The following is a 115343-nucleotide window of genomic DNA, read 5'->3' as shown; positions in this document are numbered from 1 at the left end:
CCATTCGAATCCGAGGTCGCGCATGAGGGCTAGTTGGGCTTGGGTTTCAATGCCTGCCGCGACCATGGGTAGTCCTACTTCGCCGACGGTGTCGGCGATGCGGCGGACTCGGCTTTCTTTGGGGTCGGGGTCGGCCAAGAGTGCTTGCGGGTGGAGTTTGAGGATGTCGACGGGAAAGTCCGCAGCGGCTTCGAGTAGGTCGAGGTCGTCTGCGGTGAATCCGTCGAGGCAGAAGGAGATTTCTTCTTCTTGGAGGCGGTGCAGTCGGGTGGTGACTGCGGGGTCCGCTTCGAGGATGTGTCGGAAGGTAGTGGTGGTGATGTCGACGAGTAGTCGGTCACCAGGGATCCCGAATTTTTCGAGGGCAAGGATGATGTCGCTGGGGGCGGTGCGGTGGGTGACGAATTGTTCGGAAAGGTTGACGGACAGGATGAGGGTGCGTTTTTCGGATGTTTGCCAGCGCGCGAAGTGGTAGAGGGAGTCGTGGAGGACGGTGATGTCGATGTCGCGCATGCGTCCGTTTTTCTCCGCGGTGGCGAAGAAGTCGGCGGGCCAGTCCGTGGTGCCGTCGTTGTTGCGGTGGCGGGCCAGAGCTTCGAGACCTTGTAAGTGGCCGGAGTTGAGGTTGTAGAAGGGCTGGAAGTAGGTGATGAGGGGCAGGGGGTCCCGCTGACCGTTGTGGAGGGCGCCGGTATCTACGGGTTCCCTTGAGGGTTGTGTCACTGCCCCACCTTTCTACGTTTCGTTTTTTGATCGGCCGGTAGGCGACCGTTTTGAGGTATCACACCTATTGTTGCGGCGTGGGGGGTCGCTTGTCGGGTTGTTTGTTGTTCTCGAGGGTGGCGTGTCGCGTTATTGTCACTGATTTTCAAAATACAGCGTTGTGCGCGCAGGTTGTGTTGTTTGTCCGAGGATGTGGTTTGTTGATTATTTGAGCGACCGTTTGCTCTGGCACGTCGCGGTGGGTGGACGTAGGTTGGGCGTAAATATGGTGCGCGTTGTGTGTTCCGGTTTGGTGTCGTGGCGCGTGCTTGGACGGTTTCCCGGAGGTAGCGATGGATCCTTTTGAGCTTGATGATGTAGCGCAGGCTGATCTGTATGGGCCGTGGGTGAGTCGGTCCCCGGGTGATGTGGCGGAGTTGTTTCGGGGGTATTTGGGGTCGTGGTGGATTTCGGGTGGGTGGGCGGTGGAGGCCTTTACGGGCGTGTCACGTAAGCATGTAGATCTGGATGTGTACGTGTTGCGTAGCCAGTTGAAGAGTTTGCGGGTGCAGTTGAGCGGGCGTCAGCATGTGTGGGCGGTGACTCCTGGTGGTGCGTTGTATCCGATTGCTCCGGAGAAAAATCCAGAAGGTTCGGCTGAAGAGGTGTTGCCGGAGGGGACGCGAGATGTGTGGACTCGTCGTAATGGCCGTCAGCCGTGGGAGTTCGATATTGCGTTGTCGGAGTCTTCGCAGGAGGAGTGGGTGTATCAGCATGACGGGTCGGTGCGGCGTCCGATGTCCGAAGCGTTGTGGGAGAAGGATGGTGTTTTTTATGTGCAGCCGGAGATGGCGTTTTTGAGTAAGGCGCGCACGATGACGCCGCGGGATGTATCTGATTTTGAGGTGGTGTTGCCGTTGTTATCGGATGAGCGGCGAGCGTGGCTGCGGGGGGCGATCGAGTCGACGTTGGGTGATCATCCGTGGTTGGCGCCGTTGGCGGAAAGCGCTGGGGATAAGGCTGTGTAGGAGTGAATTTATGTGTGCCGCCTCCCCCCGAGGTGTTTGTTGGGGGGAGGCGGCACTTTTATGGCGTTGCCGTTTTGGTCGTTGTTCAGCGGCGGGTTACTCGCTGGTTGGTGACGGGGCTGTAAGGCTGGTGTGCACCGAGGTAGCGGGTGAAGGAATCTATGTCCAGGCCGCCTTGGTGACGTTTGGTGCCTTTGCTGAAGGTGGTGAATCCGTCTCCGCCGTCGGCGAGGAAGGAGTTCGTGACAACTCGGTAGGTGGCGGCGCGGTTAATGGGGGTGCCGTTGAGTTTGACCGAGTTGGGGATGACTTTGCCTTTGCCGGAGCCTTCGGCGCGGTATTCGTAGGTGAATCCGTTACTGACCTGGAGGATTTTGGCTTCGGATCCGGACCATTGTTGATCGAGGATCTCGTAAATCTGGGCTCCAGTCAGGTCCAGGGAGACGATGTTGTTTCCGAATGGCTGGACGGAGAAGGCCTCTTTATAGGTGACTACGCCTTTTCCTTCACCGGCGGGTGAGGACGCGTGGGTGAGGTCGGCGCGGATACCGCCGGGGTTCATGAATGCAATTTGGGGGGCTTTGCCGTTGGTCGCGGCGCTGGGCTCGCTGCGGAACGCGTCGGCGATCAGGTTGCCTAGGGGGGTGGATCCGGTAGCGTCGCGGTCTGCGGTGACGTCACCGGTGATGGTGCCGACTTTTTTGTTGGCGATGGTTTTGACTTTGCCGGTGTAGGCAGAGATCAGCGCGGTCATGGCGGGGTCTTTGGCTACGTCACGGGTGACGACGTGGTTGGAGGCCCGCATCGTTTCGCGCACAAAGTCTTTGGTCGAGGGGTTGTAGGTGGCATCGACCTGCGCGAAGAGCCGGCCGTAGTGACCTGCCTGGGTGACTAGGCGTGGTTTGCCAGCGGGGTCCAGGACCGAGCAGGTGTAGGACTCGTGGGTGTGGGAGGACATGATGAGGTCGATGTCTGCGGAAAGGTTCCGCGCGATTGGTGTGATGTCGCCGGTGAGTGATTTGCCGTCTTTGCAGTGGTAGTTCCAGGGGCTTTTTGCTGGGACGTTTCCGCCTTGGTGAACCAAAGCCACCATCGCGTTGACGCCTTTTTTCTTCAGGAACGCGGCGGTGCGGTTGCCAGCGGCGACCTCGTCTTCGAAGGTGAGGGAGCGCACCCCGGATTGGGAGACGATGTCGGGGGCTCCTTTGAGGGTCAGGCCGATGAACGCGACCGGTGCCCCGTTGACTTTGCGGATGGCGAAGGGGGCGAGGTTTTTACCTTCTTTGTCTTTGATGTTGGCTGCGACGTAGTCGAATTTGGCGCCCTCGAAGGTGTGCAGCGCACAGGAGGCCTTGTTGGAGTCTTTTTTGTCTTTGAAGCATCCGCCGTTGGCGATGCGGCGCAGTTCGGTCCACCCATGGTCGAGTTCGTGGTTACCGACAGCGGCGACGGACAAGCCGATACGGTTGAGTGCTTCGATGGTGGGTTCATCGTGGAATGCTTGAGACAGGAATGGGGAGCCGCCAATGTTGTCTCCAGCGGAGACGGTGATGCTTCCTGCTCCGGATGCTGCGGCTTTCTGGCGTGCTTTCTGCAGGTGTGTGGAGAGGTATTCCACTCCACCAGCTGGGATCTTTTTGCCTTGCGCGTCGGTAACGACACCGCCGCTACCGGCAGGAGGTTCTAGTGCGCCGTGGAAATCGTTGATTCCCAGGATCTGCACCTTGCGCATCCCGTTTGTGTCTTTTTCAGGTGCGTCGGGGGATGCTGTCAATGCTGGCTGGGTCGATGTGGCAGCGGCGGCATATCCGGCCGGTGATAGGGCTAGAACAGCGACCGTAGCGATTCCACAGGCCAGGGCTGCACGTGATCGTGAATGTGTCATGACATTCCTTATTTCAGGAGGGGCTGTATTCCAAAGGGTGTCGAGAGCGTTGGGGTGTGCCTGTGGCGGGGCCTGCTCGATCACGTGATCGTGTAGTTGGCTGCCATCGAGCACGTTCCTAATGCTGCTCTTCAATGCCACACGGTACGGCGAAAACGCTGCCGGGTAAGTGGTTCTCGTGACCCACGCAGAGTGAGTTGTCCCGCGATAGTGGCCTGTGGTGTCGCACTTCGCCGTGGCTGTTCAGCTCAGTGGATGCGGTACAGCTCTCGGCATTCTCCTTCGGAGTCGATGTCATCTATGCCGTTAGGGCTGCTTGTTGCGGAGACCATCCATCCTTTGCCGTCGTTGACTGCCACCACACCGACAGGTTCTCTGCCCGGGAGTGTGACGGAGTAGGTGGCGCAGCTGTTGAACTGCGCAAATGCGTCGATTTCGGTGTCGGGGCGGAAAAGTCCTTGGGAGTCAGCCCATCGCTGCACGGGAACCCGCACTCGTGCGTCTTGGAAGGTGTCGAATGGTGGGGCGAACAGTCCTCCTAGAAGCAAGCCTGTCGCGGATGCTACTGCTACTAGCGTTCCTGCTGCGATGATCACACCGGTCGCCACACCTGCCCGCTTCATACTGCTTTGCCCTTCGTTACGCATCGTTGCTACGAAGCCCCCTTTTTTCTGCTTCTCCCATCCGTCATCGATTACCGGCCGTGGTGTGGATGAGAGAAGCACCTTATGTCTGTGCCTGCCCCACACTCCCGTATGGGGATTCGGTTCTTGTAATGAACCGAACCCCCATACGGTGAATCAGATCATGCCCCGTGTATGCCGCTACGGGCCAGGGCTATAGCCGCCCTATTTGGCTGGTACTTCGGTGTTTAGAAAGCGTCTTTGGTGTCATCGAACTTGGGTTTTGGCAGTTTCGATTCAGGTACGAGTTCCCATTCTTCGAGGTGAGAACGCAGTTGCTCAGATGCATCGATGTTCAGCGGGCTAGAAACCCACATTGCGTAGGGCAGGTTGACGTAGCGCTTTTCTTTTACTGCAGGGAGGTCTTTGGTTGAGGGGTTAGCTTCGAGCAAAGCAATCTTTTGAGCCATGGATTGTTCGCCGTAGCTGACGAAAACGATGGCGTCTGGTTTGCTGGCTGCAACACGTTCCCAGGACACGGTTGTCCATGTGTCGTTGACGTCTTCCATCACATTGCGGCCGCCTGCGGTGTCGATGACTGCTTGCGGTCCACCGAACTTACCGCTGGTGAATACGGTTTCTGTTCCAGAGTCGAAGACGAGCACGTTGGGCTTTTTCTCGGCTTGCGGTGCGTCTTCGAGGGCTTTACGGCGTTGGCTGATGTCTTCGATGACTTTGGCTGCTTGGTCTGATTTGCCAGTCAGGGTGCCGAGGTTTTTCAGGTCTGTGTCCAGAGCAGTCCATGGGTCGGTGACGCCGCGTGCTTTCTGACCGTCTTTTTGGCGGCAGCTTTCGGTGAGGATGTAGGGGGCAATGTTTTTGCCTTGGAGAACCTTGGGGGTGACTTGGTTTTCCTTGTAACCGTAGTTCCATCCAGCGACGACAACATCCGGGCGCTGCGCGATAAGGGTTTCGAGCGCAGGCATGTTGTTGCTGACTTCCTGTTTACCGCCAAGGGCGTCTTTACCGTAGTGACGGGCGAGGGTTTCGGCGTTCTTTTCGAGGCTGGAGAAGCCGCTGATTTTCTCTCCTGCTCCGATGGCGAGCATCATCGCGATCATTCCAGAGTCGTTAACAAAGAAACGCTCCGCAGAGGCGGGGAATTGGGCCGGTTGACCGCAGTTGGTGATGGTAGTTCCGCCTGCGGCTGAGTTCGTGCCGGGGGCCGAACCACTGCTGCAGGCACTGACTCCTAGTGCAAGGGCTAAGGCTGCGCTGGTGAGGGGAACGAGGTGACGACGTTTCATTGGCTTTCTCCCATGAGGTGACTGTTAGGACGCGGGTGGGCCATGCTTTCGAGAAGCAGATGCTCTTGTCCGCTGTGGGGGTGGGGGGCAGTGGCGATGTGCACACCGAATGCGCGGGCTGTGGCCTCACCGGTGATGACGGTGTGGGATTCGCCTGCATCTTGAATACGACCGTCGTGAATAACGGCGACGTTGTCGAAATATGCCAAAGCAAGATCAAGGTCGTGGATGGCGGCGATGACGGTTTTGTCGAGTTCGCGCACGAGGTCCAGGAGCGCAATCTGTTGGGCGATGTCGAGGTGGTTTGTTGGCTCGTCAAGGAAGAGCAGCGGTGTGTCTTGCACTAGGCCGCGTGCGAGGATGACTCGGCGGCGTTCACCGCCAGACATGTGTCCCATGGGGCGGTCGGCGAAGTCGGCCATGCCTACGGCGTTAAGGGCTGCCAGGACACGTTCGTGCTCACTGTGGCCGGGCCTGGACCATGGGTTGAGGTGGGGGGTGAGGCCGAGGGCTACGTATTCGCCTGCGTACTGGTCGGCGAGGGGGTTTTCGTCTTGGGCGACGACGCTGACCAAGCGGGCTCGGTCGCGGGGGCGCATGGTGTGTAGGTCGGTGTCGTCAACGTGAACGTGGCCTGCTGCGGGGGTGCGGATACCGGCGAGGGCTCGGATGAGGGTGGATTTTCCGGAGCCGTTAGGGCCGACGAGGGCCAGGCTGTGGCCGGCGTGGAGGTGGATGTTGGCGTTGCTGAGGATGGTTCGTCCGTCGATGGCTACGGCTAGGTCGGTGGCGGTGAGGCTGGGGGTGTTCATCGGCTGTCTCCGAATCGGTAGGACTTGCGGCCCAGAAGGAACAGGAACACGGGGGCTCCGATGAGGCCGGTCAGGACGGAGAGGGGTAGTTCGACGGGGCGGACCGCGACGCGGGAGAGCACGTCAACCCATACGAGGAATACAGCTCCAGCCAAGGCTGCGACGGGGATGACGGCTCGATGACGTCCGCCAACAAGGAGCCTGGCGATGTGGGGAACGATAAGTCCCACGAAGCCGATTCCACCGACGACGGCGACGATTAAGCCAACAAGAAGGGCTTGCGATACGAAAAGGCAGATGCGCAGGCCACGGACGGGGACGCCAAGCGCGGCGGCGGTGTCGTCTCCGGCAGCGAGGGCATCGAGCCATCCGGACAGTCCGAGGGCGGCGAGAGCAGCGAGGATGGCGGCGATGACGGGAATCCACACATTGTCCCAAGTTGCGCCAGAGAGGCTGCCGAGCAGCCAGAAGAGTACGGAGTTAGTGGCTTGAGGGTCCGCGGCCCAGAAAACAAGGAAGCTGGCGAGGGAGGAGAAAGCGCTGGAGAGAACGGTTCCGGTCAGGATGAGACGTAGCGGGGTGAGTCCGCCTTGGGCTTGGGCGACACCGAAGACGAGGAGCGCAGCGGCTAATGCGCCAGCTAGGGCACCAACGGTCAGTGCCCAGTTACCGGCCCAGGCAGCGAACCCTAGAGCGATGACGGCAGTGGCGCCGACGGAGGCGCCAGAGGAGATGCCCAGGAGGTAAGGGTCAGCTAGGGGGTTGCGGACGAGAGTTTGGATGGCGGTACCGGCGATGGCCAGTCCGGCACCGGCGGCGATGGCAAGGATGGCGCGGGGAAGACGCAGTTCCCAGACGATGAGAGAGGCCGGGTCTGTGCTGGTTCCGGGGCCGTTGGCGATGGCGTCGACGACAGTGGGCAGTGGGAGTGGCTCGGCACCGAACCCGAGTGAGCAGATCGCACTAATGATGAGGGCGATCAGGAGAGCGAAGCCGGTCCAGAAGGCCGGTAGTCGGCGACTGTGGGAAGGTTTCGCTCGGCAGGTGTGTGTGTCCAACGCGACTCCAGGATGGTTCGCGGTGGGGCCGAGCGGGTACTACCCCGTCGCGAGGAGCGCGACAGGATGCCCAGTGGAGCGGTGTCGTTAATCCTCCGTCGGGGATCGTCCGTCCCCACCGAGTGCGGAAGACAAGGGCGTGGTCTGACTCGCCGCTGGAGGCGGCTCACAGTGGCGGGACCGTGCCGGGGTTTCGCCGGCTTCACGCGCGATGTCGTGTGTTCAGTTAGTGACCATAACCGAGGCGTGGGTACCTATCTGGGCTCAGATATCTGCTTTGAGCTGTCAGCTGCTTCGAATTGCCTTATGGATCTAGCTGTATGGCTTTGGTCACGGCAGTAGTTGGGTGGGCTATTTGGATACGAATGTGGGGATGAAACCGTTCAGCTCAACTTTGGCTCCCAGGCCGGAAGAAAGGATGACCAGAAGGCCGAAGAGAACCACAAGGAGAACCAACCCGAAGATGAAGAAAGCCAGGATTCTGTTGCTCGTGGGGGGTGGTGCTGTGTCGCTGACGCCGCTTGAAAGGGAGCGGATACCAAAGGAGTAGAGAGCGGGCAGCCCTGCTCCGACAACTAGCGCTACGGCAGTTACGGCTCCAACTTCGGAAAGGAAGTAGGCGATCATCGGTCCTCCTCGGGGACGGTGGTGACAACCACCGGGGTGATGCGGACCTCGGCGACGTCAACTGGCGGCGTTTCCCAGTCGGCGTTGACATTGTCATGGTCGACTTTGTCTTTCTGGGAGTGACGCCACATCCACAGTGATGCGGCGACGAGGATACCCGTAACTGCTAGAGGACCAGCGACGTGCCCCAAGGCGGCGGCGAGCCACCAGGTGACGGCTCCGACAATGCCTGAGGCGGGAAGAGTGATAAGCCAGGCGATCACCATGCGGCCTGCCACGCCCCAGCGGACGTCGGCTCCCGGGCGCCCTAGCCCCGTGCCGAGGATGGACCCGGTGGCGACGTGCGTGGTTGATAGCGCAAAACCCATGTGGCTAGAGGTGAGGATGACCGCGGCCGAAGCGGACTCTGCTGCCATGCCCTGGGGAGAGTCGATCTCCACGAGTCCTTTGCCAAGAGTGCGGATGATGCGCCAACCGCCTAGCCAGGTTCCAGCGGCAATAGCTACGGCGCAGGCGATTTTGACCCAAAGGGGAACGCTCTCCAGGTCAGTCCAGTGTCCGCTGGCGATGAGGGCCAAGGTGATGATGCCCATGGTTTTTTGGGCGTCGTTGGTGCCATGCGCGAGAGAAACAAGGGAAGCGGTACCGATCTGACCCCACCGAAACCCGTTCTCCTTATGTCGTTCAGCGACACCGCGAGTGATGCGGTAGATCAGCCAGGTCCCGATTCCAGCTACAAGACATGCAACAAAAGGGGAAACGACCGCCGGTAGGAGAACTTTTCCAAGGACGCCATCCAGTTTGGTTCCGTTGCCTGCCCAGTTAACTCCTGACCATCCGATACCTGCGACGGTGGCGCCGATCAAGCCACCAAACAGGGAGTGCGATGAGCTCGATGGCAGGCCGAATAACCAGGTGATGAGGTTCCAGATGATCGCGCCCACGAGTCCGCACAGCAGGATCAGCAAGAGTGTCAGGCCCCCGTCGCTGACCATCTCAGGTCGAGGAGCGCCGTCGGCGGTCTGGATCTTGATAACCGCGTTCGTCACTGTCAAAGCGACCTCGACGGACAGGAAGGCTCCAACGAGGTTGAGGATCGCAGAGAGCGCCACCGCAAACTTCGGCTTCAAGGCGCCGGTGGCGATCGAGGTCGCCATCGCGTTTCCGGTGTCGTGAAATCCGTTGGTGAAGTCGAACGTCAATGCCGTGACGATCACCAGGGTCAGGAGGAGAAGCGCAGGGTCCACCCATCCAGTCTGCGCCCCACAGCCACAGGCCCACGCTGGAAGCGGTGGGGGCGGTTGTTGTCTTCCGCACAGACAGCAACCGCCCCCACTAATCCTATGACCTGCGTTTTCCTACCTCATCGGTAGTTGGGAAGGTAAATAAATCCCTACTTGCTGGTATCTCAACAGAAAAATTTGCGCAAGCATTTGCCTTGAAAGCGCCGCCAAAACGCCCCCAATAACAACCAACGATCACGGCCGAGACAGGTCAGCCTCCAACGGATCGACTTTCTTAGACTTCGTCACCAGCTTGTGCCCCCACCACACGCTGAAGAACAAAGGAAGACCGATATACGTCGCCACGATGGCCGGCAAATTTCCCAGCGGGTCAGAAAAGAAGTTGTACCCCTGCCCGACCACAACCACAGCACACATCACCAGCGCAACGAGAGGACCGATAGGGAACAACGCTGCTTTGTACGGCAAATCCTTCGGGTCACCTCCTTGAGCCATGTAGGCACGACGGAACTTCCAATGCGACCACGCAATACCCATCCAGGTAATGAACCCAGCCAGCCCTGAAGCGTTCACCAACCACGTATACGCAGTTCCCTCACCAAAGAAATTCGTAAGAAAACACAAGGCACCCACCGCAGTAGTCGCCAGCAAAGCAGGCAACGGAATCCCACCGGCAGTCACCTTCGTGAAGATCTTCGGAGCTTTCCCCGAAACCGCCAATCCGTACAGCATTCGCGTAGACACGTACATGCCCGAGTTACCTGCCGACAGAATCGCCGTGAGAATCACTGCGTTCATGATGGTCGCCGCACCCAGAATGCCCGCGTTCTCAAAGATCAACGTGAACGGGGCAATCGTGATGTCCCCACCCTTCTCCGCACTGAGCAAACGTGAATCCGTGTACGGAAGAAGAAACCCAATCACAGCGATCGCACCGATATAAAACAGCATGATCCGGAAGAACACCGAACGGATCGCCCGTGGAATCGACTTCTCTGGCTCTTGCGCCTCGCCAGCAGTCACACCCACCATCTCGGTTCCCTGGAACGAGAACCCCGCAATCATGAACACCGACAACATGCCAGCAAACCCACTCACGAACGGTGCCTCACCCCGCGTCCAGTTCTCTAAACCTGGAGCATGACCGCCCAAAATCCCCAAAATCATCGCCACACCGACCACAAGGAACACGATCACCGTGACCACCTTGATCGAGGCGAAAATGAACTCACCTTCACCGAAGGTACGTACGTTAATCGCGTTCAACGACACGATGATCGCCAAAAACAGCGCCGACCACACCCAGCCAGGGGTATCTGGAAACCAGAACTGCATCACCAACGCTGCGGCCACCAACTCCACCGCCAATGTGATTGCCCAGTTAGCCCAGTAGTTCCACCCCATCGCAAACCCGAATGAGGGGCTGACAAAACGTGTTCCGTACGCCTCAAACGAACCTGCGATCGGCAAATACGTCGCCATCTCACCCAGAGACTGCATCAACAAGAACACCATGAACCCGATCGCCGCGTAGGCAACCAGCGCTCCACCAGGACCTGCATTGCTGATCGTGCCACCCGAAGCAACGAACAGACCCGTTCCGATCGCACCCCCGATCGCGATCATGTTGATATGACGCGGCTTTAGGCCCCGCTGGAGTTCTGCCTGCTTACTCGTTTCCGTGCTTTCGGAACTACTCATGGGACCGCCTTGCCCGTTCGTCTTACTGCACGATTCCCGTGAATCGCGCAGAAATTATCACCCTATAAAAGAATGCAGCGCCGCTGCGCCCGCGTGTCGGGCACAGCGGCGCTGCAGAGCACGTCGTCTCAGTCGACCGCTACAAGGTCAACTACGAACACCAAAGTCTCGCCCGGCTTGATCACACCACCAGCGCCTCGATCTCCGTAACCCAAATGTGGCGGAATCGTGATGCGACGACGTCCACCGACCTTCATGCCGACGATGCCGTCTTCCCACCCTTTGATGACCATGCCCGCGCCCAACGGGAACTGCAGCGGCTCACCGCGATCGAAACTATTGTCGAATTCCTTACCCGTGGACCACGAAACCCCGACGTAATGCGCCGAGACAACGTTACCGTGCGCGGCCGGTGCACCATCGCCCTCAATGAGGTCTTCAAGCAGCAACTCAGCAGGCGCATCGCCCTCGGGAATGGTTACTTGCGGTTTTTCCATGCCCGACACCCTAACCGCAGCAACCCGACCCGTGGCACCACCTTCACCCGTTGTTGGCACACATCAGACACATGAGTGGGGCCAGACACGCACGCCTAGCCCCACTCACACCACTTCATCACAGGCAACTTGCTCCTGTGATCAACGTCCTGTCTGCACCCCCAAAATCATCGGATTGTGGTCGCTGGCACGGAAAGCATCCGGTGCGTACAACGCAGGTACACCGTTGTACTGGTACGCGTATGACTCCTGGGCATTGATATCCCACACCTTCATGCCCTGCACTTTCGCGGCGAATTCTGGCGTAGCGAATGCGTGATCCAACGAACCGGACTCACCGTTGAACACGTACGTGTCCTGCGCAGCGAATTTGGCACCCACATCAACTAGCCCGGCCTTGCGCAGCACATCTAGCGGCTGCTCTTTCGTGTACGCGTTGTAGTCACCCACACTCAGCACATCCGCATCCTTGGTTTTGGCTTTCACCTCGTTAACGAATGCCACCAGACTCTTCGCCTGAGCTACCCGATCAGCGTTGGAGTTGCCTTGCCCATCACCAGAGTCAATATTGCCTTTCCCCTGACCAGAACCTTTGGACTTGAAGTGGTTCACGATCAGTGAAAACACCTCACCTTTTGCCGAAAAGGCTTGGGCAATAGGCTCTCGCGCGTTGTCCCACACACTGTTTTCCACAGGCTTCATCGCATCCCCCACCGGCTCAACACGATCCCGGCGATAGATGATCGCCGTTGTGATGAGGTCGCTAGCCTCATGTGCCTCCACGAAACCCCACACCTGCGCACCCTCAGCTTTGTTAAGCGCCTCAGTCAACGTTCGCACTGCCTTGTACGGGTCCGAGGGAGTCGTCACTGCCGAGTTCTCCACCTCCTGCAGAGCAATCACGTCAGCATTCAATGCGCGCAGCTCAGCAATAATTTTTGCTTCCTGGCGCTTCTGTTCTTCGGGGCTACCTGCCCCTCGCGACTTGCCCCCAAACGTGACGAAGTAGTTCAAGACATTCGCATCAGCGACCTTCAAGTTTCCTGCCACCGGAGCAGGAGCAGACGTCCGGGGACTCTTGGAAGCAAATGTTGTTCCTTCCCAAGTGCCGTCGGCAGGCTCCAGCCGGTAGGCGTCGAACCCATACGACAACACCGACGGCTGCAACACCGACACCTGATCACCCACACGCACCGGATCTTTCACCGTCAAATACGGAGGCTGCTGCTTATCCTTGGCCAAATTCCCACTACGACCATCATCGAGAATGATCCGCCGCTGACGGTTCTCCTTCATCACCGCCTGAGCTGCCTTCCCCGGCTGCGCCACCTCCGTCGGGTTCTTCAACACACCCCCCTCAGAGAGCACAACCTCACCAAACCTGTTGAGGTTGTAAACATCCGTGACAGTCAACGCATCCGAAGGACGGACATACATGCCCTCCAACGCCTCCAACTGCGCAGGCGTAGCTGGCAGATCAAGCACGGCGGCGGCAGGAAGCTCCTGCTTGCCACACACCGTGTTCGCTTTCACTGAAGAGATCTGCGTTAGCCCCTTGTACTCGTTCACCACCCCCTCAACGACAACCACATCACCAACAGCAACGTTCACGTGCGTTGCGCTACCGGCCGGGTCATAAACAAACACACCATCACTAGTGCTTGCCTTGCCATCACCCTTGGCATCTTGAATGAAAAACCCGTTATAGCCACCCTCCTGCAGGTCCCCCACTACAACACCGCGCACAGTGACGGTCTTGCCCTCCATGGGAGAAACATCGCCCTCCCCCTGCACCTGCGGAATCGTCGTCGTGGGTTCGCTGCCACAGCCAGCAGCCCCCGGCATCGAGGCCAGTCCCAACGGCATCGCCACCGCACCGCCGCACACAGGACCTAGCACAAGCCCAGCCCCGGCAAGCGCAGACAAAAGAGCTAATGTTCGGCGACTTTTCTGGATGATCATGGTCTTCACTTTCTGTGAGGTGGGTGCAACTCGCCTGCAGCCACGCCACAGGCGAAACGGAATCGGAAGCAAAGGGAACTAGCCGGCTCCGTTAAGCGAAGCTTGCTCTTCCTGCCCCAAAACCAGCCACAGACATACCGATCCACAAAAACAACATTCGCCACACTCCCGCCCCGGCCAAAGCAGCCGCCACCACATATCCATCCCCTCCCACACGACGCCTGCGCTGTCATTTGGCGAGAATGGCTTAATGACTGCCCCCACATCGCGCCGATACATCACGACCCTCGTCGTGCTCGCGATGCTCAACATCGCAGTAGGCGGCGGCCTCGCCTGGTCCATCACCAGCCGAGAAGGTGTCCGAATCATCCCCCCCACTGCCACCGAATACGCCGCCGACGCACTCACCCATATGGACCACGGCCTAGGCGCACGCGGCCCCGCCTGGACAGCCACCCGAGCCCAGGCACTGCGCACCACCAGCGGTAAAAACAACTACGAACAAACCTGGTCCGCGCTGGAAGACGCCACCCGGACCGCAGGACGCGGAAAAGGTACCTTCACTCCAGCCGCCACCATCACCCCCCGAACAGACCCCACCAGCCCCATGCCCACCGTCAACAGCGAAAACGGCATCACCACCCTCACCCTGCCCCGAGTCCCATCAAACGCCCCACCACACAACCAGAAATACGCTGACCAACTCGCCTCAAACATCGACGTCACCCGACCCCGCACTACCTGCGGATGGATCGTCGACCTACGCGAACTGAATAACAGCGACGCCCACCCCGTCCTAGCTGGCCTAACCCCCCTGTTCCCCAACGGCCCCCTCATGACCCTGACAGACAACCAGGGCACCACAACCACAGCAGCCATCGAAGGCGGAACCCTCACCATGAACGGCTCATGGCGTTTCGGCACCTACCGCGCCTACCCCAAAACACATGCCCCTGTAGCCGTCCTGCTCAGTCCCCGCACTTCAGGCCCCGGAGAAATCGCCACAGTCGCCCTCACTGGACGCCCCAACACACGCACATTCGGCGCGCCCACCAGTGGAAACGCCACCATGGACAAAACCTGGCAGCTCTACGACGGCTCACGCCTCACCCTGCCCACCCACCAAGCCACCAGCATCCACGGAGCCCCAGCTATCGGCTCAATTACCCCCGACAGCCCCACCCCCACCGACCAGACTGAGGAACGCGCCCGCACCTGGCTCACACACCAATGCCGCTGACGCGCCCCCACCAGCAGCTCTACCGCTCATGCACCTCACGCAGCAGCATCAACAACTCATCCGGATCTGCCAGAACTAGATCAGCATCACAAGCCCCCATCACGGCGACCGTGACACAACCCGCTTCACGCCCAGCCGCCAACCCCGCAGGAGAGTCCTCAACAGCCAAAGCCTCACTAGGCAAAACCGCCAACAACTCTGCCGCATACTCGTACGGGTCCGGCGCTGGCTTAGGCGCCGTAACATCACTGGCCGTCACCAGCACTGGCGGCTGCAACCCCGCCGCCGCTAGCCGTCGACGGGCCAGCTCCGCCGGTGAATTCGTCACCACCGCCCACGGCATGTCTTGCTCATCCAGCCACTGAGTCAGCTCAAGCGCACCCGGCATAGGTGTGACATCCGCGACATCTTCAGCCTCACGAGCAATTTGACGTTCCACCTCTTCAACAATCCGTTCCTCACTCCACTGCGGAGCGAAACGCCGCATAGTCACCGGCGCCGGTTGCCCATGACAAAAACTCAACACTTCCTGCGGGTCAGCCCCCACATCCTGGGCCCATGCCGTCCATGCACGCTCAACAGAGGCATTCGAATTCACCAAAGTGCCATCCATATCCATCAGGAGGGCCCGACAAGGAGCAATCAATTCCGCAGCAGAAGTCATACCTCCATAGAACGCCATCAGAGCACCCGAATGCGTTCAATCACCGTGGAACTCATCTCGTGGGCGTGGCACACGAGACACCACCCAGGATTGAATCTGGCTTAAACAGCGCAAAAAGGGCTGTGCCACCCCACCACGCACCCAACACCAAGGACCTCCCATGCTCTCCGCCCCATCAGCAACCATCGTCAAAGCAACCGCCGCCCTCGTCGCCGAACACAGCACCCTCATCACCACCCAGTTCTACAGCGACATGTTCCACGACCACCCTGAACTCACAAACATCTTCAACATGGCCAATCAAGCCATCGGAGAACAACCCAAAGCACTAGCAGCCAGCGTCGTCGCCTACGCAACCCACCTCATCTCCCCTGAGGCCCCCGACTTCACCCCCGTACTGCGCCGCATCGCGCACAAACACGTCTCCCTAGGAATCACCGCACCCCAATACACCATCGTCGGCCACTACCTCATGCAAGCCATCGGCAAAACCCTCGGCGACACCCTCACCCCCGACATCGCCGCCGCCTGGAACGAGGTCTACTGGCTATTCGCCACCCAACTCATCGCCGAAGAAGCAAAGCTCTACGCCCTCGCCGGCACCAACCCCAACACCCCCTGGCACGACTACACGGTCACTGACCGCATCCACGAAACCGACACCACCTTCTCCCTGCATCTACGCCCCACCACCGGAACACTCCCCGCCTGGCAACCCGGCCAATACATCACCCTCAACATCGAAATCGCCCCCGGCCACACCCAACCCCGCCAATACACCATCTCCGGACAACCCGACGAAAACACCTTCCGCATCACCATCAAAAAAATCGACAGCCACAACGAAAGCCCCGCCGGAGCCGTCTCCACCTGGCTCGCCGCCAACGCCCATCCAGGCACTCATCTCCAGGTCTCCCAACCCTGCGGCGACATCACCCTCGACAACACCAACACTCCCCTGGCTCTCATCTCCGCTGGCGTAGGCATCACCCCCATGGCCGCCATCCTCGAAGACCTCGCCCAACGACAACCCGAACGCGACATCTACCTTCTCCACGCCGACCACTGCCCCGCTCTACACCCACTGCGCACAACGATCGCCACCAGCACCGCCACCATGCCCAACATCACCCGTCACTGCTGGTACGAAACACCTGACAACACCGACACCCACACCGGACACATGGACCTGAGCACCATCGACCTACCCACCAACACCCACGTCTTTATGTGCGGCCCCCTGCCATTCATGCGCAACATCCACACCCAACTCACCGCCAAAGGCATTCCCACCAGCAATATCTCCTACGAAGTGTTCGGCCCCGACATGTGGACCCAAAACCCCAACAACGCCGCCTAAACCACACACCGGCCACTGACAACACCCACACAACCAGTGGCCGGCACGACACCAACACCTCACAGACTCAAACAAACCCGCCAAACTCAGCCCTCACAGTGCCAGGCTTAACCCAACAGGAGCCACCACCACTCCAGCGCAACGGCACACACTGCCGCACGCGCAACTACCGTGAACAAGGCAAGGGAGCCTGACATGAAAATCGCCGTGCCCACCGAGGTCAAAAACAACGAAAACCGCGTCGCCATCACCCCCGCCGGAGTAGCTGCACTCACCCACAACGGACACGAAGTATTCGTCCAAGCAGGCGCAGGCATCGGCTCCCTCATCCAAGACCAGGACTACATCTCAGCCGGCGCAACCATCACCAAAGACGCCGAAACCACCTGGTCCGCCGGAGAAATGGTCCTCAAAGTAAAAGAACCCATCGCCTCCGAATACCCCCTACTACGCGATGACCTCCTCCTTTTCACATACCTGCACCTGGCCGCAGACCGCCCCCAAACCGAAGCCCTCCTCACCGCCGGCACCACCGCCATCGCCTACGAAACAGTCCAACTCCCCGACCGCTCCCTACCCCTGCTACACCCCATGTCCGAAGTAGCCGGATGCCTCGCCCCCCAAATGGGCGCCCTAGCCCTTATGAAATCCCAAGGCGGAATGGGCATCCTCCTTGGCGGAGTTGCCGGAGTCTCCATGGGTAACGTCGTCATCCTCGGCGCCGGAACCGCCGGACAAAACGCCGCCCAAATCGCCGTAGGCATGGGCGCCAACGTCACTATCCTCGACACAGACCTCACCAAACTCCGCACCGTCCACTGGCAATACAACGGCCGCGTCCAAGGACTAGCCTCAAACCCCCTCACCGTCCGTGAACAAGTACTCAACGCCGACCTAGTCATCGGCACCGTCCTCATCCCCGGAGCCAAAGCACCCAAACTCGTTACTAACGAGATGGTTTCCCACATGAAACCCGGATCTGCGCTCGTCGACGTCGCCATCGACCAAGGCGGATGCTTCGAAGACTCACACCCCACCACCCACGCAGACCCCACCTTCACCGTGCACAAATCCGTGTTCTACTGCGTAGCAAACATGCCCGGCGCAGTCCCCAACACCTCCACCTACGCACTAACCAACTCAACCCTGCCCTACGTGCTCAAACTCGCCGACGCCGGCTGGGAAACCGCCTGCCGCACCGACCACGCCCTAGCCCTAGGCCTAAACACCCATGCCGGGAAAATCACCCACCGCGGCGTAGCAGCAGCCTTCGACGACCTCGCCTTCGAAGACTTCATCGCCACCCTTTAAAACACCCCGGGCCGGTCACGGAACCACCGCGACCGGCCCAACACCTTCACCCCACCTACAAGCTCACCTGCTGGCGCGCCACATAACGAAATCGATCACCGCGGAACACCGAACGCGTCCACTCCACCAGCGCACCATCAGCGCCCCACCCCGTGCGATGCACCAATAACAGTGGCGACCCCGTCTCCACAGCCAACAAATCCGCTTCCCGCGGACTTGCAAACGAGGTTTCAACCACATCCTCCACCGTCGTAATCACCCGCCCAAACCTCTCCTCCAACGTCAAATACAACGAACCACCCCCCTCCAATGCCTCACCCAAACCAGGTAACGGCCCCGGTAAAAACGCCGTCTCATGCGCTAATGGCTGACCAGCTGCAGTCCGTACCCGCTCCACCCTCATCACAGATACCCCTGATGCCACCCCAAGCCGCTCACACACCTCCCCGTGAGCAGCAACCTCTCCCACGGCCACAATGACCGCCCCGGGCATCGAACCTTCCGAACGCAAATCCTCCGAAAACGACGTCAACTGCCGTACCCGCATCACTTTCGGCGGAGAAACAAACGTTCCCCGCCCCTGCCTGCGCTGCAACCGCCCTTCAACCACAAGCTCAGCAATCGCCTGCCGCACCGTCGTACGTGATGTTCCGAACAGCTGCGCTAGCTCTCTTTCACCTGGTATCGCATCTCCTGCGACCAGCTCACGCATGTACTCGATGATCTCTGTTTTAACCCAGTAGTACTTGGGCACCTTCACGAGCTAAACCACCCCTCCATTAATCCGGTCAGAGACTCAACGCACAACCACCCTCTCTCGTTCTCTTCCGGCTGAAGCCAAGCCATGCCACCCTCGACCACAGCCCACCTGCACCACACCCATATTCTGGTCTAGACCAATGAAGGTAAGGGCCTACGGGCCGAGGAAGGATCCCATGAGTACCACCACCGACACGGCCCCGTCACGGGCCCCACGCAAGGGGCGCTTCAGCGGTCTACAACGCTTCGCCAAGTCTTTGATGCTACCGATCGCGCTACTGCCCGCCGCGGGCCTACTGTTGCGCTTCGGACAAGAAGACGTCCTCGGCTGGATCGAAACTCCCGTAGTCAGCCCCTTCTTCGACGCGATGACCGCTGCTGGGGATTCAATCTTCAAACAGCTTGCCATTCTCTTCGCCGTCGGTATCGCCATCGGTATGGCCAAGAAAGCTGACGGTTCCACGGCCCTAGCCGCCGTGGCCGGCTACATCGTCATCGAAAGCGTCTTTAAGGCGATGTCCCCGGTGGTCCTCGCCGGAAAAGTCGACATCGCCGGCGCACCTTTGACCATTAACTACGGTGTTCTCGGCGGTATCGTCGTCGGTCTCATCACCGCGAAGCTCTTCGACCGCTTCCACGACATCGAACTTCCCACCTACCTAGGGTTCTTCGGCGGCCGCAGGTTTGTGCCGATCATCGTCTCGTTCACGGTGCTCATTGTCGGCTTCGCGATGTCCTACTGCTACCCCCTGTTCAACGCAGGTCTGACCACGTTGGCAACCAGCATTGCCAGTGCAGGTGCCGTCGGTGCATTCATCTACGGTCTTTTCAACCGTCTACTCATCCCCTTCGGGCTGCACCACATCATCAACATCTACATTTGGTTCCAGTACGGCAGCTTCGCCACCCCAGATGGTGCCCTCCACGGCGAGCTAACCCGCTTCGCCGCCGGTGACCCCACCGCAGGTATCCTCACCTCCGGCTTCTACCCGATTCTCATGTTCGGTCTGCCTGGCGCCGCCCTAGCGATGATGCATTGTGCTCGCCCCAACCAGAAGAAATTCGCCGCCGGTATTTTCGGCGCTGCAGGCTTGACTGCATTCCTCACCGGCATCACCGAACCGCTCGAGTTCGCGTTTATGTTCGCCGCGTTCCCGCTTTACGTGCTGCACGCGATCCTTACCGGTTTGTCCCTGGCCGCGGCATACACCCTGGACATTCACCTCGGATTCTCCTTCTCTGCCGGCCTGATTGACCTGCTTCTCTACGGAAACTCCAAGGCAGCCCAAAACATCCCGTTGCTTCTTGGCCTCGGCGTCGGGTTCTTTATCCTCTACTACGTGGTGTTCCGGTTCGCGATCACCGCATGGAACCTACGCACCCCAGGCCGTGAAGACACCATCAACAGCGGCGACAGCGAAAAAGAAGAGCAAGACTCCGCCACGACCGACCGCAACGAAATGGCCACCCAACTCGTTGAGGCTTTCGGTGGACGCGAAAACCTGCTCTATGTCGACGCGTGCATCACACGCCTACGCATCGAGGTAGAAGACACCAGCCGCATCAACAAAGAACGTCTACGTGAACTCGGTGCCGCCGGTGTCCTCGAAGTCGGTAACAACATCCAGGCTGTGTTTGGTCCGCGCGCCGAATCGCTCAAACATGACATGCGTCAAGTTCTCACCGGCGAAGAACCTACCGCCGAGGAGAAAGAAAAGACCTCACGTCACGACGCAACCACCGACGCAGAAAAATCTGATGCCTCTGCCTCGGATGAAAAAACTGACACCACAGATGAACTGGTCATTTTCGCGCCAATCACCGGACGGGTCGTGCCACTGAGCGAAGTTTCCGACGAAACGTTCTCTGACGGTCTACTCGGTAACGGTCTAGCTATCGAACCGGAAGAAAAAACAAAGATTCCAGTTACTGCACCGGTCTCAGGCGAGCTAGTACAGATGTGGCCGCATGCCTTCGTTATCAAGACGCCATCAGGTCGCAAGATCCTCACGCACCTAGGCATCGAAACGGTCGGCCTCAAAGGCAAAGGTTTCACCAAACACGCGAACGTTGGTGACAGCGTGGAAGCTGGACAGCTTCTCATCGACTACGACGTCGCTGCTGTCGCTAAGTCCGGCCGCAGCGTCGTTGTGCCAGTCATGGCTCTGGAGGTCGGCCCGGAGGCAATCACTAACCCGGCAAGCGGACAGATCGAAGGCGCAGATCCCCTATACACGGTGCGCTAAATACAGCTGTAGGAGAACGGTATGGAAGTTGTCATCCTGGAAAGCGCCGAGCAAATCGGTCAGGTAGCAGCAGATGCTGTACAAGCACTACTAGACCGTTCTCCTACAGCTGTTTTCGGGCTGGCTACCGGGAGTTCCCCGCAGCCCATCTATGACGAGATCGTGACTCGTTTTCAGGCCGGTACGGTCAGTTTCGCTCAAGCGCGCGCGTTCACGCTGGACGAATATGTCGGCCTGCCTGTCGGTCATCAGCAGCGGTATCGCACGGTGATCGAGAACATGTTCACCGGAAGAGTCGATTTCGCCGCCGACGCGGTCGCCGGTCCTGACGGACTCACAAACGACATACCCGCTGCGTGCCTCGCTTACGAGCGGGCGATCGAGCAAGCTGGGGGTATTGATCTGCAGTTCCTCGGGATCGGCACCGACGGTCACATCGGGTTCAACGAGCCCGGATCCTCTCTAGCGTCACGTACACGCATCAAAACGTTGACGGAGCAGACCCGCATCGATAACGCGCGGTTCTTCAACAATGACGTGAACGCCGTGCCGACACACTGTCTCACCCAGGGTTTGGGCACCATCATGCAGGCACGGCACATCATTTTGGTGGCTTCAGGCAGCGGCAAAGCTGAAGCCGTGCATCACATGATTGAAGGCGCAGTGAGCGCTTCATGGCCAGCCACTGTTCTTCAGCATCACCCTCATGTGACAGTGCTTTTGGATGAGGCAGCGGCAAGCCTGCTGGATCGATCGGACTATTACCGGCAAACGTGGACAAATAAGCCTTCGTGGCAGGGGATCTGATGTCGTGTGTGATTTCTGCCGGAGCGGTTGTCTCTGGCACGGATGTGTTGCGTCCGGGGTGGGTTGAAGTAGAGACCGAGCGTGTGGTTGCGGTAGGTGCCGGGGCGCCTCCACGGCCAGCTGATCAGAATTTCCCCTCTGCCGTTATCGTTCCCGGTTTTGTCGATACGCATTGCCACGGCGGGGGCGGTGGGGCTTTCACAGATGCGACTGCTGCAGAAGATGACCCAGCGGTCTTATCTGCTTTGGCGTGTCACCGTGCCCACGGGACGACACGGATGATGGCGTCGCTGGTATCAGCGTCACCGGAAGCGTTGATGACTCAGGTGATGGCGTTGCGGCCGCATGTGGAGGCTGGTCGGCTCTTGGGTATCCATTTGGAGGGGCCGTGGATGTCACCGTGTCGGTTGGGTGCCCATGACCCGACAGCGGTTCGTCATCCCAGTCTTGAGGAGATTGATGCACTGCTTGAGGCGGCGAATGGCACTATCGCGATGGTGACGCTTGCTCCGGAGTTGCCTGGTGGTTTCGATGCAGTGCGTCGTTTCGCGCAGGCTGGAGTGGCGGTGGCGGTGGGGCATACGGATGCGACCTATGACGTGACATGTGCAGCGATTGAGTCCGGTGCCAGGGTGGGAACGCATCTGTTCAATGCGATGCGGGGTGTGCATCACCGAGAACCAGGTCCGGTGATTGCTTTGACTGGAGATGCTCGGGTAACGGTTGAGCTTATTGCGGATGGGGTACACGTACACCCTGCCGTGTACACGGATGTGGTTCGTTCTGTGGGCGCGCACCGGGTCGCGTTGGTCACTGACGCAATGGCCGCAGCAGGCATGCCTGATGGCAGGTACGGGCTGGGAACACTCGATGTTGATGTGGTGGACAAAGTAGCGAAAGTCGCTGGCACCGAAACAATTGCGGGCAGCACCGCCACGATGGATGGTCTGTTCCGATTTGCGATCACTCATGGCGGTTTGCGAGAAGATGACGCGTTAGTTGCTGCGGTGCAGCAGACTGCTGTGACACCGGCGCAGGCGCACGGTGTCGAGGTGGCAGCGCTACGCGTGGGTGACCGTGCTGACCTCGTTGCGCTGGATGAGCAGTGCAACGTTATCGATGTCATGCATGCGGGTGCGTGGCTGTCGAGCTGAGCACCCGCATGCACTAGCAGCATGTGCCCATTGCCGGTCAGGGCAGTGGGTTGCCCGCCTTCGCGGTTGGCGAGAAGTCCAGGAGAGCTTTGGCCACCATCGGGTCAACGTCCTCAGGTTTTTCGGCGTAGTAGAACGCTCCGTTGGTGACTTCGGCGATCTTCTTCAAAGATCCCTGATCGACGTCCTTACCGATTCCGACTGCAGCCACCGAAATACGACGACCGTTGTTGGTCATGCGCTGCAACGTTTTGGACAGACCAGAAAGGTTCATCGAATCTGGTGAGTCGTTTTTTCCGTCAGTGAGTACCAGGACAACATTCATGCGTTTGGGGTCGTAGCCCTCTTGTAGCTTCAGGACGGCATCGAGCAATGTGTCGAAGAGCGGGGTGTTGCCGCCTACTGCTCCAGGGATGCTTTGTGCGGCTGCTTTGAGTTTGCCGCGCTGATCACTTTTTTCATCACCGAGCGGCCCAAAGGGAACAACTTCTCGCCAGTTGCCTGGCTTGGCTGGGTTTTGGGAGAACTCCCACAAACCGACGTCGTTGTTGCTGGGCAGACCAGCTAGACCATTCGCCGCTGACCCGGCAGCGTGGGTGATGCGGTTACCTGGGCCTGCGCCAGGGGCGCCACCGGCTGCGGCAGTGCCGTCAACGGTTCCCATTGACTGGGAGGTATCTACAAGGGTGATCAAGCGCATGCCGTGGGCGACTGACATCCATTGGGTAAGGATGCTGCGGATGTGTTCGGTGGAGGGCTGGTCCATCCGGTCAGTTTTGAGGCGGGTGGGGCCATCGGGTGCAGGGACCTCTGGGGCGTCCTTGCCTTCTTCGTTACGGAACCCAGCATCGGTGGCACGCTTCTGACCTGCCTCGCTGCTCAGCGCTTGGATAAGAGCATCTGTTGCGTGAGCAGTGTTGGGGTCGGTGGTGGGCATGGTGACAGCCCGGTAGCTGAGGAAGACGGAGCCACCTTCGGGCGCCAACGCAACGAGTGGGGAATCGGCGTGTTCTTTGGCGTAGGCAGCGAAAGCTTGCTCTGAGGTGACGAAAAGGCCCTGTCCCCATTCAGGTGCTTTGGTGGGCAGTTCGGCTGGATGCACGTTGCCGGGCTGCGATGCCTGGAAGAGAGCGATCGTGCGCGGACCAGTGGTGGGGTGCTCCAGGGGCTGGATGCCGATAGAAGCGGCTGCGGACAGCAACCCTAGGAGGCCAGCGGCGTGGGATTCAGGGTTGGGCAGCGCGAGTTCTTTGGGGTGTTCGAACAGCGCTTTCCAGGTGATTTCGTTTTTGGTTTGGGCGGCGCGTTCTTTGGGGGTAGCGACGATGATGGGCGAGGTGTAGAGCACGTCCGAGGCATTCATGTTGATGCTGGGGTTTTGGCTACGGGCGCGTTCAACTTGGGTGTCTGCTGCAGAAAGCCACAAGGCAGGTCGTTTACCTGGGTCTTTGATAGAGGCTAGAACGACGTCGTCAGTTTCGGCAGTGAGTTCAAATTTGGCGCAGGTGTTGGGGGTGACCTCATCAATCGCAGCCTGTACCAGGGGTTCGAGGGTGGGAGGAACACTCACCTTGACTGCTGGTGGCCGGGCGCACCCAGGTTTAGAGGAAGCGAAAGCAGCAGTGTTCGATTCGCTTCTGAGAGTGATGAAGGTGGACAGACCAGCGAGCAGACAGAGCGCGACGACGAAAGCGGTCATGGGAAGCCACAAGCGGGCTTTGCTGCTGTTCGTCGCAGTGTTCGAGGTGAGTTCGGTGGCTCCGCGCGTGGGTGAGGTGTCGTTACGACGGGTTCGTCGGCGTCCGCTGCGGCTGGGTGTGTCTCCGCTGGCGCGCCTTCTGGAGGCACGTGTTTGTTTAGCCGTGCCCTCTGGAGCGGTCCCGTCGTTTTCCACAATTAGTCCTTTGTGCGATCTGCTGCCGGGCCAGGTAGCTGCCCTTGGCCTGGTCGTCGTGACATTGTGCCTTGCATGTCAGGTGTGGGTATTTCAACCACGAGAGACACAAATCTGCTGGCCAGGTGTTTTTCTTTGGGGCGTGGGCGGTTCAGGCGTTCTTTAGGAGGTTCAGTGGCTACGCTCGCGGGGAAGGATGGGCCTCGTCGAGCGCGGACGAGCGGCGATGCCCGTAACCAGGTTTTCGTCCGCCACCGGTCTCGGAGGCGTTACGCGTATGTCTACTCAGTTGGTTGATCGTTCTCTTCCTGCAGATCTACCTCGTGGCATTTTTGTGGGTGGTTCGTGGCGTGAGGGAGCGCGGGGTGTGGTGGATGTAGAAAACCCAGCGACGGGTGAGGTGCTGGCGCAGGTAGCCAACTGTGATGTGGCACAGGGTGTTGAAGCGTTGGATGCGGCGGTGGATGCGGCGGCTGCGTGGGCGCGGACCTCGCCTCGGGACCGTGGTGAGTTGTTGCGGCGGGCTTTTGAGGCGGTAACTGCTCGGGCTGATGATTTCGCGCGGTTGATGACATTGGAGATGGGCAAGCCGCTGGCGGAGGCCCGGGGTGAGGTTGCGTATGGGGCGGAATTTTTGCGGTGGTTTTCTGAGGAGGCTCCGCGGGTGAGTGGGTCGTATCGTCCTTCTCCGGGTGGGGCGATGCGTCATTTAGTGACGAAACGTCCTGTGGGTCCGTGCTTGTTGATTACTCCGTGGAATTTCCCGTTGGCGATGGCGACGAGGAAGGTGGCTCCTGCGTTGGCGGCGGGGTGCACGGTGGTGTTGCGTCCGGCGACGTTGACGCCGTTGACGACGTTGTTGTTTGCGAAGGTGTTGGCTGATTGTGGGTTGCCTGCGGGGGTGGTGAATGTGGTGACGAGTGTGGATCACGATGTGACGGATGCGTTGATTGCTGATCCTCGGTTGCGGAAGTTGTCATTTACAGGTTCGACGGGTGTGGGGCGGACGTTGTTGAAGCAGGCGGCGCAGGGGGTGCTGCGGACGTCGATGGAGTTGGGTGGAAATGCGCCGTTCATTGTGTTTGAGGATGCTGATCTTGATGTAGCGGTGGAGGCGGCTACAGCGGCCAAGCTGCGCAATATGGGTGAGGCGTGCACGGCAGCGAACCGGTTCATCGTGCATGAGTCGATAGCGGATGAGTTCGCGTCTCGGTTGGCGGAGGCGTTTAGTCAGTTGCGGGTGGGTGATGGGTTGGCTGATGGCACCGATGTGGGGCCACTGGTTTCTGAGGGGGCGCGTGCGGGGGTGGCGTCATTGGTGGATGCTGCTATTGCTGAAGGCGCGTCGGTGTTGACTGGCGGTAAGCAAGTAGAGGGTGCTGGCTGGTTTTATGCGCCGACGGTGCTGTCGGGGGTGGGTAAGGATGCGGCAATTGTGGGTGAGGAGATTTTTGGCCCGGTGGCTCCGGTGGTGTCGTTCTCGGATGAGGCGGAGGCGTTGGAGATCGCGAACCGTTCTGAGGTGGGGTTGGCCGGGTATGTGTTTACCCGGGACATGGATCGGGTGTTGCGGATGGGTGATGTGTTGGAGGTGGGGATGATTGGCGTTAACCGAGGTGTGCTTTCTGATGCGGCGGCACCGTTCGGTGGGGTGAAGCAGGCTGGTTTAGGCCGAGAGGGTGGCGGTGAGGGGATTGAGGAGTATTTGGAGACTATTTATTTGTCGCTGAATGATCCACACGCAGGCTGAATCGGTTTTTTCTGACGGTGTGCTCAGAGACGTAGTTTTTGGATATTCCATCGTTCTCTGAGCCACCGGTCATGTGAAGCGACGATGAGTGTTCCTTCGAATGTTTCGAAAGGTTTTTCTTTTCTGGCCGATACTTAGGCCTGTGATTTTTGTCGAAGCAGAAGCCGATTAGTAACCCGAAGTGTTCTCGTGGTGTTTTTGTAGCTGTTTCTTCACCTAGGCATCGATGCAGGTTCCCTGGCAGTGGAGCTGGTGAGGTGTACTTCTTAATAGAGGAGCGCAACTTAATAGAGGAGCGCGACGGGGGCCTCAGCGGGAATCGAAATTGTTTTTGGCGAGCTGATTGTTCCACAGACACTTCGAGAAGTAATCTTTCCCCTGATCTATTTTTTCTTTCTTTGAGGAGAGATTCACCTGCGATAGGCAGAATGTTGTTGACTTGATTCTGCCATCCACAGCTATCGCATTAACACTTACGGGACATCCTGGAGTTTTCTTGTTTTTCTCACCTGGTATTCCTGCGAATTTGAGCCGCTGGGATGGTTTCATCCTTTTTCTTTATCGAGACGTTGCAACGCGGTACGCGCATCATTCACCCTGCGTGAAACAACAGTGGCGTTGCGGTATGCGTAGAACTTTTTGGATTTCCTCACTTCAGAGCGAGGGCCGCACCCCTCATGCCCCACACTGTGATCTGAGTGAACTCTGGAACGTCGACGTTTGAGTTCGTTTTGTTCTCGCTGGAATTGCTCCTGCCATCGTTGTCTCTCTAGATCCAGCTGAGCGACATATTCTGAATACATTCCAGAAAATTTACACACTCCAGTAATGCCGTGGTTTTCTGTTCTAGCCGCATGTTTCTCAGGGCGGGTATCGAGGTCGATCAAGTGTGAGATTTCTGTATCAAGGAACCACCTGTCGTGGTTGGCCAGAAGGACCGGGCCAGGCCAGTCACGCAACGTGTGCGCGAGTATCTCCACCGCACCGTCATCAAGATGGTTTGTCGGTTCGTCGAGAAGCGGTGTTTCTGGACGCCGAAGCAGCAGCCACAGCAAACTCAACCTGGCTAATTGGTTTCCAGAAATGCTGTCACAGCATGCCTGATCGGGGATGCTCGCTACTCCTAAACCTTTAAGAACCTCCGCTACATGAACGCCTACCCCTGGCGGAACAACACAGTGGCCACACCTCCTGCCGGGCTGCCCGATAAGGTGAGCGGCAGCCACGTCATGGAGGACACCGATGTCACAGGCACGCAGCCAGAACCAGGTCATCAAAGCCTGGCAAGACATGGAGCTGTTTTCACCCCAAACAGTGAAAAAAGCAGCACCAGCAGACCAAATGTTTCCCTCCATCAACTGGCGCTCTGGAATGCCCCTGCCCTGGCAATCAGGAAGCTACCTCGCACGGCGAAACATCAAACCCGGCCACGTATGGCGCCACACGGTCTACCTATGGATCTACGACCTCACGGCCATGTACGAATGCCTCGACCACATCTACGCCCCCATCCCTGAAGCACACGACGCGCGCCCCCTCGGTCAATCCGCTGCCGCCTGCTTCAGCGTCGACGAACACGGCCGCCTAATTCCAGACTCAATCGTCCTATCCAGTGCCGCCTGGGGATTGGGCCGAGCGCTGCGCTCAACCCACCGCCACGATCACTGGTTCACGGAATTCACGAAAGCACCCAAGACATACATCGAAACAGTCACCGAACTCGTCGAACTCGACACCCACGACCCCGAAGACAGCCGCTTCATCACCCCCGAGCTACTCCTCAACCTAGGCCGCCTCACCCGCACAGCTACCGGACTTCCTCGCTCTTACACCTTCGCTCCCCCGCCAGGAGAAATCCACGAACCAGCCACCCGCGATCCCCTACCCGTGGCCACCATCGCTCGCATCCAAAGCCGCGCCATCAACCCCGATAACGACGACTACACCAGCGACTTTCTCAACAGCTTCATTCTGGAAGACCTCGCACGCGCCGCAACAGCAATCGACAATGCAACCGCCTCCCCCACCCTGACCACCTACCTCGCTGGTGCTGCCGGTCACGAACCACCACACCGAACCGATACCGTCACCACACCCCACAAGACCTACCCGGCAATCAGCCCTGCAGCAATGCCCTACGGGCGCTGGCCGACCAACCCCGCACACTCCCTAGCAACAAGCCAACAATTAGCAGTCAACCTCTCCCTGCGTGACCTGCGCGAGAACACCCGCACACTGCGCTCAGTCAACGGACCGCCAGGCACCGGAAAAACCACCCTCCTGCGCGATGTCTTCGCTGGTCTCGTTGTCGAACGGGCTCGTCGACTCGCAGCCCTGGACCATCCACGAGATGCATTCACCGGCGAAAAGAAACGCTGGAGAGTCGGCGACTACACCCGAATTGTTCACCTCATCCACCCCGAACTCACCGGCTTCGAGATGGTTGTCACCTCCAGTAACAACAAAGCCGTTGAAAACATCTCCGACGAGCTACCCGCCACCGACTCCATCGCAGAGACGTGGAAAGATGCCGACTACTTACGCGACATCGCCACCCATGTCCGCCGCTGCAACAACAACGACACCGATGCCTGGGGAATGATCGCTGCCCGGCTCGGCAACCGCAGCAACCGCAGAGCCTTCGCAGACGCGTTTTGGACCAACAAACGCCAATGGGAAAACGAACCGAACACTTTCCGGTACTTCCTCGAAAATGCCGCCAGCAATCCCACTGCCTCCTGGGACGAAACAGTCCACGCGTTCCGCGACGCCCTCGAACGCGTCGACGAACTTATCCATGAAGCCAGCTGCGCAGATAAGCGCATCAAGCGCACCCTCGATCTACAACAGCAGCTGCACACGCTCGAAAAACATGAAGCAGAGCTCACCCAACACCATCACTACGCTACTGAGCATCACAGCGAAACCACGCGGGCACACGACATCGCAACAGCCCAGCTCGACCACGCCAACGCCCACCTAGCCGAACACCAACGTTCACGTCCCGGATGGTGGAAAACACTGGTTACCTTCGGTGCGGCACGCCGAGCCTGGCACCAAAGCGCAGCGCCGCTACGTATCGCTGCTGAAGCCGCAGCCACAGCACACGCCCGCACCCTGGAGGCCTCAACCAATTCCCGCGAGCGCCTGGTGCGTCTACACAGTGATGTGGTGGGGGCGCAAAAACGCCAGGCGCGTTGCCGTGAAGAAATAGCAGAGCTGGCAGTGGTGACTGATAGGGACCGGCGCCGGTGGGGGGCTGCGTATCCCGATGCTGCCTGGTTTGAGGATGAGCGTTCCCGCGAGCTCACTGCGCCGTGGAGCGAAGCTGCGCTCAATCGTGCTCGTAGTGAGGTTTTTCTTGCTGCTTTGCGGCTGCATCGTGTGTGGTTTGAGCAGTGCGCCACTGGTGAGGCAGGTGAAGCGTCGCTGGTGCAGTCGATGCGGGCGGTGATGGATGTTGTCCGCGGAGATGTTCCTGAAGATGTTGATCCGTGTGCTGTGTTAGCTGCTTGGCAAACGTTCTTTCTGGTGGTGCCGGTGGTGTCGACCACTTTTGCGTCTTTTGGGCGGATGTTTAGCCATGTGGGTAGTGAGTCGTTGGGGTGGGTGTTTATTGACGAGGCTGGCCAGGCGACACCGCAAGCTGCTGTTGGGGCTTTGTGGCGTGCCCAGCGTGCTTTGGTTGTTGGTGATCCGCTTCAGCTCACCCCTATCGTGACGCTTCCTACTAAGGCTGAGGCCAATATTGCTGGTGTTCATCAGGTCCCGGATTGTGCTTTGCCGTCGTTGTCGTCGGCTCAGGGTGTCGCGGATCGGTGTAATTCGTGGGGGACGTGGCTTGGTTCGGGGGATGAGCGTCTGTGGGTAGGGACTCCGTTGCGTGTGCACCGGCGCTGCGATGAACCGATGTTCACGATCTCTAACACTGTGGCTTACGGGGGGCTGATGATTCAGGGAAAGCAGTCCCGCTCCTACCAGCTAGCACATGGTGAGGAAGTGGTCGCTGAACTTCCTGAATCGTGTTGGCTGCATGTGCCTGCCGCTGCTGGAAGTGGGCACGCGCTACGTGATGATCTGGCCATTGCTGAGCAACTCACGCGGGATTTGTTGGATGGAGCTGCTCCTACAGGGGCTGCTGCTATTCCTGCCGACGAAATAATTGTTATCTCGCCGTTCCGTGACATGGCCGAGGCGCTTAGACGGTTTCCTGACCGGTTAGGCAAGCCCGTGCGTGCAGGGACTGTTCACACGGCGCAAGGGCAAGAAGCCCAGGCGGTGCTGTTTGTGCTGGGCGGTGATCCTTCTAAACCGGGAGCGCGTCATTGGGCTGCTGCGACCCCGAATCTGGTGAATGTTGCTGCTAGCCGCGCGGCCACCCGGCTGTATGTGGTCGGTGATCATCGCGCGTGGTCTGGGTTGCCGCACGTGGCCACCATGGCTAGTTACCTGCCCTGCCGGTCTTCCACGCCTCAAGACCCGTGGGGGCTGGAGTAACCCGAAGGACAGTGAGATCAAAGCGGCACACCCCCATTACTGGTTGCGACCGTGTCGATGAGATTCGTAGTTTTTTGCCGCTACACACTCACGGTTTGAATCGACAACAGCAACATCAAGCGCCTAACTCACACTAAAGCCGCTAGAGAAACCTGCGACTGGATCTGGGGAGTAAAATTTTCTATCTCTCTCACCAAAACTGAATAAACAGAAGTCCTCATTTTATACTTCCCACCCACCTTCAAACGCCCCCAACTCCCTTACCATAGATAAATCATGATTACACCAAAGAGATTTCTATCGTCAAAAAACACCCCGACCTGATTTCCGCGCGTGAGAAGTTTTTCTTCGGGAAACACCTCCCCAACATTAAAACCACTGACCCAAAATCCTTCTCAGGAAGCATATACCCTGAGGTTTTTCGCATTTTTAAAGATTGCCTTTATGTAGCATTCCAAAGTTTCTTGCTATGTGTAATAGTAAGCTTATTTTTATATCATATTACTATATGGCTACCGCACGGCTCTTTCAATATTTTACATAACTTCAATGAATGGCTGGAAGCACTAGACTTAAAAATTTTCAAAGATAAGAAAACTAACTCGTCTTTAAAAGTATCTCAAATACCACTTGACTCGATCACATATCCATTCATTCCAGCCACCCTTGCTTGTGGACTGTTCGTCGCACATACTTTAAATGACAGGAAAACCGCTAATTCTAATTCATTAACAAACGAAGACAGGGCAAGAGAAATAGCTTTAGACAAATTCTTGTATCTTGTACTAGTCTCATCGGCATCTTTATGCTGGCCAGCCATACGCATTTCTCGAGATGCAGAGACTAGCGCCTCTGATCCTTACTGCCTGGAGCTGATCATTCCACTCGGAGGTGTTATATTTTGCAGCACCCTAGCATCCTTAGTTCGATACTCCAAGGGAAGCAAGAGACTAAAAGAAGAAGTAGAAGAATGCCGTCGAAAAAATTTATTCAATGCATCGGAGAATTATAGGAAATCCTTGTCTCCACAGCCAGCCTCAAGTTATTCATCGAGGTGGATGAGTTGGATTACTAAGACCCCTATTCTTATTCCCGTTTCCACCTCCACTGTCACTTCAGCACTTGTCACAGTCGGCATCAAGATAGATACTGGTCATTTTATAGCAAACTGGTACTCATTACCCCTCTTAAGCCTATCGTTGCTTCTATTTAAATTCGCCTGGATTAAAGAAATAACCTGTAGGACGATCACTAGAATCCAAGACGGAAAAGAGAGGGTGCCCTCCTTTTTTTTCCTCACCCTTTTTTACTTTTTCTTTTTTATGCATTATTACAGGATTCCTCTTGGAAAACAAGACTCCCGGATTCAGGATCTTTATAACCTCCCTCGGGCTATCCCCTCTGATTTCAATATTCTTTACCGTTCGGGGAAAAGCATTTCACCGCTCAATCGGCATATCTCTAGAGCATGCTTATCAACGAAGCAAAAAAGTAGGGGAAGCGAGAGGTAGTAACTTTTTTAACTATCCCCTCAACGGATACAAAAGATTTTCAACTCATTCTTTTATTACCCCACCTATACAAAAGACACCATCCCCCCGGGAGTCAAATGAATTTATATTAAATTCTGACTATAAATCCAAACCGAGAATCCCAAAATAATATTTAGTTTTTGTGTGGCTAACGCAAACAGTTGTTGCGGATGCGGTTAGGGGCGGGTGAGTTCTGCTGCGAGGTCAGCGAGCTCGGTCCCGCCAGCCATGTGTGTGGTGAGCTCATCAACGGTGATATCGGCGCGGTCAGCTGCCAACGCAACCCTGCCCAGCGTGAGCACCACGAAATGATCACCCACCAAATAAGCATGCTGCGGGTTATGCGTAATAAACACCACCCCAATACCGTCCCTGCGCATCCGGTCGATATACCGCAACACCACACCAGACTGCTTCACCCCCAACGCAGCCGTCGGCTCATCCAACACCACCACCTTCGCGCCGAAAAACACCGCCCGCGCGATAGCGATACATTGCCGCTGCCCACCAGAAAGCGCCCCCACCGGACGATCCACATCAGGCACATCGATCCCGATCCTGCGCAACTCACGCCCCGCCACCTCCTTCATCGCCGCGACATCAAGACGTCCAAACCCCCGCGTCAACTCATGGCCAAGGAAAAAATTCCGCCACACACTCAACAACGGCGCCAACGCCAAATCCTGATACACAGTCGCGATACCAGCAGCATGCGCCTGACGCGGCGAAGAAAACACCGTCGAAACACCCTCCACCTCAAACGTGCCCGACGTATGCGAATGAAGACCCGCAATGATCTTGATCAACGTGGACTTACCGGCACCGTTATCACCCAGAACACACGTCACCTCCCCCGCCCGGACAGTCAGATCCACGCCGCGAAGAGCATCAACATTGCCGTACGACTTACCAACCCCACTCAACCGCAACAGCGGCGCACCAGCAGCGACCTCACTCATCGCCCAGCCACCCTCCGCCGAATGTACAAATTCACCACACACGCCAAAAGCAACATCACCCCAAGAAAACTGGAGAACCAATCAGGGTTCCATCCCGCATAGTTGATGCCCAGCTGGGTCATACCGAAAATCAACGCACCCGTGAACGCCCCCACCACAGACCCATACCCACCAGTCATCAAACAGCCCCCCACCACCGCGGCAATGATGAACACGAACTCCTTACCAACCCCCTCACCGGACTGCACCACCTGGTACTCAAACAACAAATGCATACCGAGAAGCCAGGCACAAAAACCAACAAACATGAACAACCCCACCTGCACAGCCCGCACCGGCACCCCCATCGCCCGCGCCGCATCCGGATCACCCCCCACCGCGAAAACCCAGTTCCCCACCCGTGTGCGCAGCAGCACCCACGACGCCACCGCCGTCAACACCACCCAATACACCACGATCGCGCGAACCGTCACCGGACCCACCTGCACACTGCTAGCAAACACGGCATGCGCGCTATCCCAGCCCTGCATGTCAGAGATCGTCGGAGAAGCAACAGAACCCGTCACCCAGCGAGTAACACCAAGGTTCACGCCCTGCAAAGCGAAAAAAGTCCCCAACGTCACCAAGAAACTCGGCAACCCGGTGCGTGTGAGCAGCCACCCGTTCAGGTAACCGACCCCCACAGAAACAAGCAGCGCGAACACCACCCCCACCCACACGTTCAACCCGAAATACCACGCCCCCAACGACGCCGACAGACCCGAGGTGGTAGCAGCCACCCCCGTCGACAAATCAAACTCGCCACCAATCATGAGGAACGCCACCCCCACCGCAACCACCCCGATCGTGGAAGCCGCATACAGCACCGTGCCCACATTCGCGATGTTCCGGAACGCCGGCGACACCGCGAAAAACAACACAAACACCGCAGCCAGCCCGAAAAACGACCCCACCTCCGGCCGCGCCAACACACCCCGGAACCAGCCACGATCACGGACACGATCCTCACGTGCCCCCTCAACCACAGAAACCACGCCAGCACTCATCGTTTACCTGCCTCGACATAGCGAGAAACTGCGTCAATGTTTTTCGCGTCCACGAACGCTGGGCCCGTAAACACTGGCTGGCCACCACCAGTGACATTCCCGTTCGTTTTGTTCAACCACAACGCATCCACGGCCAAATAGCCCTGCAAATACGGCTGCTGATCAACAGCCCAGCGGATAGAGCCATCCCTGATATGCCGGACTGCTTCTTTAGAAAGATCGAAAGTCACCGTGGCCGCCGAACTACCCGCATCCTGAACCGCTTTCGACGCAGTGATCGCGAACGGAGCCCCCAACGCCACCACATGAGTAACAGATGGGTCTTCCTGCAGCTTGGCAGTGATCTTGGTTTGCACATCAGCCATGTCCGTGCCGTCGACATACAACTTCTCCGTGGCGGGGAAAGCATCTGCCACACCTGCGCAGCGCGCCTCATGGCCAACATTGCCTTGCTCATGGACGACGCATAGAGCTTTCTGCGCGCCCTCCGCTACAAGCCGCTCACCTGCCGCTTTACCCGCAACCCGGTCATCCTGCCCAAAAAACGACAACGCCCCCACCGACTTCCACGCTTCCTGACCGCCGTTGAGCCCCACCACGCTGATCCCTGCCTCGCGGGCTGCTTTCACCTGGGCACTCAACGCATCCGGTTTCGCCAAAGTGACAGCGATACCGTCGACTTTCTTATCGATGGCTTGCCGTATCAGGTTGGCTTGGTTAGCGCCGTTGGGATCTGAGGTGTATTCCAGGACGACGCCGTCTTTAACCGCTGCATCTTCAGCGCCTTTACGCACCACATCCCAGAACGTGTCCCCAGGAGCAGCGTGACTAATGAACGCGACCGTCATGAACTTGGGCGCTGCACCCACTACTTGAGCGTTGCGTTCAGCATTGAGGCGCCCACCTGTGGCGGAACAGCCCGCCACCGCGAAGGTCACCGCGAATAACGCGCTCAGCGAGAGCATGACACGTCGTGAACGCTGCACGCCCATCCCCCTCTTTCGTGACCTGTGTGCGGTCGTTTGTGCAGGCACCGAACGGCACCACCGCGACTGTACCAATCTTCAAGTATTGACATGAAAGTCAACACATCACTGATTCTGCTGCGAATTCACCCGAAAACACGGGATCTACCGCTGCACAAGCAACCCTTTCCGAATGATTATGTCCAGACATAGATACCTAGCTTGGCGAACGGTCCTTATTCATCGCACTCCCCCGCTCAACGCCACCTATCCTGGAAGACGTGACCCGCGAACTGCCCGTTGACATCGACCGGAGCAGCACCGTTCCCCTCTACCAACAGCTCGCTACCCAACTCACCGCCGCCATCCACAACGGCACCCTCAGACCTGGGGACCCCATCGAGAAAGAGGTCGACCTCGCCCACCGCCTCGACCTGTCCCGACCCACCGTCCGTCAAGCTATCTGCGAAATGGTCACTCGCGGCCTGCTCGTACGCCGCCGCGGCATCGGCACCACCGTCGCTCACCAAGTCACGCACCGACGCGGCGAGCTCACCAGCCTCTACGACGATCTCCTCCAAGCCGGACACGAACCCCGCACCGAACTGCTCACCCTCGACACCGACTCCACCTACCCACCAGCTGCCGAAGCGCTCCACCTGCCCTCGCACACCGGGCTAGTGAAAATCGAACGCTTGCGCTACATGAACAACCAGCCCCTAGCGATCCTGTGCAACTGGCTCCCACCGGCTTTCGCTGAGGTGACCGCCACCGAAATCGACCACGGCAGCCTCTATGCGTGGCTGCGCAGCCACGGACAACGCCCTTGCGTAGCCCAACAAACCATCGGCGCACGCTCCGCCACCGCACACGAACGCCGCCACCTACGCCTAGAAGGCCCACACATCCCGGTCTTAACCATGGCTCGCACTGGTTTCGACGCCACCGGCACCCCCCTGGAATACGGGGAGCATCGGTACCGAGCTGACCGATACACATTCGGCCAAACCGTCCACGAAAGCTGACCCAGCCCACCCGGTCACACTCAGGGCGTTTACCCGGCGCGAGCAGCATGAATTGCGCCACACCCAAACAGAACCCCTTGAAGAGCAAACACCTCAAGCTATTCGGTAGTGGTGGATTACCGGGTCTGGTTTACCCCGTGTGACAACACGCACTCGTGAACACTCCACACCAGACATTGGACGTCCTACATCTAGGGTGTGGAGTACCCACCAACCACATCAGAAAGAAACCACCACACCCGGACACATCCACCACACACCCTGCGAGCTCCCCCGTTCCTCCACTACACCGAGATAGGAGCCACATGACTACGGCAACGGCGCCCAGCACTTCGTGGCGCACTGAACTCACCCCCACCCAATGGAAATCATTCTGGGCTGCCTGGGTCGGATACCTGCTAGACGGATTCGACTTCGTCATGATCACCCTGGTCTTGACAGAAATCGGCGCAACATTCCAGGTCAACGCCGCAATGACCGCGACCTTGGTATCAGCAGCCTTCATAGCCCGATGGTTCGGTGGCCTCCTACTCGGAGCAGTCGGAGACCGCTTCGGCCGCAAAGAAGCCATGGTCATCTCGATCCTCCTTTACGCAGGAGGATCAGTCCTATGCGCAATCGCCCCCTGGTTCTGGGTGATATTCGCTGCCCGCGTCTGCATCGGCATGGGCATGGCCGGCGAATACGGCTCCAGCGCCACCTACGTCATCGAATCCTGGCCCACCCACCTACGCAACAAAGCCTCCGGATTCCTCATCTCCGGGTTCTCCATCGGCGCCGGAATCACCGCACAGGTCTACGCCCTCATCGAACACCTATGCAGCGCAACCCCCGCCGAACCATACGCCTGGCGCATCCTGTTCGCGCTGGGGATCATCCCGATCAGTTTAGCACTGTGGCTACGCCGCGCACTACCCGAAGCCGGCGACTACGCCCAGATGCGCGCCGAACAAGAACGCCTAGAAGCCGCCGGCCACACAATTCAACGCACCGACATGGTCTCGATCCTGTTCGCAACCACCACCAGTCGCAGCATCGCCAACGTCGCAGCAGCACTCGTAGCGTTCTCCTCACTCGTAGTGCTCTACCTGTTCAAAGACAGCGTTTCCGGCGGAATCCAAATACTGCTATGGGTACTCGTAGCAGCAGTAATGATCAGCTACATGGTGCAGTTCGAAGGGCGCCGCTGGCCGGTCGGAGTGGGCGTGATGCTCACCGTTTTCGCCGCATTCATGTACTCCTGGCCCCTACAAGCCCTGCTCCCCACCTACTACAAACAAGCCCTGGGAATGAGCACAGAAGTGGCATCAAACCTGGTCACGGCCACATCCTTCGGCGCCGCAGCAGGCTGCATCATGGCCGGATTCCTCGGAGACCGGTTCGGCACCCGCAAGGCCTACTGGTGCTCGCTGCTGTTCTCCGAAGTGTTGATCCTGCCAGTGTTTCTAATCAGCCGAGACATGGTGCATTCCTCGCTCTGGTGGATCGTGCTGCTCGGCGTGTTCATCTTCGTGCAGCAAATGTTCGGGCAAGGAATCGCTGGGCTACTACCCAAGTTCATCGCCAACTATTTCTCTGTTGACAAACGCGCCGCAGGGCTCGGGTTCTCCTACAACGTCGGTGCCCTCGGCGGAGCAATCGCACCTGTTCTCGGCATCGCCCTAGCCGGCGATCCAAAAACCGGCTCCGGAGGGTTACTGCCCGCCGCATGGGGGCTGGGCTGGACGTTATGCATCTTGTCCCTCACGTTCACCGCAATCGTCATCGCCATGATCGCCTTCAACTTCCCCTACCAGTTGCAAAAACTTTTCGCCCCCGAAGCCATACGCCCCACCGACCGAGCAGATTTCGAAACAGCGCAAACAAACATGCTGCTCTCCCGAGAAATCGTCAACGAAAAACCGCCCGCACACGCCTGAACACGTTCATCAACCAACCAAGCTAGAAACGGAAAAACACCCCTATGAGCACTGCTTTCACTGGCGTTATCCCCCCAGTAGTCACCCCCTTAACCGAACAGGGAGAACTCGACATTCCCTCCTTCGAGAAAGTGATCAACCGTCTCCTTACCCACGGCGTCAACGGCCTCTTCATTCTCGGATCAACCTCCGAAGTGGCGTTCTTCGAAGATGACATGCGCGACCACGTCCTACAAGAAGCAGTACGCATCACCGCCGGACGCGCACCCATCCTGGCCGGCGTGATCGACACCGAAACTCGGCGAGTAATCAGCCACATCCGCCGCGCCGAACACATCGGAGTCGACGCTGTCGTCGCCACCGCGCCGTTCTACGCCATCACCGGCCCCACCGAAATCAGTAACCACTTCCGTGCACTCCATCACGCCACCAACCTGCCTATCTTCGCCTACGACCTGCCCGTATGCGTTCACGTAAAACTGCCCGTAGACCTCCTTGTCGAGCTGGGGAGAGAAGGCGCCATAGCCGGAGTGAAAGATTCTTCCGGTGACGACGTCTCCTTCCGCCGTCTGGTCACAGCCAACAAAGCCGCCGGGTCACCTCTATCCGTGCTGACCGGGCACGAGGTAGTCGTTGACGGAGCGTTCATGTCCGGGGCCGACGGTGTTGTTCCCGGCTTAGCCAATGTCGACGCCCGCCCCTACGTCGCCATGTACAAGGCCTACCGTGAAGGCGACTGGGCTGCAGTACGCGCCGAACAAGACACAGCCGCAGCCCTGTTCGAGATCGTGTTCGCCCCGGTCGGCGTCACTGGCCCAGCAGCCGGAGTCGGCGCCTTCAAAACAGCGATGCACCTACTCGGCATCATCACCAGCAACACAATGAGCGTCCCCACCCCCACCCTCACCGGGGAAAACGTCGAACGCGTAGCTGCCGTGCTGCGCCGCGTCGGCATGCTCCAATAAACCCCTGCCCATGCGGAAAGAAAACACGATGATTGAGAAAATGCGCGGCGGACTCGTAGTGTCCTGCCAGGCCTACCCAGGTGAACCCCTACGCCACCCCGAAACCATGGCCCAAATGGCTGCCGCTGTTGAACACGGCGGCGCTGTCGCTGTGCGGGCCCAAGGGATCGCTGATGTAGCAGCAGTCAAAGGACGCACCACAGTCCCTGTTATCGGCATCTGGAAAGCCGGCGAACAGGGAGTTTTCATCACCCCAACCCTGCGTCACGCCCGCGCTGTCGCACTTGCTGGCGCCGACGTGATCGCCCTGGATGGAACCCGACGCCCCCGCCCCGACGGACTCACCCTGGCCGAAACAATCACCCGGTTCAAAGAAGAGTTCGACCTTCCCGTCATGGCCGACTGCGGATCCCTCGCCGATGGCCTAGCCGCAGCCGAAGCCGGGGCAGACCTGATCGGCACCACCTTGTGCGGATACACCGATGAACGCCCCCGCAGCGACGGACCTGACCTAGAAGTCATCGAACAGCTGGTGCACCACCTCGATGGTGCACGCCCAGTAGTGGCTGAAGGACGGATACACACCCCCGCTCAAGCACGACAAGCACTCGACCTAGGTGCACACAGCGTGGTGGTAGGAACAGCGATCACCCACCCCACCAGCATCACCGGATGGTTCGTGAACGCCCTGCAGCAGTGAAGAACACACAGCTCACCGCGCAGCGCGGTGAGCCAACGCCAACCGGGAACGAATGTCATCGAAGTGATGCCACATCGCCTGCCGCGAAGCGTTCGGGTCATCCCCCATGACGCACTGAGCAATCAGCAGGTGCTGCTGGCTCGTGGCACTGACCGCAGGAGTTGACGGGATGCGGTCCTGCGCGCAATGGAACGCATCCCAAAACACATCAATCAGCTCCGTAGCTAAGGCATTCGAGACACCGGAGTACAGCAACTGGTGAAAAGACCGATCGTCTTCAGCGTGAGAGGACGTCCCATCCATCCGGGAGGCCAACTCCATGAGCCGCTGCCCCGTCTGCGGCGACAACGTCCCCGTCACTTCTGCCACCAGTGAGCATTCAAGCAATGCCCGCACTTCAACCAGCTCCCGCATGCCTGCCAAGTCGCGACAGCTATCCCCACCAGTAGGTGACTTCAGTGACCGGAACACCAGACTCGGCCGAATCGCGTCAATCGATGCCGCGCCCACATACGTGCCCAGGCCACGACGAACTTCAACAATCCCCAAAGCTCGCAGCTCCCGAATCGCTTCACGTACCGTGCCGCGCGCCATCGTGAACTGCTCAGCTAGTTCCTGCTCCACCGGCAGCGGATCTCCCTGAACCAGATCGGAGGCAAGGATCCAGTCGAAGATCGCGCGGGCGGCAGGGTTCAAATTCGCACCTACCGCCTGGGGAAGAGCAGCACACATGGAGGCATCCTCCCAGAGGAACGAACACATATTGCTCTTACCTCAACCACAATCGACAAGGAGAAACACTTATGACCGCCGCCACCGTGGCCCTTGACGTAGGACAGTCTGGGACGCGCTGCCGCCTAACCAGCCATGAAGGCTTAATCACCCAGCTTGAACGGCCCGGCATCACCTCTTCAGCGTCAGCACTATCCCAGATCGCCGCGATCATCTCCTCGCTGCCACTAACCAGCCCAACCCGGGTGCTGGTAGGCGCCTCTGGAATCAGCACCAATGACACCGCCGATCAACTACTGACACTGCTACCCGCTGCTGTCACCGAGGTTCGGCTCGCTCATGACTCAATCACCAGCTACCTGGGCTCAGTAGGAAACACCACAGGAGTAGTCACTGCTGCAGGCACAGGAGTAGTCACAATCGCAGCAGGACGCCACGGCCTCGCCCGCGTCGATGGGTGGGGGCATCTGCTCGGCGATGCCGGATCCGGCTATTGGATAGGCCGCGCCGCTCTTGAAGCCGTACTGCGTGACTTTGATGGGCGTGGCCCACACACTGCCCTAACCCCCCTCGTGCAGGAGGCGTTTCCTGATCTGGGCAGCGCATACGTGCAGCTCCAGTCCGACCCCGATCGAGTGCGACGCATCGCCGCGTGGGCGAAAACCACAGCTGAGCTAGCCGCAACAGATGCGGTGTGCCGCACCATCTGTGAAGAAGCAGCCACACAGCTAGCGCACTCAACTATCACTGCACTGCACCGCGTAGGAGAAGACAACCGCACCGACCCTGCCGTGTGCACCACAGGCAACGTATTCACCAGCAACCTCATCCGCGCCAGCGTGCAAGCCCAGGTCCGGGACCGTTTCCCTCAGGCACGCATCACCACCTGCGCCGGGAGCTCCCTGGAAGGAGCCGCCCTGCTCGACGCCCTAGATGCTTCATCGGTGCTGTTCACACACATCTCCACCGCCAACCGGTGACCCCTGCCCTCCAGACCCCACACAGAACACGACCACACCCCAATACCCCCTCACCGCTCCCACCTCCCTACCCTGGAACAGAACCAACATCAGCTCGCCCCGGCCCTGCCCGGGCCACCCCCTCACGTCCCTGCCAGGAGAGGACCCCATGCAGCCGCCCGCCCCCCTTGCCGACACCGAGCTGCGCCGACTCCTCACCTACCTGGCCGCTGCCGCCGTTGCCGGCGGCCAACCCGTCCACGAGGTGGAAGCCGACATCCGCCGCCTCGCAACACGTTTAGGACACCACGGCGTCCAAGTGACGGCCTCACCCACCGGCATCATCCTCTCCCTCGGCGGAGGAACACCTGCCACATTCGAGACCGTCGAAGGCACCCTGCGCCTAGACCAAAGCGCCGACGTCCACGACATCCGAGCCGGACTCATGCGCGGCGACCTCACCCCCACCGACGCCCTCGAACGCCTCTCCCGTCTGCGCGCCATGCCACACAGGTACGGATTCGGCGAATTCAACGGCGGCATGCTCTGCGTCGGCGCCGGCATCGCCCTCATTCTCCAACCCGCCTGGCCAAGCATCCTCTTCGCCATCCTCGCAGGCCAGGTCACCGCCACCCTCATGCGCGCGTCCCGTGGGCGCGCCGCCCTGGGAGCCATGCTCCCGTTCCTCGTCGCGTTCCTCGTCGCCGTCGGTGCCTTCGGAGCCGCGATGGCTGGCCTCATCGACAATCCCATCCGCAGTCTGCTGCCACCGATCGCCGTCCTCCTGCCCGGGGCGCTCATCACCACCGGCATCTCCGAACTCGCCAGCGGCGCCATGACGGCAGGAACCTCCCGACTCGTGTTCGGCGCGGGCCAGCTACTCCTCTTCTCGCTGGGTATCGCGGGGGCAGCATGGATCCTGCGCATCCCACCATCGCTACTCGACACAAGCACCCGCGGTGACCTCGGTTTGTGGGCGCCATTCGTCGGTGTTCTGCTCCTGACAGTCGGCATCAGCGCGATGGAGTCCGTCCCACCGCGCCTCATCGGCTGGATCGCCTTCATGCTGACAATCACCTTGACCGCCCAGATGATCGGCCAGAACCTCTCGGGAGCGCCGTGGTTCGGTGCCTTGCTCGGCGCGATGGTCGCCAGCTTCGGCGCCGCCATCATCGAGCTCTACCGGCCACAGCTTCCCCGCCTCGTCATCTTCCTACCCGCGTTCTGGCTGCTCGTGCCCGGTTCCCTGGGCCTGGTGTCGGTAGCACAACTCGGACTCGCCCCCGCCACTGCCGGCGCGACGCTTCTCATGTCCGCGGAGATCTTCTCCTCCATCGCACTGGGCATCATGCTCGGATCCACTGCTGCCCGCGGAATCACCATCGCCCAACGTCGCCGCCACGCCGCGAAACGGCGCCGATCAGCCCAAACCTCCTGATCACCCAGCGCTGCGCCACATACGAACCTGCGCCTCAGCGCCACTAGCTGCCGCTGAGGTACCGATGTCAACGAACCCTTTGCGGGCGTACAGGCGGACGCTGCCAGGGGTGGTGGCCTCGAGATAGCAGGGGTGTTGACCAGCGCGGTCGATGCCGTGATCCAGGAGCATGCCTCCGATGCCTTTCCCGGGCGTGGTCACTCCCATGAAATGCAGATACCAGTGCGGGGTGCTCGGGTGTGTCTGAGCGTCGCGGACCTCCTGAACGAAGATAGTGGCGATGCGCCACCCCAATGCCGGCATGAGAGGCCCGTAGATCCGGGCCCGTTCCCGCACGGACAGGTCGAGTTCCCCCGGCGCCAGCCACGCCGCCGCACCCACGACCGTCCCGTCCTCGACGGCGACGTCGATAGCCCCTCGCGTTAGGTGATGCTGCGGCAACAGACGCTCCATCCACGCGCTGAACAGCGGCTCCTGATTTTTCGCGCCGCCGAGCATTCCCCTGGTCACAGGATCATCGGCGAACGCCCTCGCCAGCACGGCCGCCACGATAGGCATCTCATCGGCACGGGCGGATCGGATCTCGATGACAGAATCAGCCATGCTCCGATCTTCCGCGACACCACCCACTCCCGGCGCCCCAACCCGACACGTTTCACTCAAAACCACACCCGAGAAACGCCACACGTGGTTAAGCCCATGACCTCCAGGACTTGACGTTCCTGTTACCTCCCATCCCAACGGAAGGTCATGAAAGCGGCCACGAACATAGCGACTGCCCACGCCAGCGACACCAAGACACCGGTGAGAAGCGAGTAGGCAGGGGTGATTCCGCTGAGCCCAGCGCGCAGCATGTCGGCGATGTAAGTGAATGGGAGGGCAAGTCCGACGGCCTCAACCCAGCCAGGCATCATTCGGTAGGGCAAGAAGACGCCACAGAGAAAGAGAAGGCCCGGGCTCACGAAGCCAGCAAGCGCGCCGGTCAATCCAGGGTTATCGGAACGTGCGCCCAGGAACAGTCCCAACGTGAGGCTGCAGGCTGCCACCAAGATCAGACCGAGCGCCACATGCCAGGTGTTACCTGGATGGAAGCTGTCAGTCAGGATGGCGAGCAGCGTGATCATCCCCAACTCGACAACGATGACGCCTATCCGCACAGGCAGCTGGGCAAGGAGAAACACCGTTTTGGAGATCGGGGCCATCCCAAGACTGCGCAGCACGCCGTCCTTGCGGTCCACCGCCATCGGAGCGGCTGTTCCTGACAGTCCAAGGGTCAACGCGCAGAATAAGAAAACAGCCGGTAGCCCGAACTCCAGCGCCGAGACGGTCTGACCGTTGGATAGGCGCAGGTCCGGCATAACAAAGAACATGATGCTGAACGTCATGGGAAAGACCAACGATAGGAACGTTGTTAGCGGATTGCGGAGCAGCTCCTTCAAACTCGCGGAACTCAGCGCACGGAAAGCTTTCATTCTTCATCCTCGTTGATCGGTGACGTCGCCCCCTGCGGTGGATAGGAAAACATCGGTGAGGCTGGGTGGGCGTGTGCGCACGGAATCGGGACGAGTGGTACGTGTGTTGCGCAGCGCGCGCAGACTCGCCTCTCTGTCCTGTGTAATGAGGCGAACAGTGTTCAGGCCGCGATGCTCGACGATGCTGCTCCACACCACACCGGGCAGGGCATTCAGCATCTGCTTGCTCACACTGCTACTCGTCTTGAAGGAGATGCTGCCTTCAAAGGCATAGGAGGCAAGCAGCTCTTCAATAGTTCCCTGTGCCATCAGTTTCCCGCGGTGAATGATGGCGACGCGATCACACAGGGCCTCTGCCTCGTCCATCATCTGCGTCGCGAGCAGAACTGCCCCTCGGCCGGCGCGATTGAGGATGATCTCCCATACCTGCTCCCGAACCAGAGGGTCCAGCCCGACTGTTGGCTCATCGAAGAGAACCACCTCTGTATTGCCGACAAGCGCATGCGCCAGACGCAGCCTCTGGAGTTGCCCTCCCGAGAGCTTGCCGACCAATTTCTTAGCCTCGTCAAGAAGTCCGACGTCGTTGATTGCCACGTCAGGATCCACGGGGTCGGGGTAGAAACTAGCCCACATCTGGACTGACTCTCGCACCGTCAAGTGCTTGTACAGGGCAGACGACTGCGGCTGTAAAGAGAGTTGCCTCGCGACTGCGAGACGATCCCGGCGTGGTGAGTGGCCACATACCCAGATCTCACCCGAATCCAGTTGCCGTCCCCCCACGATGGACTCCATGAGAGTGGTTTTCCCAGCACCGTTGACTCCAAGGATCCCAAAGGTTTCACCGTCATGGACCGTCACATTTAGTCCGTCCAGCACCGGTACGCCGTCATACCGCTTGACCGCGCCTCTAACCTTGACGACCTCTTCCTCACTGGGCTTCGGGCTGCTCATGATGCAACTCCGGTCAACGCCAATCCCGTTATTTCTGCCATGAGCGCCTCTTCTCGTGTGGGGATTCCGAATCGATTTTCGGTGACGTGGATGTGTTGAAAGAGCCGTTAGGGCGGGTTGGTAACCCTCATCTTCCTCGAAGAAGACCTCACCACCCTCACCCATGCTCAACTGTGAGAAGAGCCCGTAAATGACAGAACATCAATGACAGCCCAAATGAGAACGCTCTGCTGCGCGCATATCAACCTCAACACTGCCTTGGCACTTTCAGACACTCCGAGTGTCAAGAAAACTGGTTGGGGTGTCACCACGCGGGACGCCGCTCAGCCAGTGCGACGATGCCGGAGCTGCCGTCGACAGTAACGACGTCGTCGTCCCGCAGCGTCGTAGTGGCGTTACCGACGCCCATGACCGCGGGGATGCCGTACTCACGGGCGACGATCGCCGCGTGAGACAAGCGGCCACCAGTGTCCGCGACGACGGCGGAAGCCAACACGAACAACGGCGTCCACGACGGGTCGGTGTACTGGCAAACCAAAACGTCACCGGGTTGGAGGCGATCAAATGTTTCCGGCCCAGTGATGAGCCGTACCGGTCCGGTCGCAGTGCCGGGGCTGCCGGGTGTGCCTGTGATCGCCCCTTTACTCGCGTCAGTGCCCCAGGCCCACCAGGCTGCGGCCGCTCCCGGCCTGGCAGCCGCTCGCGCAGCAACGACCTGTCGGATCTGCTCGATCGGCAGATCACCCCATAGACCTGCGACGATCTCCTCCAGCGTCAAGTACTTGACGTCATTGATCCGCTCCAGCGCACCCCGGGTGCGAAGACGTTCGGCCATCTCGTCGGTAACGCGGCGTGCAAGGACGTAGGCCTCCTCGATGAGGTATACGGACGCCTCCCGCGCGACGTGGCCGTCTCGCCAGTGCGTCACCGCGCGGTCAAACCCGCGACGCATCAGGCGAGGCAAACGCCGACGGACTTCGGCGACAAGGTCCTCGTGCCGCGGCCCAGATTTCGTCAGGTGTCCGCCGAAGTCGGCCCGCCTCATCGCGGCGACGGTGGCCTCGAGCACAGTCGGCTCTTCTTGCCACGAGCGGTTCGAGAAGGGCAGATACAGCTTGGTCGTGCGGGCACCGTATACGGCGAGGAACGCCTCAACGGCACGGCGGTACGCCGAGTCAGCGGGGTCCAAGAGCGCTAGACGTCGCAGTTCGTGGTCGATGACAGCCGTGGTGAAGTCGAGGTCACCGAGTAGGTCATGGGCGTCAAGGTCGGTGCGGCGAGCGAGACGCAGATACCAGCCCAGGCGCGCTCCGGTCAGTTGGGCAGGTCCGACGTAGTCAAGGAATCGGACGCGGGCGATGTCGTCGACGATGCTCAACACCGCCTGAAGGTGTTCGGCCAGTGCAGTGTCGGCAGCCGTTGCCAGATTGGCGGGCAGCACAGCACACAACCGTCCCCGGAAGGCCTCCTCGGCAGCGGGCCAACCGGCCGGGTCCGGCGCCTGGTAACGCAGGAGTCGGAGTACGCCCCACCCGACGCGCACATCGGGGTGAGCGACCGTGACTGTGCCGTCGTCGGAAACGTTCACGAGCTCGTCGATCGGAGTGGATTCGATGCCGATCGTGGCCATCCCGGCCTGCAGCTGGCGATGCAGTGGGACGATGGCGGCGACATCCAACGGATAGGGGCCTGGATAGTGTTCGATGAGATCTTGGTGGAAGACCCGGGAGAGCCTGCCGATACGGCGCCCGCTCACTGTCCTCGTGGGCGCCATTGCCGTCGCAGCCTCACATGCCTGGCTCTGGACGACAGCGGTCGTGATCGGTCGAGCCTGTAGAACCCACAGTTTGTCAGCGACAAATGCCCATTCGACATCCATCGGCATCCCGAAATGGTCTTCCACCTGGCGCCCGAGTGCGGCAAGACGCAGAACCTGCTCTTCCGTCAGGCACGCACGCTCACGGTCAGCCAAGGGGACGTCAGTCGTGCGTGTGACTGCGCCGTCGCGGTCGATGCGGGTCTGTTTAGCGCCCACGCGGCATTCGAGAATCGTGCCGTCAGCGACGCGGAACTCGTCTGGTGTCACAGCGCCGGATACGACACTCTCGCCCAATCCCCACGAAGCATCGATCAAGGACTCATCGGCGCCGGTGACAGGATTTCGAGTGAACATCACCCCGGCGGTCTGGGCATCGACGAGGCGCTGCACCACCACGGCCAACGCGACGTCGGCATGGTCGAAGCCGTTGCGTTGCCGGTAATCCACAGCCTGCTCAGTCCACATCGAACCCCAGCACCGCTGCACGGCGTTGATGATCGAGTCAACGCCGACGACACCGAGGAAGGTTTCCTGCTGTCCTGCGAAGGAAGCTTCTGGGAGATCTTCAGCCGTCGCGGACGAGCGCACCGCAACCGCGACCTGCTTCCCCCAGGCGTCGAGATGTGCGCTGACCAAGGCACGCAGCCCGTCGGGGACCGACTGCGCTTCAACGGCCTGCCGCACGGCAGGCGCGCCATCGGTGAGCAACCGGGATACGTCGAGGTGCCGCACCACGTCGCGATACGTGTCGGCGTCAATCACGAAGCCTTCTGGCACCGGCAGTCCTGCACGGCACAGCTCACCGAGGTTCGCGGCCTTGCCGCCTGCAGTCGCCAGAGTGGCGTTGTCAAAACCGATAATCATGAGGTTCTCCGGGAGACAAGAAGGCCACACGCCGCGACTAGCAGGAGGGAAGCGAACACACCATCGCTCGCGGCGGGGCCCTGGATGTAGGCGGGCCAGAGCCCGATGAGGGGTACCACGATGGCTGCGCCACCGTGCCGTGCCAGTTGGACGAGAGACAATGTCGAGGCGAGACAGCCCTCATCAGCCATAGCCTGGACCTGCGCCAACACCAGAGGAAGGGCTGCACCGCAGCCGAAGCTGACCCCCACTCCTGCGGCGATGAGCCACGTTTGCCGCCCTCCAAACGCCAACAGCAGCGATGCCCCAACGACGCCCCAACACCAGGTCAGCATGCGTTTACGACCGGCCAGCACCCCACCGGCAACGCTGCCTGCTGCAGCCGCGAGAAGAACTGGCACCAAGCTGCGACCGATCAACTCGACATTGCTGTGGTGCACAGTGGCCAAGGTCCACGGCAAATAGGTCACGATGGCGACCGTCATTCCACCCACGAGAAACGACACACATAGGAGGGAGATCAACGACCTCGTGACCACCGAAGCGCGCATATTTCCCCAGCGGAACTGCCTGCGGGGCACATCATCAGGTGCAGCGGTGGGCATCGAGATCCCGGCAAGCACCCATCCGGTGAGGATGAACGGCATCGTCACCGCCATCATCCAACGCCACCCGGGCCCGCTGGTGAACCAGCCACCCAGAAGAGGTCCCGCAACATTCGCGAGCGCCTGCGCTGCGCCCATCAGCCCGAACGCACGTCCACGGGTCTGGTCCTGCTTGAACAGCCCCATGACTGCGAGTGCTGCGGGGATGAGCATGCCGGCCCCGAAACCTTGTACTGCACGGCATGCGATGAGGGAGCCCATTGATGTGGATGCCATGACCCCGCATGTGCCCATGCCGAAGACTGTCAATCCCCAGGCGTACGTTCGCCGAGCTCCCACGCGATCGGTGAAGATCCCGGCGACCGGCAGGACAAGGGTGGACGTCAGTAGATAGGCGCTGGTTACCCAGGCGTAACAGGCGGGGTGTCCGAGCTCGGTGACGATCGTTGGTGTCGCGGTTGCCAGCAGGGTTTGTTGCAGCGTGGAGGCCACCATCCCCAGCAGGGCCGTCGTCAAGGCGGCCTTCGGATGCAGGGATGGGGTGGTCATTAGACCGCCAGCGCTGACAGCGCTAATTCCAGTTGCGCCGATAACTGGTCTGCCAGGGGGCGGTCGCTCTGGCTCCAAGCCCAGGCAACAACCGGAGCGAAGTAGGCAGAGGCGAGCAGCATCACTGCGGAGTCGAGGTTGACAGGGCGGAGCTCATTGGCGGCCATTCCGTCCCTAATGATCATGGCGAGCAGTTGCAGGAGGGGTTCGCGAGAGGATGTCACGTCTCGGCTGGTCAGCGTGGACAGGCGCGCGATGCACATCTGCCGAGCTGGCTCCTCGTTCGCTGCGAACCAGTCGGCGGCGGCAGCGAAGATGGACCTTAGTCGCTCGGGCGCCGCTGCCTCGGGGCGATCTGCGGCTTTCATTGTGTCGAGGACCTGTTCGCCGAGGAAGGACAGCACGTCCTGCTTCGTTGCGAAGTATGTGAAGAAGGTGCCCTTGCCGATGTCGGCCGCCTCGGAGATCTGCGCCACGGACGTCCGTTCGAATCCTTGGGCTAGGAACAGGGCCATCGCCGCTTCGACGATCCTTTGTCGTGTGGACTCCTTGCGCCGCGCCACTCGCGCGCTCGTAACCATAATATTATGGTTACTCTATTCATGACCGCGGTCAACATTGCATATCTGACTCATTCAACCGACGATGTTGTGCGGGGTTCGGGTTTGCAAGGAAGACATCAACGCCCCCACAACGCCCACCAGCCACCACACCCTCACCCAGCAGCACCCAACCACGGGGTTACTGTTCCAACAGACAGAAACTGCCTAAAAAGGCAGCGAATACATTTGGGCGAGAGGCAGATAACAACGTGGACGCGGACATCATCGTCGTAGGAGCCGGACTAGCCGGCCTCGTAGCCGCAACAGAAGCAGCAGATGCCGGCCGACGCGTCCTGATCATCGACCAAGAAGGCGAACAAAACCTCGGCGGACAAGCCTTCTGGTCCCTCGGCGGACTGTTCTTCATCGACTCACCCGAACAACGCCGCATGGGCATCAACGACTCACACGAACTAGCAACCCAAGACTGGTTCGGCAGCGCACAATTCGACCGCGAAGAAGACTACTGGCCACGCCAATGGGCCAACGCCTACCTCGACTTCGCCGCCGGTGAAAAACGCGCCTGGCTCCGATCCCTCGGACACCGCATCTTCCCCATCGTCGGATGGGCCGAACGCGGCGACGGCCGCGCCGAAGGACACGGAAACTCTGTCCCCCGCTTCCACATCACCCGCGGCACCGGCCCCGCCCTGGTCAAAATCTTCGAACGCCGCATCCGCAAACACGCCAAAAACGACCGCATCCGCTTCGCCTTCCGCCACCGCGTCGACGAACTCATCACCACCAACGGAGCCGTCACCGGCGTCCGCTGCGCCATCCTCGCCCCCGACGACGCCCCCCGCGGCGCCGCCACCAACCGCGACATCACCGGCGAAACCGAATTCCACGCACCCGCCGTACTCGTCTCCTCCGGCGGCATCGGCGGCAACCACGACCTCGTCCGCCGCGCCTGGCCACAACGCCTCGGCACCCCACCAAAACACATGGTCACCGGCGTCCCCGCACACGTCGACGGACGCATGCTCGCCATCACCGAACGCAGCGGCGGACGCATCATCAACCCCGACCGCATGTGGCACTACACCGAAGGCCTCCAAAACTGGGACTCCATCTGGCCCAACCACGGAATCCGTATCCTCCCCGGCCCTTCCAGCCTCTGGCTCGACGCCACCGGAAACCGACTCCCCGCCCCCTACTTCCCTGGCTTCGACACACTCGGAACCCTGCGCCACCTGCGCACCACCGGATACGACCACAGCTGGTTCGTTCTTACCCAAAAAGTCATCGAAAAAGAATTCGCCCTCTCCGGATCCGAACAAAACCCCGACCTCACCAACCAAAAAATCGGGCTTATGCTCTCCCGCATCGCCAGCCGCGGCGCCCCCGGCCCCGTCGAAGCCTTCAAAAAACACGGAGCCGACTTCATCGTCGCCGACACCATCCACGACCTCGTCACCGGCATGAACACCCTCGAACCAGGCCCCAACGGCACCGGTCTCATCGACGAAGAAACCCTCACCCACCTCATCACCTGCCGCGACCGAGAACTCAACAACGAAGTCACCAAAGACACCCAACTCACCTTCATCCGCGAACACCGCCGCGGCTGGGGAGACCGCGTCCTACGCACCGCCGCACCCCACGCCTTCAGCGACCCAGCCAACGGCCCCCTCATCGCCGTGCGCCTACACGTCCTCACCCGCAAAACCCTCGGCGGCCTCGAAACCGACCTCCAAGGACGCTGCCTACGCCACGACGGAACAGCAGTCCCCGGCCTCTACGCAGCCGGAGAAGTCAGCGGATTCGGCGGCGGCGGCATGATGGGATACAACGCCCTCGAAGGCACCTTCCTAGGCGGGTGCCTATTCTCCGGCCGACAAGCAGGAAAAGCGATGGCCCAAGCCCTGGCCTAACACCACCAGCCCTGCCCCACCGGCACGATTGTTAGCATCCTGCACAGGCGGCGCCCCCAAACAACAACCTCACAGGCGCCGCCATCACCCACCAAACACCCAACCCGTAAGGACACGTATGGACTGGGGCCAAGCGCTCTCTCTCGGCGTCGTACAAGGACTCACCGAATTCCTCCCCATCTCCTCCAGCGCACACGTGTCCCTCGCCGGCCGTTTCTTCGGCAAAGACCCCGGCGCAGCATTCACCGCCATCACCCAGCTCGGCACCGAAGCCGCCGTCCTCCTCTACTTCCGTAAAGACATCGGCCGTATCGCCAAACGCTGGTGCAAAGCCGTCACCGGAAAAATCCCCCACTCCGACCCCGACGCCCGCATGGGCTGGCTCGTCATCGTCGGCTCCATCCCGATCGGTGCCCTGGGCATCGTCCTATCTGACCTCATCAAAGGCCCCTTCCGCAGCCTCTGGGTCACCGCAACCATGCTGATCGTCTTCTCCGCTGTCATTTGGTTCGCTGACCGCAACGCACGCCAAACCAAAGACCTCACCAACCTCACCATCAGCGACGGGCTCCGCTACGGACTCTGGCAAGCCTGCGCACTCATCCCCGGCGTTTCCCGCTCCGGCGGCACCATCTCCGGCGGACTCCTCATGGGATACAGCCGCGAAGCAGCCACCCGCTACTCATTCCTCCTAGCCGTCCCCGCCGTCCTAGCCTCAGGCTTCCAACAACTGTTCGATATCAGCTCTGACCCAACCCCACCAGCCTGGGGCCCCATCATGGGCGCCACAACCGTGTCTTTCTTCATCGGATACGCCGTCATCGCATGGCTGCTGCGCTACGTCTCCACCCACAACTTCACCCCCTTCGTTATCTACCGCATCGCCCTAGCCATCGGCCTCATCATCGCCCTCAGCACCGGCACAATCCCCGCCATCGACCCCGGCACCAGCCAATCCTGACCTCTCCCCCGGCGACCTGGCACCTCCTGACCCACCGCACGGGTTAAACACCCATGCCCCAACAAAGGGCACCCAAACTCCAGCGATCCACCGCCACCTGCCCGATGAGGAATGCAGAAACACACCCCGCGGCAGCGAGAAGGAAGGACCACCATGCTCGGCTTCCACGTGACCATCGTCCCTGCCCCTGACCTAGCTGCCTCCCGTTCCTTCTACGCCGCTCTCACCGGAACCGACCCCGTAGTCACCAACGACGAATACGTCGGTTTCCAAATCGAAAACATGCACCTTGGCCTTGACCCTCACGGCACCCCCTCCCCCAAAGGAATCACCCCCTACTGGTCCACCGAGAACATCACCAATCTGCTGCGAATCCTCGCCGACAACGGCGGAACCGTTTTGACTACCCCGTTCGATGTGGGTGGTGGACGTCTCATTGCCAGGGTCTCTGACCCTGCCGGTAACGTCATCGGCATCACCGAAGACCCCGAACCAGCTCCAGCCTGACCTGCAAGCAAAGGAGAAGCGCCCCGATGCCACCTCGCCTGCGCATCAAACGCATCATCGCGGCCATTGTCGCTGCTGCGCTGACCCTCTTCGTGGCTGTCCCCGCTGGCCTTGTCTTCTTTCCTGTTGCTGATGAGCCCACAACATCGGATGCGATCCTCGTCGTAGGACCCCCGTTTCCGGGACGAGTTGCTTTAGCTGACAAGCTCATGCGCGAAGGGAAAGCCCGCACCCTAGTTGTGGCGACTTTTGCTGGTCAAGAACGCCGTCAAGGCGTAACCATCTGCAACCAGAAGCAGCCTTACCCGGTTAAATGCTTTGTTCCTTCGCCTTACACCACGCGCGGTGAGGCGCAGAACTTCTCGCAGATGGCGCAGCAAAATAACTGGAATTCGGTGCAGGTGATCACGTTCTGGCCGCACGCGAATCGGGTACGAACTCTTGTGAATCGGTGTTTTGACGGCAAGGTTGATGTTCTTGTCGCCCAAGACCATGTGGGCGCCCATGAGGTACTGCACCATATGGGCGGCTGGGCCAAGATGCTGACCTACTGGAGCTGCTGAGCAGCTCCAATCTCGTTCTGTTCTTGCATCATCAGATGTTGGATGAGCACAAAGAGTTGCTGGGGCGGCATAGCCTGGTTGCATGACATACCTGGTTCTCACAGCCAATGCTGGTGATGGCACCATCTCGACTTTGCGACTAACTCCACGTGAGGATGGTTCTGCCGCGGCGATGGATGTGCTTGCGACAAGCCCAGGCGGTAAAGGAAACTCGACTATCGCGGTCGATGCGCGGCGTGACTTGGTGTACACGACATATAAGCCCGCTACAGACAAAGACCAGGCTGGTATTGCGGTGCTTGAGCTGGACCGCTCCTGCGGCGCGCTAACTGAACTGCACCGGTTCGATGTCGATGCAAGTCTGGCGTATCTAGACCTGTCTGATGATGGTGAATTTCTTGTGGGGGCCAGCTACCACGGTGGTTTTGGTGCTGTATGGCGGGTGCGCGATGGGGTGATTGGTGAGCAAACCTCCCGGGTGGAGTTCGCGAACGTGCACTGCAGCCGGGTAGTGGGTGACCGGGTGTATTTCGTTGCGCTGGGTGATGATTTGGTGGCGCAGTATCAGTTGTTGCCCAATGGGTCGCTGGTGGCTTTGGGTGGGGAAACCGTGGTGCTGCCTTTCGGTAGCGGGCCTCGCCATCTGGTAGTTGATGGCGAGAACGCGTATGTGGTGACAGAGTTTTCTGGTGAAGTGATGCGCCTTTCGGTGGGAGTAGATGGTGCGCTGTCGCCAGGTGAGGCGACGTTGCAGGTGCGCCCTGATTCAGGGTTGCGGCACAGCCGGTTTGGGGCCGACCCGTTGGCAGAGGGGCTGGTGTGGGGTGCGGATGTGCATATTGCGGGTAGCTGGCTGTTGGCATCGGAGCGGAATGCCTCGACATTGGCGGTGATTAGCCGGGATGAGCAGGGTGTTTTGGGTGAGGTGGTGGACATAGTTACCACGGAAAAGCAGCCTCGTGGCTTCGGTGTGACGCCAGATGGCCAGTTTGTGGTGGCAGTGGGAGAAAAATCGACGACAGCGCGGCTATACCGCGTGAGTGAAGAAGGATCGCTGCTCGATATTGGGTCTGCGCAGGTTGGGGCCGGCGCGAACTGGGTCAGTTTCATCGAGGCCTGATCTGTTGTTGGTCGTTTCAGTCGAGAAGGTTGCGTAGGTCTTCGACGGTGAGTGCGCCGAGTGAAGCTGGATCGTTGAGGATTGTGTCTGCGATGTGGCGTTTGTGCTCTCCCAGGGCGATCACTTTGTCCTCAATGGTGTCTGTGGCGACCAGTCGGTACACCATCACTTGACGGTGTTGGCCGATACGGTGCGTACGGTCGATCGCTTGTTGTTCAGCAGCGGGGTTCCACCAGGGGTCCATTAAGAACACGTAATCGGCTTCGGTGAGGGTGAGTCCGACTCCGCCTGCTTTGAGGCTGATAAGGAACACGGGCGCATCACCCTCACGGAATTCTTCGATGACGGCGGCGCGGTTCCGGGTTGCCCCATCTAGGTATGTTGTTGTGATTTTTTCGTCGCGCAGCCGTGTCTGCACCATGTGTAGGTATCGAGTGAATTGGCTGAACACCAGGGCTCGGTGACCTCCGTCGATGACTTCGCGGAGCAGGTCCACGAGTACGTCGATCTTTGTTGAAGATATTGACGTCATAGCTGGGTCATCGGGGGCGACTAATGCTGGTGCTAGGGCGAGCTGACGCAGCATCGTCAATGACGAGAAGATCGCTACTTTGTTGCGGGCCATGTCTTCGCTGAGTTTGAGGACACGGCGGCGTTCTCGGGCTAGGCGGGTGTCGTAAGCGCGTCGGTGTGCTGGTGCGAGCGCTACACGCACGGTTTGTTCTTGTTTGGGTGGCAGGTCGGCGGCGACGTCTTCTTTGGTGCGGCGTAGCAGCATGGGGCTGATGCGTTTGAGGAGGTGTTCTGCGCGGGTGGGGTCGGTGCCTTCTTCGATGGGGCGGCGGTATGTGTCGGTGAAGGTTGCTGGGTCGGGTAGGAGGCCTGGTGAGGTGATGGACAGTAATGCCCATAGGTCCATGAGGGAGTTTTCGACTGGGGTGCCGGTGATGGCGAATCGGATGGGGGCTTTGATGTGGCGTAGTGCGCTGTAGGTTTTGGATTGGTGGTTTTTCGCGATGTGGGCTTCGTCGAGGATCATGCCGCTCCAGGGGATTTGGGCGAATTCTTTCTCGTCGATGCGGGCGATTGTGTAGGTGGTGATGACCAGGTGGGCGTCGGCGATGCGGTCGGTGATGGTGTGTTTGGATTTGCCGGTGGTGGTGGTCAGGGTGGTGATGCGTAGGTCGGGGGTGAAGGTGGTTGCTTCGTTTACCCAGGTGTTGACGACGCTGGTGGGGGCGATGATTAGGAGGGGGTTGTTGTCGAGTTCGCCGTTGTCGTGTGCGGCTGCGGCGGCGGCGAGGACTTGGAGGGTTTTTCCTAGTCCCATGTCGTCGGCGAGGATGCCGCCGAGTTTGGCGTTCCAGAGGCGGCGCATCCAGGTGTATCCGTGGATTTGGTAGGGGCGTAGGTTGGCGTGGAGGGTGGCTGGTAGTTGGGGTGTGGTGTGGGGGGTGGTGAGGGTGTTGATGCGTTCGCGCCAGGTGGTTGCTTCGTGGGTGATGATGCCTAGTGCGGTGAGGTGTTCGTAGAGGCCTAGGTGGGCTGGGGTGATGTGCAGGGTGGTGCGGTCGGGGTCGATGAGGTGGCGGGATTCGTCGATGAGTGTGCGTAGTTGTGTGAGTTCGGGTAGGTCCAGGGGGAACCAGGCGCCGTTGGGGAGCATGATGTGGGTTTCGCCGGTGGCGAGGGCGCGGAAGAGTTCGGTGAAGGTGATGGTGTGGTTTTCGACGCGGACGGTGATGCCGAGGTTGAACCAGTCGGTGTGTTTGAGGCGTTGGGCGCCGCGAGCGGGGTTGGTGGTGGTGCCGAGGTGGTCGTCGATGCGGAATTCGATGGTGGGGGTGCTGGGGGTGGGGTGGTATTCGGGTGGGTTTCCTTCGGTGGTGATGTGGATGTTGGGCAGGGTGGTGAGGGTGGGTAGGAGTTGGGTGGCGACGGTGATGAGGTCGGTGCCGCTGTAGGACTGGGTGGGGGTGATGGTGGGGTGTCCGGCGGTGTTGGTGATGAATCCTGGGGGTGTTTTGGTGGTGGGGATGGTGTTGATGAGGTGTTGTTCGGCGGTGGTGTCGCGGTGGGGGTAGGTGGTGGCGGGGGTGTTTCCGTAGGTGATGGTGCTGGTCAGGGTGACGCGGTGGTTGGTGGTGAAGCGGGCGTGGATGTGCAGTGTGGGGTGTTCGGTTTGGGGCAGGTTGATGGTGGTGTCGGTGGTGAGGGTGATGTGTTGGCGTAGGGCGGGTAGGAAGTGGGTGGTGAATCGGGGGATGTCGGTGGCGGGGATGCGGATGGGTAGGGGGCCGGTGGCGAGTTGGCCGATGGTGGGGGTGAGTTGTGTGGTGAGGGGGGCTAGGAGGAGTTGGGTGTCGGTCCATAGGGCCATTCCGTGGGGGGATGTGCCGATGAGCCAGGGGTATGTGGTGGGTGGGGTGGGGGTGGTGAGGGCGCCGGGGAGGTTTTCGTTGAGGTTGAGTTCATGGTGGTGCAGGCGCAGGTTGAGGAGGATGTCGGTGGGGGTGGTGGGTTGGGCGGGGGTGGCGTGCATGTGCACGGTGGCGGGGGTGGTGAGGATGTGGGGGGTGGGTAGTTCGTGGCCGATGAGGTCGATGCCTGCGTTGGTGGCGGCGGTGAGTGCGGGCCAGATGTTTTCGCCGAGGATGGCTAGGGGGAGTTCGTCGGGGATGTTTTGGTAGGAGTAGCGGTTGGTTAGGCGCAGGCGGCGGATGGCTATGAGGGCGTTGTAGTGGCTGGGGATGAGGGTGTTGCGGTGGTTGTCGAGGTTTTCCCAGGTGATGCCGGTTTTGACCCAGCGGCCTGAGGGGCCTTTTTTCATGGGTCGGATGGTGATGTCTGGGGTGGTGGTGGGGGTGGTGGCGCCGAAGCGTTTATAGGTGGGGCGGGCTTGGGTGAAGCGTAGGGCTGCGGGGGTGTGGTGGGTGGTGGGGGTGGGGGTGGGGGTGCGTTGGGTGGTGGTGAGGGGGTGGAGGAGTTGTTCCCATTCGGGGGTGGTGGTGGGGGGTGTTTCGGGTGGGGTGGGGGTGGTTGTTCTGCCGAGGTTGATGTTTTCGTTGCCGGGGCGGGTGCGGGTGTTGCGGGCGGTGATGATGGTGGCGAGGGTGTGTTTGCAGTCTTTGCGTAGGGGGCAGGTGCAGGTGCAGGTGAGCCAGGTGGTGGTGTCGTGTGTGTGGTGGCGGATGTGTGTTTCGTAGGGTTCGGGGCGGTTTCCGGTGACGAGGGCGCCGATGGTGGTGTGGCCGTCGGTCCATAGGTCGGTGACTTTGTTGAGGTGGGCGTAGGAGTGTGCGCGTTGGAGGGTGGTGGTTCCGTAGCGGTTGCGTAGGTGGGTGTCGTCCCAGTGGTCTAGCCATTGCAGGTCGGTGCGGTCGAAGGTGTGGGGGTGGTGGTTTCGACGCGTCGCCATGGGGACAAACTAGCGGCGGATGGTGACGGGGTTTGGTTCTGGGGTTCGTAGGGTACGTAGGGATTCGGTGATGCGTTCGGCGCCGTGGCGCATGTGGGTGAGGGTGGGGGCTAGGCGGCCGGTGGAGTAGTGGGACATGGGCATGGCGACGATGAGTGATCCCAGGGCGGTGCGGTCTGCGCCGAGTATGGGCATGGCGATGGAGATGGTGGGTGGGTTTTCGTTGAATCGGTGGAGGGCGTAGCCGCGGCGTCGGGTGGATTCGAGTTCTTCTTTGAGTCTGTGGATGTCGGTGGGGGTGATGTTGAGGTCTGGTAGCCCAGTGTGGGGGTAGAGGTTTTCGAGGTCGGTGTTGTTCATGCCGGCCAGGAGTGCTTTTCCGCCGGCGCTTTCGTGGGCGGTCAGGAGTGGTTTTTCGACGCGGGTGGGTGTTGCTGATTCGGAGATGAGGACGTGGAGGTTTCGTTCGACGAGGATGCCTAGGAAGGCTGATTCTTCGAGGGCGTGTGCGACTTCGCGCACGATGGGTCGGGCTAGGCGTAGCAGGCTTGCTCTGTTTCCGACCATTCCGCCCATGCGGAACATGGCTGGGCCTGCCACGTAGGTGCGGTCGGGGGCTTGGACTGCGAATTGTCGGTACATGAGTGTTGATAAGAGTCGGTGTGCGGTCGACGGTGCCACGCCGAGTTCGTGGGCTACCGCGGTGACCGTCACACTCCGGCCATCGCTGAGCAGTGCCAGTAAGCGAAGCGAATTGTCTACGGACTCCAGATACGCCATAAACGACAACCGAACTCTTTCTGTGTTTTCCCGACAAGGCCGGTGGGTGGTTTTCGAGGCTTGCCCCGGCTACCCGGATGCGTTCACGCCCCGAAGTCGCTATGAATTCACCTGTGAAACAACGGGATCAATGTCGACTGTGACGTGGCTCACGTTTATCAGGTTTCCGGTGAATACCCAACCCGCCCGCACATGCAGACACATCCACGTCCAACCTGATCATGGCGATACAACTATGCGGCTCCCGTTCATCCACACGCACAAACCTTCCGCTCAGCGGAAACCTCACTCACCCCGCCACCCCACGTACCGTGAGCCCATGTCACATAGCGACACGCCCACCAACCCCGACAGCTTCGACCCCCTCAACCTGGACACCCTCAACGATCGCTCAGGAGCCCTGTGCCACCGCATGGGCATCACCTTCACCGAAGCAACCCCCACCCGCTTCACCGCCATCATGCCCGTCGAAGGCAACACCCAGCCTTACGGTCTCCTCCACGGCGGAGCATCAGCCACCCTGGCCGAAACCGTCGGCTCCGCCCTGGCCATGCATCTAGCTGGCCCCAACCGCATCGCTGTGGGAGTCAATATCAACGCAACACACCACCGCGCCGCCACCCACGGCAACATCACCGCAACAGCAACACCAATCGCTTACAGCCGCAACACTGCTACCTGCCACATCAGCATCACAGACGAAGACCAAAACCTCATCTGCACTGCGACTTTGCTCACAAATCTGCGTAACTCAACACCCAAACCACACCAAAACCGATAATCACCTGAGCTACTTTGACGCAATGACCGACACCGCGTTCCAAATCGTCGCCATGGTGATCTACCTGGCAGCAATGCTAGGCATCGGCTGGTACTCCTACCACCGCACCAACAACCTCGGCGACTACATGCTCGGCGGGCGCGACCTCCACCCCGCCGTCGCAGCCCTATCCGCCGGCGCCGCCGACATGTCCGGATGGCTCCTCATGGGCCTACCAGGAGCCATCTACCTCAAAGGCCTCGTCGAAGCCTGGATCGCCGTCGGCCTGACCCTCGGCGCCTGGATCAACTGGAAACTCATCGCCCCACGACTACGCGCCTACACCGAAGTCTCCGGAGACTCCATCACCGTCCCCAGCTTCCTAGAAAACCGCCTCCGCGACCACAGCCACGCTCTACGCATCGCCTCAGGCCTGATCATCCTCATCTTCTTTACCTTCTACGTCTCCTCCGGAATGGTCGCCGGCGGCACCTTCATGGAAAGCTCCTTCGGCACCGACTACCTCACCGGCATGCTCATCATCGCCGCCGTCACCGTCACCTACACCCTCTTCGGCGGCTTCCTCGCAGTCTCCTACACCGACTTCGTCCAAGGTCTCATGATGGTCCTGGCCCTCATCGCCGTCCCCATCGCCGCACTCATCGCCATCGGCACCGGCAACTTCACCACCGAAATCAACGCAGCCAACCCCACCGCCCTGTCCTTCACCCACGGCGCCACCACCATCGGCGTCATCTCCTCACTCGCCTGGGGCCTGGGCTACTTCGGACAACCCCACATCGTCACCCGCTTCATGGCCCTACGCAGCCCCGCCGAAGCCATCGCCGGACGCCGCATCGGCATCGGCTGGATGCTCTTCTCCGTCGGCGGCGCAATCATCACCGGCCTCGTCGGCATCGCCTACTTCAGCCGCAACCCCGACCTAGCCATCACCAACCCCGAAACCGTCTTCATCCGCCTAGGCCAACTCCTCTTCCACCCCCTCATCGCCGGATTCATGCTCGCCGCAGTCCTGGCCGCCATCATGAGCACCATCGCCAGCCAACTCATCGTCACCTCCTCAGCACTCATCGAAGACATCTACAAAGCCCTCGGAAAAACACCCCACCACGACAGCCACTACGTACGCCTCGGACGCCTCGCCGTCCTAGCCGTATCCGTCATCGCCGCGCTCCTAGCCCTAGACCCCAAATCCACCATCCTCGAACTCGTCGCCTTCGCCTGGGCCGGATTCGGCGCCGCCTTCGGCCCCACCATCCTGCTATCCCTCTACTGGCGAAAACTCACCACCGCAGGAGCCCTCGCCGGCATGATCACCGGCGCCACCCTCGTAGCCATCTGGCGACCCCTCAGCGGCGGAATCTTCGACATCTACGAGATCATCCCCGGCTTCCTCGGACACCTCCTCATCGCCTACGCCATCAGCCTGGCCACCCACAAACCCAACCCCACCATCGACACCGAATTCGACGAACACAAACGCCGGGCAAACAACTTCACCCAACCGGCCACCTAACCCCCAACCCGAGGCAACAACACCTCCAACTCACCGGTACCGTCCCGGAGGCGAGCACGCGCCAACGGAGTCTTCTCCACCTGCACCAACGCATCCACCACCGGGCGGTACCGGGCACTAGACAACGACGAAAACTCACCCACCCGCTCCCCAGCAACCCGCACCTCAACACCCGGCTCCCCCACATGCCGACCACAACTCAACGTCGTCGGATGCAACGTCACCCACTCCACCGCCTCACGCGCCACCCGAGCCACCGCCTCAGCACTCATCGACCGCGCCGGAACCGTCACCACACACTCCGGCACCAACGGCTCCACACCCTCAGGAGCACCCAACATCAACCGCAAATGCTCCGGCTCCACCACCCGCAACGACAACACCGGCACAAAACCAGGCCCCTCACCAAAGGTCACCACCCCCTCACAGGAGACCCGCACCCCCTCCTGCTGAGCCCGCAACAACGCCCCCCGCCACAACGGCGCCTGCCCCGCCGGCAACACCCCCACCACCACACCATCAACCTCAACCACCACACCACCACGGCCCTCCAACGCCACCAACCACGCCGTCACACTCACCCGCCCCGCACGCCCCGACACCCGCGGACCAGAAACCAACGACGAGATCACCGACTCCAACGCCACCCCATACACACCCTCACTGACCACACGCATCCCCCGCACCGACGGCAACCGCACCACCGAACCCCGCCGCGCCACAACCTCACTACTGACCAAAACAACCCGCTCCCAACTCACGCCCCCCAACGGAGACACCCAACACAACACAGCCCACCAACGGCAGACCGACATCACGTCGGCACCCCCACCCCAACCCTGAGCCAAACCCCCTCACTACCCTTTCCTCATGACGCCACGCCGCCTGCCCACACCCGACATCGCCCGCGGCGCCATGCTCCTACTCATCGCCCTAGCCAACGCCACCAGCTGGGCCCCCCGCACCCCCACCAACACCACCCCCACCATCGGACCCAACGAACTATGGGTCCTCATCCGCGGACTCCTCATCGACGCACGCGTCTATCCCCTCTTTTCCATCCTCGTCGGATTCGGCATCGCCACCATCGCCAGCCGAGCAACCACAACCCCCACCATCCTCTACCGCCGCGCCGCCGCTCTTACCCTCATAGGCCTGCTCCACAGCTTCCTCTTCTCCGGAGACGTCCTAGCCACCTACGGCCTCACCATCGCCCTACTCACCCCGCTCATCACCACCAAACACCCCAACACCACCGCACTGACCATCACAGCCCTTGGCTTCACCGCCCTCGCACTGGCCACCACCACCTTCATCGGCTTCAACCCCACCGATCAAACCCCCGAATCCAACGGCCCCTACCTACTCGAATGGCTCGGAAAAACCATCTCCTCATTACCCACCACCGCCGTCATCCCCTGCATCATCATCGGCATATTCATCCAGCGCACCACCCTCCTAAGCCACCCCCACCGCCACCGACGCCTCCTAGCTACGACCGCAGCCACCGGCCTGCTCATCGGCGCACTCACCGCCATTCCCCTGACCCTGACCTACATCGGCATCACCATCAGCCCACTAATCCCCTGGACTATCGCCCTCGACACCCTGGGCAGCTATTTCGGCGGCCTAGGCTGGCTCGCCCTCATCACCCTGACCCTCAGCTACACCACCCCCACGCACCACCCCACCACCAGCGGATACAGCCCCCGCGCCATCCTCACCGCCATCGGCAAACGCTCTATGACCTGCTACCTGCTCCAAAGCGCGCTCTTCGCTCTGCTACTACCCGCCAACAGCGGCCCTGTCACCGAAATCCACGCCGCCGCCATCGCCGTCATCATCTGGCTCATCACAGCATTGACCGCCACCATCTTCGACCGAGCCGGAATTCCCGGCCCGGCCGAATGGGTGACACGACGCCTCATCTACGCAGGCGTTCCCCGCGACTGACCCTGCTGACCAACAGAACTCGCCTCACGCAACACCTCACGCTCCAACGGGCCACATGCCTGCGCAGCCTGCTCAACCTCCGCAGCGATCAACTGCGCCAACCCCTGCGCATTCGGATCACGCAACATCGTCATGTGATCACCCCCGGTCTCCACCAACTTCCACGAACCGGACAAAAAGTCCGACCAATGACGACGCATTGCCTGCTCAGGACTATCAGCCACCACCACTAACACCCGCCCCGCATACGGGTCCGTCCGATACCGTGCAGTCAACACTTGACTCTGGGCATGGAAACGCCAGTACTGCCCCAGCCCTGGCGTAGGCACCAAACCAGTCACAGCCAACCCCACCAAGTCACGGGCCCGCCGCTTCAACGACTTCTGCGGAGTTTCCGGCTGCCACTGCGGGTCCGGGGGGAAAGAATCCAGCACCATCAACGTGGCCACTTTCTCCCCCGCGGCTTCCAACTGCTTAGCCACCTCCAACGCCACCAAGCCACCAAAGCTATGTCCGGCAATGAAATACGGGCCGTGCGGCTGGATACTACGGATCGCACGCACATCACGACGCGCTACCGCCTCCACTGACCAGTCCGGCAGCCCACGCACTTCCAACGCATGGGATTGCAACGCATATACCGGGCGTCCTTGCGGCAGATGACGCACCACCGGCACAAACCCCACACCCAAGCCACCGCCACCAGCGATAAAGAAAATCGGCTCTTGGTCACCAGCAGTACGTAATTCGCTGACAATCTGGTGACGCCGCTGCGGACGACGCCGAAGCTGCCGCGCATACTGCGCCAACGTCGGCGCCTCCACCAGGGTTTGTGATGTCACCTGATCGGGGCGAATACGCAGATCCTCAACAACTCGGGTCAGCAGCTCCTCCGCTGCTAGTGAGTCACCACCGAGTTCAAAGAAGTCACTATCGCGCCCAATCTGGTCAGTGCCCAGTACTTCTTCCCAGATACCAGCAACTAACCGTTCCCACTCTGTCTTGGGTGCTTCTCCCACCGCTGGGGCCGGAACCGGTGGCAAAGCAGCACGATCTAGCTTGCCCCGCTCTGTGCGTGGCAACGCATCAACGAACACGACAGCTTCGGGAACAAGGTGGCTCGAAAGGCGTGTACGCAGCTGGGCACGTACTGAGGCGGCTCCTGGGCGCTCTGCAGAGCTCACCACGTACGAGACCAGACGGTACTGGCCGTTGTCTTCAGGTCGAGGCATCCCCACAGTTACCGACTCGATCACCTCGGGCAGCGTGGACAACACCGCATCAACTTCACCGGGCTCGACGAGGTAGCCACGCACTTTCACTGAATGGTCTCGCCGTCCCAACAGCCGCAGATTGCCGGAATCGTCGAAGGTGCCGATATCCCGGCTGAGGAACCATGCGTCCCCGATGGCGTCATGGCCGAACGCAGCCGCCGAGGCTGATTCGTCTCCCCAATACCCACTCGCCACGTATTTGCGGTGAACGGCCACTAATCCTGTGCCTGGTGCCAGTGGAGGTAGATCGTCTTGGCCGCCAGTGATATGTGCAGCTGTTGCTGCGTCCACGAGTTCCACACGGGTGAATCCGACCGGGCGCCCTACTGGCAGTGCACCTTCGAGCGTGGGGTGGTCTGCAGCAATAACGTATTCAGCGATGAGGCCGGTCTCAGATGATCCGTATCGGTTCCGCACCACGCATTCGGGTGACAGCAGCGTCCGGATTCGCTCTACGTCGCAGCCTTGGGCTGCTTCTCCTGCGATTGTTACTGAGCGAAGACGTTCTAGCAGTGCTGGGTCGGGCCCGGTGGCGGCGAATGCGCGGCAGATGGCTGGGCTGGCTTGCATGACGGTGCATTTGTTTTTGTGTAGCCAAGCTGCCAGGGGGGCGATGCCGTGTTCGCGGGTGTCGAAGAGTCGAGTGATGGCTCCGACGGTGATACCGGCGATGGTGGCCATGAGGCCGGCGTGGAATGCCATGGGGAGGTTGTGGGCGATGATGTCGTTGGCGTCGTAGCAGCCGGTAGCTAGGGAGTTGTCCCAGGCATCCATGACCAGCATGCGTTGGTCATTGACCACGATTTTGGGGGTGCCGGTGGAGCCGGAGGTCAGGGCGAGGACGGCGGGCAGGGCTGGGTCGGTGGGGTTGCGCCAGAGGTGGCGTGCGCGGGCGTTGGGCAGGGTGGTGACGTCGATGGTGGTGGTGCCGAGGTCGGCGGCGACTTTGGCGAGTCCGTCGGCGTGTAGGACGCAGCGGGCTCCAGTGCGTTTGATTTGGTCAGCTAGGCGGGGGGCGGGTGCGCGGGAGTCCAGGACGACAACGGGGTGTCCGGAGCCGATGATGCCGAGGATGGTGGCGACGGCGCGGGCGGTGTGTCCTTGGAGGACAGCTACGGGCAGTGGGTGTCCGGTGTCATCGACGGCGTCGGTTAGTGGTCCGAGGTGGGTTTCGATGAGGGCGCGGATGCTGGCTGCTTCGGCGGCCAGGGTGTTGTAGGTGACGTTGCGGGTGGCGTCGGTGATGGCCAGTGCTTCTGGTGCGGCTTTGACGATTGTGGCGATGCGTGCGATGACACCGCGTTCTGCGTCTTCACTGGTGAGTGCCGGGATATTTCGCAGCGTGTTTTTCATTATTGGACCTCTCCCCCGCGGTGGTTGTGTTGTCCCCACCGGTTCCCCTGTTTTTTCAAGGCCGCTCTTAGTTCGGCACGAGCGAGTATGTCCAACGGGGTTAGGGGTGAGTCGGGGTGTGGGCGTGCTTCCACAGATAAGCGAAATGGGTGCGCTGTGAATGTGGTTGTGGTGTTGTCGGGTTGATGCGGCTTGTTGGTTGGTTGGGTGTCGACATCAGGGTGGGGGTGGCTGGGGTGGGGTCGTTCGTAGCCGAATCGTTATCGCTGTCAGATGACATACGCACTAGATGGAGTGATCCAATTATTTTGCCGGCATCGAAGACCGGCTCACGTGACGGTGCTTGTTGGGGGATGGCAGGGCCGCGCACGTAGCGGCCCCCGAGGGGTGAGGGCGTTGGCCGCTTATTGACACACGCTTCTACCCATAAGGGGAACAACATGTCTGTGATCAGTCGTAGTGGTGTATCTGCGTTCGTTGCTGTGGGGGTGGGCCTGTGTTCGCTTGCAGTTGCCGCCATGGCGGCGCCACCTGCTGCTGGATCTGATGTTTTTTCCGCCCGGCAGGTCAGTGCGTTGGCTCAGGTTGGTGGTCGGGGTAGTCAGGTAGATGGTGCAGCTTCAACGGGGGTGAGGCGTTCGCAAGAGGTGGCTGGGTTTACTCCGGTGGTCACGCTTGGGTCCTCTGCTGAGTTGGGGCGGGCGATCTCTGCGGCCAGCCCTGATGAGCAAACTGTGTTTGTTTTGTATGCCGTAGATGGCCAGGCCGTGGTGCAGCGAATCGTGACGAAAGAGGATGGGAAACCGTGTATTTCGACGTGGCGTTTGGGTGACTATCAGCCAGGTCACACGAATACAGGTGTGGTTGATGCGAGTTCTCCTGAAGATGTGTGGGTGACTACGGGATCGCAGCTGCATCATTTTGATGGGCGTCGTTTCACGTTAGTGAAGTTGCCTGAAGGAATGGGGACTACACAGACGGTTAAGGATGTGCCTGGCCCCGGGGCTTTTGTTTCCTTGGGTGGCGATAGGGGTGGCCAGGTGTATCGGGCGGTGGTGCGCGATTGCGGTGTGAGGTGGCAGCGTTTGCCGGTGGCGTCTCGACCTGATCGCCCTGGGGAAACGTATACGTTTCACAAGCTGAACTATGCCGGGGGGACGCTGTTCGGTATGGACAGCACTGAGGTGAATGGGTATTTGCCGTTCACTGTGTTTGAGATGGGCAAGGATGGGTGGGTTTCCCGGTATGAGGCAGCTCACTTTTTTGCTGGTGGTGGGGTGCGGAGTTTTACATGGTTGACGCCTAAGGCAGATCGGCATATCACGTTGGGGTTGGCGTCTTCTCCTCGCGGTGAGTTGAAGCCGTATTGCAATGGGTGGAATGGGGATGCTGCGGCTGCTTCGGGAGTGTCGTGTACGTCGACGGCGGGGTCGGGTAAGGCAGCGTTGTTGGCTGATGGACGCGTGGTGACGGGGTCTTTTACTCAGCGTCCTGCCTCGGGTGAGGACACTGAGGTGCAGTTGTCGGGGGATCTTGGTGGGGGTGTTTACGCGATGGCGGGGTCGTTGGTTGGCAGTGCTGCGTGGGCGGTTACTGGTGATGGAGAGGATCTGGTTTTGCAGCGTTATCGGGGGTGAGGTTATGGCTGGAGTCGGGGCGTCTGTTGTTGGGGCGCACCCGGCTTGGCCGTGTGGTTGGGTGGATTCACCCTCCATGGTGAATTCTTTGGGTCTTCAGCGGTTCTAGGATGAGATCACTGTTTTGACTCGATTCGTGGGGAGTCACCGTGACACATCATCGCTTTGCTGCCGCCGTGTCGCTGACGTGCGCCTTGGCTCTGGCTGGCTGCGGTAAGTCTGCATCCTCGCCGACGCCTGCTAACACGAGTCGGCCTGCATCGTCACATGCTTCTGCTGCTACTTCGGGGGCGGCAACGGCTGATTCGACGGGTGATGCAGAAGATTTGGGATATGTGGCTGCGACGATTCCGTTGAATGACGAGATTGTTGAGGCGGCGCGTTTGGCGTTGGATCCGCGGCATCGGGCGAGCGCGAAGGTGCAGGCCGCGGCGACGCAGATTCGGCGTACTGCTGAGGTGCGTGCGGCGATGTTGACGAGTTGGCGTGATGAGTGGACGCAGAATGCTGAGCAGACTGCGGCGCCGACGAAGGCGACTGATCCTGCGCAGAGTCCGGGTAAGCCATCTGCTGGGCGCCATGGGGCTACCTCAGCGAGTTCCTCGCAGTTGTCTTCGGATGAGGATATGGGTGATGAGGAGAAGGATGGCGCTGATCCGGATGATTTGGAGGGGTTGGCGGCGGCCTCGGGTACGCAGTTTGATGCGTTGTGGCTACAGCACATGATTGACCTGGATACGACGCATATTGATTTAGCGGAGAATGCCGCGGAGACCACGGAGAATCCGGAGTTGCGTGAGTTCGCGTTGCAGGCGGCTAAGCAGCACACTCAGGAGGTGCGGCAGCTGCGGGCGTTGTTGACTGGTGGTCCGGATGATTCTCGTGGAGCTAAGGGCAAGCGTTGAGTGGTGTGGCGGCTTGGCGCTGCTTAGGTGAGGCTGATGCCTAGTGCTGTGCCGATGGCTGCGGCGGTGAGGGTACAGGTGAGGTTGGCGGCGGTGTTGATGCAGGCGGTGGCGTAGCGGTGGTGGCGTAGCTGGTTGGTGGTATCTGCGGCGAAGGTGGAGTAGGTGGTGAGTGCGCCGCAGTAGCCGGTGGTGAGCAGGAGTTGCCATTGGGGTGAGGTCAAGGGGGTGAGGGTGTGTTGGGTAGTGATGGTGGTGATGAGGTTGATCAGGAGTGAGCCGAGGGTGTTGGCGGTGAGGATTCCCCAGGGGAAAGTGTGGTGTGGGGTGTGGGTGGTGATGAGGTGTCGGGTGATGGCGCCTATTGCGCCTCCGATGGCGACGAGGAGGGCGTTCATGTGGTGGTTTTTTTGGTGGTGAGGTGGTGTCCGAGTGCTGCGGCGCTGATGGCCAGGGTGGGGGTGAGGATGAGGTAGAGGGCGGCGGTGGGCCAGGTGGTGGGGGTGGTGAGGAGGTTGGTGTTTTCGTGGGCGTAGGTGGAGAAGGTGGTGTAGCCGCCGAGGAGGCCGGTGCCGAGGAAGGGGCGTAGGTAGGGGGAGGTGGTGCGGTGGGTGAGGGTGCCGGTGAGGGCTCCCATGAGGAGGCATCCGGTGGTGTTGATGAGCAGGGTGGTGGTGGGGAGGGTTCCGGGGGTGGTGGGCCAGGTGGTGGTGAGTGTCCAGCGGATGAGGGCGCCTAGGGCGCCTCCTGCGCCGATGATTGCGGTGATTGTGGTGGGGTGGGGTGGGGTGGTGCTGTTCACGTGTTCACGGTAGTTCGGGGTGGGGTGGTTCTGTGTTTGGGGGGCGTTGGTGTTGTGTTGAGGGGTTGTTGAGGTTGGGTTGTCGGAGACTGGGGCACGTTGGGTTTTTCTGGCGGAGAGGGTGTGCATGGTGAAGCGGGCGTGGGGTGGACCGGCGGGTTTGGTGCGGGCTGCTGATGAGGCTGAGCGGGAGCAGTTGCGTCGTCATCCGGTGCCGTTGCGGCGGGTGTTGGTGTTGTTTGCGCCGTATCGGAAGCGTTTGTTGGCTGTGATGGCTGTGATTGTGGCTAGTTCGCTAGTGGGGGTGGTGCAGCCGTTTTTGGTGCGGGAGGTGGTGGATGTGGCGATTCCGTTGCAGCGGGTTCCGTTGTTGTTGGTGTTGGTGGGTGGGATGGTTGCGGCGACGGTGGTCACGCAGTTGCTGGGTGTTTTGCAGACGTTGTGGGCGACGATGGTTGGCCAGCGGGTGATGCATGACCTGCGGGTTGCGGTGTTTGAGAATTTGCAGCGTCAGTCGTTGGCTTTTTTTACGCGTACGCGTACGGGGGAGGCGCAGTCGCGTCTGGTGAATGATGTGGGTGGGATGCAGTCGGTGGTGACGAATACGGCGACGTCGATTGCGGCTAATGCGACGACGACGATTGCGACGGTGGTGGCGATGGTTGCGTTGAGTTGGCGTTTGTCGTTGTTGAGTCTTTTGGTGGTTCCTCCGGCGGTGTGGATTACGCGCAAGGTGGCGTTGGCGCGGCGGGCTCTTGTGGATCGTCGTCAGGAGACGATGGCTGATTTGCATACGCAGATCGAGGAGGGTTTGTCGTTGTCGGGGATGCGGCTTATCCGTACGTTGGGGGCTTCGCGGGCTCGGTCTGAGCTTTTTGGGGTGACTTCTGGTGCTTTGGTGGATCTTGAGGTGCGGTCGCAGTTGGCTGGGCGGTGGCGGTTGGCGGTGATGCAGATTGTTTTCGCGGTGATTCCGGCGTTGGTGTATTTGGTGGCGGGTTTACCGGCGACTTCTGGGGGAATGACAATTGGGACGTTGATTGCGTTTACGGGGTTGCAGGCGGGGCTTTTTCGTCCGTTGATGAGCATTTTGAATGTGTCGGCGGAGTGGATTAGTTCGATGGCGTTGTTTGGGCGGATTTTTGCGTATGTGGATGTGGAGTCTGATGTTCCGGAGCCGGTGAGTCCGGTGTTTGTGGATCCGGTGTCGGCGCGGGGTGAGGTGTGTTTGGAGGGGGTGTCGTTGCGGTATCCGGGTAGTGATCGTGATGCGGTTTCTGGGGTGGATTTGTTTATTCCTGGGGGTGGGACGGTTGCGTTGGTGGGTGCTACGGGGTCGGGTAAGTCGACGGTGGCGTCGTTGGTGCGCAGGTTGGTGGATCCTTCGCAGGGGCGGGTGATGATTGATGGGGTGGATGTGCGGGATATTGCTGAGGAGAATTTGGCTGCTTTGGTGGGGATTGTTTTGCAGGAGACGTATTTGGTGCATGACTCGATTCGGGCGAATTTGTTGTTGGCTCGTCCGGGTGCGAGTGAGGGTGAGTTGTGGGCGGCGTTGGAGGTGGCGCAGATCGCGGATGTGGTGCGGGGGTTGCCGTTGGGGTTGGACACGGTTGTGGGTGCGAGGGGTTATCGGTTTTCTGGTGGGGAGCAGCAGCGTATTGCGGTGGCGCGGACGGTGTTGCGGGATCCGCGGGTGTTGGTTCTGGATGAGGCGACGAGTGCGTTGGATAACACGACTGAGCGTGAGTTGCAGGTGGCGTTGGATGGGGTGATGGCGGGGCGGACGACGTTGGTGATTGCGCATCGTCTTTCCACGATTCGGGATGCTGATGTGATTGTGGTTCTGGATTCTGGGCGGGTGGTGGAGCGGGGATCTCATGCGGAGTTGGTGGCGTTGGGGGGTGCGTATGCGGCTCTTGTTGCTGGTGATGGTGGAGGTGCTGTGGGGTAGGTGGGGTGTTGGGGGAGGTGGTGTTGGTGGTTTTGGAGGTGAGTTGGGGTGTATGTGCGCTTAGTGTGATGTGGGAAGGCCTACGAGAGGCACGGCTGGAGGGGGTCGGGTTTCTCGTAGGCCTTCTATTGCTATATGAGATTGCTCGTAGTGACGCCCTCAGGAAGAGATTGCCTGTATGAAACTTTTCAAGGCGTAGGCGTTTGTGTGCTGCGGTTGGGTCAGCACCGCGGATGCCCATGTGATGGCCAATAGCTTGCACGTCGTGAAGCACTGGTACGACCAATGGGCGGACGGGCTCGTCTTTTACTGCAGCGGTATTGCTAACTACGTTCCGCGCCTGAAGGTCGCCTATCTCAGCCTATGACCACTGTGCCAGCGGCTTCGACCTCCAAAAGACCTGACGGATGGCGTCTTGCGGCGCTGCTCGGCCCAGTGGCCTTCGGCGATGAAGCCTTCTCCATCAGCCTTCCCCTAGTCCTGTTGACCTTAGGAGCGAGCGCATCGGCGCCCGTTCTCATCCACAGAGCGCTCTACACATCCCTGGTTATCGCGGGGTTCATGCTTGGTGGGGTGGTGGATCGCTACGAGACTTACTGGGTTGTTAGGCGATGCTGGTGCGGGGCGAACAAATCCTGCACTGGTTTCGAGGCTGTATGGCGCGATTGAGGCTCTGCGCACAGCGTCTGCGACAGTGGGTCCTCTCATCGGCGGTTTTGTCGCAAGCGCAGGTCTCAAGGGTGTCTTTGCTGGGTAAGCACTGATTTTTGGAATCGGCTCCTTGGCCTCTCGAGGGGATTTACCTCCAGGATCTGACCATCACGAACCTCCTGAAAAGGGAAATAACACTCAAGGATCGGCAGCAACTGAATTTAGGACGAATCGATCGCTTGTTCGCGGAGTGGCCCTAAGCTCGGCGCTCAATGTCGGTCTAGCAGTTATGGTGCCGCTCAGCATCGCCAGACTGAAGCTGGAAGGCGGACTGTCCGCCGCGCAAATTGGGGTTTGTCTGGCGGCTGTTGGGGTTTGTTCAGTTGTTACCGCCCAGGTCGCGGGCGGGGTGGGGGGAAAGTCTCTGGCTTTTCCGGCTCTGCTTACCGCATCGTTAGTCTCATTGGCCGGGTGGTTTACAAGCGTTTTTATGATCAGTGCCCTTATGTCGTTCGCCAGTGCCACTGCCATATTTTTCAACATCCGATGGCGGACTTACCGGCAACTAGTCACAACGCCTCAGCGACTCGGGGCAGTGTCCTCCTGGTGTCGCAGTATCGCCTACTCCTGGATCGCCCTTGTGAGTTTTATAGGCGCACGTTTCGTATCATCTGGCATCAGCGCATCAACGGTTCAGACTGCAGCAGGGGTGGCTTCTCTGGTGTGCGTAATCATCGTTTTAGCGGGCTTTCGTTCTGACCGGGCGTAGGGCTGGCGAATGAGTGTCTCCGTACATCTAGTGGTGTGGGGTTAGGGGTGGATGACGGTGGTGGGGCTGATTCGGGCTACTCGGGTTGCTGCTGCAGTTCCGCCGAGTCCGCCGAGGATGGTTGTAGCGGCTAGGGCTGCAGGAATCGACCAGGGAGTGATGTAGGCGGGTTGGTCGATGAGTACGGCGGTGATGGCCAGGGTAATCATGCCGATGATGAGGCCTAGTATTCCGCCGGCTAGGCCGATGGTGCTGGAGCGTAGGAGCAATTCGAGGAAGAGGTGTTTGCCGCGGGCGCCGAGTGCTTTTTTGAGTGCGTATTCGTTGAGGTGTTCTGCAACGGCTGCGTATTGGATGATGCCGATAAGGAATGCGCCGAGGAGAGCTGCGGTGATAGTGAGGTAGTGGGTGGGGGTGAGCAGTTCGGGGGTGATAGGGGATTCGGTGGGGTGGTTTGTGACGGCGGTGGCGGTGGGGTGGATGGAGTTTTCGTAGCCGGGGGCGATGGCGTGTGGGAGCAGTTTGGCGTAGGTAGTTGCTCCGGCTGGTGGGGTGAAGCCGGTGAGGTTCATGTGGGTGGGGTTTCCGCCGAGGGTTACTGCTGTTTTGTCTGAGACGAGGATGGATCGTAGGAGTTCGGGGCGTTTTCCTGCGTCTTCGATGATGTCGGTGATGGTGATGGGGTGGTTGTTGATGCTGATGTGGTCGCCGATGCGGAGTTTTTCGGTGGTGGCCAGGGTTTTTCCTACGGCTGCGGCGCCGTCGGTGGAGAGCATGGGGGCAAGGGCATGACGGGCGTGGATGTCGCTGCGTTGGGCGATGTGTTCGGTGGCTGCGGTGATGGGCCAGGTGTGGGTGGTTTGGGTGCCGTTGGGCATGTTTCGGGTGGTTTTGGCGTCGTGTATTCGCCAGGTAATAAGTGGTTCTCGTAGGCCGATGCGGGTGCTGGCTTGGGTGATGTTGGTGGGTTGAGCCAGGGCTGGGGGGAGTTCTTCGGTGTTAATGGAGACGGTGACGTGATTGGTGAGCATTGAGTCCAGGCGGTGCGCGGCGGCGGCGTCGTTGATGCCTTGCATGCCTGTGGAGAGGATGAATGCGGCGCTTGCGATGGCGATGGCTAGGGCGGGTATGAGGGCGCTGAGGGGGTTGTGGCGGATGGGGCGCAGGGCTTCTGTGGTGATGGTGCGCAGGATGTTGGTGCGGTGGCCGCGGTTGTGGCGGCGGCGTTCTCGGCGGCTGGGGGGTGTGGTGTGGGGGGTGTTCACTTATCGCTCACCAGGACTTCGTCACCTACTGAGAGGCGTCCTTCGAGGGGGGTGATGGTGACGAGGTTTCCGTCTGAGATGCCTGTTTGGACGGGGATGTCGCGGTTTTGGGTATTTTTGGCGAGGCGGATGCACGGTTTGCCGTTGCAGGTGGTGATGGCGGCTAGGGGAACGTGGAGGCTGTCGGCTGGGGATGCGTTGAGTTTGATGGCGGCTTTGATGGGTTTGTCGTTGGGGTCGTCGTTGGAGGGCAGGGTGAGTTGTAGCTTGTAGAAGCCGGGTTTGATGTTGCCTGGTTCTAGTCGGGTTGTTTCGGGGGTTTCGTTGCTGCCGGGTGGGTTGGGTAGGCCTTGGATGGGTGGGTTTCCTGCGGCTGAGGCGGTGTGGGTGGGCATGGTGACGGCGGCGACGGAGGCGACGATATTTTTGCCTGATGCCATGGTGACTTTGATGCTTTGGCCCATGTGGAGTTCGTTGGCGAGGGCGGGTTCGAGTCCGCCGATGGCGGTGAGGGGGCCGCCGTCGAGTTTCATCAGAGGGGCGCCTTCGGGCAGGACTTGGCCGAGGGTGGCGCCGAGTTTGGCGATGCGGAGTTTTTTGACTTTGTCGGGTACGGGGACCAGTTGTCGCCAGTGGATGGTCTCGGGGATGGGTTTGTAGGGGCGCATGAGGGCGGCCCATGCGGCTGCTGTGGATTTGCCGAATTTGCCTGGGGGGTCGGTGACACGGTGGCCGCAGGCGGTGAGTCCGCGTTGGAGGGCAGCTACGTCACTGCCGGTGGCGCCGGGGGCGAGGTCGCGGAAGAAGGGGCGTTGTCCGGGGATGAGGAGGACGGGGACGTCGTTGACGGAGATGGGTGAGGTGCAGCGGGGGGTGTGGGCGCCTTCGCGGAGGGTGAGGCGGGTGACGACGCGGCGGGATGCTTCGATAGGTGCTTCGGCGTTGGTGGTCCATTCGCTGACTTGGGTGAGGGGGACGTCGGCGAGTTGGGCGACTGATCCTTTGCCAATTTTGGCGGTAGGGGGTGGGGTGTCTTCGGGGTCGGCTGGGGTGGGGGTGCCGATGGTGAGGTAGCCGGTGGCGAAGGCGGTGCTGAGTCCGGCTACGAGGATGAGGGATAGGCTCGTTAGCGGGGAAGGTAGTTTTTTGATTTTGGTGGTCCTCACGTGGGGTGGTTTCGCCGGCGTTGAGGGTGGGTGCAGCGGGGGTGTTCGGGGGAGGTTAGTTGGGGCGCAACGTTGCTGGCTTTTTAGGCTGGGTTGGTTGCTCTGGTTTGAGCATGCTTGTCGGGCACGTGGTCATCGTGCAACCTGTGGATGCCGGGTTTGTGGCCGGGTGTGTGTATTTATGCATTCACTCACACTCACAATGTGGTGCAGATCACTTTTCTGGGGCAGCTGCGCGGCGCCTGGCAGCTAGTTGCGCTTCGGGTAGAGGACGCACGATGCTGTGGTCATAAGGCAGGGTTAAGCCTGCAGCGGTGATTACTGCATCGAGCAGCATGGCGGTGAATCCCCAGATGAATAATCCCTGAGCTGTGAATCCTGGGCCGCGGTGACCACTTGGTGATATGACCGAGAATCGGTTCGCTGGGTTAACCAGGTCAGCTATTGCTATTCGTTCAACGCGGGCAACTTCGCGGGGGTCACGTGCTTCTAGGCGATGTGGGGTGTGCCACCAGCCTATTACTGGGGTGACGCAGTTGCGTCGTGGCCGCATGAATAGTGCCGGTAGCGTCGAAATGATCTCTACGGATGCTGGTTGTATTCCTACTTCTTCGTGGGCTTCTCGGAGTGCGGCTGCGATTGGCCCATTGTCGGTTGGTTCTTCGTGGCCGCCGGGGAAGGCTACTTGTGCAGCGTGTGAGCGCATTGAGTGCGCACGTTCTGTCAGCACGATTTCGATGCTTGCCGGGTCGTGCGGCTCGTCGGTGATGTGTGGGGCGGGGCCGAAGAGCATCAGCACAGATGCTCTTCGTTGCGGATGTGGCGGTGGCGTGAATTGCGTGAACCAGGCGGGCTTTTCGGTGGTGATTTGGGTGCTGGCGCGCGTGAGCCAGGTGGGGATTTGTGGGGTACTGGCGGTGTGGGGCACAGCGCTTATGTGCCTGTGGTGGGTGAGCAGCCGTGAGGGCCACAGGCGGGTGGGGACTCAGCGCTGGTTGGCTGATCTATCACCATGCGGAAAGGGTTTGTGACCTCGAACTGATCGGGGACATGTGCATTCTGCCCCTGACTGGGGGCTGGGCTGCGGTTTGTTTCCTTGTGTCTTGTGCTGCGCAGTTGCCCAGCTTGGTGTGACTGGTTTTGGGAGGTCATAGGTGTCTCAACCATGTTGGTGGGTTGCCCGTTTCGTGATTGGTAGGCTTCCCAGCTTTGTGTTTAGTAGGTGTGCGGTTCAACGCCGAGGAAGTCCCACAGGCGGGTATTGAACTCTTCGACATTTTCATTCATAGGTTCAGTGCTAGCGCCGGGGACGATGAAGACGTCGGCTTGCGCGATGTTGGCTGCGATGTGTTCGGCAGCGGCGCGTCCTGCTCGGTCTCGTTCACCGGCAACGAGCAGTGTTTTTGCGGTGATTGCATCGAGATGGTCGCCTGCTTCGAAGGTGGCGATCATGTCCAGGGCGGAGGCGACGCGGTTTTTGGAGACACCCATCGCTTCGAAGCGGGAGCGTGGGGTCATTTTGAGGGCCATTTTTTGCGCTTTGAGAGCTGCGGCGGGTGGGCGGATTTGCGCGCCGATGAGGACGAGGTGGGAGATGGTTTCGGGAGCGTCGACGGCCATTTGCATGCCGACCATGCCGCCGAGGGTATGCCCAATGATGGCGGTGCGAGGTGCCCCTTCGAGTTGGAGGTTCATGAGGAGGTCTCCGGCGGCTGCGGAGAAGTCGAAGGTTTCGTTGGCTGCTGGGCGCATTCCGCGCAGCCAGGGGGCCTGGGCGCGGATTCCTACGGGTGGGAGCTTTGCGACTTGGTTTTCCCAGGTCAGGGGTGATCCGCCGAGGCCGTGCAGGAAGGTGAGGTGGCGGGCGCGGCCGTCCCAGAGGCGCGCTTGGGGATCGGGCGCAGACTCGGCAGCGAACATCGCTTCGAGGGCTTCATTGTCGGGCAGGTCGCCTGGGAAGTTGCCGGGAAGATCGCTCACGGTTTCATGATCCCAGGCGCGGCGGCGTGTGGCGACTCTGCTATCGACACACGCCGCCGCGCCTGGATTTAGTGAGCCGTTTTGCCGGGGATGAGGTGCGTGATGAGCACAACGATCACCCCAACGATGAGTCCGGCCAGGGCAGAGAAGGCTGTGTTGGTCACCCATCCGAGTGGTCCACCTAGTGGGCCGGTTGCTGCGGTGACGGCTCCTTCGAGGTGGTGCACTACTGCGTAGGGTGCTGCGAGTCCGAGCTCAGCGGCTCCGGAGAGCAGAATGTGGCCACCAACCCACAGCATGGCGACGGTGCCTACGGCGCCCAGCGCGGCGAGCACTTTAGGCATTCCGGTGACCAGGGCGCGGCCGAGTGTTTGCGCCGCTCCGGACCGTTGGGTGGTCATGGCGATGCCAATATCGTCCATTTTCACGAGTAGGCCGACGAATCCGTATACGCCTGCAGTGATGAGCAACGCTACGACTACGAGGATGATTGCTCTTTCCCAGAATGTTTGGTGAACGACTTCGTTGAGGGAGATCACCATGATCTCCGCAGAGAGGATGAAGTCTGTGCGGATTGCACTTTTCACCATCTTGTCTTCCATTTCTGGCCCCTGCAGAACTGCGGGAGATTCTTCTTTTTCTTCCTCATAACCTGTCACTTTGTCCCAAATTTTTTCTGCGCCTTCGAATGACAGGTACAACCCACCAAGCATGAGCAGTGGGGTGAGCAGAAATGCCGCAAACTGGCTCAGGATAAGGATTGCCGGGAGAATAAAAACTATTTTGTTTACCAGAGATCCTTTGGCAATTCTCCAGATGGCTGGAAGTTCCCGATCTGGGGTGAATCCTGTGACGTAGCGGGGTGTCACTGCGGTGTCATCGACGACGACGCCAGCAGCTTTGATGCTGGCTTTACCTGCGGCAGCAGCCACATCATCAATGGAGGCGGCAGCAAGTTTGGCGAGCATAGCGACGTCATCGAGTAAAGCAACCAGACCAGCGGCCATGAAACCTCCTGAGCATATGGCAGGCACGGAAGCGCTGCCCGATGAAGCGGGGCGTTTACCACCGCTGTCCTACCGTACCTATCGCATTAACGGGATGTTGACGTGACTACAGCTGGCTTGTAGACGCACCTAGCCCTGGTCATCACATGCTCAGATTTTTGACATTCTAGGAAAGCTTCTTGAATTAGCTTTTCCACTACCGGATCAGCCTTTCCCACCTTTAGGATCTCGATAGCAGATTCTTCAATGAAGATCACAGGTTTTTACACAGAACTCATGAGTGAACTAGGGCTTGCGCGATTTTCAGACCTAGCCGCCTTATCTTCCCTTCTGGAAACGCAACACCTGCACCCCTTAGCCACCGGACCCCGAAGCGTCTGCAGTTCACTCTTACCTGGGCGCAGCGGATCGCTTGTAGTCATCCACCGCTAGCGCGCCAGCGCAGCTACCCGGCCCGCTTTTCGGAACCTCTGAGCAACGAATGGAGGTTTGTTTGCGGATTGTCACAGTTTTGTCTCAGTTTGCGAGATCACTGAAACTAAACTTTTTGAGTGAGCTCAATATCACCGAATCTGCCGAAAACATTGACTTAAGCATCGCTTCTCTAACGAGTTCACCCCCGCCTCAAACAGGCCCCCAGAAGACTTCATATATACGTGAATGCCAGCTGAATCTGACACGCCGACAAGCAAGCACACTGTTATCAAACCGTTACTACGCATCTCATTTGCTGTCGCGAACGACTACTGTCCCCACTGGTCGGATCTCTCCGCCTGGCGACTGACACCAACGCATGCACAGGACACCCGCAACACGTCCTGCCCCCCTGCAGGCATTTGGACCGTCAACCCCCTTTTCACCAGGGGGTACGCCCAACCCTTCTCCAGCAGAAAGTACGAGTAGGTTGATGAAGTCTTTCACCACCAGAGCAGCACGGCGTCCCCTGATCGCCGCCGCAATCGCCCTCACCACTCTCGCCACCCCTGCACTGGCCTACACGGCCAGCGCCAACCCTGGCGGCCAGAACCAGCCCTCAGCCACCGCACCGGCTGGCCCGGGCGCGTCCACCCCCACGGGCCACCAGGACCCGAACAAGCCATTCATCACCCACGAGTTCACCCAGCAGAAGAAAGCTGTCACGGACTACTGGACTCCGGAGCGCATGAAGGCTGCGATCGACATGACGCAGGACTTCAACTCCGACCAGAACGGACCGACGGCCGCCCCCACGGCCAAGCCGACCGAGCCAGCGAAGCAGCAGAGCGCTCAGCCGATGTCCTACGCCGGCACCACGGTTCCCCGCGCCGCTGCTGAGGCACCTCGCCCCACCATCGGCAAGGTCTTCTTCAAGATGCGCGGCAAGGACTACGTCTGCTCCGCGAACTCCGTGCAGTCCAAGAACAAGTCCGTTGTCGCCACCGCTGGCCACTGCGCCAACGACAAGGGCCAGTACGCGGACAGCTTCATGTTCGTCCCGGCCTACGAGAACGGCAAGGCTCCCCTCGGCGAGTGGGTCGGCGTGCGCGCCTACACCCCCACCGACTGGGTGCAGCGTGGCGAAATGAACATGGACACCGCGTTCGTGGTCATCGCTCCGGCTGAAGACGGCAGCAAGCTGGCCGACAAGGTTGGCGCCACCGGTGTCGCCTTCAACCAGCCCCGCGGCCAGGAGTACTCGGCCTTCGGGTACCCGGCAGCTAAGCCCTTCGACGGCCAGACCCTGAAGTCCTGCCACGGCAAGGCCCAGGACGACCGCCACAACAGCAAGCGCACCTCGCAGGGCATCCCCTGCGACATGACCGGTGGCTCCTCCGGTGGCCCCTGGTTCGTCGGCAACGGCTACGACCCGGCCAAGTCCGTGCAGAACTCCGTGAACTCCTACGGTTACAAGAACACCGGCACCGACATGTACGGCCCGTACTGGGGTAAAGAAATCCAGCAGGCCTACGAAGACGCTTCGGCGGACAACAACACCAACAAGAAGTGACAACCCAGCGATAAGGAGTAACCATGAGCAGCCCCGAAAAAGACCACCACACCTCCATGGGGGAAATGGCCGAAGCTCAGGGCACTCGTGAATACTTCACCGCTGCCCGTCAAGCTGCAGCCGAGCCGGCCCCGCTACTCCAGGATCTTCCAGATGATGCTGACGAGCACTCATCTGAAAAGACTGAACAGCAGCCGTAACGGCAACACAGCAGAATGACCCCCGCCTCGCCCGCCAATTCCCGGCGGGCGAGGCGGCGGCGTATTCACACAAACGCGTCGGGACCTGGAGAGAGAATCACTGGGTTAAACGACATTCCCTCCCCAGGTCCAGCACCTCCACGGCCTCTTATCGGCACGTGGTCACCGACGCCACACGCTCATTTTCCGTAGCCTCGACGTGGCGGTCACACCTATCGGGGGAAGGTGATCCGCGCACACGCCGCACTACTCGGTCACATTGGTGCAGGTCACAACCTGCAGAGATGTCCGTCTCCCCCGAACTCATCACGAGAGAAACCCCTCGGGAGACTTGCCATGTACAAAGCACCTACCGGACCGATCCCCGTGCCTCCACGGGGCGAACGGCAGCGCAATCAGGGCGAGCGACCCGAACTTCCTAGCCGCCGCAGCCGCCGCGAACAACGCAACCTTGCAGATAGCCAACAGCAGCACACGTCGGCTACCCAATCTGACCTTCCCACCCGCCGCAGCCGCCGCGAACAACAGAACGCTCAATGGGATCAAACCGCACCTGCTAGGCACGCAGCGCCCTCGAGCGATTGGTCCTCTCCCTCGTCTTCTTCGTCTACTTCTGGTGGGTACGCTTCAGCTGCAGATGCATGGAACGCTGCACTGGCCAACAACAAAGAAGTATCTGGCTCCCAAACATCGACTCCCGGTGCTACCTCTTCTTGGAATAGCGGCACCTCGACTTCTTCACCATGGGGAACAAGTAGCACCTCAAACGGGTGGGAAAACACCTCAAACAGCTGGGAATCACGTACCTCTTCCAGCTCGTACGGAACTTCTGGCAACAGCTGGAGCAGCTCTGCCCCCAACGGGGGCACTTCTTCGACCTCAACTGCATCGTCCCCACCTGAAACTCCTAGTCGCCGCAGCCGCCGCGAACAACGCACCGCCGAACAGTGGGACTCAACCTCCATCAACAACTCGAACGCCACTGACACCTGGGGGAAAACCAGCACTCCCGAAACTCCTAGTCGCCGCAGCCGCCGCGAACAACGCGCCGCCGAACAACGCACCAGCACACCACCAGCCGAAAGCTGGAACTGGGACCAGCCCACCAGTTCCACAAGCACCACTGACACCTGGGGAAAAACCAGCAGTACTAACGCCCCCTCCACCAGCACCAACGGCGGCACCAATAGTTGGTCTGCCACCAGCGCTAGTGGCAGTAATGGCTGGTCTACCACCAGCAGTGATGCATGGGCATCACCCAGCACCAGCAGCACTCCCGAAACTCCTAGTCGCCGCAGCCGCCGCGAACAACGCGCCGCCGAACAACGCACCAGCACACCACCAGCCGAAAGCTGGAACTGGGACCAGCCCACCAGTTCCACAAGCACCACTGACACCTGGGGAAAAACCAGCAGTACTAACGCCCCCTCCACCAGCACCAACGGCGGCACCAATAGTTGGTCTGCCACCAGCGCTAGTGGCAGTAATGGCTGGTCTACCACCAGCAGTGATGCATGGGCATCACCCAGCACCAGCAGCACTCCCGAAACTCCTAGTCGCCGCAGCCGCCGCGAACAACGCGCCGCCGAACAACGCACCAGCACACCACCAGCCGAAAGCTGGAACTGGGACCAGCCCACCAGTTCCACAAGCACCACTGACACCTGGGGAAAAACCAGCAGTACTAACGCCCCCTCCACCAGCACCAACGGCGGCACCAATAGTTGGTCTGCCACCAGCGCTAGTGGCAGTAATGGCTGGTCTACCACCAGCAGTGATGCATGGGCATCACCCAGCACCAGCAGCACTCCCGAAACTCCTAGTCGCCGCAGCCGCCGCGAACAACGCGCCGCCGAACAACGCACCAGCACACCACCAGCCGAAAGCTGGAACTGGGACCAGCCCACCAGTTCCACAAGCACCACTGACACCTGGGGAAAAACCAACACCCCCGAAACCAACAAAAACAACAACTGGTCTACCACCAGCACCAACGGCAGTAGCAGTAGCAGTAGCAGTAGCAGTAGCAGTGAAAGATGGTCCAGCAGTAACAACAGCTGGGACCAACCCGAAACCACCAGCAGCTCTCCTCGCCCCGGCGCTAACTGGGGCTGGCCTTCCCGATCCGATTTTGGTCCGGCAACCCCCTCCCCCAACCAGCGCACCCAAACCCCCCAGCGCCCAGCACCACAACACCAACCACACCCCGAAACCCCCGACTCACAACCCCAAAAACAACACACCCCAACCACCCCACGCCCAGAAAACCGCGCCACCAGCGCTCAAGAAGCCTGGGACCATGCCCGCGGCATCACCAGCACCCCCACCGAAGCAGCAACCACAGAAGAAACCCCCAAAACTTCGCGTCCAGGGGCGAACTGGGGATGGCCATCCAGCTCTGCATTCGGAACCATCAAGAAAAAGCCCGAAGAACACACCACAGCCCCAGCCAAAGAAGAACCCTCCCCTGAGCCACGCCCCCGCCGCACCCAAAAAGAACAGTGGACCGAACCGGCCACCCCACCCATCCCCGCACGCCACAACGCCCACGACACCGACAGCACTCACGACGACTGGGATACCCCCAATATCCGTGACCGCTGGGACCAAGAAAACAATCAACCCACGCGTCAGACCCCATGGGACCAGCGCCGCAACGAATCCCACCCCCGCCAGCGCCAAGAACAATCCCACTCCCGCCGCAACGAACACGAGCACGACCACGACGAATCTGCACGCACCACCCGCATACCCAGCGGCGACGACGACAACTGGGCACAACGGCGCCGCCCACGCCGCCCCGAAGAATGGGGCCCCACCGGCAACCCACGCCACCCCCACTGGGGAGAAAACGACGAACGCGAACGAGCTCGCAGCCACGAACGGGAACTACCTCACAACTACTGGGACGAAGACCCTGACGACGAAGAAGAGCCACCAGACCAAGCACGCACCCAGGCGCTACAAACACAAGTAGCCCCCCGAGATAACCGCAATCGTCAAACCCACCACGACGAGCGCGACCAACCTCACGAACGTAGCCGCGAGCGCGAGCAGCCGTTCAACCCTCACGAAGCCCGCACCGAAGCGATCCGTGCACGCCTGGACCAAGCAAAAACCCAAGCTATCCAGGTCCGGCCAGAACGTCCCGAACCTCATGGGGTCACCAGCAGGCGACTTCGCCAGTACCAAGAACCCCAGACTCGTAATGCCCGCGATGACTACGAGGAGGACTACGACAACGACAACGACAGTTACGAGGAATACACCAGCCGCGGCCCCCGCATACTCGCTGGCCGTGCCTCACACAAACTCACTGCACTGCTGTGCTGGCTGACCATCGCTCTTGAAGGGTTCGACTTGGTTGCTTTTGGCGCAGCCATCCCCACTCTCTTCGAAAACAAATACCTCGGCATGACTCCCGGCGACGCCACCCTCATCGCCACTGTCTCCTTGATCGGTGTAGCAATCGGATCCATCCTGGGGGGACCACTCACCGACAAATTCGGGCGACGAGGAGGGCTCATGGCAGCAATCGCCCTTTTCAGCTTCTCCACTATCGCTGTGCCCTTAACCCCCAGCATCCCCTTCTTCGCCGCTGCACGATTCCTGGCCGGTATTGGCTTAGGCGCCAGCATGCCGATCGCGATCGCAACCGCCACCGAAAGCGGCCGTCACGATCGCAAGGCCTCATCAACCACAATGACCATGACCGGCTATCACGTCGGAGCCGTGCTGATCTCCATCGTCGCTATGACAGTGCTTCCGCACTGGCAACTACTGTTCTACATCGGTGGTGCGGCAGGGCTGCCGCTCATCCCGCTCGTGTGGCTGTTCTTCCACGACTCGCACAGCGCACTCGTGCCTCGCCACAACCGCAGCACTTTCGGTGACCTGCTCAGCAACCACAAAGGCGCCATTCTTGGCTCCTGGGTAGCTTCCTTCCTGAGTCTGCTGCTCGTCTATGGCCTCAACATTTGGCTACCCCAACTGATGCGCAGCGCAGGCTACTCACTGGATGCTTCCCTGTCTTTGCTGTTCATCATGAATGCAGGAGCCATCACTGGTCTGGCCATCGCAGGCATCGTCGCCGACCGCGGCGGAATCAAACGCTCCACCGCCATCTGGTTCGCAGCCTCCGCGGTATTCCTCGCTCTCCTGTCCATCCACTGGGAGAACGAATTCATCCTGCACATCCTCATGTTCATCACTGGACTCTTCGTGTTCAGCGCCCAAGGACTCATCTACGCCCACATCGCCCACCTCATCATCCCCAGCAAACGAGGCACCGCCCTCGGCCTGGCCAGCGGTATCGGCCGTATCGGCGCCATCACCGGACCAGCCATCACCGGTACCCTGCTATCTGCAGGGCTGGGGCACCCATGGGGTTTCTACGTGTTCTCAGGTATCGCGCTGCTAGGCACTCTTGCTGTGCTACTCATGCCAGCCAACCCGCGGAGCCTACGGTGAGCCCCACCCCCACCCACTTCACCCGCGCCGCTGCTGCCCTGGCAGGCATTCTGCTCACCACTGCCTGCGCGGTGCCGCTCACCCCGCAGGAGTACGCCTCCCACCACCCAACAGTCACCACCCAACCCACCCCCATCACCCCCCAGCACCTCCTTGACCAGCCCTACGTAGCCAAAGGTGACCCCCGACAACGACTCGACCTGACCGTCCCCCCAGGCCAAAAAGGACGCATCCCCGTGGTCATGTTCATCCACGGCGGCGCCTGGTCCGGCGGTGACCCTCGCAGCTTCGAATCTTCCAAAAACGCTAACTTCGCTGCCCTACGATCAGCCCTGCTGGCACAAGGATGGGCGACCGCTTCCATCGGCTATCGGCTCACCCCCGAAGCTGTGATGCCCGCCCAACTCCACGATGTCAAGGCTGCCACCCGATGGCTCCACGCCCACGCCGGACGCTACGGACTGGACCCCCAACGCATCGCCGTCATCGGTGAGTCCGCTGGCGGGCACCTCGCCCAACTCCTGGGAACCACCCGCGGAAACCCTTCAGCCGAAGGCACCATCGGCATCACCAAAGCCTCCAGCAGTGTCGCCGCAGTAGTGAGCCTCTACGGCGTCTCTGACCTGACTAACCTCGTCCAGCAACGCGTCGATGCCGGATGCGGCCCTGGCGACCACGGCCCGGACTCTCCCGAAGGAAAACTCATCGGCGGTAAAGACCCTGCCGATGCAGCCAACGCTGACGCCGCAGACGCCGCCAGCCCCATCACCCAAACCTCACGCAACTCTGCCCCCACCCTCTTCCTCCACGGCACCCACGACTGCATCGTCCCCCACACCCAATCCGAACGCGCCGCCACCGCCCTACGCAACAACCAAGTCAACACTGAGGTCCACCTCATCAACGCCGGTCACGCCGACACCACCTTCTACACCACCCCCGAAATACGCGCACACATCATCACCTTCCTCAAACACCACTTCACCACCCCCACAAACCGCTAAAGCACCACCTCATCCAAACTGTCCGCCAACCGCAACGACCCCCCTTCCCCCGGCCACGGCACCGGACCACGCCACCCCACCCACCACACGTCATACCCCTCCAACGTCATCCGCCGCGCCAACTCCAACAACATCCGCCGCGCAACATCATCCAGCTGCGGCACATCAATAAGGTCAAACACCACCGTCCGCTCCGAGGGGCCCTCATCAGAGACCATCCGCACCACCCGCTCCACCGCAGCAAACCGAAGCGCCCCTTGCAAGTCATACACAAACACCACCCCACCAGCGACCTGCACCGGCCCAGCAAACCTCACCACCGACATCGCCGGCGGCGGCACCTCCATCAAATGCATCCCCATATCGCCAGACAACCGCTGAAACACCTCCACCCCACGCACACTGTTCCCATGCGCATCCAACGGCGGAGACAACGTCGCCACCCCTAACTGGCCCGGCAACGCCCCAATAATCCCCCCGCCCACACCTGACTTAGCCGGAATCCCCACCGACGTAATCCACTCCCCCGCCTCGTCATACATGCCACACGCAAACATCACCGACATCACCTGACGCACCACCGGAGCCAACACCACCTGCTCCCCCGTCAACGGCTGCACACCACCATTGGCCAACGTCGCCGCCATCAACGCCAAATCACGCACCGTCACCCGCAACGCACACTGCATCGTGTACCCACGCACTACATCCTCCGGCTCATCCGGAAGAACCTCATACCCCCGCAACATATTCGCCAACGCACGATTGCGATACGCCGTCTGCAACTCAGACTCAAACACATCCTGATCCAACGACAACTCCCGACCAGCAAAAGCACTCATCCCCGAACGAATCCGCTCAAAACGCGCATCCGCCCCATCACCAACCCCACCCACCAACGCGTGCGCAGTCAACGCCCCCGCATTAATCATCGGATTCAACGGCCGTTTAGACCCCACATCCAACGACAACTCATTAAACGCCTCCCCCGAAGGCTCCACCCCGATATACGCAGCCAACTCCGGCAAACCCCGATCCACCAACGCCATCGCATACACAAACGGCTTCGAAATCGACTGAATCGTGAACTCCACCTCCGTATCCCCCACCGCATACACCTGACCATCCACCGTCGACAAAGCCACCCCAAACAACGACGGATCCTGCTTAGCCAACTCCGGAATGTAATGCGCGTTCTCACCCGCCAACCACGCATCCGAACACGTCTCACAAATCTGCCGAACGTAATCCGGAATCATTGACCTCATCCCCCCATCCTGACCCCACCAACCACAAACAACCCCACCTCGACACCCCCAAACCCACCACCCACCAACACCACCCAAGCAACCAAACCGCACCACCACCTACCTCACTAAGATGATCAGAACCGCGTTGCACCCCACAGCAACACCCCCAAGCGAGGAGCCTTCGTGACCCGCATCGCCCTGCTATCCACCTCCGACACTGACCTCCTCGCCGCCCGCGGCAGCGGAGCCAACTACATCTACGCCAACCCCAGTCGCCTCGAACGCGAAGCCTGGCACCACATCGGAGAAGGCAGCGGCAACCACCACGAGGACACCCGCAAAGCCACCACCCACATCACCCAACAACTCCACCAACTCACCAACGACGCCGACCTCGTCATCTACCGATACCTCGGCTCCGCAGCCGGCATGCCCGAACACTTCCCCCACCTCCAAAACCACCTCAACCACACCAACACACCCCTCATTGTCCTCGGCGGAGAACAAGCCCCCGATGCCTCCCTCATGGCCTACTCCACCGTCCCCACCGGTGTCGCCGCCCAAGCACACATCTACCTGGCCCAAGGCGGCCCAGAAAACCTCACTAACCTCCACGCCTTCCTCGCCGACACCGTCCTACTCACCGGCGACGCCTTCGAACCCCCCACACAACAACCTTTCTGGGGAACTCTCCCGCGCACTCAACCCACCACCCCCCGCCCCGACGGATACCCACGCCCCCGCATCGGCATCATCTTCTACCGAGCCCAATACACCGCTGGAAACACCACCTACGTCCACGCTCTGGCTGACGCCATCGACAACGCAGGCGGTGTCGGAACCCCCATCTTCGCCGCCTCCTTACGCGAAGCCCCCGACGACCTCCTCGCACACCTGAGCACCTACGACACCCTCATCACCACCGTCCTAGCCTCCGGCGGAGCAGCAACCAACACCGCCAACGTCACCGCCGGCGGTGACGACGAAGCATGGAATGTCGAAGCCCTCGCCCGCCTAGACCTACCCATCATCCAAGGGCTCTGCCTCACCTGGAGCCGCAACAGCTGGGAAAACAGCGACGACGGCATGAGCCCCCTAGACGTCGCCACCCAAGTCGCCATCCCCGAATTCGATGGCCGCCTCATCAGCACCGCGTTCTCTTTCAAAGAAATAGACAACGACGGCCTCCCCCACTATGTACCCGACCCAGAACGCTGCGCACGCGTCGCCGGAATCGCCGTCCGCCACGGCCTCCTACGCCACATCCCACCCCACGAACGACGCATCGCCATCGTCCTATCCGCCTACCCCACCAAACACTCCCGCATCGGCAACGCTGTTGGCCTCGACACCCCCGTATCCGTCGTACGACTACTACGACGCATGGCCCAAGCCGGATACAACATCGGAAACCCCGGCGACATCCCCGGCATCCAACCCCCCAGCGACACCGAACTCGCAGCCGCACCCGAACACGAAAACCCAGAAACAACCAGCGGAAACGCCCTCATACACGCCCTCATCGACGCAGGCGGGCAAGACCCCGACTGGCTCACCGCCGAACAACTCTCCGGACAGCCCATTCGCATCCCGGCCGCCACGTACCGGCAATGGTTCGCCAACCTGCCCGAACCACTCCAAAACGACATGACCCAGCACTGGGGAGAAGCACCCGGAAAAATCTACGTCGACCACAACAACCCCAACTGCCAAGACCCAGATGGTGAAATCGTCGGCGCTGCGCTGCGCGCCGGCAACGTCGTCCTACTCGTCCAACCACCACGCGGCTTCGGGGAAAACCCCATCGCCATCTACCACGACCCCGACCTCCCCCCCACACACCACTACCTGGCCGTATACCGCTGGATTGACGAAATCTTCGGCGCCCACGCCGTCGTCCACGTCGGCAAACACGGAAACCTCGAATGGCTTTCCGGTAAATCCCTGGCCCTAGATGCCACTGCAGGCCCCGACGCCGCCCTCGGCTCCATGCCACTCATCTACCCCTTCCTCGTCAACGACCCCGGCGAAGGCACCCAAGCCAAACGCCGCGCCCACGCCACCCTCATCGACCACCTCGTCCCCCCGATGGCACGCGCCGAAACCTACGGCGACATCGCCCGACTCGAACAACTCCTCGACGAATACAGCTCTGTGTCGGTCATGGACCCGGCCAAAGCACCCGCCCTCCAAGGCGAAATCTGGACCCTGCTCCAAGCAGCCAAAATGGACCGCGATCTTGGTCTAGAGGCACGCCCCAGCGAGGACGAATTCGACGATATGCTCCTGCACGTCGACGGCTGGCTTTGCGAAATCAAAGACGCCCAAATCCGTGACGGACTCCACACCCTCGGCCAAGCCCCCACCGGTGAAGCACGCGTCAACCTCGTCCTGGCAATCCTGCGCGCCAACCAAATGTTCGGCGGCACTATCGGCGCCATCCCCGGCCTACGAGTCGCCCTCGGCCTCGATGAAGGCGCAGACCGCGGCGGCGCCCGCAGCTGCGTTGACACCATCGAAAAACAAGCACGTGCCCTCGTCCAAGCACTCGAAGACGCCAACTGGGACATCACCGCTATCGACGAAGCAATCACTACCGTTCTCGACACCAGCGCCAATGAATCCCCCATCGACATCGACGCAGTCCGCGCCTCCTTGGTATTTGCCTGCACCGAAGTCATTCCCCGCCTCGCAGGCACTGCAGAGGAGATCGAGGCAGTCATGCACGCTCTCGATGGCGGGTTCATCAAAGCGGGACCATCCGGTTCCCCGCTGCGTGGCCTTATCAACGTCTTGCCAACTGGGCGTAACTTCTACGCAGTCGACCCGCGCGCTATCCCTTCGCGCCTGGCATGGGAAACCGGCCGCCAGCTCGCAGACACTCTTCTCGAGCGTTATCTGGCCGAAACTGGCGAATACCCGCCTAGCGTCGGCCTGTCCATGTGGGGAACCTCAGCCATGCGTACCAGCGGTGACGACATCGCCGAGGTACTCGCGCTGATTGGTGTACGCCCTGTGTGGGACGAAGCTTCCCGCCGCGTCACCGGCGTTGAACCGATTCCTTTGGAAGAACTCGGTCGTCCGCGCATTGACGTCACCGTTCGTATCAGTGGATTTTTCCGTGATGCCTTCCCCTATGTCGTCACCATGCTCGATGACGCCATCTCCTTAGTGGCAGAACTAGAAGAACCTGCTGATCAGAACTATGTTCGTGCACACGTCCACGCCGATGTAGCCGAAGGCACCGAAAAACGCCGCGCCACAAGCCGCATTTTCGGGTCCAAGCCTGGCACTTATGGGGCAGGGCTGTTGCCTCTGCTTGAGTCAGGTAATTGGCGCAGCGATGCCGATCTGGCCGAGGTGTACGCCACGTGGGGTGGATATGCCTATGGCCGTGAACTCGATGGCGTGCCTGCGCGTGGCGATATGGAACGTGCTTATCGACGTATCACGGTAGCTGCGAAAAATGTTGATACCCGTGAACATGACATCGCCGACTCTGATGACTATTTCCAGTACCACGGCGGAATGATCGCCACGGTGCGTGCGCTAACAGGTAACTCACCAAAGAGCTACGTCGGTGACTCAACAACTCCTGATGCGGTACGCACCCGTTCCTTGGCAGAAGAAACTGCCCGTGTTTTCCGAGCACGTGTGGTCAACCCACGATGGATCGGCGCGATGCAGCGGCACGGCTACAAGGGCGCCTTTGAGATGGCCGCCACCGTGGACTACATGTTCGGATTCGATGCTACTGCTGGCGTGGTTGAGGACTGGATGTACGAGAAACTCGCTGAGTCCTACGTGCTAGATGAAAAGAACCAGGAGTTTTTGAAACACGCGAACCCATGGGCGCTGCACGGCATTGTTGAACGGTTGAAAGAGGCTGCAGATAGAGGGCTATGGGAGAACCCGGACTCGGAGCTAATGGATCAGCTGCTCGAGGTGTACATGGATGTTGAGGGAGATCTAGAGGATTCCCAAGGCTAGGCAGACGTGCTAGAAGATAGGGCTCTGCTTGGGAGTGCTTACGTAAGCATTCCCAAGCAGAGCCCTATCTCACGGGGTGTCTCAGCGGCACTGAGGCAAAGTCTCGAACCGGTAGCCAGCTTTGGCTAGCTTCGGCAAAACCTGCCCGAGGGCGGCAACGGATTGGCTGCGCGGGCCGCCACCGTCGTGCATGAGCACGATGCTTCCGTTGCGGGTGTTTTTCATGACGCGGTTAACGATGGTGTTGACTCCTGGGCGGGACCAGTCAGAGGTGTCAACAGTCCACATGACCACGCTCTTACCTTGCTTGGCAACGGCGTTACGGACCGTTTGGTTAACGAATCCACCGGGGGGACGCATGCAGCTGGTGCGGCTACCGATCGCGGCATCGGTGCTGGTGAGTTCGTTGGCGATGCGGTTAGGCGCGATTTTGGTCAGCCACGGGTGTGTGTAGGTGTGGTTGCCGATGGCGTGGCCACCTGACCGGATCCGTTTGATAAGGCTTGGGTTGTTTTTTGCGTTGCCGCCGAGCACGAAGAAGGTGGCTTTGGCGTTGTGCTTCTTGAGCAGGTCCAGAACCTGGGGTGTGTATTTGGGGCTGGGACCGTCGTCAAATGTGAGGTAGACGACTTTGCTGTTTTTTTTCGTTTTGCTGCTGGGCTTGGCTACTGGCTTCGCGGCCGTGGCAGATGTGGTGGCAGTTGGTTTACGTGTTTCTTTTGGAGCTGCTTGGCTTGTCGTGGCCGTCCCGATGCTGGCGACGACCAATCCTGTTATTGCCGCTGCGGTAATCGCTTTGCGGCGTCCCCCTGATGTACGCATGTTTAGAACTATCTATCGTTCACCGGTGTGGGACAAGTGGAGTTCTTTGTCCACGCAGGCCAGAGGGCTTTTATGTGGGACATCGGTGATGAATGCCTCACTGTGGGGTGAGTGGGGTGATGAAAAAGGGCCTCATGTTCAGGGGGTCTCACATTTGACTCACAATCCCCTTCTGATCCGAAGTATGGACAGTGCTTTTTCGTTTTATGGGAGCTTCTGTCTCTTTTTTCGATATGTGTTGTTGGGGAGTTGGGGTGGGTCGATGGGGGTCTGGGCGTGTTGGTTGCCCAATGCCCTGTCGATGTGGAGGTTTTCGCGTGCTTGCGTGTTCGTTGGTTGCCGGTCCTCGGGATCGGGTGGGGTCGTTGCCGCATCACGCGGATGTGCTGGGTCAGTTGTTGACTCCAGGTGGGTGGACGTTTCGGTGTGTTGCTGATGTGCCTCGGGGTGAGGGGCCAGTGGCGCATCCGTCGTGGTCGTTGCGGCCAGCTTTTGGTGCCACGGAGTCGGGGGTGTTGTTGTTGGGGGTGGCTTTGGCGCTGGGGGGTGTGCGGGGGGCTGATGAGGTAGGTAAGTCGTTGGTGAGGCGGGCGCAGTTAGATCCGGGTAAGGATGTGTTGGCCTCTTCAAGGCTGGTGGATGCGTGTCGGCCGTTGCGGGGGTTGCCGTTGGCGGTGGTGTTGGTGGCGTTGCTGCCGGACCGGCAGGCGGCGTTGGGTGAGGTGGGTGCGTCGTTGGCGGGGTTGACGGGGTGGTCTGTGACGGTGGTTGGTGAGGTTTAGGGAGTGAGGAATCCGCGGGCGGCGGCCAGCCCCGCGGGGAAGGTGAATTGTTCGGTTGCTTGGGCGTTGCGGAGCATTTCGTTGTAGACGGCGTGTTGTTGGGGGGTGTCTTCGATGGTCTCGAGGGCGTAGAGGACGATGCCGCGGGCGATGCGTTGATTGGTGGGGTCAGAGGTGGGTGTGACGAGGCAGGCGAGGCGTCTGGTCATTTGTCGTTTGCTGCGGGTGGGGCTCAGGACGATGCCGATGTTTGCGGTGGGGGCGGTGATGCCTTCGTGGATGGTTTCGGTTGTGGTCTTGGTGTCGGGGGGTGTGTGCAGTGTGGTGCGTTGGATGTTGGAGTCGCCTGGGTTGGCGGTATGGATGGCGAGGCTGTGGGGGTGGATGGTGGTGAGGGCTTGGGTGATGCGGGGGGTGGTTTCGGTGCCTTCGGTGAAGATGATGAGGTCGTCTTGGCTGGTGATGATGGGGGTCAGGGCGGTGATGGCGTCGAGTTTTGCTTGGGCTGTGGTCAGGGTGGTGCGAATGTTGGTGAGGGTGTTGAGGTATGTGGTGGCGCTGGTGTGTCCGGGGTGGTCGGGTTGTGTGGTCAGGGTGGTGGCGTAGGCGTGGAGGTTGGTATTGGGGCGGGCGCCGTGGTGGGTGATGAGGTCGGTTGTGGTGGTGTGGAGCTGTTGGATGGCGTGGGTGTATTGGGTGTGTTCTTCGGGGGTGAGGTGGATGCCGATGCGGGCGATGCGGTAGGGGGTGATGAGGTTGTTGTTGATGGCGTCGCGGTAGCCCAGGCGGTGGACGACGTGGCGGAAGTAGGGCCAGAGGTGTTGGGCGTCGCCGGTGTCGCCGCGTTTGTATTCGGCGGTCAGGCCTAGGCGTCGGGTGTATTGGGGGGTGAGGGCGGGGGTGGTGTCGTCGGTGGCGTATCGGTGGACTTCGTCGGCGATGAGGAGGGCGGCTTCGTTGGGGTTGAGGGGGTTGTGTGTGGCGAGGTTGGTGGCGGTGGTGATGGTGACGTGGGCGTTGGGTGTGGTGGTGTCGCCGAGGGTGAGTTGGGGGTAGGCGTGGTGGATGCGTTGGTGCCATTGGTTGGCGAGGGCGTCGCTGGGGGTGATGAGGACGGTGCGTAGGCCTTCGCGTAGGGCGTCGGTGATGGCGGCGAGGGCTAGGGGGGTGCGGTCGGTGTCGACGGTTTCGATGACGCCGATGTGTCCGGCGTTGTTCCAGGCGGTGATGGCGGTGTGTTGCCAGGGTTTGAGGTGGGGGTTGGGGAGGGTGGGGGTGTTGGTTGCGGTGGGTTGGTAGGTGGGTTGGGTTGGTTGGGGGGTGGTTTCGGTGGTGGTGTCGTCGGTGGTGGTGGTTTCGGTGTTGGCTAGTACGCGGGCGAGGAGGTTGGGGATGGGGGGTGTGGTGTTTTTGGTGAGGGTGGCGTTGGTGGCGCGTTGGGCGTCGGTGGCTTGGGCTTGGGCGGCGCGGGTGAGGGTGGGTGGGGTGTTGGAGGGGTGGTTGGCGCGGGCGCGGGCGCGGTTTTCTCGGGTTTCGGTGTGGGGTGGGACTAGGCGTAGGTCTGGGGTTTCGTCGGTGGGGGTGTTGTTGAGGGTGGTTTGGAGTGCGGCGATGCGTTGTTGCAGGTCCGAGACGGCCGCAGCGATGTCGATGACGGCTATTGCGAGGGCTTGTACTTGGGTGGCGGCGTCGGCCCTGTTTTTTCCGTTTTTGCCCGCGATGGGTCTCGCCTCCTTGGTGGGTGCGGTGTGGGGGCCGCGGTGGTGTCTTGGTCGTACGGGTGTTTGTGTTGTGGTGCTTGTGGTGTCTCATCGGCGGGTTGGGGCTTTTTTTCAAGTGGATTCGTGTGTTTGTTGGGGGTTTGGTTGGGTGTCGTGGACGGGTGTTGGGTGGGAGGATGGGGGTGTGTCTGGGGTTGTTGGTGGCGGTGTGAGTGGTGTGTTTCCGTTTTCTGCGTTGGTGGGGCAGGAGCGGATGTGTACGGCGTTGTTGTTGGTGGCGGTGGCCCCGCGGCTGGGTGGGGTGTTGTTGCGGGGTGAGAAGGGGACTGCGAAGTCGACGGCGGTGCGGGCGTTGGCGTCGTTGTTGCCTGGTGTGGATGGTGGGGTTGCTCCGATGCGGACGTTGCCGTTGGGGGTTACGGAGGATCGGGTGGTGGGTGGTTTGGATTCGGAGGTGACGATGCGGACGGGGGTGCCGTCGTTGCAGCCGGGGTTGTTGGCTGAGGTTGATGGTGGGGTTTTGTATGTGGATGAGGTGAATTTGCTTGATGATCATGTGGCGGATTTGGTGTTGGATGCTGCCGCTAGTGGTGTGAATCGGGTTGAGCGTGAGGGGTTGTCGTTGTCTCACCCGAGTCGTTTTGCGTTGGTGGGGACGATGAATCCTGAGGAGGGGGCGTTGCGTCCTCAGGTGTTGGATCGGTTTGGTTTGTGTGTGGAGGTGCAGGCGGAGCGGGATCCGCAGCGTCGGGTGGATTTGATGGTGGCGCGGGCGGCGTTTGATGCCGATCCGGTGGGTTTTTGTGCTGGTTTTGCGCAGGAGGAGGAGTTGTTGGCGGCGCGGGTGGCTGCGGCGCGGGTGGCGTTTGATGGGGTGGTGGTTCCGCGGGATGTGGAGTCGCACATTGTGGGGTTGTCGCAGCAGGCGTGTGTGGCGGGGCATCGGGCTGATGTGGTGATGGCTGATGCGGCGCGGGCGTTGGCGGCGTTGGAGGGACGTTCGGTGGTGTCGGTGGGTGATGTTGATGTGGTGGCGGAGATGGTGTTGGTGCATCGTCGGCGTGAGGTGGGGCCGCCTCCTGGTGTGTCTGCTGAGCAGGAGGGGGGTTCGCAATCGGATTCGCAGTCAGATTCGCAACCGGGGTCGCAGCAGTCTCAGGATGTTCCGCAGTCGCAGGGTCCATTGTCTTCTGTTGATGAGGGTGTGGGGGGTTCTTCTTCGTCGTCTTCGGGTGCGGGTGTTGATGGTGAGGGGGCTGAGAGTGGTGAGGCTGGTGGGCAGGTTGCTCCGGTGGTGGCACCGGTGGGGGCTTCGTTCCGGGTGAAGCCGTTGGCGCCGACGCAGGATAGGTTGGCACGTAAGGGGTCTGGGCGGCGGATGCGGACGCGTAGTGCGGGTCGTCAGGGGCGGTATGTGCGTGCGCGTCCGGCGATGGATCGTGATGTCAGTGGTGTGGGTTTGGATGTGGCGGTGGATGCCACGTTGCGGGCTGCGGCTCCTTATCAGCGTTCGCGTCGTGAGGCTGCTGGGGTGGGGGCTGGGGTGTTTATTCGCCGTAGTGATTGGCAGGTGAAGGTTCGTGAGCGTCAGGTGGGGACGTGTCTTCTTTTTCTTGTTGATGCGTCGGGTTCTATGGGTGCGCGTGGGCGTATGAGTGCCACTAAGGGTGCGGTGTTGTCGCTGTTGATGGATGCGTATCAAAAGCGGGACAAGGTCGCGTTGGTGTCTTTTCGTGGGCAGGGTGCGCAGGTTCTTTTGCCGCCGACTGCTTCGGTGGAGCGTGCTGCGGATCTTTTGGAGGAGATGCCTACAGGGGGTCGTACTCCGTTGGCGTCGGGTCTTGTGGCAGCTGGGGAGGTTTTGCGTCCTTTGCTGATTAAGGAGCCTAATTTGCGGCCTCTTGTGTTGCTTATTTCTGATGGTCGCGGGAATGTGCGTCTTGATGGCAGTAGGGGCAATGGGGCCGGTGAGGCTGAGCGGGTTGCGCGCGATTTGGGGCAGGATTCACGTGTTGAGTGGATAGTTGTTGATACTGAGCCCAGTGAGGCATCGCGGGGGCGTCGCGGTATTCGTCTTGGTTTGGCTTCGCGTTTGGCTGATGCGTTGGGGGCTACGTGTCACAGTGTTGAGGATTTGCGCGCTGAGGAGCTTGTTTCTCTTGTGAGGGATCGTTTGTGATCGTCTTTCTAATTTTTTGTGGGTTTTTGCGTTTTCTTTCTTTACGAAAGGTTTGTCGATGAGCCGCCCTGCTTTTCCTTTTACTGCAATTGTGGGTCAGGAGGATATGAAGCTTGGTCTTATTCTCGCCATCGTTAATCCTGCTCTTTCTGGTGTGTTGATTCGTGGCGAGAAGGGCACTGCTAAGTCAACGGCGGTGCGGGCGTTGGCTTCGATTTTGCCCGAGCAGGAGGTGGTGGCGGGGTGTCCGTTCCGTTTGGCTCCTGGTGAGCAGGGTGGGTTGTGTCATGAGTTGGGTTTGTCGTGTACGGGTGATGAGCAGGTGGTGTTTTCGCCGGTGCCGGTGGTGGAGTTGCCGGTGGGTGCGACGGAGGACCGGGTGGCGGGCACGCTTGATTTGGAGCGGGCGCTTCGGGAGGGTGAGCGGCATTTTGAACCGGGGCTGTTGGCTGCGGCGAACCGGGGGATTTTGTATGTGGATGAGGTGAATTTGCTTGATGACCATGTGGTGGATTTGCTTCTTGACTCAGCCGCGATGGGCGTAAATACGGTTGAGCGTGAAGGGGTTTCGCTGGCTCATCCGGCGCGTTTTTCTCTTGTGGGGACGATGAACCCTGAGGAGGGTGAGTTGCGTCCGCAGTTACTTGATCGTTTCGGGATGGTTGTCACGGTGGAGGGTTCTCATGATCCGCAGGAGCGGATTGAGGTGATGGAGCGGCGTTTTGCTTTCGAGAGTGATCCGGTGGGGTTCGCTGCGGAGTATGCGTCTTCGGATGCGGATTTGGCTGCTCGGGTGACGGCTGCGATGGGGTTGTTGCCGAAGGTGACTACTTCTCGGGAGGTGATGCTGCACATCGCGAATACGAGTTTGTCGGTGGGGGTGGATGGCCATCGGGCGGATTTGATGATGCTTCGGGCGGCCAGTGCTTTGGCTGCATGGGAGGGCAGGTTGGAGTCTTCTGTTGCGGATGTGGACCGTGCTGCAGGTTTTGTGTTGCCGCACCGGATGCGGCGGCGCCCGTTTGAGAGCGTGACTGGGTGAGCTGTCAGGGGTAGGGAAAGTTTCAGTGGTGGCGACACGCCCGAATGCAGGAGTGTTTCTGGCGAGGTATTTCGCGGCTCTAACAGTCCCTTCTCCCTGCCATTTTGTTGATGTGTCTCTTACTTAGGTAATGCTTTTCGTCTTTTTTGGTCACGATGGGGGGCTTTGCGTAGGAGGATGCTGGTCGCGTCCGATCCCTTCGCACCGTCGAGGACCATCATGACGAATTTTTCTTTCCGTCGACCTATTGCCCTGTCATTGGCTGCTGCGCTCGCTTTGTCGGGTTCAGCGATGGCTGCAGTTTCTCTTCCTGCCATGGCGCAGTCTTCTTCTGCTCATACGGCTGTCGTGCCGAGCAGGGATGGCTCTGTGGGTTCTCCTGGTATTGGTGATTCGTATTTTCCTGATCATGGCAATGGGGGGTATGACGTTCAGCATTACGATGTGAACGTTTCGTACGAGCCGAAGACGCGAACCGTCACAGGAACAACGTCTATCACTGCTTTGACTACGCAGAATCTCACGCAGTTTAATCTTGATTTGGCTTTAACTCCTGAAAAGGTGTTAGTGGATGGGAAGCCAGCTTCTTTTTCTCGCCAGTCCACTCATGAGCTGGTAGTTCGCCCGTCGCAGGCTTTGACTAAGGGCGCGAAGACGAACATTGTTGTTACCTATAAAGGCGTTCCTGAAAAGATTGAGATTGATGGCGAGAAGCCGTGGATAACGACTTCTGATGGAGCTGTTGCTGTTGGTCAGCCGCATATCGCTTCGTGGTGGTTCCCGAGCAATGATCACCCCCGGGATAAGGCAACGTTCTCGATTTCTTTAAATGTTCCTAAGGGCCTGAAGGCTTTGAGTAATGGCTCATTGCAGAAGGTAACGAACCAGGGAAGTACAGATACGTGGTCGTGGCAGGAGTCCACACCGATGGCGCCTTATCTGGCTTTCGCTGTGATTGGCCGTTATGACATTTTGCGCGGGAAGACGAGCTCGGGGATCCCGTGGTTGACGGCGACACCGCAGAGCAATGAATCGTGGGTGAAGCGTGCCAAGGAAGATTTGGCGAAGACTCCAGCGGTGATTGATTGGCTGTCGAAGACGTACGGCCCTTACCCGTTTACGACGACTGGTGGTATTGCAGCTAACGCTGATATGGGTTTCGCGTTGGAGAACCAGTCACGTCCGGTGTATTCGAGCAAGTTCTGGGCTAAGGGACATGACTTGTCACTCATTGTCCATGAGCAGTCTCACCAGTGGTTTGGTGACTCCACGTCGGTGCGGGACTGGAAAGATATCTGGATCAATGAGGGTTTCGCGACGTGGACTGAGTGGCTGTACGCCGAGAAGCACGATGGCCCCAATGCTGATGAGGCTTTTGCTCAAGCCTGGAAAGACTATGCGCAGGATTCTTCCTTCTGGAAGATCAAGATTGGTGATCCGGGCCCGAAGCAGATTTTCAACCGGGCTGTCTATGACCGTGGCGCTATGACTGTGCAGGCATTGCGGAATAAGGTTGGCGAAGAAGCTTTCTGGAAGATTGTTCGAGGCTGGGTGGCTTCACACCGGCATGGGCATGGCAGTGTCCAGGAGTTCATGACGTATGCCAATAAGCACACTTCGCAGGATTTGCGTCCGTTCTTTGAGGCGTGGTTGTTCACTCCGGGGAAGCCAAATCCTTCGGCTGATCTTGGCTTTCCGAAGTCTATGATTCGCTGATAGCGGTTATTTCAGCCCGAGAGATGGCTAGTCACTTCCTTCTCTCGGGCTGATTAACTTTGCCTATGTCATCGGATACAACAGAGACTTTTTAGCCAAGTGGCGATAGTCAGGTGAAGCAGACGTGGACGTGTCGGCTTCGGGGTGTCTCGTACGAGCTTGATGTGTATCCGAGCAGGCAAGCACGACTTGTGTTGCGTGTTGATGGAAAGCAGATTTACGACAAGAAAAACAGCACTGATAACCGGACTATTACTGTTGACAGAGATTGTCGAGTTCGGGTTCGCCTTAGCTTTTTAGGCAAGGTAAAAGATGCTACTGCTTATGACGGTAATGCTGAGTTAGATTTTGATGCTCCACCGGGTAGCCGTGCAGAGAAAACGCAGTCATGGGGGCGGAAGCACCCGGTGTTATTTGCGTTGCGGCACGTGGCTTTTAAAGCTGGCGGAATCCTCATTGCTTTTCTTGGAGTAACGGCGTTTGTGAAGTGGCTTTTGGCGCCGGTGATTGAATGGATCGCTGATCATATGCCACGTATTTCGTGGCCAGAGATTCATTTGCCGCGTATCCCGTGGCCTGAAATACATCTTCCGCGTATCCCGTGGCCTGAGATACATATTCCGTGGCCACAGGTCGCGTTGCCGTGGTGGCTGCAGGTAGCGCTCGACTGGTTAACGGAACATGGCGAGATTATCAAGCCGTTATTGATTGGGCTGCTATTGGCGCTTGGGGAGATGCGTCGGCAGCGTAAGCAGCGAAAGCAACGTGAGGCTGGCGTTGCGGATGATCCGAATGCTGCGCTGGAGGAAACGTGGTTGAGTAGGTGGATGGATCGGCTTGATGCGCAGGCTGCGGACACGCCGATGGCGCGCCGGAAGGAGCGGGCCAAAGTGGCGGCGGCGCTGCGTGCCTTAGAAAACAAGCGCCGCGCGCAGGAACAGGCGTCAGTGAACTCTGATGATCCTGTTTGAATGGGTCGGATTATTTTTCGGCGAATACGCCGATGACTGGGGCCCAGGAGGTAATGGTCCAGTCGGTGACGTAACCGTGCACCTGGAACGGGTCGTTTGCGAGGGCTTCTCGGATGTGGCTTTCTCCCTCGGCGCGGAAGATGAGCAGGGCGGAGGCCGGCCTGGTGCTCAGGGGACCGGAAGCGATGAGCAGGCCATTGTCTGCGAGGTGCTGCAGGTGAGCTCGGTGGGCTGGGCGTAGCTCATCTTGTTGTGCTGCGGTAGCGGAGTCGTAGTGATATTCGACGGCGTAGTACGGCATGTTGTTGACACTACGAGGTGCCTGGCAGTGATGGGGCGGTTTTGTTGGTGCTCACCACAGGTAGTTGTGCGCTGGGCTGGGCCGTATCCGCAGGATGGTTCACTCATTTTTCGAAGATGGGCTGAGGCTTCACTTCCCTTGCTAATAACTATTAGCGCGACACGAATTTTTTACTTGACTTTTACTTATCGGGTTATTTCCCACTTCATGCCCCCAATACCGAATGTTTTTGAAAAGTATTTTCACCTCAGCCTTTTTCTCTTCCGTGACTACCAGGGTTCTCCATGCTTCAGTTCAGGTTGAGCACACTCCAGTGCTTATGAGCCGAATAGTTTCAGGAGGATTGTCGTGCGAGTTCATCGACGCACCGCGACGGCTGCCTTGGCCGTTATTGGATTAACTACTGCCACGCTGGGTCCAGCAGGTTTGATGGCTTCGGCGGCTCCTACACCGCCTGAACCTCCTACTGCTACACCGGCACCAAAGAATCCTACGCAGGCATCCCAGAAAATTCGCAAACAGGTCCGGCCAGAAAATATTGAGGCTCACCTACGTGCTTTTCAGGAAATTGCTGATAAAAACAACGGAAATCGCGCTGTCGGCACGAGTGGGTATGAGCATTCTGCTCGCTATGTTGAAGCTGTTCTTCGTAAGGCTGGGTATCGCACTCAGCGGCAGCATTTCGAGTACACCCATGACGAAGTGAAGTCTTCAAAACTCACGGTGGCAGGAAAGGCTGTTGCCCATCAGGTGTTGAGTTATAGCCCAGCAGCTAAAGAGGGCTTTACTGGTCAGCTTGTCCAACCCAAGGTGATGACCGGGTGTGATGCGGCGGCATGGTCTGGCATCAACGCGAAAGATAAAATCGCTGTTGTGCAGCGAGGGGGGTGTTCTTTCTCTGATAAGTCCAGCGCTGCAGGAGCGGCTGGGGCGGCTGCTCTGATTGTCTACAACAATGGTGATGGCGAGCTCAACGGCACTCTTGGCAAGGTTGATCAAACGCATATTCCTACCATTACCGTCACGAAAGCGGTCGGCGCTGACTTAATCAAAGAAGCTGGCCCGCAGGTTGAGGCCACTCTTGTTTTGGACAAGCTCACCGAGAAGCGACGCACTTTTAACATTCTTGCCGAGACTAAAGCTGGACGAGCAGACAATGTCGCTTTGGTCGGCGCACATTTGGATAGCGTCCCGCAAGGTCCGGGCATTAATGACAATGCCTCGGGTTCTGCCAGCATTCTTGAGGTAGCTGTGCAGATGGCTAAACAGAAGGGCATCACTAATAAGGTGCGTTTCGCCTGGTGGGGCGCCGAGGAGATTGGCCTACTGGGGTCGACTCATTATGTGGAGGACATGAAGAAGAAAGATCCTGAGTCGTTGAAGAAGATCGCTGCGTATCTGAACTTCGACATGGTTGGTTCGCCGAATTACTCCATCGGTGTGTATGACGCTGACCAGTCCACTCACGAGGCACCGGTGAATGTCCCTGAGGGGTCTATTCAAACGGAGAGTATTTTCACGGACTATTTCGACTCGGTGGGGCAGCCGTGGATTGATTCAGAGTTCAACGGGCGTTCTGATTATCAAGCCTTCATTGAGAACGGCATCCCAGCTTCTGGTATTGATACCGGTGCTGATGGGAAGAAGTCCAAAGGTGAGGTTTTGATGTTTGGTGGTGTTGAGGGTGCCCCGTATGACGGTAATTACCACACACCTAAGGATTCGATGGCGAACGTGAATATGCACGCGGTGGATGTGATTTCTGACGCGATTGCGCACACTGTTTTCACGATGGCCAACAGCACAAAAGACATTAACGGTCGCTGATATCTGGCGATTTCGAACGGTTCTTGTGATCTGCTGATCACAAGAACCGTTCTTTTATGGGCGGGTGCGCTTTCGGCGGTTGCTCAGTATGTAGGCGATTGCGCCGCTGGTCGCAATGAGGGTCAGCAGTGTTGCAGCTATGGGTGGTTCTGTGCTTGTTTCTGCGGTGGGTTGGTGGTGCGCTGAGGTGGGGGTGTTAGGCACAGCTGTTGTGTGTGGGCTGACGTGGCCGGTGCGCCAGGTGGGGTTGGGTGTGGGTAGATGCCAGGCACTGCTGGGGACGCCTTCTGCATTGCCTTTTCCCCATCGTTGTGTGGGTCCGTCGATAATATTTCGTGGTGGGATGAGGGTTGGGTTTGTGCTGGTGGAGTCATTGGTGGGGCGGTTTGGACGGTCTTGGTGTCCGGGGCTGCCGGGTCTGTTTGGTGGGTTTGTGGGGCCGTCTTCGGGTAGGGGTGGTAGAGGTGCAGTAGGCGAGGTAGGAGGAGCGGGTTGGCTGGGCGCAGGAGTGGGAGTTGGAGGGTCGGTGGGTATTGGGGTGGGGGTGCCGGGGTCAGTGGGGGGTACAGGTGTGGCGATGAGGGCATCAACGAGTGGGATGGTGGCGTGGGCTGGGGGTGAGAACACGTCGAGAGCTGGTTTACCGGTGGTTGGTTCTGGTGGGGTGGTGCCGTGTGCTGCTGCTGTGTTGGGCAGGGTGTGGGTTCCGGGGGTGGTGAATGGGGTGATGTTTTCTGGGTTGATGGTCATTGGGGTATCGGTGGTGCAGCTGGTTGTCTCTGTGGGCGTCAGGGCTGTTTCGGTGCAGGTCACGGAGGTTTTGGCGCTTTGTAGCATGGGGTCGTTGATGCTGAGGTTGTTGATGGTGGTGGTGCCGGTGTTGGTGACGGTGAAGGTGTAGCGGGCGGTGTCGTTGGGGTCGGCGAGGTGGTTGTGGTTGGGGTCGTAGTCGAGTTGGGCTGTTTTGGTCAGGATCAGGGAGGTGCGGGGGGTGGTTGCCAGGTTTGTGGTGTTTGTGTCTTGGCCGGTGATGATGTCGCCTCGGTAGGTAATGGCGGTGGCTGTGGCGGTGTTAGTAATGGTGGCGCCGTTGGTGATGTCGCTGCTGGTGAGGGTGTAGACGGGGGCGAGGCAGGTGGTGGATGTGCCGGGGGCGATGTCGAGGTTTCCGCAGGAGTAGGAGTTCATTTGGATGGTGGCGTCGTCAACGGTGAGGAAGCGAAGGGTGGCGTTTCCGGTGTTGGTGACAACGAATCGGTAGTGGAGCAGGTCTCCTGGGGTGGGGGTGGTGGAGTTGTCGGTGTCGTCGAGTTGGTCGAAGTGTTTGGTGACGGTGAGTTTTCCGGTGGGTGTGATGGTGGTGAAGGTGTCGGTGGTGGTGGCTTCGAGGAGGGCGGGAGTGTCGTCGCTTCCGGACAAGGCGTGTCCGGTGGCGGTGTTGGTGGCGCCGAGTAGGTCAAGTTCGCGTTGGGTGACGGTGTGGGCGGGGGTGGTGCAGGTGATGCTGGCTCCGGGGGCCAGGGTGGTTGTGGCCTCTTGGCACCAGGCGTGGTCGAGGCCAAGCATGGGGTCGGTGATGGTGAGGTTGCGTAGGGTTCCGGCGCCTTCGTTGGTCAGGGTGATGGTGTAGGTGATGGTGTCGCCGAGGTTAATGCTGCCGTTGGATGGGCCGGTGTGGGTTTTGGTGATGCTCAGGCGCGGTAGGGGGATGAGGGGGGTTGTGGTGCTGGCGGTGGGTGGGGTGAGGGTTCCTTGTGCGGGGGTGGCGGTGGCGGTGGCGGTGTTGGTGATGTGGCGGGCGTCGATGTCGGGTCGGGTGATGGTGTAGGGGGTTGCGGCAGTGCAGGTGAGGGTTTCGCGGGCTTGGATGGTGGTGGTTGTGGCGCCGGTGGTGTTGGTGCAGGTGATGGAGGGTAGGAGTGGGTCGGTGATGGTGAGGTCGGTCATGGGTAGGGCGGTGGGGTTGGTAACGGTGAAGGAGTAGGTGATGGTGTCGCCTTTGCTAGGGCCAGCTGGGGTATCGGGGGTGATGGTGGCTTCGGTGAGGGCACCGGCGATTTTGGTGAGGGTGAGGGTGGGTGTGTAGGTGAGGGGGGTGGTGACGCTGGGTTGGTTGGAGGTCAGTCCGCCGTCGGCGGTGGCGGTAGCAACGTTGATGATTTTTCCGGCTGTGAGGTCGGCTGTGGTGATGCGGTATGGGTTGCTGAGGCGGCAGGCGGTGGATGCGCCGACGTCGAGGGTGGTTTCGTCGCAGGTGACGGTGCTTCCGGCTTTGGTATCGGTGACGGTGATGCCGGTGATGGTGGCGTTGGTGAGGTTGCGTACGCGGAAGGTGTACCAGAGGGTGTCGCCGGCGGAGTGGTCGCCGGAGCTGTCGGCGTCGATGATGGTGCCTAGTTGGGATTTTTCGAGCCAGAGGCCTGTTTTTCCGGCGATTCTGGTCAGGGTTGCGGTGGCTGAGTCGGTGATAGGGGCGGGGTCGTCGGTGCCGCCGGCGGTGCCTAGTGCGGTGGCGGTGGCGATGTTGGTGAGTCGGCCTCGGTCGATGTCGGCTTTGGTGAGGGTGTAGGTGGCGGTGCAGCTGGTGGTGTCGCCGATGGCGAGGTCTCCGGTGCCGCATGGTTTGTTGGTGATTCCCAGGATGGGGTCGTCGATGGTGGGTTGGCGCAGGGTTTTGTTGCCGGAGTTGGTGATGGTGAAGGTGTAGGTGATGCGGTCGCCGATGGCGGCGTTGGTGGTGAGGGCATTGGTGTCTTGGGCGGTGGCGGTTTTGTTGAGGGTGAGTGCGGCGGTGGAGTTGACGGGTAGGGTGCTGGTGGCGGTGGTGGTGACGCGGTTGGTGGGGTCGAATCCGGCGGGCAGGGCGCTGGCGGTTGCGGTGTTGGTGATTTTTCCGGCGTTGAGGTCGGTGGTGGTGATGGTGTAGTTGCCGCGGCAGGTGGTGGTTGTTCCGGCGGGTAGGCGGTTGTTGTCGCAGGTGATGTTGTTGATAAGGGGGTCGGTGATGGTGAGGTCGGTGAGGAAGATGTTGGGGCTGTTGTTGGTGACGGTGAAGGTGTAGGGGATGGTGGATCCGGCTGTGGCGGTAGCTGGTGGGGTTCCGGTTTTGACTAGTGCGATGGCTGGTTGGGGTGGGTGGGGTGCGTCGAGGCAGGTGGTGTTGTCGTTGGTGGGTGCGTTTTCTTCTCCGGTGGGCAGGTTGGCGGTGTTGCGGATGCCGCTGCCTTGGTTGCAGTTCAGGGGCGGGGTGGTGCTGTTTGTCCACAGGAGTCGTACGCGCACGCGGTAGCGTTCGGTGGCTCCGCCGGGTAGGGGGCGCTGGGTGGTGTTGAGGAGGTAGCTGCCGTTGCCATCGTTGGGGGCGGTGCCGCTGCCGGTGATGGTGTCGCCGTCGAGGCGTACCCATTCGACTGCGGTGACTTTCATGCCAACTGGTGGGGTGGGGGTGTCGGTGAGGGTGCTGTAGCTGCCGGTGGCTTGGCCGGTGTTGCTCACGAGGACGGAGTAGGAGGCGACCATTTCACCTGTGTCGGAGTCGGGTCCGATGACGGTGCCGGGTTGTTTGGTGATGTTGATGTAGGCCGGTTGTGGTTTTAGGGGGGTGGCCAGGGCGGAGGTGGAGGTGACGGTGGTTCCGGAGGTTTGTCCGGTTCCGGTGACGGTGGCGGTGTTGGTGATGGTGGTGCCGTTGTCGGTGTCGGTTGTGGTCCAGGTGAGGGTGTCTGTGCAGGTGTAGGTCCAGGTTTCGTAGGTGTCGAGGATGGTGTCTTTGTTGGTGTCGCCGTTGGTGAGTGTGGGGTTGGTGCAGGTGTAGGGGGCGATGGGGGTGGAGCCGCGGGTGGCGTTGTCGGTGAGGGTGATTCCGGCGAGGGGTTCGGCTCCGATGTTGGCGACTGTGTAGGTATAGGTGATGGGTGCGCTGCCAGTGATGGAGGGGGTGTTGGCGGTTTTGTCGATTGTGATGGCGGGTCGGGCGATGCGTACGGAGGTGGGGTCGGTGGCGCCGGGGGCGGAGGGGTCGTCGGAGAGGAGGCCGTTGGTGTAGGTGGTGCTGGTGAGGGTGGCTTGGTTGGTGATGCTGGTGGTCTGGGGGCTGGTGTTGTTGACGGTTACGGTGAATCTGATGGTGGCGGTGGAGAAGGCAGGGATGATGCCGGCGCGGGTGGTGTTGTTGGCGTGGATTTCGCGGGTGGTGGTGTAGGGCATGGTGCCGTTGGTGTCGGCGATTTTGATGCCGTTGAGGGTGGTGCTGCCGGGTAGGTAGGTGGTTCCGGCGGGGATGTTTTCTTGGAGTCGTACGTCGACTGCTGCCAGGCCGCCGAGGTTGCGGGCTTCGATTTCGTAGGTGATGGTGTCGCCAGGTTTGACTGCCGGGGTTGGGGTGTCGGCGCGTTTGATGAGGTGGAGTCGCGACAGGGGTTGTGCGCAGGAGCCGAGGTCGCCGATGGATCCGTTGCCTGCGCTGGGGGCGGCGGAGATGCGGGTGGCTTGGCCGGTGGCGATGTCGACTTCGTAGAGGGTGTTGGTGGCGGTGGTGGAGGATGCGGCTCCGGCGGAGGCGAGGAGTTTTCCTGTGGAGCTGAAGGCCAGGCCGGTGTAGAAGCCGCCGTCGGTGGGGCGGTTCATGAGGCCGACGATGACGGGGGTGGGGGCGGGTTTGATGCTTTCGTTGGCGTTGATGCTCAGGAGGTAGGTGGTGTTGGTGCCGGTGTTGGCGGCAAGTAACCATAGGTCGCCGTTGCCGCTGGTGACGAGGTCGCCGGCGCTGAGGTTTTTGATTTGGTCGGCGGTGAGGGTTGTTTTTCCGTCGGTGCTGCTGGCGGCGGTGAGGGTGTGGGCTGTCCAGGTGGTGGTTCCTGGGGCTAGGGAGTAGAGGATGCCGTTGGTGGCCCAGGACCATAGGGTGCCGTTTCGGCTGGCGGCGAGGCGGACGCTGGTGGTGGCGGTGGTGTTGGTGGTGATGCGGGTGGCGGTTCCGGTGGTGGTGTCTAGACGCCAGAGTCCGCCGTAGCTGTTTCCGGCTTTGCTGGGGATGAAGTAGATGTGGTTGGGGTTGGCGGGGTTGACGTCCAGGGCTGCGGAGGAGTCGTAGGCGCCGTTGGTGAGTTGGGAGATGGTCCAGCGGGGTTGCATGGCGGAGGTGGGTTGGGTGCCGAGGGTGCCGATGCGTCCGGTGTCGCTGTTGTTGAGTAGGGATGAGTACCAGAGGGTGTCACATTGGCTTGTGGTGAGGGTGATGGCAGTGGTGGCTTGTGCGGTGGATTCATGCCAGGTGTTGGTGGTGTTGTAGGTGGTGAAGGTGGCGGTGATGGTGGCGTCCAGGGCGATGCCGGCAAAGAAGTCGCAGCTGAAGTTGGCGGTTTTTCCTGCTTCTATGTACCAGCGGATGGAGTCGGTTTTCAGGCCGCTGGTTTGCCGGACGGAGGGGCATTTGTCGTCGAGCATGCTGACGAGGTAGGCGCGTTCGGCGGTGTTGTTGGTGACGGTGTAGGCCATGCTGACTTGGGAGCCGCCTGGGGGAATGCTTGCTGGGGTGGCGGTGGTGGTGACGGTGATGGCGTTGTCGCTGGAGGTGCCGGTGTTGGTGGGGGCTGCGTGTGCGGCTGGGATGGGTGCGTGGATGCCGCAGAGAACGGTGAGTGTGATGAGGGCCAGGGTTGTTATGAGGGCGGTGATGTTTGCGAGGGTGCGTGGCAGTGAGGGGTTAGGTAGCAGCTCGGTCATGGAGGGGGTCTGCTTTCTCGCGCACGACGGGGCAAGGCTTGAGCCAGGCGTGGGCCCTTATTCGGTTTCTTGTCGGCAGTTTGGTGCTGGCGTGTAGGGGTTTTGTTGTTGTTTAGTGGGCGGGTTTTGTTGTGTCCGAGCAGGCTCGCTGTTGTGGCGGTGGCGGAGTTTTATGGGTGGGTGCCTCGTGTGGCGCGGCGGTGCGTGGCGCCGTTCAGTGACTGGTAGGGCGTGCTCTGCTGGCGGGTGAAAGGTTGCGGGGTTGGTTATGCGTCGTCGGTTTGGGTCGTTGGTTGTTGCTGGTGCTGTGGTTGCTGCTGCGGGGCTGGGTGGTGTTGCGCCGGTGGCGGCGGCACCGGTTTCGGCTGGGGTGCCTCAGCAGATGAGGGCGCTGTGGGTGGATGCGTGGGAGCCGGGCTTGTTTTCGGGGTCGGAAGTGTCTTCGTTAGTGGCCACGGCTAAGCAGATGGGTGTGAATACTTTGGTGGTGCAGGCGGTGCGCCGTTCGGATTGCTTGTGTAATAAGTCGATTCTTCCGCGGGCGGCGGGTACGGGTGCGACGCAGTTTGATCCGTTAGCGGATGTGGTTGCTAAGGGGCATGCGGCTGGGTTGCAGGTGCATGCGTGGGTGGTTGTGGGGAAGATGTGGAGTAGCGCAAGTGCTCCTTCGGATCCGCGGCATATTTTTAATGTGCATGGCCCGGGCACGAAAGATAGTTGGTCTGATCGCCGTTATGACGGCACGGTGTCGGCTGATGGAACGACGTTTTTGGATCTGGGGAATCCTGCTGCTCGTAAGCACGTGGTGGCCACGGTGGATTCGATTCAGAAGAATTACGCTATTGATGGCGTGAATTTGGATTACATTCGTTACCCCGATCAGACGGCTTCGGGTCGATTGGATAATGACTGGGGGTATACGCCGGTTGCTTTAGCTGCATTTCGGCGAACTTTTAAGACCACGGGTACGCCTGCTCCTGGTGATCCGTTGTGGCATCGGTTCCGCAGGGATCAGGTCACTGCTGTTGTTCGCGGCGTGCATGATCAGATGATGCGTCGGGATAAGAGGGACCGGTTGTCTGTGAATGCGATTGCGTTCGGTCAGGGACCAGGGGATTCAACGAATTGGACGCGTACGGATGGGTTCCGGCAAACGGTTCAGGACATTCCTCGCTGGACTCATCAAAAGATTGTGGACAGCGTTTTTGTCATGAATTACCGATCGGCTTCTGATGCGACTCAGCGCCGGTATTTCACGAGTTGGGTGCAGGGAATGGCTGCTCTGCAAAAGCGTGATGGTCGCACGATGGTTAGCGGTAATGCGATGTGGAATAACACTATCGCGCAGTCTATTGCGCAGTATCAGGAAGCAGCGCGGGCCGGTGTGGGGTGGGCTGGGTATGCCTACAGCACCATGACGATTCCTGATCCTCAGGTTGGGGTCTCGGCGCAGCGTGCGTTGGTGGCTGCGGCGTTCGGTAATGGCCCGTTCCGGGGTAAGGCTGCAGTGCCTTCGATGCCGTGGAAGAAGCTCAAATAGCTGGTTCTCCCGGGCTGGCTACTGGCATTTGTGTTGGTTTTCCTGTTTCTTGGCGCCAGCCCGGGTGAGGGCGTGTTTTTAATGCACCTGGAATCCGCGTTCACGGAACACGTTTCGTACTTTTTCGATGGCTTCAGGTGTGGGCGGTTGGGTGTTTTCCAGGTTGTAGCGCATACCTAATTCGCGCCATTTGTCTACGCCCATGTTGTGGAAGGGCAGCACTTCGATGCGTTCTACAGTGCCTTTCCAGCGTTCAACGATGTCGGCGACGGCGGTGACGTTTTCTGGTGTGTCGGTCAGGCCTGGGACCATGACGAACCTGATCCAGGTGGGTTTACCCAGGGCGTGGAGCCGGTCTCCGAATGCGATGGTTGGGGCCAGGTCGCGGCCGGTGACGGTTTTGTACAGGTCGGGTAGTCCTGATTTGACGTCGAGGAGGACAAGGTCGATGTGGCTGAGGTCTTCGTCGCTGAGGCGTGCTCCGAGGTAGCCGGAGGTGTCGATGCAGGTGTGAATACCTTCGGCATGGATTGCTTGCAGTAGGCGGCGGGTGAATTCGATCTGGAGGAGGGGCTCCCCGCCGGAGATGGTGAGTCCGCCGTGAGAAGCGCGGAAGACTGATTTGTATCGCTTTACTTTGGCGATGATTTCTTCGATCCGCTCGACGGTGCCGGTTTTCATGGCCATCGTGTCGGGGTTATGGCAGTACTGGCAGCGCAGCGGGCAGCCGGTGAGGAATAGCGTCATCCGTGTTCCGGGGCCGTCTACGGCGGTGACCAGTTCCCAAGAGTGAACGAGTGCGACTTCGCCGGTGCGGCGGGCTTCGAGCAGTTCGGGGCGGCCGAGTTCGATGCGGTCGTATCCGATTCCTGCGGCGATTCCGCGGACGCGGTCACCGTCGGTAGGTTCGAGGGTGACTGTGCCGGTGATTCCGTCGGCCATGTGTGGTGGTGTCCTCTGTGTGTTGCTGGATATGTCGAGTCCCGGCTGGGGTGTTCCAGCCGGGGCTCGATGGTTTTATCTATTGGTGTCTCAGGCGCCTTGGTGGAAGGTGCGGGAGATGACGTCGCGCTGCTGCTCAGCGGTGAGTTTGACGAAGTTCACTGCGTAGCCCGAAACGCGGACCGTGAGGTTGGGGTATTTCTCGGGGTGGTCCATCGCGTCGGTGAGGGTGGCTTCGTCGAGGACGTTGATGTTGGCATGGTAGAGGCCTGAGGCCATGTTGTTTTTGCTGCGGTTTTCTTTCATGGAGGAAAGACGTTCTTCGAAGGTTTTCGCGCTCATTGATTGAATCTCCTTATCTGTCGTGTGACTTTTATCGTCGGTTCAGCTCTGGCACTGGTCCATGATGAAACCGGCGTCGAGGATGCCGACGAGGTTGCTGACCTGCTCGTCTTTGGTGCGGCCAAGGCCGGCTGGCGAGATCGTGTTGGTCAGGGAGATGCCGTCGAGGGCGTCGTTGTAGTCGAGTTTTCCGACGGAAAGCATGGAGGCGACCATGCCGTGGCTGTCCATGCCGTTTTCTGGGTTGGCGCCTGGGGCGAAGGGGGTGCCAGCTTTGTGTCCGGATGGGAAGGATCCGGTGGCTTTGCCGTAGACGACGTTGCTGGTGATGGTCAGCACGGATTGAGTGGGGATGGCATCGCGGTAGAGCGGTTGTTCTTTGATCTTGCTCATCACGGTGTGGACGATGGTGGCGGCGATGTCATCGGCGCGGTCGTCGTCGTTGCCGTAGACCGGGAATTCCCCTTCGGTGCGGTAGTCCACGATCAGTCCGGTTTCGTCGCGGACTGGGTAGACCTTGGCGTATTTGATGGCCGAGAGGGAGTCGGCAACGATCGACAGACCTGCGATGCCGCATCCGAGGGTGCGGATGATGTCGGAGTCGTGCAGCGCCATTTCGATGGCTTCGTAGGCGTACCGGTCGTGGCAGTAGTGGATGATGTTGAGCGCTTCGACATAGGTTCCGACTACCCAGTCGAGCATGAGTTCGTACTTGTGCCAGACGTCTTCGAAGTCCAGTGGGCCATCACCTGTGACAGGTTCGAATCCGTATTCGGGGCTGGTGATCTGTTTGCCGGATACTTCGTCGCGGCCGCCGTTGATTGCGTAGAGCAGTGATTTGGCTGCGTTGACGCGGGCTCCGAAGAACTGCATCTGCTTGCCGACTGCCATGGGGGAAACGCAGCATGCGATGGCGGCGTCGTCGCCCCATTTGTCGCGGATTTGTTTGTCGGATTCGTATTGGATGGAGCTGGTCTCTACTGAGATCGCGGCGCAGAATTCTTTGTACCCCTCGGGTAGCTCGGGGTCCCAGAAGATGGTGATGTTGGGTTCTGGGGCTGGTCCGAGGTTGCGTAGTGTCTGCAGCAGGCGGAATGAGGTTTTTGTGACCTGGGGGCGCCCGTCAACAGAGAAGCCGGCGTCGGACCAGGTTGCCCAGTAGGGGTCACCGGAGAAGATTTGGTCGTAGTCGATCGTGCGTAGGAATCGCACGATGCGCAGTTTGAGCACGAGCGAGTCGATGATTTCTTGGGCTTGTTCCTCGGTGAGGGTGCCGTTGGCGAGGTCGCGTTCGAAGTAGATGTCGAAGAAGGGTGATAGTCGGCCGATGCTCATGGCTGCGCCGTCTTGGCTCTTGATGGCACCGAGGTAGCCGAAGTAGGTCCATTGGACGGCTTCGTGGGCGTTGGTTGCGGGGCCGGAGATGTCGACGCCGTAGGAGGCGGCCATCACTTTGAGTTTTTTGAGCGCTTTGATTTGTTCGGCGTGCTCTTCGCGGTATCGGGCCCAGTGTTCGGAGAATTCTGTGCCGGCGACGGCGTCCTTGGCTGCTGTTTTTTCGGCGATGAGGGCATCAACGCCGTAGAGGGCGACCCGGCGGTAGTCACCGATGATGCGGCCACGTCCGTAGGCGTCGGGTAGGCCGGTGATGACGTGTGAGGATCGCGCGGCGCGGATGCGGGGGGTGTAGATGTCGAATACTGCGTCGTTGTGGGTTTTGCGGTATTTCGTGAAGATTTTCTTCACGTCTTCGTCAGGTTCGAGGCCTGCTTCTTTGATGGCGGTTTCGACCATGCGCCAGCCGCCGGAGGGCATCATGGCGCGTTTGAGTGGGGTGTCTGTTTGGAGGCCAACGATGACGTTGTCGTCTTCGCTGATGTATCCGGCGGGGAAGGCGTCAATGTCGGAGGGGATGTGGGTGTCGACGTCGAAGACGCGTTTGCGGCGTTCGACGCAGAGGTATTCCTTTTCGAGGGTTTCCCATACACGCAGGGTTTTGGCGGTGGGTCCTGCGAGGAAGGACGCGTCACCGGTGTAGGGCGTGTAATTACGTTGGACGAAGTCGCGGACGTCGATACCTTCGCTCCACGGGCCTGTTTCGAACCCTTCCCACGCTGTGGTTGTCGGGGTCTCTGCTGTCGCGGTCACGTCGGGTGCCCTCCAAAGTGGTCGGCTTCAAGAGGTCGATTGTCTGTCTTATCGGCCTCGTGTTGGGGGTGCCATATCGGACACGCCCTTTCTTTTGAATCTACGAAATGCCATCGATACTGAAATCGTTTACATCCTTATGTGTGTATGTGACACCCCTCGCATTTCCGTGACGCAGGCCATGTGGGGGCAAACACAGCAACGTGATGCACCTTTCGCCCCCACAAAACCCACTAACACAGTGACGGAAATCACGAAAAAGTTAACGCACCGTAAAAGGCCGAGACATTCCTACATACGGCGAAATTTTTCCACCTTGAGCATTTTTCCAATCACCGGTTTGGACGAGTCGATATGTTCCCGCCGGAGTTCCTTTCGGAATGCGCCACTGCACACTCGCCCGCGAAAAGGCCACCCCTTCCCGCTTCCACGCATACGTCGTATCCCAATCCCGATCCGTCCGCACCGTCTTCCAGGCTCCGCCTTCCTGACGCTGAACCTGCAAAAACGAACCCATCGTTCGGTAGTCATTCTTCGGGTGCCCTGCCCGGAACACCGCCGAGGCCACCTGACCAGAGGTGTAGGACTGCGATGGCTGTTCCAGCACCTGCCCAAACTGCTGACGTGCTGGCTTACTGTCGAATAACACTCCTGGACGGGCAGGAGTCTTGGCCGTGAAACTTCCAGCCGGAGAAGCCGCGTCACTGACTGCAGCGCCTCTCTTCATCGCTGAGGCCAAACCAGCAGCTTCTTGCTCGAAAGCAGCAAATTCGAACGGCCCAAACTCTGTCGAGGCACCTTCGTAATGCTGCGCCGCGTATTCCTCACGAGTGGCCAGATAACCGTTGTAACCATTAGCCACACCGGCAATCACTACCCGGTTCACACCTGTTCCCGCCAACTCAGCAGCAACTCGTTCCTGCAACCTGCGCGAAGCCACCGTGGTCGGCTCAACCGGCAATGCCAAAACCGCCGTGTTCCCCACCCGAACTAGCTGCACCTGCACCACCGAGCTGACCATCTTCCACGCCCCTGTGGGCAGGAGAATAGGTTTCTCCGCATGGCACTTGTCTTGATGCACCGCTGAGATCCCCGCAAACGCCAGCCGCGTCAACCCACCCAGCGCAGAGGTATCAACCTTGTTGACTTTGTCGGAGATAGAGAACGAGTCACGTGTCATCCCCTCATACATTCCTGGGATCTTTGAGGGACCATTCTCACCACCGGATGCAAACGAGAACCCCCGCGCGGCCTTGCATAACTGCACAGCCTTACCACCAGCATATTTGGCATCCACTGTGTAGTTACGCAGATCAATGTGTCGGGAACGGAAATCAACTGGACCGCCCTGTACCGCCCCCTGCGCTTGCCACAGTTGGCGTGCTTTTCCTAACTGCGCTTCTCCAGCAACTTGAGTGTTGTGGTATTCATCAGAGCTGCCCCCGTATCCGGGAGCCGAGTGAGCGTTGCCCTGTGCAGGAACGACATCACCTACCGCACTGTTGGCGAACGCAGCGACAAATGATCCTGCCTTGCTCGGGTCAGCTCCCATCTGCTTCTCGAACATGTAAGAGGCGTAGCCCTTGTTATCGCCGCTGAGTTTGGTGAATTTTCTGCTGAAGCTCGTCGGGTGGATCGCGAACCAGTTCAACACCCCGACCGCTTGTCCGTTAGACCTTCGAAACTCCAGCTGTGTCATGGAGGAATCCACTTCATTGCCTGGATTTTTATTAGCTCGGTGCGCAGGAAGAGAACGGTTACGCGTGGCTCCCTTAAGCTCTCCCTCCGAACGCTGCACCGTGCCCGGAGCCAGGTTTGTATGCGCGCGACTGATGGACTCAACAATGCCGTTCACGACGGTGTCAAAGTTTTTCTTGTCGTAGCCAGCCGAGGTCGAGTCGGCGCCAGCTACCTGATAC

General features: G+C 60.0%; 84 protein-coding genes and 2 pseudogenes (2 of these 86 cut by a window edge). 40 read left to right on the top strand and 46 right to left on the bottom strand.

The window, feature by feature from the left end; all coding sequences use genetic code 11:
- Window positions 1-723 carry the 5' portion of an EAL domain-containing protein gene (locus tag AC2T9U_RS00705; RefSeq protein ID WP_493696290.1) on the bottom strand. The gene continues 81 nt to the left of window position 1, outside the view, so only the first 723 of its 804 coding nucleotides appear in the window; it begins with the start codon at window positions 721-723; the stop codon falls past the left edge of the window.
- 332 nt (window positions 724-1055) lie between these two features.
- Between AC2T9U_RS00705 and AC2T9U_RS00700 the strand changes: the two genes are divergently transcribed.
- Window positions 1056-1730: a nucleotidyltransferase domain-containing protein gene (locus AC2T9U_RS00700; protein WP_115031756.1), complete on the top strand. Its 675-nt coding sequence runs from the start codon at window positions 1056-1058 to the stop codon at window positions 1728-1730.
- A gap of 85 nt (window positions 1731-1815) precedes the next feature.
- Here AC2T9U_RS00700 and AC2T9U_RS00695 read toward each other — a convergent pair whose 3' ends face one another.
- From AC2T9U_RS00695 to AC2T9U_RS00650, 10 genes are all read right to left on the bottom strand, one after another.
- On the bottom strand, window positions 1816-3615 hold the full coding sequence (locus AC2T9U_RS00695) for a bifunctional metallophosphatase/5'-nucleotidase (RefSeq protein WP_493696289.1): 1800 nt from the start codon (window positions 3613-3615) through the stop codon (window positions 1816-1818).
- A gap of 248 nt (window positions 3616-3863) precedes the next feature.
- Window positions 3864-4340, bottom strand: coding sequence for a hypothetical protein (locus tag AC2T9U_RS00690; protein ID WP_493696288.1), 477 nt, complete (start codon window positions 4338-4340; stop codon window positions 3864-3866).
- Between the two features lie 146 nt (window positions 4341-4486).
- Window positions 4487-5545: an ABC transporter substrate-binding protein gene (locus AC2T9U_RS00685; protein ID WP_493696287.1), complete on the bottom strand. Its 1059-nt coding sequence runs from the start codon at window positions 5543-5545 to the stop codon at window positions 4487-4489.
- Window positions 5542-6357 (bottom strand): ABC transporter ATP-binding protein, encoded by an 816-nt coding sequence (locus AC2T9U_RS00680; RefSeq protein WP_208304072.1) that lies wholly within the window; start codon window positions 6355-6357, stop codon window positions 5542-5544. Before AC2T9U_RS00680 ends, AC2T9U_RS00685 begins: the two co-directional genes overlap by 4 nt.
- Complete coding sequence (locus tag AC2T9U_RS00675; protein ID WP_493696286.1) at window positions 6354-7415, bottom strand: FecCD family ABC transporter permease; 1062 nt, start codon at window positions 7413-7415, stop codon at window positions 6354-6356. Before AC2T9U_RS00675 ends, AC2T9U_RS00680 begins: the two co-directional genes overlap by 4 nt.
- Before the next feature lie 351 nt (window positions 7416-7766).
- Window positions 7767-8042: a hypothetical protein gene (locus AC2T9U_RS00670; RefSeq protein ID WP_115031767.1), complete on the bottom strand. Its 276-nt coding sequence runs from the start codon at window positions 8040-8042 to the stop codon at window positions 7767-7769.
- Window positions 8039-9289: an inorganic phosphate transporter gene (locus AC2T9U_RS00665; protein WP_051277555.1), complete on the bottom strand. Its 1251-nt coding sequence runs from the start codon at window positions 9287-9289 to the stop codon at window positions 8039-8041. Before AC2T9U_RS00665 ends, AC2T9U_RS00670 begins: the two co-directional genes overlap by 4 nt.
- Window positions 9290-9520: 231 nt before the next feature.
- Window positions 9521-10987, bottom strand: coding sequence for an amino acid permease (locus tag AC2T9U_RS00660; RefSeq protein ID WP_208304073.1), 1467 nt, complete (start codon window positions 10985-10987; stop codon window positions 9521-9523).
- A gap of 128 nt (window positions 10988-11115) precedes the next feature.
- Window positions 11116-11484: an FKBP-type peptidyl-prolyl cis-trans isomerase gene (locus tag AC2T9U_RS00655; RefSeq protein WP_034401215.1), complete on the bottom strand. Its 369-nt coding sequence runs from the start codon at window positions 11482-11484 to the stop codon at window positions 11116-11118.
- A 141-nt stretch (window positions 11485-11625) separates the two neighbouring features.
- Window positions 11626-13446: an ExeM/NucH family extracellular endonuclease gene (locus AC2T9U_RS00650; protein WP_493696285.1), complete on the bottom strand. Its 1821-nt coding sequence runs from the start codon at window positions 13444-13446 to the stop codon at window positions 11626-11628.
- 250 nt (window positions 13447-13696) lie between these two features.
- Between AC2T9U_RS00650 and AC2T9U_RS00645 the strand changes: the two genes are divergently transcribed.
- Window positions 13697-14686, top strand: a complete 990-nt coding sequence (locus AC2T9U_RS00645) for a S41 family peptidase (RefSeq protein WP_493696284.1) — start codon at window positions 13697-13699, stop codon at window positions 14684-14686.
- 19 nt (window positions 14687-14705) lie between these two features.
- Here the strand turns inward: AC2T9U_RS00645 and AC2T9U_RS00640 are convergent, their stop codons facing one another.
- A complete protein-coding gene (locus AC2T9U_RS00640) occupies window positions 14706-15368 on the bottom strand; it encodes an HAD-IA family hydrolase (protein WP_493696283.1) in 663 nt (220 codons plus the stop codon).
- A gap of 142 nt (window positions 15369-15510) precedes the next feature.
- On the opposite strand from AC2T9U_RS00640, the gene AC2T9U_RS00635 reads away from it, so the two are divergent.
- Both AC2T9U_RS00635 and ald read left to right on the top strand, forming a co-directional pair.
- Complete coding sequence (locus tag AC2T9U_RS00635) at window positions 15511-16710, top strand: globin domain-containing protein (RefSeq protein ID WP_493696282.1); 1200 nt, start codon at window positions 15511-15513, stop codon at window positions 16708-16710.
- 195 nt (window positions 16711-16905) lie between these two features.
- Window positions 16906-18021: an alanine dehydrogenase gene (gene ald, locus AC2T9U_RS00630; protein ID WP_493696281.1), complete on the top strand. Its 1116-nt coding sequence runs from the start codon at window positions 16906-16908 to the stop codon at window positions 18019-18021.
- A gap of 55 nt (window positions 18022-18076) precedes the next feature.
- Here ald and AC2T9U_RS00625 read toward each other — a convergent pair whose 3' ends face one another.
- Window positions 18077-18781 carry a GntR family transcriptional regulator gene (locus tag AC2T9U_RS00625; RefSeq protein WP_493696280.1) on the bottom strand — a complete coding sequence of 235 codons (705 nt, stop codon included), beginning with the start codon at window positions 18779-18781 and terminating at the stop codon, window positions 18077-18079.
- 175 nt (window positions 18782-18956) lie between these two features.
- On the opposite strand from AC2T9U_RS00625, the gene AC2T9U_RS00620 reads away from it, so the two are divergent.
- From AC2T9U_RS00620 to nagA, 3 genes are read left to right on the top strand one after another with little or no spacing between them, the layout of a single operon-like run.
- Window positions 18957-21026, top strand: a complete 2070-nt coding sequence (locus AC2T9U_RS00620) for a glucose PTS transporter subunit IIA (RefSeq protein ID WP_493696279.1) — start codon at window positions 18957-18959, stop codon at window positions 21024-21026.
- 21 nt (window positions 21027-21047) lie between these two features.
- Window positions 21048-21833 carry a glucosamine-6-phosphate deaminase gene (gene nagB, locus AC2T9U_RS00615; RefSeq protein ID WP_115031783.1) on the top strand — a complete coding sequence of 262 codons (786 nt, stop codon included), beginning with the start codon at window positions 21048-21050 and terminating at the stop codon, window positions 21831-21833.
- Window positions 21818-22987, top strand: a complete 1170-nt coding sequence (gene nagA / locus AC2T9U_RS00610; RefSeq protein WP_493696278.1) for an N-acetylglucosamine-6-phosphate deacetylase — start codon at window positions 21818-21820, stop codon at window positions 22985-22987. The genes nagB and nagA overlap by 16 nt, the downstream gene beginning before the upstream one ends.
- Window positions 22988-23024: 37 nt before the next feature.
- Here nagA and AC2T9U_RS00605 read toward each other — a convergent pair whose 3' ends face one another.
- Window positions 23025-24881, bottom strand: coding sequence for a VWA domain-containing protein (locus tag AC2T9U_RS00605; RefSeq protein ID WP_208304081.1), 1857 nt, complete (start codon window positions 24879-24881; stop codon window positions 23025-23027).
- A 277-nt stretch (window positions 24882-25158) separates the two neighbouring features.
- On the opposite strand from AC2T9U_RS00605, the gene AC2T9U_RS00600 reads away from it, so the two are divergent.
- The gene (locus tag AC2T9U_RS00600; RefSeq protein WP_493696277.1) at window positions 25159-26631 is read left to right on the top strand and encodes an NAD-dependent succinate-semialdehyde dehydrogenase; all 1473 of its coding nucleotides are present in this window, start codon (window positions 25159-25161) and stop codon (window positions 26629-26631) included.
- Window positions 26632-27176: 545 nt separating this feature from the next.
- On the opposite strand, the gene AC2T9U_RS00595 is transcribed toward AC2T9U_RS00600, so the two are convergent.
- Window positions 27177-27857 carry a hypothetical protein gene (locus AC2T9U_RS00595; RefSeq protein WP_493696276.1) on the bottom strand — a complete coding sequence of 227 codons (681 nt, stop codon included), beginning with the start codon at window positions 27855-27857 and terminating at the stop codon, window positions 27177-27179.
- Window positions 27858-27873: 16 nt separating this feature from the next.
- On the opposite strand from AC2T9U_RS00595, the gene AC2T9U_RS00590 reads away from it, so the two are divergent.
- Window positions 27874-31128, top strand: a complete 3255-nt coding sequence (locus AC2T9U_RS00590; RefSeq protein ID WP_493696275.1) for a DEAD/DEAH box helicase — start codon at window positions 27874-27876, stop codon at window positions 31126-31128.
- Between the two features lie 619 nt (window positions 31129-31747).
- On the opposite strand, the gene AC2T9U_RS00585 is transcribed toward AC2T9U_RS00590, so the two are convergent.
- From AC2T9U_RS00585 to AC2T9U_RS00570, 4 genes are all read right to left on the bottom strand, one after another.
- Window positions 31748-31948 carry a hypothetical protein gene (locus tag AC2T9U_RS00585; RefSeq protein ID WP_493696274.1) on the bottom strand — a complete coding sequence of 67 codons (201 nt, stop codon included), beginning with the start codon at window positions 31946-31948 and terminating at the stop codon, window positions 31748-31750.
- Window positions 31949-32836: 888 nt separating this feature from the next.
- Window positions 32837-33619, bottom strand: a complete 783-nt coding sequence (locus tag AC2T9U_RS00580) for an ATP-binding cassette domain-containing protein (protein ID WP_115031798.1) — start codon at window positions 33617-33619, stop codon at window positions 32837-32839.
- Window positions 33616-34665, bottom strand: coding sequence for an ABC transporter permease (locus AC2T9U_RS00575; protein WP_493696273.1), 1050 nt, complete (start codon window positions 34663-34665; stop codon window positions 33616-33618). The genes AC2T9U_RS00580 and AC2T9U_RS00575 overlap by 4 nt, the downstream gene beginning before the upstream one ends.
- Window positions 34662-35657, bottom strand: a complete 996-nt coding sequence (locus tag AC2T9U_RS00570) for a sugar ABC transporter substrate-binding protein (RefSeq protein ID WP_208304090.1) — start codon at window positions 35655-35657, stop codon at window positions 34662-34664. Before AC2T9U_RS00570 ends, AC2T9U_RS00575 begins: the two co-directional genes overlap by 4 nt.
- Before the next feature lie 254 nt (window positions 35658-35911).
- Between AC2T9U_RS00570 and AC2T9U_RS00565 the strand changes: the two genes are divergently transcribed.
- The 4 genes from AC2T9U_RS00565 to AC2T9U_RS00550 all read left to right on the top strand — a co-directional run bounded on the left by AC2T9U_RS00565 (window position 35912) and on the right by AC2T9U_RS00550 (window position 40239).
- Window positions 35912-36655, top strand: coding sequence for a GntR family transcriptional regulator (locus AC2T9U_RS00565; protein WP_493696272.1), 744 nt, complete (start codon window positions 35912-35914; stop codon window positions 36653-36655).
- 305 nt (window positions 36656-36960) lie between these two features.
- Entirely contained in the window at window positions 36961-38574 is a 1614-nt protein-coding gene (locus AC2T9U_RS00560) for an MFS transporter (RefSeq protein WP_493696271.1), read from the top strand.
- 44 nt (window positions 38575-38618) lie between these two features.
- Complete coding sequence (locus tag AC2T9U_RS00555; protein ID WP_493696270.1) at window positions 38619-39539, top strand: dihydrodipicolinate synthase family protein; 921 nt, start codon at window positions 38619-38621, stop codon at window positions 39537-39539.
- Between the two features lie 10 nt (window positions 39540-39549).
- Complete coding sequence (locus tag AC2T9U_RS00550; RefSeq protein ID WP_115031810.1) at window positions 39550-40239, top strand: N-acetylmannosamine-6-phosphate 2-epimerase; 690 nt, start codon at window positions 39550-39552, stop codon at window positions 40237-40239.
- A gap of 12 nt (window positions 40240-40251) precedes the next feature.
- Here AC2T9U_RS00550 and AC2T9U_RS00545 read toward each other — a convergent pair whose 3' ends face one another.
- Window positions 40252-41001 (bottom strand): FadR/GntR family transcriptional regulator, encoded by a 750-nt coding sequence (locus AC2T9U_RS00545; protein ID WP_493696269.1) that lies wholly within the window; start codon window positions 40999-41001, stop codon window positions 40252-40254.
- A gap of 41 nt (window positions 41002-41042) precedes the next feature.
- Between AC2T9U_RS00545 and AC2T9U_RS00540 the strand changes: the two genes are divergently transcribed.
- Together AC2T9U_RS00540 and AC2T9U_RS00535 are read left to right on the top strand one after the other, a co-directional pair.
- Window positions 41043-41951 carry an N-acetylglucosamine kinase gene (locus AC2T9U_RS00540; RefSeq protein WP_493696268.1) on the top strand — a complete coding sequence of 303 codons (909 nt, stop codon included), beginning with the start codon at window positions 41043-41045 and terminating at the stop codon, window positions 41949-41951.
- Window positions 41952-42099: 148 nt separating this feature from the next.
- Window positions 42100-43368 carry a threonine/serine exporter family protein gene (locus AC2T9U_RS00535; protein WP_493696267.1) on the top strand — a complete coding sequence of 423 codons (1269 nt, stop codon included), beginning with the start codon at window positions 42100-42102 and terminating at the stop codon, window positions 43366-43368.
- On the opposite strand, the gene AC2T9U_RS00530 is transcribed toward AC2T9U_RS00535, so the two are convergent.
- From AC2T9U_RS00530 to AC2T9U_RS00505, 6 genes are all read right to left on the bottom strand, one after another.
- Window positions 43369-43971 (bottom strand): GNAT family N-acetyltransferase, encoded by a 603-nt coding sequence (locus AC2T9U_RS00530; RefSeq protein WP_493696266.1) that lies wholly within the window; start codon window positions 43969-43971, stop codon window positions 43369-43371.
- A 122-nt stretch (window positions 43972-44093) separates the two neighbouring features.
- Complete coding sequence (locus AC2T9U_RS00525) at window positions 44094-44840, bottom strand: ABC transporter permease (RefSeq protein WP_493696265.1); 747 nt, start codon at window positions 44838-44840, stop codon at window positions 44094-44096.
- Window positions 44841-44843: 3 nt separating this feature from the next.
- Window positions 44844-45791, bottom strand: a complete 948-nt coding sequence (locus AC2T9U_RS00520) for an ABC transporter ATP-binding protein (RefSeq protein WP_493696264.1) — start codon at window positions 45789-45791, stop codon at window positions 44844-44846.
- Between the two features lie 304 nt (window positions 45792-46095).
- On the bottom strand, window positions 46096-48474 hold the full coding sequence (locus tag AC2T9U_RS00515; protein WP_493696263.1) for a PEP/pyruvate-binding domain-containing protein: 2379 nt from the start codon (window positions 48472-48474) through the stop codon (window positions 46096-46098).
- Window positions 48471-49628, bottom strand: coding sequence for an MFS transporter (locus AC2T9U_RS00510; protein ID WP_493696262.1), 1158 nt, complete (start codon window positions 49626-49628; stop codon window positions 48471-48473). Before AC2T9U_RS00510 ends, AC2T9U_RS00515 begins: the two co-directional genes overlap by 4 nt.
- Window positions 49628-50209 (bottom strand): TetR/AcrR family transcriptional regulator, encoded by a 582-nt coding sequence (locus AC2T9U_RS00505; RefSeq protein ID WP_493696261.1) that lies wholly within the window; start codon window positions 50207-50209, stop codon window positions 49628-49630. Before AC2T9U_RS00505 ends, AC2T9U_RS00510 begins: the two co-directional genes overlap by 1 nt.
- Before the next feature lie 230 nt (window positions 50210-50439).
- On the opposite strand from AC2T9U_RS00505, the gene AC2T9U_RS00500 reads away from it, so the two are divergent.
- The 5 genes from AC2T9U_RS00500 (at window position 50440) to AC2T9U_RS00480 (ending at window position 55255) form a co-directional block, all read left to right on the top strand.
- Window positions 50440-52104, top strand: coding sequence for an FAD-binding dehydrogenase (locus AC2T9U_RS00500; RefSeq protein WP_493696260.1), 1665 nt, complete (start codon window positions 50440-50442; stop codon window positions 52102-52104).
- Between the two features lie 118 nt (window positions 52105-52222).
- Window positions 52223-53065 (top strand): undecaprenyl-diphosphate phosphatase, encoded by an 843-nt coding sequence (locus tag AC2T9U_RS00495; RefSeq protein WP_115031830.1) that lies wholly within the window; start codon window positions 52223-52225, stop codon window positions 53063-53065.
- Window positions 53066-53218: 153 nt separating this feature from the next.
- The gene (locus AC2T9U_RS00490) at window positions 53219-53572 is read left to right on the top strand and encodes a VOC family protein (protein WP_181816110.1); all 354 of its coding nucleotides are present in this window, start codon (window positions 53219-53221) and stop codon (window positions 53570-53572) included.
- Window positions 53573-53598: 26 nt separating this feature from the next.
- Complete coding sequence (locus tag AC2T9U_RS00485) at window positions 53599-54135, top strand: YdcF family protein (protein ID WP_493696259.1); 537 nt, start codon at window positions 53599-53601, stop codon at window positions 54133-54135.
- An 82-nt stretch (window positions 54136-54217) separates the two neighbouring features.
- Window positions 54218-55255 carry a lactonase family protein gene (locus AC2T9U_RS00480; RefSeq protein WP_493696258.1) on the top strand — a complete coding sequence of 346 codons (1038 nt, stop codon included), beginning with the start codon at window positions 54218-54220 and terminating at the stop codon, window positions 55253-55255.
- A 16-nt stretch (window positions 55256-55271) separates the two neighbouring features.
- On the opposite strand, the gene AC2T9U_RS00475 is transcribed toward AC2T9U_RS00480, so the two are convergent.
- Window positions 55272-58673, bottom strand: a complete 3402-nt coding sequence (locus AC2T9U_RS00475; RefSeq protein ID WP_493696257.1) for a DEAD/DEAH box helicase — start codon at window positions 58671-58673, stop codon at window positions 55272-55274.
- Window positions 58674-58682: 9 nt separating this feature from the next.
- Window positions 58683-59453, bottom strand: coding sequence for an IclR family transcriptional regulator (locus AC2T9U_RS00470; RefSeq protein ID WP_493696256.1), 771 nt, complete (start codon window positions 59451-59453; stop codon window positions 58683-58685).
- Between the two features lie 319 nt (window positions 59454-59772).
- Between AC2T9U_RS00470 and AC2T9U_RS00465 the strand changes: the two genes are divergently transcribed.
- Window positions 59773-60234, top strand: coding sequence for a PaaI family thioesterase (locus AC2T9U_RS00465; RefSeq protein ID WP_493696255.1), 462 nt, complete (start codon window positions 59773-59775; stop codon window positions 60232-60234).
- A 22-nt stretch (window positions 60235-60256) separates the two neighbouring features.
- Window positions 60257-61750: a sodium/proline symporter PutP gene (putP, locus tag AC2T9U_RS00460; protein ID WP_493696254.1), complete on the top strand. Its 1494-nt coding sequence runs from the start codon at window positions 60257-60259 to the stop codon at window positions 61748-61750.
- Here putP and AC2T9U_RS00455 read toward each other — a convergent pair.
- Entirely contained in the window at window positions 61747-62565 is an 819-nt protein-coding gene (locus AC2T9U_RS00455) for a hypothetical protein (protein WP_493696253.1), read from the bottom strand. The genes putP and AC2T9U_RS00455 overlap by 4 nt on opposite strands.
- Before the next feature lie 55 nt (window positions 62566-62620).
- Between AC2T9U_RS00455 and AC2T9U_RS00450 the strand changes: the two genes are divergently transcribed.
- Entirely contained in the window at window positions 62621-63703 is a 1083-nt protein-coding gene (locus AC2T9U_RS00450; RefSeq protein WP_493696252.1) for a DUF418 domain-containing protein, read from the top strand.
- On the opposite strand, the gene AC2T9U_RS00445 is transcribed toward AC2T9U_RS00450, so the two are convergent.
- Window positions 63679-66330, bottom strand: coding sequence for an alpha/beta fold hydrolase (locus tag AC2T9U_RS00445; protein WP_493696251.1), 2652 nt, complete (start codon window positions 66328-66330; stop codon window positions 63679-63681). The two genes, AC2T9U_RS00450 and AC2T9U_RS00445, sit on opposite strands and share 25 nt — an antisense overlap.
- A 440-nt stretch (window positions 66331-66770) precedes the next feature.
- Between AC2T9U_RS00445 and AC2T9U_RS00440 the strand changes: the two genes are divergently transcribed.
- Window positions 66771-67967 (top strand): hypothetical protein, encoded by a 1197-nt coding sequence (locus AC2T9U_RS00440; protein ID WP_493696250.1) that lies wholly within the window; start codon window positions 66771-66773, stop codon window positions 67965-67967.
- Window positions 67968-68116: 149 nt separating this feature from the next.
- The gene (locus tag AC2T9U_RS00435) at window positions 68117-68872 is read left to right on the top strand and encodes a DUF305 domain-containing protein (RefSeq protein WP_115031858.1); all 756 of its coding nucleotides are present in this window, start codon (window positions 68117-68119) and stop codon (window positions 68870-68872) included.
- A 23-nt stretch (window positions 68873-68895) separates the two neighbouring features.
- Here AC2T9U_RS00435 and crcB read toward each other — a convergent pair whose 3' ends face one another.
- Entirely contained in the window at window positions 68896-69270 is a 375-nt protein-coding gene (crcB, locus tag AC2T9U_RS00430; RefSeq protein WP_493696249.1) for a fluoride efflux transporter CrcB, read from the bottom strand.
- Window positions 69267-69674: a FluC/FEX family fluoride channel gene (locus AC2T9U_RS00425; protein WP_493696248.1), complete on the bottom strand. Its 408-nt coding sequence runs from the start codon at window positions 69672-69674 to the stop codon at window positions 69267-69269. Before AC2T9U_RS00425 ends, crcB begins: the two co-directional genes overlap by 4 nt.
- Window positions 69675-69801: 127 nt before the next feature.
- Between AC2T9U_RS00425 and AC2T9U_RS00420 the strand changes: the two genes are divergently transcribed.
- Window positions 69802-71628: an ABC transporter ATP-binding protein gene (locus AC2T9U_RS00420; RefSeq protein WP_208304113.1), complete on the top strand. Its 1827-nt coding sequence runs from the start codon at window positions 69802-69804 to the stop codon at window positions 71626-71628.
- A 1461-nt stretch (window positions 71629-73089) separates the two neighbouring features.
- Here AC2T9U_RS00420 and AC2T9U_RS00415 read toward each other — a convergent pair.
- The 3 genes from AC2T9U_RS00415 to AC2T9U_RS00405 form a co-directional block, all read right to left on the bottom strand.
- Window positions 73090-74313: an ABC transporter permease gene (locus AC2T9U_RS00415; RefSeq protein WP_493696247.1), complete on the bottom strand. Its 1224-nt coding sequence runs from the start codon at window positions 74311-74313 to the stop codon at window positions 73090-73092.
- Entirely contained in the window at window positions 74310-75479 is a 1170-nt protein-coding gene (locus tag AC2T9U_RS00410) for a hypothetical protein (protein WP_493696246.1), read from the bottom strand. Before AC2T9U_RS00410 ends, AC2T9U_RS00415 begins: the two co-directional genes overlap by 4 nt.
- Before the next feature lie 214 nt (window positions 75480-75693).
- Entirely contained in the window at window positions 75694-76272 is a 579-nt protein-coding gene (locus tag AC2T9U_RS00405; protein WP_493696964.1) for an NUDIX hydrolase, read from the bottom strand.
- A gap of 42 nt (window positions 76273-76314) precedes the next feature.
- Here AC2T9U_RS00405 and AC2T9U_RS00400 point away from each other — a divergent pair, with 42 nt between their 5' ends.
- Window positions 76315-76443, top strand: a complete 129-nt coding sequence (locus tag AC2T9U_RS00400; protein ID WP_493696245.1) for a hypothetical protein — start codon at window positions 76315-76317, stop codon at window positions 76441-76443.
- 251 nt (window positions 76444-76694) lie between these two features.
- Here the strand turns inward: AC2T9U_RS00400 and AC2T9U_RS00395 are convergent, their stop codons facing one another.
- A complete protein-coding gene (locus tag AC2T9U_RS00395; protein ID WP_493696244.1) occupies window positions 76695-77459 on the bottom strand; it encodes an alpha/beta fold hydrolase in 765 nt (254 codons plus the stop codon).
- 68 nt (window positions 77460-77527) lie between these two features.
- Window positions 77528-78466, bottom strand: coding sequence for a DUF808 domain-containing protein (locus AC2T9U_RS00390; RefSeq protein WP_493696243.1), 939 nt, complete (start codon window positions 78464-78466; stop codon window positions 77528-77530).
- A 907-nt stretch (window positions 78467-79373) separates the two neighbouring features.
- Here AC2T9U_RS00390 and AC2T9U_RS00385 point away from each other — a divergent pair.
- The 4 genes from AC2T9U_RS00385 to AC2T9U_RS00370 all read left to right on the top strand — a co-directional run bounded on the left by AC2T9U_RS00385 (window position 79374) and on the right by AC2T9U_RS00370 (window position 86127).
- Window positions 79374-80453 (top strand): trypsin-like serine peptidase, encoded by a 1080-nt coding sequence (locus tag AC2T9U_RS00385; RefSeq protein WP_115031875.1) that lies wholly within the window; start codon window positions 79374-79376, stop codon window positions 80451-80453.
- Between the two features lie 23 nt (window positions 80454-80476).
- Window positions 80477-80653: a hypothetical protein gene (locus AC2T9U_RS00380; RefSeq protein ID WP_181816113.1), complete on the top strand. Its 177-nt coding sequence runs from the start codon at window positions 80477-80479 to the stop codon at window positions 80651-80653.
- Window positions 80654-80989: 336 nt separating this feature from the next.
- Complete coding sequence (locus AC2T9U_RS00375) at window positions 80990-85123, top strand: MFS transporter (RefSeq protein WP_493696242.1); 4134 nt, start codon at window positions 80990-80992, stop codon at window positions 85121-85123.
- On the top strand, window positions 85120-86127 hold the full coding sequence (locus AC2T9U_RS00370; RefSeq protein WP_493696241.1) for an alpha/beta hydrolase fold domain-containing protein: 1008 nt from the start codon (window positions 85120-85122) through the stop codon (window positions 86125-86127). Before AC2T9U_RS00375 ends, AC2T9U_RS00370 begins: the two co-directional genes overlap by 4 nt.
- Here AC2T9U_RS00370 and AC2T9U_RS00365 read toward each other — a convergent pair.
- Complete coding sequence (locus AC2T9U_RS00365; RefSeq protein ID WP_493696240.1) at window positions 86124-87395, bottom strand: glutaminase; 1272 nt, start codon at window positions 87393-87395, stop codon at window positions 86124-86126. The two genes, AC2T9U_RS00370 and AC2T9U_RS00365, sit on opposite strands and share 4 nt — an antisense overlap.
- A 165-nt stretch (window positions 87396-87560) precedes the next feature.
- On the opposite strand from AC2T9U_RS00365, the gene cobN reads away from it, so the two are divergent.
- Window positions 87561-91367 (top strand): cobaltochelatase subunit CobN, encoded by a 3807-nt coding sequence (gene cobN, locus AC2T9U_RS00360; protein ID WP_493696239.1) that lies wholly within the window; start codon window positions 87561-87563, stop codon window positions 91365-91367.
- 81 nt (window positions 91368-91448) lie between these two features.
- On the opposite strand, the gene AC2T9U_RS00355 is transcribed toward cobN, so the two are convergent.
- A complete protein-coding gene (locus AC2T9U_RS00355; protein WP_493696238.1) occupies window positions 91449-92189 on the bottom strand; it encodes a polysaccharide deacetylase family protein in 741 nt (246 codons plus the stop codon).
- 317 nt (window positions 92190-92506) lie between these two features.
- Here AC2T9U_RS00355 and AC2T9U_RS00350 point away from each other — a divergent pair, with 317 nt between their 5' ends.
- Entirely contained in the window at window positions 92507-92971 is a 465-nt protein-coding gene (locus AC2T9U_RS00350; RefSeq protein ID WP_493696237.1) for a hypothetical protein, read from the top strand.
- Here AC2T9U_RS00350 and AC2T9U_RS00345 read toward each other — a convergent pair.
- Window positions 92968-93180: a hypothetical protein gene (locus tag AC2T9U_RS00345; RefSeq protein ID WP_493696236.1), complete on the bottom strand. Its 213-nt coding sequence runs from the start codon at window positions 93178-93180 to the stop codon at window positions 92968-92970. The two genes, AC2T9U_RS00350 and AC2T9U_RS00345, sit on opposite strands and share 4 nt — an antisense overlap.
- Window positions 93181-93246: 66 nt before the next feature.
- On the opposite strand from AC2T9U_RS00345, the gene AC2T9U_RS00340 reads away from it, so the two are divergent.
- A complete protein-coding gene (locus AC2T9U_RS00340) occupies window positions 93247-93840 on the top strand; it encodes a hypothetical protein (protein WP_493696235.1) in 594 nt (197 codons plus the stop codon).
- A gap of 42 nt (window positions 93841-93882) precedes the next feature.
- Here AC2T9U_RS00340 and AC2T9U_RS00335 read toward each other — a convergent pair.
- Window positions 93883-94164, bottom strand: a pseudogene (locus AC2T9U_RS00335) (DEAD/DEAH box helicase family protein); the annotation flags it as partial.
- Window positions 94165-94270: 106 nt separating this feature from the next.
- Here AC2T9U_RS00335 and AC2T9U_RS00330 point away from each other — a divergent pair.
- The 4 genes from AC2T9U_RS00330 to AC2T9U_RS00315 all read left to right on the top strand — a co-directional run bounded on the left by AC2T9U_RS00330 (window position 94271) and on the right by AC2T9U_RS00315 (window position 100600).
- A complete protein-coding gene (locus AC2T9U_RS00330) occupies window positions 94271-96871 on the top strand; it encodes a VWA domain-containing protein (protein ID WP_493696234.1) in 2601 nt (866 codons plus the stop codon).
- Between the two features lie 58 nt (window positions 96872-96929).
- Window positions 96930-97913: a magnesium chelatase ATPase subunit I gene (locus tag AC2T9U_RS00325; RefSeq protein WP_181816115.1), complete on the top strand. Its 984-nt coding sequence runs from the start codon at window positions 96930-96932 to the stop codon at window positions 97911-97913.
- A gap of 219 nt (window positions 97914-98132) precedes the next feature.
- Window positions 98133-99629 carry a M1 family metallopeptidase gene (locus AC2T9U_RS00320; RefSeq protein WP_493696233.1) on the top strand — a complete coding sequence of 499 codons (1497 nt, stop codon included), beginning with the start codon at window positions 98133-98135 and terminating at the stop codon, window positions 99627-99629.
- Window positions 99630-99820: 191 nt separating this feature from the next.
- The gene (locus AC2T9U_RS00315; RefSeq protein WP_493696232.1) at window positions 99821-100600 is read left to right on the top strand and encodes a hypothetical protein; all 780 of its coding nucleotides are present in this window, start codon (window positions 99821-99823) and stop codon (window positions 100598-100600) included.
- 10 nt (window positions 100601-100610) lie between these two features.
- Here the strand turns inward: AC2T9U_RS00315 and AC2T9U_RS00310 are convergent, their stop codons facing one another.
- Window positions 100611-100901 carry a YciI family protein gene (locus AC2T9U_RS00310; RefSeq protein ID WP_493696231.1) on the bottom strand — a complete coding sequence of 97 codons (291 nt, stop codon included), beginning with the start codon at window positions 100899-100901 and terminating at the stop codon, window positions 100611-100613.
- Between the two features lie 348 nt (window positions 100902-101249).
- On the opposite strand from AC2T9U_RS00310, the gene AC2T9U_RS00305 reads away from it, so the two are divergent.
- Window positions 101250-102728, top strand: coding sequence for a M20/M25/M40 family metallo-hydrolase (locus tag AC2T9U_RS00305; protein WP_493696230.1), 1479 nt, complete (start codon window positions 101250-101252; stop codon window positions 102726-102728).
- 54 nt (window positions 102729-102782) lie between these two features.
- Here the strand turns inward: AC2T9U_RS00305 and AC2T9U_RS00300 are convergent, their stop codons facing one another.
- Window positions 102783-108452, bottom strand: coding sequence for a DUF7507 domain-containing protein (locus AC2T9U_RS00300; RefSeq protein WP_493696229.1), 5670 nt, complete (start codon window positions 108450-108452; stop codon window positions 102783-102785).
- Between the two features lie 268 nt (window positions 108453-108720).
- Between AC2T9U_RS00300 and AC2T9U_RS00295 the strand changes: the two genes are divergently transcribed.
- On the top strand, window positions 108721-109992 hold the full coding sequence (locus AC2T9U_RS00295) for a glycoside hydrolase family 10-like protein (protein ID WP_493696228.1): 1272 nt from the start codon (window positions 108721-108723) through the stop codon (window positions 109990-109992).
- Window positions 109993-110070: 78 nt separating this feature from the next.
- Here the strand turns inward: AC2T9U_RS00295 and pflA are convergent, their stop codons facing one another.
- The 3 genes and pseudogenes from pflA to AC2T9U_RS00280 form a co-directional block, all read right to left on the bottom strand.
- On the bottom strand, window positions 110071-110934 hold the full coding sequence (gene pflA / locus AC2T9U_RS00290; protein ID WP_493696227.1) for a pyruvate formate-lyase-activating protein: 864 nt from the start codon (window positions 110932-110934) through the stop codon (window positions 110071-110073).
- A gap of 90 nt (window positions 110935-111024) precedes the next feature.
- Window positions 111025-113424 (bottom strand): annotated as a pseudogene (gene grcA2 / locus AC2T9U_RS00285) (autonomous glycyl radical cofactor GrcA2).
- Window positions 113425-113686: 262 nt separating this feature from the next.
- Window positions 113687-115343 carry the 3' portion of a neutral/alkaline non-lysosomal ceramidase N-terminal domain-containing protein gene (locus AC2T9U_RS00280; RefSeq protein WP_208304138.1) on the bottom strand. 461 nt of this gene lie beyond the right edge of the window, so the window shows 1657 of its 2118 coding nt (coding positions 462-2118); its start codon lies off the right edge, out of view; it ends in the stop codon at window positions 113687-113689.

This window comes from Dermatophilus sp. B7861-1, from assembly GCF_058996045.1.
The sequence above is the reverse complement of the archived record's forward strand: the minus strand, read 5'-3'. Positions and strand labels throughout refer to the sequence as shown.

Excerpts from the sequence above, each read along its gene's own strand:
- AC2T9U_RS00700 (WP_115031756.1), top strand. The coding sequence starts at position 1,056 with ATGGATCCTTTTGAGCTTGATGATGTAGCGCAGGCTGATCTGTATGGG.
- AC2T9U_RS00695 (WP_493696289.1), bottom strand. The coding sequence starts at position 3,615 with ATGACACATTCACGATCACGTGCAGCCCTGGCCTGTGGAATCGCTACG.
- AC2T9U_RS00685 (WP_493696287.1), bottom strand. The coding sequence starts at position 5,545 with ATGAAACGTCGTCACCTCGTTCCCCTCACCAGCGCAGCCTTAGCCCTT.
- AC2T9U_RS00680 (WP_208304072.1), bottom strand. The coding sequence starts at position 6,357 with ATGAACACCCCCAGCCTCACCGCCACCGACCTAGCCGTAGCCATCGAC.
- AC2T9U_RS00670 (WP_115031767.1), bottom strand. The coding sequence starts at position 8,042 with ATGATCGCCTACTTCCTTTCCGAAGTTGGAGCCGTAACTGCCGTAGCG.
- AC2T9U_RS00660 (WP_208304073.1), bottom strand. The coding sequence starts at position 10,987 with ATGAGTAGTTCCGAAAGCACGGAAACGAGTAAGCAGGCAGAACTCCAG.
- AC2T9U_RS00655 (WP_034401215.1), bottom strand. The coding sequence starts at position 11,484 with ATGGAAAAACCGCAAGTAACCATTCCCGAGGGCGATGCGCCTGCTGAG.
- AC2T9U_RS00650 (WP_493696285.1), bottom strand. The coding sequence starts at position 13,446 with ATGATCATCCAGAAAAGTCGCCGAACATTAGCTCTTTTGTCTGCGCTT.
- AC2T9U_RS00645 (WP_493696284.1), top strand. The coding sequence starts at position 13,697 with ATGACTGCCCCCACATCGCGCCGATACATCACGACCCTCGTCGTGCTC.
- AC2T9U_RS00640 (WP_493696283.1), bottom strand. The coding sequence starts at position 15,368 with ATGGCGTTCTATGGAGGTATGACTTCTGCTGCGGAATTGATTGCTCCT.
- AC2T9U_RS00635 (WP_493696282.1), top strand. The coding sequence starts at position 15,511 with ATGCTCTCCGCCCCATCAGCAACCATCGTCAAAGCAACCGCCGCCCTC.
- ald (WP_493696281.1), top strand. The coding sequence starts at position 16,906 with ATGAAAATCGCCGTGCCCACCGAGGTCAAAAACAACGAAAACCGCGTC.
- AC2T9U_RS00620 (WP_493696279.1), top strand. The coding sequence starts at position 18,957 with ATGAGTACCACCACCGACACGGCCCCGTCACGGGCCCCACGCAAGGGG.
- nagB (WP_115031783.1), top strand. The coding sequence starts at position 21,048 with ATGGAAGTTGTCATCCTGGAAAGCGCCGAGCAAATCGGTCAGGTAGCA.
- AC2T9U_RS00600 (WP_493696277.1), top strand. The coding sequence starts at position 25,159 with ATGTCTACTCAGTTGGTTGATCGTTCTCTTCCTGCAGATCTACCTCGT.
- AC2T9U_RS00590 (WP_493696275.1), top strand. The coding sequence starts at position 27,874 with ATGTCACAGGCACGCAGCCAGAACCAGGTCATCAAAGCCTGGCAAGAC.
- AC2T9U_RS00585 (WP_493696274.1), bottom strand. The coding sequence starts at position 31,948 with ATGGCTGGCCAGCATAAAGATGCCGATGAGACTAGTACAAGATACAAG.
- AC2T9U_RS00580 (WP_115031798.1), bottom strand. The coding sequence starts at position 33,619 with ATGAGTGAGGTCGCTGCTGGTGCGCCGCTGTTGCGGTTGAGTGGGGTT.
- AC2T9U_RS00575 (WP_493696273.1), bottom strand. The coding sequence starts at position 34,665 with ATGAGTGCTGGCGTGGTTTCTGTGGTTGAGGGGGCACGTGAGGATCGT.
- AC2T9U_RS00570 (WP_208304090.1), bottom strand. The coding sequence starts at position 35,657 with ATGGGCGTGCAGCGTTCACGACGTGTCATGCTCTCGCTGAGCGCGTTA.
- AC2T9U_RS00560 (WP_493696271.1), top strand. The coding sequence starts at position 36,961 with ATGACTACGGCAACGGCGCCCAGCACTTCGTGGCGCACTGAACTCACC.
- AC2T9U_RS00555 (WP_493696270.1), top strand. The coding sequence starts at position 38,619 with ATGAGCACTGCTTTCACTGGCGTTATCCCCCCAGTAGTCACCCCCTTA.
- AC2T9U_RS00550 (WP_115031810.1), top strand. The coding sequence starts at position 39,550 with ATGCGGAAAGAAAACACGATGATTGAGAAAATGCGCGGCGGACTCGTA.
- AC2T9U_RS00545 (WP_493696269.1), bottom strand. The coding sequence starts at position 41,001 with ATGTGTTCGTTCCTCTGGGAGGATGCCTCCATGTGTGCTGCTCTTCCC.
- AC2T9U_RS00540 (WP_493696268.1), top strand. The coding sequence starts at position 41,043 with ATGACCGCCGCCACCGTGGCCCTTGACGTAGGACAGTCTGGGACGCGC.
- AC2T9U_RS00535 (WP_493696267.1), top strand. The coding sequence starts at position 42,100 with ATGCAGCCGCCCGCCCCCCTTGCCGACACCGAGCTGCGCCGACTCCTC.
- AC2T9U_RS00530 (WP_493696266.1), bottom strand. The coding sequence starts at position 43,971 with ATGGCTGATTCTGTCATCGAGATCCGATCCGCCCGTGCCGATGAGATG.
- AC2T9U_RS00525 (WP_493696265.1), bottom strand. The coding sequence starts at position 44,840 with ATGAAAGCTTTCCGTGCGCTGAGTTCCGCGAGTTTGAAGGAGCTGCTC.
- AC2T9U_RS00520 (WP_493696264.1), bottom strand. The coding sequence starts at position 45,791 with ATGAGCAGCCCGAAGCCCAGTGAGGAAGAGGTCGTCAAGGTTAGAGGC.
- AC2T9U_RS00515 (WP_493696263.1), bottom strand. The coding sequence starts at position 48,474 with ATGATTATCGGTTTTGACAACGCCACTCTGGCGACTGCAGGCGGCAAG.
- AC2T9U_RS00510 (WP_493696262.1), bottom strand. The coding sequence starts at position 49,628 with ATGACCACCCCATCCCTGCATCCGAAGGCCGCCTTGACGACGGCCCTG.
- AC2T9U_RS00505 (WP_493696261.1), bottom strand. The coding sequence starts at position 50,209 with ATGGTTACGAGCGCGCGAGTGGCGCGGCGCAAGGAGTCCACACGACAA.
- AC2T9U_RS00495 (WP_115031830.1), top strand. The coding sequence starts at position 52,223 with ATGGACTGGGGCCAAGCGCTCTCTCTCGGCGTCGTACAAGGACTCACC.
- AC2T9U_RS00490 (WP_181816110.1), top strand. The coding sequence starts at position 53,219 with ATGCTCGGCTTCCACGTGACCATCGTCCCTGCCCCTGACCTAGCTGCC.
- AC2T9U_RS00485 (WP_493696259.1), top strand. The coding sequence starts at position 53,599 with ATGCCACCTCGCCTGCGCATCAAACGCATCATCGCGGCCATTGTCGCT.
- AC2T9U_RS00480 (WP_493696258.1), top strand. The coding sequence starts at position 54,218 with ATGACATACCTGGTTCTCACAGCCAATGCTGGTGATGGCACCATCTCG.
- AC2T9U_RS00475 (WP_493696257.1), bottom strand. The coding sequence starts at position 58,673 with ATGGCGACGCGTCGAAACCACCACCCCCACACCTTCGACCGCACCGAC.
- AC2T9U_RS00470 (WP_493696256.1), bottom strand. The coding sequence starts at position 59,453 with ATGGCGTATCTGGAGTCCGTAGACAATTCGCTTCGCTTACTGGCACTG.
- AC2T9U_RS00465 (WP_493696255.1), top strand. The coding sequence starts at position 59,773 with ATGTCACATAGCGACACGCCCACCAACCCCGACAGCTTCGACCCCCTC.
- putP (WP_493696254.1), top strand. The coding sequence starts at position 60,257 with ATGACCGACACCGCGTTCCAAATCGTCGCCATGGTGATCTACCTGGCA.
- AC2T9U_RS00455 (WP_493696253.1), bottom strand. The coding sequence starts at position 62,565 with ATGTCGGTCTGCCGTTGGTGGGCTGTGTTGTGTTGGGTGTCTCCGTTG.
- AC2T9U_RS00450 (WP_493696252.1), top strand. The coding sequence starts at position 62,621 with ATGACGCCACGCCGCCTGCCCACACCCGACATCGCCCGCGGCGCCATG.
- AC2T9U_RS00445 (WP_493696251.1), bottom strand. The coding sequence starts at position 66,330 with ATGAAAAACACGCTGCGAAATATCCCGGCACTCACCAGTGAAGACGCA.
- AC2T9U_RS00440 (WP_493696250.1), top strand. The coding sequence starts at position 66,771 with ATGTCTGTGATCAGTCGTAGTGGTGTATCTGCGTTCGTTGCTGTGGGG.
- crcB (WP_493696249.1), bottom strand. The coding sequence starts at position 69,270 with ATGAACGCCCTCCTCGTCGCCATCGGAGGCGCAATAGGCGCCATCACC.
- AC2T9U_RS00420 (WP_208304113.1), top strand. The coding sequence starts at position 69,802 with ATGGTGAAGCGGGCGTGGGGTGGACCGGCGGGTTTGGTGCGGGCTGCT.
- AC2T9U_RS00405 (WP_493696964.1), bottom strand. The coding sequence starts at position 76,272 with ATGCTCTTCGGCCCCGCCCCACACATCACCGACGAGCCGCACGACCCG.
- AC2T9U_RS00390 (WP_493696243.1), bottom strand. The coding sequence starts at position 78,466 with ATGGCCGCTGGTCTGGTTGCTTTACTCGATGACGTCGCTATGCTCGCC.
- AC2T9U_RS00385 (WP_115031875.1), top strand. The coding sequence starts at position 79,374 with ATGAAGTCTTTCACCACCAGAGCAGCACGGCGTCCCCTGATCGCCGCC.
- AC2T9U_RS00380 (WP_181816113.1), top strand. The coding sequence starts at position 80,477 with ATGAGCAGCCCCGAAAAAGACCACCACACCTCCATGGGGGAAATGGCC.
- AC2T9U_RS00375 (WP_493696242.1), top strand. The coding sequence starts at position 80,990 with ATGTACAAAGCACCTACCGGACCGATCCCCGTGCCTCCACGGGGCGAA.
- AC2T9U_RS00365 (WP_493696240.1), bottom strand. The coding sequence starts at position 87,395 with ATGAGGTCAATGATTCCGGATTACGTTCGGCAGATTTGTGAGACGTGT.
- AC2T9U_RS00355 (WP_493696238.1), bottom strand. The coding sequence starts at position 92,189 with ATGCGTACATCAGGGGGACGCCGCAAAGCGATTACCGCAGCGGCAATA.
- AC2T9U_RS00345 (WP_493696236.1), bottom strand. The coding sequence starts at position 93,180 with ATGACCAGACGCCTCGCCTGCCTCGTCACACCCACCTCTGACCCCACC.
- AC2T9U_RS00325 (WP_181816115.1), top strand. The coding sequence starts at position 96,930 with ATGAGCCGCCCTGCTTTTCCTTTTACTGCAATTGTGGGTCAGGAGGAT.
- AC2T9U_RS00320 (WP_493696233.1), top strand. The coding sequence starts at position 98,133 with ATGACGAATTTTTCTTTCCGTCGACCTATTGCCCTGTCATTGGCTGCT.
- AC2T9U_RS00310 (WP_493696231.1), bottom strand. The coding sequence starts at position 100,901 with ATGCCGTACTACGCCGTCGAATATCACTACGACTCCGCTACCGCAGCA.
- AC2T9U_RS00300 (WP_493696229.1), bottom strand. The coding sequence starts at position 108,452 with ATGACCGAGCTGCTACCTAACCCCTCACTGCCACGCACCCTCGCAAAC.
- AC2T9U_RS00295 (WP_493696228.1), top strand. The coding sequence starts at position 108,721 with ATGCGTCGTCGGTTTGGGTCGTTGGTTGTTGCTGGTGCTGTGGTTGCT.
- pflA (WP_493696227.1), bottom strand. The coding sequence starts at position 110,934 with ATGGCCGACGGAATCACCGGCACAGTCACCCTCGAACCTACCGACGGT.